Origin of the sequence: Neobacillus niacini (genome assembly GCF_030817695.1) — a bacterium.
Taxonomy (GTDB): Bacteria; Bacillota; Bacilli; order Bacillales; family Cytobacillaceae; genus Neobacillus; species Neobacillus niacini_F.
On record NZ_JAUSZQ010000002.1, the window covers coordinates 173,015 to 288,357 of the forward strand.

107 protein-coding genes, 23 tRNA genes, 6 rRNA genes, 6 pseudogenes and 3 other annotated features (2 of these 145 running past the window's edge) are annotated in these 115,343 nt (G+C 40.7%); of the genes and pseudogenes, 11 read left to right on the forward strand and 131 right to left on the reverse strand.

Features of this window, described 5'->3' with window-relative positions; all coding sequences use genetic code 11:
- The 18 genes from tsaE to QFZ28_RS01070 form a co-directional block, all read right to left on the reverse strand.
- On the reverse strand, positions 1 to 221 hold the start of the coding sequence (gene tsaE, locus QFZ28_RS00985; protein WP_307192998.1) for a tRNA (adenosine(37)-N6)-threonylcarbamoyltransferase complex ATPase subunit type 1 TsaE. 253 nt of this gene lie to the left of the window's left edge; 221 of the gene's 474 nt are visible here — the first part of the coding sequence; the start codon lies at positions 219 to 221; its stop codon lies beyond the left edge, outside the window.
- A gap of 184 nt (positions 222 to 405) precedes the next feature.
- Positions 406 to 479, reverse strand: a tRNA-Asp gene (locus QFZ28_RS00990).
- A 3-nt stretch (positions 480 to 482) separates the two neighbouring features.
- A tRNA-Met gene (locus tag QFZ28_RS00995) sits at positions 483 to 556 on the reverse strand.
- A gap of 73 nt (positions 557 to 629) precedes the next feature.
- A 5S ribosomal RNA gene (gene rrf, locus QFZ28_RS01000) occupies positions 630 to 745 on the reverse strand.
- A 73-nt stretch (positions 746 to 818) separates the two neighbouring features.
- Positions 819 to 3,755, reverse strand: a 23S ribosomal RNA gene (locus tag QFZ28_RS01005).
- A 197-nt stretch (positions 3,756 to 3,952) separates the two neighbouring features.
- Positions 3,953 to 5,502, reverse strand: a 16S ribosomal RNA gene (locus QFZ28_RS01010).
- Together the 16S, 23S and 5S rRNA genes with 13 tRNA genes alongside form the textbook arrangement of a ribosomal RNA operon.
- A 192-nt stretch (positions 5,503 to 5,694) precedes the next feature.
- Positions 5,695 to 5,768, reverse strand: a tRNA-Gly gene (locus QFZ28_RS01015).
- A gap of 16 nt (positions 5,769 to 5,784) precedes the next feature.
- Positions 5,785 to 5,861: transfer RNA gene (locus tag QFZ28_RS01020), tRNA-Pro, on the reverse strand.
- A gap of 7 nt (positions 5,862 to 5,868) precedes the next feature.
- Positions 5,869 to 5,945 (reverse strand) — tRNA-Arg (locus QFZ28_RS01025).
- A gap of 61 nt (positions 5,946 to 6,006) precedes the next feature.
- Positions 6,007 to 6,092 (reverse strand) — tRNA-Leu (locus tag QFZ28_RS01030).
- Positions 6,093 to 6,158: 66 nt separating this feature from the next.
- Positions 6,159 to 6,243: transfer RNA gene (locus tag QFZ28_RS01035), tRNA-Leu, on the reverse strand.
- Positions 6,244 to 6,311: 68 nt separating this feature from the next.
- Positions 6,312 to 6,387: transfer RNA gene (locus QFZ28_RS01040), tRNA-Lys, on the reverse strand.
- A gap of 1 nt (position 6,388) precedes the next feature.
- Positions 6,389 to 6,463: transfer RNA gene (locus QFZ28_RS01045), tRNA-Gln, on the reverse strand.
- A gap of 28 nt (positions 6,464 to 6,491) precedes the next feature.
- Positions 6,492 to 6,568 (reverse strand) — tRNA-Asp (locus QFZ28_RS01050).
- Positions 6,569 to 6,624: 56 nt separating this feature from the next.
- A tRNA-Glu gene (locus QFZ28_RS01055) sits at positions 6,625 to 6,696 on the reverse strand.
- A 9-nt stretch (positions 6,697 to 6,705) separates the two neighbouring features.
- Positions 6,706 to 6,796: transfer RNA gene (locus QFZ28_RS01060), tRNA-Ser, on the reverse strand.
- A gap of 7 nt (positions 6,797 to 6,803) precedes the next feature.
- Positions 6,804 to 6,878, reverse strand: a tRNA-Asn gene (locus tag QFZ28_RS01065).
- 259 nt (positions 6,879 to 7,137) lie between these two features.
- Positions 7,138 to 7,611, reverse strand: a complete 474-nt coding sequence (locus QFZ28_RS01070) for a SprT family protein (RefSeq protein ID WP_307192999.1) — start codon at positions 7,609 to 7,611, stop codon at positions 7,138 to 7,140.
- Positions 7,612 to 7,703: 92 nt separating this feature from the next.
- Here QFZ28_RS01070 and cmpA point away from each other — a divergent pair, with 92 nt between their 5' ends.
- Positions 7,704 to 7,817, forward strand: coding sequence for a cortex morphogenetic protein CmpA (gene cmpA / locus QFZ28_RS01075; RefSeq protein ID WP_095251326.1), 114 nt, complete (start codon positions 7,704 to 7,706; stop codon positions 7,815 to 7,817).
- Between the two features lie 205 nt (positions 7,818 to 8,022).
- Here the strand turns inward: cmpA and QFZ28_RS01080 are convergent.
- The 6 genes and pseudogenes from QFZ28_RS01080 to acpS form a co-directional block, all read right to left on the reverse strand.
- Positions 8,023 to 10,213, reverse strand: a pseudogene (locus QFZ28_RS01080) (Tex family protein).
- A gap of 171 nt (positions 10,214 to 10,384) precedes the next feature.
- A complete protein-coding gene (locus tag QFZ28_RS01085; RefSeq protein ID WP_034673264.1) occupies positions 10,385 to 10,735 on the reverse strand; it encodes a type II toxin-antitoxin system PemK/MazF family toxin in 351 nt (116 codons plus the stop codon).
- A 4-nt stretch (positions 10,736 to 10,739) separates the two neighbouring features.
- A complete protein-coding gene (locus QFZ28_RS01090) occupies positions 10,740 to 11,021 on the reverse strand; it encodes a CopG family ribbon-helix-helix protein (RefSeq protein WP_034673267.1) in 282 nt (93 codons plus the stop codon).
- A gap of 185 nt (positions 11,022 to 11,206) precedes the next feature.
- Positions 11,207 to 12,370 (reverse strand): alanine racemase, encoded by a 1,164-nt coding sequence (alr, locus tag QFZ28_RS01095; protein ID WP_307193000.1) that lies wholly within the window; start codon positions 12,368 to 12,370, stop codon positions 11,207 to 11,209.
- A 129-nt stretch (positions 12,371 to 12,499) separates the two neighbouring features.
- On the reverse strand, positions 12,500 to 13,510 hold the full coding sequence (locus QFZ28_RS01100) for a LolA family protein (RefSeq protein ID WP_307193001.1): 1,011 nt from the start codon (positions 13,508 to 13,510) through the stop codon (positions 12,500 to 12,502).
- Positions 13,511 to 13,755: 245 nt separating this feature from the next.
- Positions 13,756 to 14,106, reverse strand: coding sequence for a holo-ACP synthase (acpS, locus tag QFZ28_RS01105; protein WP_307193002.1), 351 nt, complete (start codon positions 14,104 to 14,106; stop codon positions 13,756 to 13,758).
- A 98-nt stretch (positions 14,107 to 14,204) separates the two neighbouring features.
- Here acpS and QFZ28_RS01110 point away from each other — a divergent pair, with 98 nt between their 5' ends.
- The gene (locus QFZ28_RS01110; protein WP_307193003.1) at positions 14,205 to 14,798 is read left to right on the forward strand and encodes a rhomboid family intramembrane serine protease; all 594 of its coding nucleotides are present in this window, start codon (positions 14,205 to 14,207) and stop codon (positions 14,796 to 14,798) included.
- Between the two features lie 13 nt (positions 14,799 to 14,811).
- On the opposite strand, the gene QFZ28_RS01115 is transcribed toward QFZ28_RS01110, so the two are convergent.
- The 8 genes from QFZ28_RS01115 to QFZ28_RS01150 all read right to left on the reverse strand — a co-directional run bounded on the left by QFZ28_RS01115 (position 14,812) and on the right by QFZ28_RS01150 (position 23,807).
- Positions 14,812 to 16,257 (reverse strand): PH domain-containing protein, encoded by a 1,446-nt coding sequence (locus QFZ28_RS01115; RefSeq protein ID WP_444875320.1) that lies wholly within the window; start codon positions 16,255 to 16,257, stop codon positions 14,812 to 14,814.
- Positions 16,250 to 16,729: a PH domain-containing protein gene (locus QFZ28_RS01120; protein WP_307193005.1), complete on the reverse strand. Its 480-nt coding sequence runs from the start codon at positions 16,727 to 16,729 to the stop codon at positions 16,250 to 16,252. Before QFZ28_RS01120 ends, QFZ28_RS01115 begins: the two co-directional genes overlap by 8 nt.
- Positions 16,730 to 16,795: 66 nt before the next feature.
- Positions 16,796 to 17,758, reverse strand: coding sequence for a UV DNA damage repair endonuclease UvsE (gene uvsE / locus QFZ28_RS01125; protein WP_307193006.1), 963 nt, complete (start codon positions 17,756 to 17,758; stop codon positions 16,796 to 16,798).
- A 101-nt stretch (positions 17,759 to 17,859) separates the two neighbouring features.
- On the reverse strand, positions 17,860 to 19,374 hold the full coding sequence (locus tag QFZ28_RS01130) for a DEAD/DEAH box helicase (protein ID WP_444875313.1): 1,515 nt from the start codon (positions 19,372 to 19,374) through the stop codon (positions 17,860 to 17,862).
- 220 nt (positions 19,375 to 19,594) lie between these two features.
- Positions 19,595 to 20,284 (reverse strand): alpha/beta hydrolase, encoded by a 690-nt coding sequence (locus tag QFZ28_RS01135; protein WP_307193008.1) that lies wholly within the window; start codon positions 20,282 to 20,284, stop codon positions 19,595 to 19,597.
- A gap of 94 nt (positions 20,285 to 20,378) precedes the next feature.
- Positions 20,379 to 21,758, reverse strand: a complete 1,380-nt coding sequence (locus QFZ28_RS01140; RefSeq protein ID WP_307193009.1) for a UDP-N-acetylmuramoyl-tripeptide--D-alanyl-D-alanine ligase — start codon at positions 21,756 to 21,758, stop codon at positions 20,379 to 20,381.
- Positions 21,759 to 21,820: 62 nt separating this feature from the next.
- Positions 21,821 to 22,903, reverse strand: coding sequence for a D-alanine--D-alanine ligase (locus QFZ28_RS01145; protein WP_307193010.1), 1,083 nt, complete (start codon positions 22,901 to 22,903; stop codon positions 21,821 to 21,823).
- Positions 22,904 to 23,030: 127 nt separating this feature from the next.
- Positions 23,031 to 23,807, reverse strand: a complete 777-nt coding sequence (locus tag QFZ28_RS01150; protein ID WP_307193011.1) for a hypothetical protein — start codon at positions 23,805 to 23,807, stop codon at positions 23,031 to 23,033.
- Positions 23,808 to 24,107: 300 nt separating this feature from the next.
- On the opposite strand from QFZ28_RS01150, the gene mgtE reads away from it, so the two are divergent.
- The 4 genes from mgtE (at position 24,108) to gltP (ending at position 28,908) form a co-directional block, all read left to right on the forward strand.
- A complete protein-coding gene (gene mgtE, locus QFZ28_RS01155) occupies positions 24,108 to 25,466 on the forward strand; it encodes a magnesium transporter (RefSeq protein ID WP_307193012.1) in 1,359 nt (452 codons plus the stop codon).
- A 163-nt stretch (positions 25,467 to 25,629) separates the two neighbouring features.
- A complete protein-coding gene (locus tag QFZ28_RS01160; protein ID WP_307193013.1) occupies positions 25,630 to 26,811 on the forward strand; it encodes an FtsW/RodA/SpoVE family cell cycle protein in 1,182 nt (393 codons plus the stop codon).
- A 99-nt stretch (positions 26,812 to 26,910) separates the two neighbouring features.
- Complete coding sequence (locus QFZ28_RS01165) at positions 26,911 to 27,504, forward strand: DedA family protein (RefSeq protein ID WP_307193014.1); 594 nt, start codon at positions 26,911 to 26,913, stop codon at positions 27,502 to 27,504.
- A 126-nt stretch (positions 27,505 to 27,630) separates the two neighbouring features.
- A complete protein-coding gene (gltP, locus tag QFZ28_RS01170; RefSeq protein ID WP_307193015.1) occupies positions 27,631 to 28,908 on the forward strand; it encodes a glutamate/aspartate:proton symporter GltP in 1,278 nt (425 codons plus the stop codon).
- 38 nt (positions 28,909 to 28,946) lie between these two features.
- On the opposite strand, the gene QFZ28_RS01175 is transcribed toward gltP, so the two are convergent.
- From QFZ28_RS01175 to argS, 3 genes and pseudogenes are all read right to left on the reverse strand, one after another.
- Entirely contained in the window at positions 28,947 to 30,128 is a 1,182-nt protein-coding gene (locus QFZ28_RS01175; protein WP_307193016.1) for a NupC/NupG family nucleoside CNT transporter, read from the reverse strand.
- Between the two features lie 250 nt (positions 30,129 to 30,378).
- Complete coding sequence (locus tag QFZ28_RS01180; protein ID WP_307193017.1) at positions 30,379 to 30,846, reverse strand: DinB family protein; 468 nt, start codon at positions 30,844 to 30,846, stop codon at positions 30,379 to 30,381.
- 79 nt (positions 30,847 to 30,925) lie between these two features.
- A pseudogene (gene argS, locus QFZ28_RS01185) lies at positions 30,926 to 32,621 on the reverse strand (arginine--tRNA ligase).
- A 123-nt stretch (positions 32,622 to 32,744) separates the two neighbouring features.
- Positions 32,745 to 32,953 (reverse strand) — a binding site (T-box leader).
- A gap of 99 nt (positions 32,954 to 33,052) precedes the next feature.
- On the opposite strand from argS, the gene QFZ28_RS01190 reads away from it, so the two are divergent.
- Positions 33,053 to 33,313: an alpha/beta-type small acid-soluble spore protein gene (locus tag QFZ28_RS01190; protein WP_307193018.1), complete on the forward strand. Its 261-nt coding sequence runs from the start codon at positions 33,053 to 33,055 to the stop codon at positions 33,311 to 33,313.
- A gap of 21 nt (positions 33,314 to 33,334) precedes the next feature.
- Here the strand turns inward: QFZ28_RS01190 and QFZ28_RS01195 are convergent, their stop codons facing one another.
- The 13 genes from QFZ28_RS01195 to rocF all read right to left on the reverse strand — a co-directional run bounded on the left by QFZ28_RS01195 (position 33,335) and on the right by rocF (position 49,727).
- Positions 33,335 to 34,117, reverse strand: coding sequence for an ABC transporter permease (locus tag QFZ28_RS01195; RefSeq protein ID WP_307193019.1), 783 nt, complete (start codon positions 34,115 to 34,117; stop codon positions 33,335 to 33,337).
- 5 nt (positions 34,118 to 34,122) lie between these two features.
- A complete protein-coding gene (locus tag QFZ28_RS01200; protein WP_307193020.1) occupies positions 34,123 to 34,926 on the reverse strand; it encodes an ABC transporter permease in 804 nt (267 codons plus the stop codon).
- Entirely contained in the window at positions 34,923 to 35,900 is a 978-nt protein-coding gene (locus QFZ28_RS01205; RefSeq protein WP_307193021.1) for an ABC transporter ATP-binding protein, read from the reverse strand. Before QFZ28_RS01205 ends, QFZ28_RS01200 begins: the two co-directional genes overlap by 4 nt.
- A 166-nt stretch (positions 35,901 to 36,066) precedes the next feature.
- Positions 36,067 to 37,209: a mannitol-1-phosphate 5-dehydrogenase gene (locus tag QFZ28_RS01210; RefSeq protein WP_307193022.1), complete on the reverse strand. Its 1,143-nt coding sequence runs from the start codon at positions 37,207 to 37,209 to the stop codon at positions 36,067 to 36,069.
- A 12-nt stretch (positions 37,210 to 37,221) separates the two neighbouring features.
- On the reverse strand, positions 37,222 to 39,321 hold the full coding sequence (locus tag QFZ28_RS01215; protein ID WP_307193023.1) for a BglG family transcription antiterminator: 2,100 nt from the start codon (positions 39,319 to 39,321) through the stop codon (positions 37,222 to 37,224).
- A gap of 91 nt (positions 39,322 to 39,412) precedes the next feature.
- Entirely contained in the window at positions 39,413 to 41,332 is a 1,920-nt protein-coding gene (locus QFZ28_RS01220; RefSeq protein WP_307193024.1) for a PTS mannitol transporter subunit IICBA, read from the reverse strand.
- A 238-nt stretch (positions 41,333 to 41,570) separates the two neighbouring features.
- Positions 41,571 to 43,373, reverse strand: coding sequence for a glutamine--fructose-6-phosphate transaminase (isomerizing) (gene glmS / locus QFZ28_RS01225; protein ID WP_307193025.1), 1,803 nt, complete (start codon positions 43,371 to 43,373; stop codon positions 41,571 to 41,573).
- A gap of 466 nt (positions 43,374 to 43,839) precedes the next feature.
- A complete protein-coding gene (gene glmM, locus QFZ28_RS01230) occupies positions 43,840 to 45,189 on the reverse strand; it encodes a phosphoglucosamine mutase (protein WP_307193026.1) in 1,350 nt (449 codons plus the stop codon).
- A gap of 37 nt (positions 45,190 to 45,226) precedes the next feature.
- Positions 45,227 to 46,456 carry a CdaR family protein gene (locus tag QFZ28_RS01235; protein ID WP_307193027.1) on the reverse strand — a complete coding sequence of 410 codons (1,230 nt, stop codon included), beginning with the start codon at positions 46,454 to 46,456 and terminating at the stop codon, positions 45,227 to 45,229.
- Positions 46,449 to 47,282, reverse strand: a complete 834-nt coding sequence (cdaA, locus tag QFZ28_RS01240; RefSeq protein WP_307193028.1) for a diadenylate cyclase CdaA — start codon at positions 47,280 to 47,282, stop codon at positions 46,449 to 46,451. The genes QFZ28_RS01235 and cdaA overlap by 8 nt, the downstream gene beginning before the upstream one ends.
- A 132-nt stretch (positions 47,283 to 47,414) precedes the next feature.
- Entirely contained in the window at positions 47,415 to 48,038 is a 624-nt protein-coding gene (locus QFZ28_RS01245; RefSeq protein ID WP_307193029.1) for an anti-sigma factor family protein, read from the reverse strand.
- Positions 48,039 to 48,054: 16 nt separating this feature from the next.
- Positions 48,055 to 48,618, reverse strand: a complete 564-nt coding sequence (sigW, locus tag QFZ28_RS01250) for an RNA polymerase sigma factor SigW (protein WP_307193030.1) — start codon at positions 48,616 to 48,618, stop codon at positions 48,055 to 48,057.
- A gap of 212 nt (positions 48,619 to 48,830) precedes the next feature.
- On the reverse strand, positions 48,831 to 49,727 hold the full coding sequence (rocF, locus tag QFZ28_RS01255; protein WP_307193031.1) for an arginase: 897 nt from the start codon (positions 49,725 to 49,727) through the stop codon (positions 48,831 to 48,833).
- A gap of 136 nt (positions 49,728 to 49,863) precedes the next feature.
- On the opposite strand from rocF, the gene QFZ28_RS01260 reads away from it, so the two are divergent.
- Positions 49,864 to 49,998: a hypothetical protein gene (locus QFZ28_RS01260; RefSeq protein WP_307193032.1), complete on the forward strand. Its 135-nt coding sequence runs from the start codon at positions 49,864 to 49,866 to the stop codon at positions 49,996 to 49,998.
- Positions 49,999 to 50,090: 92 nt separating this feature from the next.
- Here the strand turns inward: QFZ28_RS01260 and QFZ28_RS01265 are convergent.
- From QFZ28_RS01265 to QFZ28_RS01330, 14 genes are all read right to left on the reverse strand, one after another.
- A tRNA-Ala gene (locus QFZ28_RS01265) sits at positions 50,091 to 50,166 on the reverse strand.
- Positions 50,167 to 50,169: 3 nt separating this feature from the next.
- Positions 50,170 to 50,244 (reverse strand) — tRNA-Gly (locus QFZ28_RS01270).
- Positions 50,245 to 50,302: 58 nt separating this feature from the next.
- Positions 50,303 to 50,375 (reverse strand) — tRNA-Lys (locus tag QFZ28_RS01275).
- Between the two features lies 1 nt (position 50,376).
- Positions 50,377 to 50,451, reverse strand: a tRNA-Gln gene (locus tag QFZ28_RS01280).
- A 48-nt stretch (positions 50,452 to 50,499) separates the two neighbouring features.
- A tRNA-Tyr gene (locus QFZ28_RS01285) sits at positions 50,500 to 50,584 on the reverse strand.
- A gap of 14 nt (positions 50,585 to 50,598) precedes the next feature.
- Positions 50,599 to 50,674 (reverse strand) — tRNA-Thr (locus QFZ28_RS01290).
- Positions 50,675 to 50,698: 24 nt separating this feature from the next.
- Positions 50,699 to 50,774 (reverse strand) — tRNA-Val (locus QFZ28_RS01295).
- Between the two features lie 34 nt (positions 50,775 to 50,808).
- Positions 50,809 to 50,883, reverse strand: a tRNA-Glu gene (locus tag QFZ28_RS01300).
- 21 nt (positions 50,884 to 50,904) lie between these two features.
- A tRNA-Thr gene (locus QFZ28_RS01305) sits at positions 50,905 to 50,977 on the reverse strand.
- A gap of 26 nt (positions 50,978 to 51,003) precedes the next feature.
- Positions 51,004 to 51,078: transfer RNA gene (locus QFZ28_RS01310), tRNA-Asn, on the reverse strand.
- Positions 51,079 to 51,088: 10 nt separating this feature from the next.
- Positions 51,089 to 51,204, reverse strand: a 5S ribosomal RNA gene (gene rrf, locus QFZ28_RS01315).
- A 129-nt stretch (positions 51,205 to 51,333) separates the two neighbouring features.
- A 23S ribosomal RNA gene (locus QFZ28_RS01320) occupies positions 51,334 to 54,270 on the reverse strand.
- Between the two features lie 190 nt (positions 54,271 to 54,460).
- Positions 54,461 to 56,010 (reverse strand): 16S ribosomal RNA (locus QFZ28_RS01325).
- A 272-nt stretch (positions 56,011 to 56,282) separates the two neighbouring features.
- On the reverse strand, positions 56,283 to 56,513 hold the full coding sequence (locus tag QFZ28_RS01330; protein WP_307193033.1) for a hypothetical protein: 231 nt from the start codon (positions 56,511 to 56,513) through the stop codon (positions 56,283 to 56,285).
- Positions 56,514 to 56,652: 139 nt separating this feature from the next.
- Between QFZ28_RS01330 and pdaB the strand changes: the two genes are divergently transcribed.
- Positions 56,653 to 57,405 (forward strand): polysaccharide deacetylase family sporulation protein PdaB, encoded by a 753-nt coding sequence (pdaB, locus tag QFZ28_RS01335; protein ID WP_307193034.1) that lies wholly within the window; start codon positions 56,653 to 56,655, stop codon positions 57,403 to 57,405.
- A 498-nt stretch (positions 57,406 to 57,903) separates the two neighbouring features.
- Here pdaB and QFZ28_RS01340 read toward each other — a convergent pair whose 3' ends face one another.
- Positions 57,904 to 58,584: a KinB-signaling pathway activation protein gene (locus QFZ28_RS01340; RefSeq protein ID WP_307193035.1), complete on the reverse strand. Its 681-nt coding sequence runs from the start codon at positions 58,582 to 58,584 to the stop codon at positions 57,904 to 57,906.
- A 152-nt stretch (positions 58,585 to 58,736) separates the two neighbouring features.
- Between QFZ28_RS01340 and gerD the strand changes: the two genes are divergently transcribed.
- Complete coding sequence (gene gerD, locus QFZ28_RS01345) at positions 58,737 to 59,303, forward strand: spore germination lipoprotein GerD (RefSeq protein ID WP_307193036.1); 567 nt, start codon at positions 58,737 to 58,739, stop codon at positions 59,301 to 59,303.
- Positions 59,304 to 59,364: 61 nt separating this feature from the next.
- On the opposite strand, the gene QFZ28_RS01350 is transcribed toward gerD, so the two are convergent.
- The 6 genes from QFZ28_RS01350 to QFZ28_RS01375 all read right to left on the reverse strand — a co-directional run bounded on the left by QFZ28_RS01350 (position 59,365) and on the right by QFZ28_RS01375 (position 64,834).
- Positions 59,365 to 60,420, reverse strand: a complete 1,056-nt coding sequence (locus tag QFZ28_RS01350; RefSeq protein ID WP_307193037.1) for an Mrp/NBP35 family ATP-binding protein — start codon at positions 60,418 to 60,420, stop codon at positions 59,365 to 59,367.
- 123 nt (positions 60,421 to 60,543) lie between these two features.
- Positions 60,544 to 61,272: an N-acetylmuramoyl-L-alanine amidase CwlD gene (cwlD, locus tag QFZ28_RS01355; RefSeq protein WP_307193038.1), complete on the reverse strand. Its 729-nt coding sequence runs from the start codon at positions 61,270 to 61,272 to the stop codon at positions 60,544 to 60,546.
- Between the two features lie 126 nt (positions 61,273 to 61,398).
- Positions 61,399 to 61,842 (reverse strand): YbaK family protein, encoded by a 444-nt coding sequence (locus QFZ28_RS01360; RefSeq protein WP_307193039.1) that lies wholly within the window; start codon positions 61,840 to 61,842, stop codon positions 61,399 to 61,401.
- A gap of 100 nt (positions 61,843 to 61,942) precedes the next feature.
- Positions 61,943 to 62,110: a hypothetical protein gene (locus QFZ28_RS01365; protein ID WP_307193040.1), complete on the reverse strand. Its 168-nt coding sequence runs from the start codon at positions 62,108 to 62,110 to the stop codon at positions 61,943 to 61,945.
- 153 nt (positions 62,111 to 62,263) lie between these two features.
- Entirely contained in the window at positions 62,264 to 63,697 is a 1,434-nt protein-coding gene (gene nhaC / locus QFZ28_RS01370) for a Na+/H+ antiporter NhaC (protein WP_307193041.1), read from the reverse strand.
- Between the two features lie 420 nt (positions 63,698 to 64,117).
- Positions 64,118 to 64,834 carry a hypothetical protein gene (locus QFZ28_RS01375; protein ID WP_307193042.1) on the reverse strand — a complete coding sequence of 239 codons (717 nt, stop codon included), beginning with the start codon at positions 64,832 to 64,834 and terminating at the stop codon, positions 64,118 to 64,120.
- 913 nt (positions 64,835 to 65,747) lie between these two features.
- Between QFZ28_RS01375 and QFZ28_RS01380 the strand changes: the two genes are divergently transcribed.
- Positions 65,748 to 66,572, forward strand: coding sequence for a hypothetical protein (locus QFZ28_RS01380; RefSeq protein ID WP_307193043.1), 825 nt, complete (start codon positions 65,748 to 65,750; stop codon positions 66,570 to 66,572).
- Between the two features lie 232 nt (positions 66,573 to 66,804).
- On the opposite strand, the gene QFZ28_RS01385 is transcribed toward QFZ28_RS01380, so the two are convergent.
- The 62 genes and pseudogenes from QFZ28_RS01385 to ispF form a co-directional block, all read right to left on the reverse strand.
- The gene (locus QFZ28_RS01385; RefSeq protein ID WP_307193044.1) at positions 66,805 to 68,055 is read right to left on the reverse strand and encodes an exo-beta-N-acetylmuramidase NamZ family protein; all 1,251 of its coding nucleotides are present in this window, start codon (positions 68,053 to 68,055) and stop codon (positions 66,805 to 66,807) included.
- Between the two features lie 40 nt (positions 68,056 to 68,095).
- The gene (locus tag QFZ28_RS01390; protein WP_307193045.1) at positions 68,096 to 70,168 is read right to left on the reverse strand and encodes a glycoside hydrolase family 3 protein; all 2,073 of its coding nucleotides are present in this window, start codon (positions 70,166 to 70,168) and stop codon (positions 68,096 to 68,098) included.
- 27 nt (positions 70,169 to 70,195) lie between these two features.
- A complete protein-coding gene (locus QFZ28_RS29645; protein ID WP_373428105.1) occupies positions 70,196 to 70,636 on the reverse strand; it encodes a hypothetical protein in 441 nt (146 codons plus the stop codon).
- 30 nt (positions 70,637 to 70,666) lie between these two features.
- Positions 70,667 to 72,006 (reverse strand): annotated as a pseudogene (locus QFZ28_RS29650) (serine hydrolase domain-containing protein); the annotation flags it as partial.
- Positions 72,007 to 72,337: 331 nt separating this feature from the next.
- Complete coding sequence (gene rpsI / locus QFZ28_RS01405) at positions 72,338 to 72,730, reverse strand: 30S ribosomal protein S9 (RefSeq protein ID WP_283863042.1); 393 nt, start codon at positions 72,728 to 72,730, stop codon at positions 72,338 to 72,340.
- Positions 72,731 to 72,750: 20 nt separating this feature from the next.
- A complete protein-coding gene (gene rplM, locus QFZ28_RS01410) occupies positions 72,751 to 73,188 on the reverse strand; it encodes a 50S ribosomal protein L13 (protein ID WP_045516499.1) in 438 nt (145 codons plus the stop codon).
- Positions 73,189 to 73,417: 229 nt separating this feature from the next.
- The gene (gene truA / locus QFZ28_RS01415) at positions 73,418 to 74,182 is read right to left on the reverse strand and encodes a tRNA pseudouridine(38-40) synthase TruA (protein WP_307193048.1); all 765 of its coding nucleotides are present in this window, start codon (positions 74,180 to 74,182) and stop codon (positions 73,418 to 73,420) included.
- A gap of 11 nt (positions 74,183 to 74,193) precedes the next feature.
- Positions 74,194 to 74,991, reverse strand: a complete 798-nt coding sequence (locus QFZ28_RS01420) for an energy-coupling factor transporter transmembrane component T family protein (RefSeq protein ID WP_307193049.1) — start codon at positions 74,989 to 74,991, stop codon at positions 74,194 to 74,196.
- Positions 74,988 to 75,854, reverse strand: coding sequence for an energy-coupling factor ABC transporter ATP-binding protein (locus QFZ28_RS01425; protein WP_307193050.1), 867 nt, complete (start codon positions 75,852 to 75,854; stop codon positions 74,988 to 74,990). The genes QFZ28_RS01420 and QFZ28_RS01425 overlap by 4 nt, the downstream gene beginning before the upstream one ends.
- Positions 75,830 to 76,669: an energy-coupling factor ABC transporter ATP-binding protein gene (locus QFZ28_RS01430; RefSeq protein WP_307193051.1), complete on the reverse strand. Its 840-nt coding sequence runs from the start codon at positions 76,667 to 76,669 to the stop codon at positions 75,830 to 75,832. The genes QFZ28_RS01425 and QFZ28_RS01430 overlap by 25 nt, the downstream gene beginning before the upstream one ends.
- 376 nt (positions 76,670 to 77,045) lie before the next feature.
- A complete protein-coding gene (rplQ, locus tag QFZ28_RS01435) occupies positions 77,046 to 77,408 on the reverse strand; it encodes a 50S ribosomal protein L17 (protein WP_179603646.1) in 363 nt (120 codons plus the stop codon).
- A gap of 63 nt (positions 77,409 to 77,471) precedes the next feature.
- Entirely contained in the window at positions 77,472 to 78,416 is a 945-nt protein-coding gene (locus QFZ28_RS01440; protein ID WP_034676137.1) for a DNA-directed RNA polymerase subunit alpha, read from the reverse strand.
- Between the two features lie 174 nt (positions 78,417 to 78,590).
- Positions 78,591 to 78,980: a 30S ribosomal protein S11 gene (gene rpsK / locus QFZ28_RS01445; RefSeq protein WP_026574109.1), complete on the reverse strand. Its 390-nt coding sequence runs from the start codon at positions 78,978 to 78,980 to the stop codon at positions 78,591 to 78,593.
- A 21-nt stretch (positions 78,981 to 79,001) separates the two neighbouring features.
- On the reverse strand, positions 79,002 to 79,367 hold the full coding sequence (gene rpsM / locus QFZ28_RS01450) for a 30S ribosomal protein S13 (protein ID WP_026565543.1): 366 nt from the start codon (positions 79,365 to 79,367) through the stop codon (positions 79,002 to 79,004).
- A 23-nt stretch (positions 79,368 to 79,390) separates the two neighbouring features.
- Entirely contained in the window at positions 79,391 to 79,504 is a 114-nt protein-coding gene (rpmJ, locus tag QFZ28_RS01455; RefSeq protein WP_000868344.1) for a 50S ribosomal protein L36, read from the reverse strand.
- A gap of 36 nt (positions 79,505 to 79,540) precedes the next feature.
- Complete coding sequence (gene infA / locus QFZ28_RS01460; RefSeq protein WP_034676129.1) at positions 79,541 to 79,759, reverse strand: translation initiation factor IF-1; 219 nt, start codon at positions 79,757 to 79,759, stop codon at positions 79,541 to 79,543.
- Positions 79,760 to 80,040: 281 nt separating this feature from the next.
- Positions 80,041 to 80,691, reverse strand: a complete 651-nt coding sequence (locus QFZ28_RS01465; RefSeq protein WP_307193052.1) for an adenylate kinase — start codon at positions 80,689 to 80,691, stop codon at positions 80,041 to 80,043.
- A 56-nt stretch (positions 80,692 to 80,747) separates the two neighbouring features.
- A pseudogene (secY, locus tag QFZ28_RS01470) lies at positions 80,748 to 82,047 on the reverse strand (preprotein translocase subunit SecY).
- A complete protein-coding gene (gene rplO / locus QFZ28_RS01475; RefSeq protein ID WP_179161253.1) occupies positions 82,047 to 82,487 on the reverse strand; it encodes a 50S ribosomal protein L15 in 441 nt (146 codons plus the stop codon). The pseudogene secY and the gene rplO overlap by 1 nt, the downstream one beginning before the upstream one ends.
- Positions 82,488 to 82,519: 32 nt before the next feature.
- Positions 82,520 to 82,702: a 50S ribosomal protein L30 gene (rpmD, locus tag QFZ28_RS01480; protein ID WP_034676120.1), complete on the reverse strand. Its 183-nt coding sequence runs from the start codon at positions 82,700 to 82,702 to the stop codon at positions 82,520 to 82,522.
- A 13-nt stretch (positions 82,703 to 82,715) separates the two neighbouring features.
- A complete protein-coding gene (gene rpsE, locus QFZ28_RS01485; protein WP_179603669.1) occupies positions 82,716 to 83,216 on the reverse strand; it encodes a 30S ribosomal protein S5 in 501 nt (166 codons plus the stop codon).
- Positions 83,217 to 83,241: 25 nt separating this feature from the next.
- The gene (gene rplR, locus QFZ28_RS01490; protein WP_307193053.1) at positions 83,242 to 83,604 is read right to left on the reverse strand and encodes a 50S ribosomal protein L18; all 363 of its coding nucleotides are present in this window, start codon (positions 83,602 to 83,604) and stop codon (positions 83,242 to 83,244) included.
- Positions 83,605 to 83,636: 32 nt separating this feature from the next.
- Positions 83,637 to 84,173, reverse strand: a complete 537-nt coding sequence (gene rplF / locus QFZ28_RS01495) for a 50S ribosomal protein L6 (protein ID WP_307193054.1) — start codon at positions 84,171 to 84,173, stop codon at positions 83,637 to 83,639.
- A gap of 31 nt (positions 84,174 to 84,204) precedes the next feature.
- Positions 84,205 to 84,603 carry a 30S ribosomal protein S8 gene (gene rpsH / locus QFZ28_RS01500; RefSeq protein ID WP_307193055.1) on the reverse strand — a complete coding sequence of 133 codons (399 nt, stop codon included), beginning with the start codon at positions 84,601 to 84,603 and terminating at the stop codon, positions 84,205 to 84,207.
- A gap of 29 nt (positions 84,604 to 84,632) precedes the next feature.
- Complete coding sequence (locus QFZ28_RS01505) at positions 84,633 to 84,818, reverse strand: type Z 30S ribosomal protein S14 (RefSeq protein ID WP_034676107.1); 186 nt, start codon at positions 84,816 to 84,818, stop codon at positions 84,633 to 84,635.
- Between the two features lie 24 nt (positions 84,819 to 84,842).
- Complete coding sequence (rplE, locus tag QFZ28_RS01510; RefSeq protein WP_307193056.1) at positions 84,843 to 85,382, reverse strand: 50S ribosomal protein L5; 540 nt, start codon at positions 85,380 to 85,382, stop codon at positions 84,843 to 84,845.
- A gap of 28 nt (positions 85,383 to 85,410) precedes the next feature.
- Positions 85,411 to 85,719 (reverse strand): 50S ribosomal protein L24, encoded by a 309-nt coding sequence (gene rplX, locus QFZ28_RS01515; RefSeq protein WP_307193057.1) that lies wholly within the window; start codon positions 85,717 to 85,719, stop codon positions 85,411 to 85,413.
- A 32-nt stretch (positions 85,720 to 85,751) separates the two neighbouring features.
- Positions 85,752 to 86,120 carry a 50S ribosomal protein L14 gene (gene rplN / locus QFZ28_RS01520; protein WP_034676100.1) on the reverse strand — a complete coding sequence of 123 codons (369 nt, stop codon included), beginning with the start codon at positions 86,118 to 86,120 and terminating at the stop codon, positions 85,752 to 85,754.
- A 41-nt stretch (positions 86,121 to 86,161) separates the two neighbouring features.
- A complete protein-coding gene (rpsQ, locus tag QFZ28_RS01525; RefSeq protein WP_034676097.1) occupies positions 86,162 to 86,425 on the reverse strand; it encodes a 30S ribosomal protein S17 in 264 nt (87 codons plus the stop codon).
- 22 nt (positions 86,426 to 86,447) lie between these two features.
- Positions 86,448 to 86,649: pseudogene (gene rpmC, locus QFZ28_RS01530) on the reverse strand (50S ribosomal protein L29).
- Positions 86,639 to 87,073, reverse strand: coding sequence for a 50S ribosomal protein L16 (gene rplP / locus QFZ28_RS01535; protein WP_034676090.1), 435 nt, complete (start codon positions 87,071 to 87,073; stop codon positions 86,639 to 86,641). The pseudogene rpmC and the gene rplP overlap by 11 nt, the downstream one beginning before the upstream one ends.
- A gap of 1 nt (position 87,074) precedes the next feature.
- Positions 87,075 to 87,731 carry a 30S ribosomal protein S3 gene (gene rpsC / locus QFZ28_RS01540; protein WP_307193058.1) on the reverse strand — a complete coding sequence of 219 codons (657 nt, stop codon included), beginning with the start codon at positions 87,729 to 87,731 and terminating at the stop codon, positions 87,075 to 87,077.
- Positions 87,732 to 87,734: 3 nt separating this feature from the next.
- Complete coding sequence (gene rplV / locus QFZ28_RS01545) at positions 87,735 to 88,076, reverse strand: 50S ribosomal protein L22 (RefSeq protein ID WP_090767626.1); 342 nt, start codon at positions 88,074 to 88,076, stop codon at positions 87,735 to 87,737.
- A 17-nt stretch (positions 88,077 to 88,093) separates the two neighbouring features.
- The gene (gene rpsS, locus QFZ28_RS01550; RefSeq protein WP_095250620.1) at positions 88,094 to 88,372 is read right to left on the reverse strand and encodes a 30S ribosomal protein S19; all 279 of its coding nucleotides are present in this window, start codon (positions 88,370 to 88,372) and stop codon (positions 88,094 to 88,096) included.
- 60 nt (positions 88,373 to 88,432) lie between these two features.
- Positions 88,433 to 89,263 carry a 50S ribosomal protein L2 gene (gene rplB / locus QFZ28_RS01555; RefSeq protein ID WP_034676082.1) on the reverse strand — a complete coding sequence of 277 codons (831 nt, stop codon included), beginning with the start codon at positions 89,261 to 89,263 and terminating at the stop codon, positions 88,433 to 88,435.
- A 30-nt stretch (positions 89,264 to 89,293) separates the two neighbouring features.
- Positions 89,294 to 89,578, reverse strand: a complete 285-nt coding sequence (gene rplW / locus QFZ28_RS01560; protein WP_034676080.1) for a 50S ribosomal protein L23 — start codon at positions 89,576 to 89,578, stop codon at positions 89,294 to 89,296.
- Positions 89,578 to 90,201: a 50S ribosomal protein L4 gene (gene rplD, locus QFZ28_RS01565; protein WP_179161260.1), complete on the reverse strand. Its 624-nt coding sequence runs from the start codon at positions 90,199 to 90,201 to the stop codon at positions 89,578 to 89,580. Before rplD ends, rplW begins: the two co-directional genes overlap by 1 nt.
- A gap of 29 nt (positions 90,202 to 90,230) precedes the next feature.
- Entirely contained in the window at positions 90,231 to 90,857 is a 627-nt protein-coding gene (gene rplC, locus QFZ28_RS01570) for a 50S ribosomal protein L3 (RefSeq protein ID WP_307193059.1), read from the reverse strand.
- 39 nt (positions 90,858 to 90,896) lie between these two features.
- A complete protein-coding gene (gene rpsJ, locus QFZ28_RS01575; protein ID WP_034676072.1) occupies positions 90,897 to 91,205 on the reverse strand; it encodes a 30S ribosomal protein S10 in 309 nt (102 codons plus the stop codon).
- A gap of 387 nt (positions 91,206 to 91,592) precedes the next feature.
- Positions 91,593 to 92,780 (reverse strand): elongation factor Tu, encoded by a 1,188-nt coding sequence (tuf, locus tag QFZ28_RS01580; protein WP_307193060.1) that lies wholly within the window; start codon positions 92,778 to 92,780, stop codon positions 91,593 to 91,595.
- Positions 92,781 to 92,909: 129 nt separating this feature from the next.
- On the reverse strand, positions 92,910 to 94,991 hold the full coding sequence (gene fusA, locus QFZ28_RS01585; RefSeq protein ID WP_307193061.1) for an elongation factor G: 2,082 nt from the start codon (positions 94,989 to 94,991) through the stop codon (positions 92,910 to 92,912).
- 47 nt (positions 94,992 to 95,038) lie between these two features.
- Positions 95,039 to 95,509: a 30S ribosomal protein S7 gene (rpsG, locus tag QFZ28_RS01590; RefSeq protein WP_289341759.1), complete on the reverse strand. Its 471-nt coding sequence runs from the start codon at positions 95,507 to 95,509 to the stop codon at positions 95,039 to 95,041.
- Positions 95,510 to 95,550: 41 nt separating this feature from the next.
- Positions 95,551 to 95,973 carry a 30S ribosomal protein S12 gene (gene rpsL, locus QFZ28_RS01595; RefSeq protein ID WP_034676061.1) on the reverse strand — a complete coding sequence of 141 codons (423 nt, stop codon included), beginning with the start codon at positions 95,971 to 95,973 and terminating at the stop codon, positions 95,551 to 95,553.
- Positions 95,974 to 96,076: 103 nt separating this feature from the next.
- Positions 96,077 to 96,325 (reverse strand): 50S ribosomal protein L7ae-like protein, encoded by a 249-nt coding sequence (locus QFZ28_RS01600; RefSeq protein WP_307193062.1) that lies wholly within the window; start codon positions 96,323 to 96,325, stop codon positions 96,077 to 96,079.
- A gap of 159 nt (positions 96,326 to 96,484) precedes the next feature.
- The gene (rpoC, locus tag QFZ28_RS01605; RefSeq protein ID WP_307193063.1) at positions 96,485 to 100,084 is read right to left on the reverse strand and encodes a DNA-directed RNA polymerase subunit beta'; all 3,600 of its coding nucleotides are present in this window, start codon (positions 100,082 to 100,084) and stop codon (positions 96,485 to 96,487) included.
- A gap of 67 nt (positions 100,085 to 100,151) precedes the next feature.
- Positions 100,152 to 103,712 (reverse strand): DNA-directed RNA polymerase subunit beta, encoded by a 3,561-nt coding sequence (rpoB, locus tag QFZ28_RS01610; protein WP_307193064.1) that lies wholly within the window; start codon positions 103,710 to 103,712, stop codon positions 100,152 to 100,154.
- Positions 103,713 to 103,974: 262 nt separating this feature from the next.
- On the reverse strand, positions 103,975 to 104,574 hold the full coding sequence (locus QFZ28_RS01615) for a class I SAM-dependent methyltransferase (protein ID WP_307193065.1): 600 nt from the start codon (positions 104,572 to 104,574) through the stop codon (positions 103,975 to 103,977).
- 227 nt (positions 104,575 to 104,801) lie between these two features.
- A complete protein-coding gene (gene rplL, locus QFZ28_RS01620; protein WP_179603631.1) occupies positions 104,802 to 105,164 on the reverse strand; it encodes a 50S ribosomal protein L7/L12 in 363 nt (120 codons plus the stop codon).
- A 55-nt stretch (positions 105,165 to 105,219) separates the two neighbouring features.
- Entirely contained in the window at positions 105,220 to 105,720 is a 501-nt protein-coding gene (rplJ, locus tag QFZ28_RS01625) for a 50S ribosomal protein L10 (protein ID WP_307193066.1), read from the reverse strand.
- A 33-nt stretch (positions 105,721 to 105,753) separates the two neighbouring features.
- Positions 105,754 to 105,898 (reverse strand) — a sequence feature (ribosomal protein L10 leader region).
- 52 nt (positions 105,899 to 105,950) lie between these two features.
- Complete coding sequence (rplA, locus tag QFZ28_RS01630) at positions 105,951 to 106,649, reverse strand: 50S ribosomal protein L1 (RefSeq protein WP_307193067.1); 699 nt, start codon at positions 106,647 to 106,649, stop codon at positions 105,951 to 105,953.
- A gap of 229 nt (positions 106,650 to 106,878) precedes the next feature.
- Positions 106,879 to 107,304 carry a 50S ribosomal protein L11 gene (gene rplK / locus QFZ28_RS01635; protein ID WP_192654866.1) on the reverse strand — a complete coding sequence of 142 codons (426 nt, stop codon included), beginning with the start codon at positions 107,302 to 107,304 and terminating at the stop codon, positions 106,879 to 106,881.
- A 194-nt stretch (positions 107,305 to 107,498) separates the two neighbouring features.
- On the reverse strand, positions 107,499 to 108,032 hold the full coding sequence (nusG, locus tag QFZ28_RS01640) for a transcription termination/antitermination protein NusG (protein WP_307193068.1): 534 nt from the start codon (positions 108,030 to 108,032) through the stop codon (positions 107,499 to 107,501).
- A gap of 145 nt (positions 108,033 to 108,177) precedes the next feature.
- The gene (gene secE, locus QFZ28_RS01645; RefSeq protein WP_307193069.1) at positions 108,178 to 108,360 is read right to left on the reverse strand and encodes a preprotein translocase subunit SecE; all 183 of its coding nucleotides are present in this window, start codon (positions 108,358 to 108,360) and stop codon (positions 108,178 to 108,180) included.
- 49 nt (positions 108,361 to 108,409) lie between these two features.
- Positions 108,410 to 108,556, reverse strand: a complete 147-nt coding sequence (gene rpmG / locus QFZ28_RS01650) for a 50S ribosomal protein L33 (RefSeq protein WP_179603667.1) — start codon at positions 108,554 to 108,556, stop codon at positions 108,410 to 108,412.
- Positions 108,557 to 108,668: 112 nt separating this feature from the next.
- Positions 108,669 to 109,274: an RNA polymerase sporulation sigma factor SigH gene (gene sigH / locus QFZ28_RS01655; protein ID WP_052106397.1), complete on the reverse strand. Its 606-nt coding sequence runs from the start codon at positions 109,272 to 109,274 to the stop codon at positions 108,669 to 108,671.
- A gap of 116 nt (positions 109,275 to 109,390) precedes the next feature.
- Positions 109,391 to 109,901 (reverse strand): annotated as a pseudogene (locus QFZ28_RS01660) (NYN domain-containing protein).
- Between the two features lie 2 nt (positions 109,902 to 109,903).
- Positions 109,904 to 110,653, reverse strand: coding sequence for a 23S rRNA (guanosine(2251)-2'-O)-methyltransferase RlmB (gene rlmB / locus QFZ28_RS01665; protein WP_307193071.1), 750 nt, complete (start codon positions 110,651 to 110,653; stop codon positions 109,904 to 109,906).
- Positions 110,650 to 111,075, reverse strand: a complete 426-nt coding sequence (locus QFZ28_RS01670; RefSeq protein WP_307193072.1) for a Mini-ribonuclease 3 — start codon at positions 111,073 to 111,075, stop codon at positions 110,650 to 110,652. Before QFZ28_RS01670 ends, rlmB begins: the two co-directional genes overlap by 4 nt.
- A 3-nt stretch (positions 111,076 to 111,078) precedes the next feature.
- Entirely contained in the window at positions 111,079 to 112,476 is a 1,398-nt protein-coding gene (gene cysS / locus QFZ28_RS01675) for a cysteine--tRNA ligase (protein WP_307193073.1), read from the reverse strand.
- An 8-nt stretch (positions 112,477 to 112,484) separates the two neighbouring features.
- Positions 112,485 to 113,126 carry a serine O-acetyltransferase gene (gene cysE / locus QFZ28_RS01680; RefSeq protein ID WP_307193074.1) on the reverse strand — a complete coding sequence of 214 codons (642 nt, stop codon included), beginning with the start codon at positions 113,124 to 113,126 and terminating at the stop codon, positions 112,485 to 112,487.
- Between the two features lie 89 nt (positions 113,127 to 113,215).
- Positions 113,216 to 113,458: a binding site (T-box leader), on the reverse strand.
- Between the two features lie 46 nt (positions 113,459 to 113,504).
- Complete coding sequence (gltX, locus tag QFZ28_RS01685) at positions 113,505 to 114,962, reverse strand: glutamate--tRNA ligase (RefSeq protein ID WP_307193075.1); 1,458 nt, start codon at positions 114,960 to 114,962, stop codon at positions 113,505 to 113,507.
- A gap of 226 nt (positions 114,963 to 115,188) precedes the next feature.
- Positions 115,189 to 115,343 carry the end of a 2-C-methyl-D-erythritol 2,4-cyclodiphosphate synthase gene (ispF, locus tag QFZ28_RS01690; RefSeq protein ID WP_307193076.1) on the reverse strand. 328 nt of this gene lie beyond the right edge of the window, so 155 of the gene's 483 nt are visible here — the last part of the coding sequence; its start codon lies beyond the right edge, outside the window; it ends in the stop codon at positions 115,189 to 115,191.

Sequence of the window (115,343 nt, forward strand, 5' to 3'; positions counted from 1 at the left end):
GGCAGTCTGCCCTTATATTCTTTTATTATGGTAAAGGTTGGACTGTTAACGGTTTTCTTTATATCCAGTCCCTGTGCTAACCCTTTTGTAAAGGTAGTTTTACCTGCACCTAGATCTCCTTCCAGACAAATAACATCGCCTGGCTGCAAGAGCCCTGCAAGATTAGAAGCCAGCTGGAATGTTTCACTGGGGTCTTTTGTATATTTTTCATACTGATTCATATAATCACCTTTTATTTTAACATAGCTATCGCTATCTACATTCTACCTTATTTTTGTAAAAAAAAACCTTAGGATAGCTCCTAAGGATGTCCATTCACTATGTATTTTACCTAACTTTCACTATTTAAGCAAAAAGGCATAAAAAAAACGAAACAACGTTTCGCATTTTAAAAGATATAGATGACGGTCTGGACGGGACTCGAACCCGCGACCTCCTGCGTGACAGGCAGGCATTCTAACCAACTGAACTACCAGACCAAATTGCGGGGACAGGATTTGAACCTGCGACCTTCGGGTTATGAGCCCGACGAGCTACCAGACTGCTCCACCCCGCGACAATAATATTAGTGAACCAATATATTATATGCTTTAACAGATAATATATGCACACATTTAAAAAATAATACAGCCTGGCAACGTCCTACTCTCACAGGGACAAAGTCCCAACTACCATCGGCGCTGAGAAGCTTAACTTCCGTGTTCGGTATGGGAACGGGTGTGACCTTCTCGCCATTATTACCAGACTGTTTTTGAGGTATCATTCCCTCAAAACTAGATAATTTCAGAAGAAGTTTGTAAAACGAGTTCACCTTAAAATTGGTTAAGTCCTCGAACGATTAGTATCAGTCAGCTCCACATGTTACCACGCTTCCACCTCTGACCTATCAACCTGATCATCTTTCAGGGTTCTTACTAGCTTGACGCTATGGGAAATCTCATCTTGAGGGGGGCTTCATGCTTAGATGCTTTCAGCACTTATCCCGTCCGCACATAGCTACCCAGCGATGCCTTTGGCAAGACAACTGGTACACCAGCGGTGCGTCCATCCCGGTCCTCTCGTACTAAGGACAGCTCCTCTCAAATTTCCTGCGCCCACGACGGATAGGGACCGAACTGTCTCACGACGTTCTGAACCCAGCTCGCGTACCGCTTTAATGGGCGAACAGCCCAACCCTTGGGACCGACTACAGCCCCAGGATGCGATGAGCCGACATCGAGGTGCCAAACCTCCCCGTCGATGTGGACTCTTGGGGGAGATAAGCCTGTTATCCCCGGGGTAGCTTTTATCCGTTGAGCGATGGCCCTTCCATGCGGAACCACCGGATCACTAAGCCCGACTTTCGTCCCTGCTCGACTTGTAGGTCTCGCAGTCAAGCTCCCTTGTGCCTTTACACTCTGCGAATGATTTCCAACCATTCTGAGGGAACCTTTGGGCGCCTCCGTTACTCTTTAGGAGGCGACCGCCCCAGTCAAACTGCCCACCTGACACTGTCTCCCACCCCGATCAGGGGTGAGGGTTAGAATTTCAATACAGCCAGGGTAGTATCCCACCGACGCCTCCACCGAAGCTGGCGCTCCGGCTTCTCAGGCTCCTACCTATCCTGTACAAGCTGTACCAAAATTCAATATCAGGCTACAGTAAAGCTCCACGGGGTCTTTCCGTCCTGTCGCGGGTAACCTGCATCTTCACAGGTACTATAATTTCACCGAGTCTCTCGTTGAGACAGTGCCCAGATCGTTACGCCTTTCGTGCGGGTCGGAACTTACCCGACAAGGAATTTCGCTACCTTAGGACCGTTATAGTTACGGCCGCCGTTTACTGGGGCTTCGATTCAGAGCTTCGCTTGCGCTAACCCCTCCTCTTAACCTTCCAGCACCGGGCAGGCGTCAGCCCCTATACTTCGCCTTGCGGCTTCGCAGAGACCTGTGTTTTTGCTAAACAGTCGCCTGGGCCTATTCACTGCGGCTCTTCGAGGCTATTCACCTCAAAAAGCACCCCTTCTCCCGAAGTTACGGGGTCATTTTGCCGAGTTCCTTAACGAGAGTTCTCTCGCTCACCTTAGGATTCTCTCCTCGCCTACCTGTGTCGGTTTGCGGTACGGGCACCTTTTATCTCGCTAGAGGCTTTTCTTGGCAGTGTGGAATCAGGAACTTCGGTACTATATTTCCCTCGGCATTACAGCTCAGCCTTAATGGTAAGCGGATTTTCCTACTTACCAGCCTAACTGCTTACACGCACATATCCAACAGTGCGCTTACCCTATCCTCCTGCGTCCCCCCATCACTCAAACGATAAAGAGGTGGTACAGGAATATCAACCTGTTGTCCATCGCCTACGCCTTTCGGCCTCGGCTTAGGTCCCGACTAACCCTGAGAGGACGAGCCTTCCTCAGGAAACCTTAGGCATACGGTGGATGGGATTCTCACCCATCTTTCGCTACTCATACCGGCATTCTCACTTCTAAGCGCTCCACCAGTCCTTACGGTCTAGCTTCAACGCCCTTAGAACGCTCTCCTACCACTGACACCATATGGTGTCAATCCACAGCTTCGGTGTTACGTTTAGCCCCGGTACATTTTCGGCGCAGAGTCACTCGACCAGTGAGCTATTACGCACTCTTTAAATGGTGGCTGCTTCTAAGCCAACATCCTGGTTGTCTAAGCAACTCCACATCCTTTTCCACTTAACGTAAACTTTGGGACCTTAGCTGGTGGTCTGGGCTGTTTCCCTTTTGACTACGGATCTTATCACTCGCAGTCTGACTCCCACGGATAAGTCTTTGGCATTCGGAGTTTGTCTGAATTCGGTAACCCGATGAGGGCCCCTAGTCCAAACAGTGCTCTACCTCCAAGACTCTTACAACGTGAGGCTAGCCCTAAAGCTATTTCGGAGAGAACCAGCTATCTCCAAGTTCGATTGGAATTTCTCCGCTACCCACACCTCATCCCCGCACTTTTCAACGTGCGTGGGTTCGGGCCTCCATCCAGTGTTACCTGGACTTCACCCTGGACATGGGTAGATCACCTGGTTTCGGGTCTACGACCACATACTCATACGCCCTATTCAGACTCGCTTTCGCTGCGGCTCCGTCTCTTCAACTTAACCTTGCATGGGATCGTAACTCGCCGGTTCATTCTACAAAAGGCACGCCATCACCCATAAACGGGCTCTGACTACTTGTAGGCACACGGTTTCAGGATCTCTTTCACTCCCCTTCCGGGGTGCTTTTCACCTTTCCCTCACGGTACTGGTTCACTATCGGTCACTAGGGAGTATTTAGCCTTGGGAGATGGTCCTCCCAGCTTCCGACCGGATTTCACGTGTCCGGCCGTACTCAGGATCCACTCAGGAGGGAACGAAGTTTCAACTACAGGGTTTTTACCTTCTATGACGGGCCTTTCCAGACCGCTTCATCTACCCCGTTCCTTTGTAACTCCATGTTGAGTGTCCTACAACCCCAAGAGGCAAGCCTCTTGGTTTGGGCTATGTCCCGTTTCGCTCGCCGCTACTCAGGGAATCGCGTTTGCTTTCTCTTCCTCCGGGTACTTAGATGTTTCAGTTCCCCGGGTCTGCCTTCAATACCCTATGTATTCAGGTAAAGATACTGCTCCATTACGAGCAGTGGGTTCCCCCATTCGGAAATCTCCGGATCAAAGCTTACTTACAGCTCCCCGAAGCATATCGGTGTTAGTCCCGTCCTTCATCGGCTCCTAGTGCCAAGGCATCCACCGTGCGCCCTTTCTAACTTAACCTAAAAGGTTATACTACTCTTATTAAATAAGAGAGAAAAACTAAAATGGCGATTCTCGGTTTTACTTTGACTTCTTCTTACGATTATCTAGTTTTCAAAGAACGATTAAAAAAAGCTTTGAGAGAATTACTCCCTCAAAACTAAACAAACAAGTAACAGTCAACGTTTATCAGTCCACAAGGACTGCATATTCCTTAGAAAGGAGGTGATCCAGCCGCACCTTCCGATACGGCTACCTTGTTACGACTTCACCCCAATCATCTGTCCCACCTTAGGCGGCTGGCTCCTTGCGGTTACCCCACCGACTTCGGGTGTTACAAACTCTCGTGGTGTGACGGGCGGTGTGTACAAGGCCCGGGAACGTATTCACCGCGGCATGCTGATCCGCGATTACTAGCGATTCCGGCTTCATGTAGGCGAGTTGCAGCCTACAATCCGAACTGAGAATGGTTTTATGGGATTGGCTAAACCTCGCGGTCTTGCAGCCCTTTGTACCATCCATTGTAGCACGTGTGTAGCCCAGGTCATAAGGGGCATGATGATTTGACGTCATCCCCACCTTCCTCCGGTTTGTCACCGGCAGTCTCCTTAGAGTGCCCAACTGAATGCTGGCAACTAAGAACAAGGGTTGCGCTCGTTGCGGGACTTAACCCAACATCTCACGACACGAGCTGACGACAACCATGCACCACCTGTCACTCTGTCCCCCGAAGGGGAACGTCCTATCTCTAGGAGTGTCAGAGGATGTCAAGACCTGGTAAGGTTCTTCGCGTTGCTTCGAATTAAACCACATGCTCCACCGCTTGTGCGGGCCCCCGTCAATTCCTTTGAGTTTCAGCCTTGCGGCCGTACTCCCCAGGCGGAGTGCTTAATGCGTTAGCTGCAGCACTAAAGGGCGGAAACCCTCTAACACTTAGCACTCATCGTTTACGGCGTGGACTACCAGGGTATCTAATCCTGTTTGCTCCCCACGCTTTCGCGCCTCAGCGTCAGTTACAGACCAGAAAGCCGCCTTCGCCACTGGTGTTCCTCCACATCTCTACGCATTTCACCGCTACACGTGGAATTCCGCTTTCCTCTTCTGTACTCAAGTCCCCCAGTTTCCAATGACCCTCCACGGTTGAGCCGTGGGCTTTCACATCAGACTTAAAGGACCGCCTGCGCGCGCTTTACGCCCAATAATTCCGGACAACGCTTGCCACCTACGTATTACCGCGGCTGCTGGCACGTAGTTAGCCGTGGCTTTCTGGTTAGGTACCGTCAAGGCACCGGCAGTTACTCCGGTACTTGTTCTTCCCTAACAACAGAGCTTTACGACCCGAAGGCCTTCATCGCTCACGCGGCGTTGCTCCGTCAGACTTTCGTCCATTGCGGAAGATTCCCTACTGCTGCCTCCCGTAGGAGTCTGGGCCGTGTCTCAGTCCCAGTGTGGCCGATCACCCTCTCAGGTCGGCTACGCATCGTCGCCTTGGTGAGCCGTTACCTCACCAACTAGCTAATGCGCCGCGGGCCCATCTGTAAGTGTCAGCGTAAACCGACTTTCAGCTTTTCCTCATGAGAGGAAAAGGATTATCCGGTATTAGCTCCGGTTTCCCGAAGTTATCCCAGTCTTACAGGCAGGTTGCCCACGTGTTACTCACCCGTCCGCCGCTAACCAAAAGGTGCAAGCACCTTAAGATTCGCTCGACTTGCATGTATTAGGCACGCCGCCAGCGTTCGTCCTGAGCCAGGATCAAACTCTCCAAGAAAGTTGATATAGCTCATTTGTTACGTTGGCTTAGCTTTTATAAAAGCTAAAAAATTGTTTGTTGACGTTCTTGTTTGTTTAGTTTTCAAAGAGCAAGGCTACATCATCGAATAACTTCTTGCTGCCTTGCGACGAGCTGAAGGATTACACCTTCGAATATGCTGTGGCGCAGGAGCAATTAAATAAGATAAATTGGAGCGGGTGATGAGAATCGAACTCACAACATCAGCTTGGAAGGCTGAGGTTTTACCACTAAACTACACCCGCATATAAAATTTTCGAATGGTCGGGAAGACAGGATTCGAACCTGCGACCCCTTGGTCCCAAACCAAGTGCTCTACCAAGCTGAGCTACTTCCCGTAAAATATGGCGCGCCCGAAAGGAGTCGAACCCATAACCTTCTGATCCGTAGTCAGACACTCTATCCAATTGAGCTACGGGCGCATTATTTAAAAGTCAACTTTTATATCTTATCAGAAACAATTTGATATGTCAACATCTTTTTTGGTGCGGCCGAGAGGACTTGAACCTCCACGGGGTTGCCCCCACTAGGCCCTCAACCTAGCGCGTCTGCCATTCCGCCACGACCGCATGTGTTACAGCGACATTTACAATCATACCAGACTATCAATTGTTTTTCAATAGTTAATTATTGGTTGGTGCGGGTGAAGGGAGTCGAACCCCCACGCCTTGCGGCGCCAGATCCTAAGTCTGGTGCGTCTGCCAATTCCGCCACACCCGCATTTATGGAAAAATATTTTGCTAGCGCAAAATGGAAGGAAAGTTATTTTCGCTATCGCGAAAAAACTTTGGTGAGCCATGAAGGACTCGAACCTTCGACCCTCTGATTAAAAGTCAGATGCTCTACCAACTGAGCTAATGGCTCTTGGCTGGGCTAGCTGGATTTGAACCAACGCATGTCGCAGTCAAAGTGCGATGCCTTACCGCTTGGCTATAGCCCAATATTTTTAATTTCATGTTTCATAAAAATGGCGGTCTGGACGGGACTCGAACCCGCGACCTCCTGCGTGACAGGCAGGCATTCTAACCAACTGAACTACCAGACCGAATGATATTTTAAATAAGAAACAGGAAATGAGCTATAATCATCCCCCGTCCCTGATGACCCCTACGGGATTCGAACCCGTGTTACCTCCGTGAAAGGGAGGTGTCTTAACCACTTGACCAAGGGGCCTTAATTCTATGGCGGAGAAGGAGGGATTTGAACCCTCGCGCCGGTTACCCGACCTACACCCTTAGCAGGGGCGCCTCTTCAGCCTCTTGAGTACTTCCCCATAAAAATGGCTCCGCAGGTAGGACTCGAACCTACGACCGATCGGTTAACAGCCGATAGCTCTACCACTGAGCTACTGCGGAATAATATGATGTTGTTCCCTAAACCTTGTTTGCAACCGGGTGTCCCCACCTCAGAAAGTAACGCAAGGAGCGGCTCGGTGTGTACAACTCGTAGCCTATTCATGAAGCTTTGCTCGTCTCTACCACTGAGCTACTGCGGAATAATATCATGTTTATCTGCCGGACAAGCACCATCACCTTGTCGACTCTTTACATTATAATGACGTTATATTATAAAGTCAATACGATTTTTCGATAAATTGACTTGCAAATTATTTCCTTATTGTCCTTGTAACTCAATTACCTTTTTTAGCTTCCCTCTACACTTTCCGCATACGTATCGACTTATATCAATGCTACGTTTTCTTTTGTATTGCTGATGGCATTTTGTACATTGGTAAAGGAGGATTTTATTGGAGGTACGTTTCTTAGGTTTGTCTAGCAGCGGACTGCAAAATCTTGGTGCGCCAACTTTTTTTAACAACATTTTAAAATCGGAATCACGGTGCTGATATCCTTTTCCTTCTAGATGAAGATGGTAATGGCAGAGTTCGTGTTTAATAATCCCGATTAATTCGTTTAAGCCTAGTTGATCTAAGTATTTTTTATTGATATCGATATTATGAGTACCAAGCAGGTATCTTCCCCCTGTTGAACGCAGCCTGCTATTAAAGGAGGCTTTATGCCTAAATGGCTTACCAAAAGATTCAATCGAGACTTTTTCAACTAGTTTTTGTAGTTCTTTATCCTCCATTTAGATTCCCTCCTATTTTTAGCGAACGTGACAACCTATTATAGCATATATTGTATATACCTTTAATGATCTACTTTTCGGGAGGGTTAACTATGCCGACTTGGTTCCAAAACCAAATGAAAAGAGCTTTCTACGAGAAGGACCGATACCAGATTAAACTATTGAACCAGTGCTGGTTTTTTTACAGAAAAAAACACATTTCATAAGAATTCCAGTTTCAGTACCAATACGGTCTATTGGTTACCACATCACCATTTTTACTATCTGTTTCGGTAGCCAATAACCTCTATTGGTTACCACTTTCTCAATTTTCTTTTAGATTCTGGTCACCATGAACGCCATGTACGAATTAAAATCAACTAAAAAAAGATAACCATCCGTAAAGAACGGTCATCTTCTATTAGTATTCCCTTATTTAGATGGAGGCAGCATGGTTAAGGCTACTCTTCCCTTTTTCATATCCACTGAGTCCACCCAAACAGTTACAACATCACCTACAGATACAATATCCAGTGGGTGTTTTACAAAACGATTACTCAACTTCGATATATGAACTAATCCATCCTGCTTAACCCCGATATCAACAAAGGCTCCAAAGTCTACTACATTTCGAACCGTACCCTGAAGCTCCATCCCTGCACTTAAATCTTCTAATTTAAGGACATCCTTTTTCAATAATGGACGCGGTAAGTCGTCACGAGGGTCGCGTTCTGGTCTTACTAATGCATCGATGATATCTTTTAATGTTAGTTCCCCAATGGATAATTCAGCAGACACCGCTTTAAGATCGAGTCCACTTAGCGCCTCCCGCAATTCAGCTGTTCCTAAATCCTTGGCGGAAAAACCTAGACTAGTCAAAAGCTTCTTCACTTCATCATAGTTCTCCGGATGAATTCCAGTTCGATCTAGCGGCTGTTTCCCGTCTAATACCCGTAAAAAGCCGATTGCTTGTTCATAGGTTTTTGCTCCAAGGCGCGGGACTTTCTTTAATTGCACCCTGCTCGTAAACTTTCCTTCCTCTTCCCTTTTCTTTACAATATTTTGGGCAGCTGTTTTGGTTAATCCCGCTACATATTGGAGCAGGGAGGCTGAGGCTGTATTTACATTAACACCTACACGGTTTACGGCTGTTTCCACTACGAAATGCAATGATTCTGATAGACGTTTTTGGGTAACATCATGCTGGTATTGACCTACTCCTACTGATTTAGGATCAATCTTTACTAACTCCGCAAGCGGGTCCTGTAATCTACGTGCGATGGAAACTGCACTTCTTTCTTCTACTTGAAAATCAGGAAACTCTTCTCTTGCTATATCTGAAGCAGAATACACACTGGCCCCTGCTTCATTCACGATTAGGTAATAGATTTCTTTCTTCCATTTCCTTAAGGATATCCGCGACGAACTGTTCCGTTTCCCTGGAGGCAGTTCCATTTCCGATCGCCGCCATCTCTACCTTATAATCACGAAGAATGCGAATGAACTTCTCCTTTGCTTCCTTAGTCTTTGATACAGGTGGATGCGGATAAATCACATCAATTTTCAGCACCTTACCAGTTTCATCAACAACTGCAAGCTTACAGCCTGTCCGATACGCCGGGTCTACACCAATAACCACTTTCCCTTTTAATGGCGGCTGTAAAAGTAAGTTACGAAGATTTTCAGAGAATATATGAATGGCCTGCTCTTCACCTTTATCATTTAGCTCACTTCGAATTTCCCTTTCAATTGAAGGCTGAATCAGGCGCTTATAGCTATCTTCAATCGCTTCTATTACAAATGCTGCAGCTGGTGAATGCTGAGCACGGACCCATTTTTTTGATAAGTAGGATAGGATAATGTCATTATTCATTTTTATTGATACCCTTAAGATATCTTCCTTTTCACCACGATTTAACGCAAGGATTCGATGTGGAACGATTTTATTTACAGGTTCCTCATATTCATAGTACATTTCATAAACTTTTTTCTCGTCCTTGTCTGCGTCTTTTACGGTTGATTCCACTTTACCCGACTTAAAGGTTTCATTCCGAATCCACTTTCGACTTTCAGCGTCGTCAGAGATCATTTCTGCAATGATATCTTTTGCACCGGCAATCGCTTCTTCAACCGTAAGAACTTCTTTTTCCTCTGATAAAAATTCCTTGGCTTTATCCTCAATTGGTGTCATTGGAAAAGTTAATAACCATTCTGCTAATGGCTCTAAACCTTTTTCTTTTGCAACCGTTGCTTTTGTACGCCGCTTTTGTTTATATGGGCGATATAAATCTTCAACCTCTTGCAGCTTTTCTGCCTTTGTTATTTTATGTGTAAGTTCGTCGGTTAGTTTACCTTGCTCCGCAATAGTCCGAAGTACTTCTTCTTTCCTTTGCTCAAGGTTTTGTATGTATTGCCAGCGTTCCTGGATATCTCGAATTTGAACTTCATCGAGTGCCCCCGTCATTTCTTTACGGTAGCGGGCGATAAATGGCACGGTATTTCCCTCATTCAATAAGGAAATAACACTTTTAACCTGCTTTTGAGATATCGCTAATTCGGCAGCTACCTTCCCAAGCAGCTGTTCATCTTTCACAACTGTATCGTTCACAACACAAACCTCCATTTCCTATTACCATATTGTATCAAATTCCCCCACCCGATTCATTACAAGACCCTTTCTTTCCTATTAAATAAAAAAAGAAGCAAGCTAATTAGCTTGCTAAGGCAGAAACAAATATGAGGGCTGAGCATACGTATAAAAAAACGCCCTTTCTAAAAAGAGCGTGCATGCATGCTAAAATTCGATGAGACCTATACTTACCCGCAAGGCTTCATCCACTTTTTCCATCATTTCGTCATCGAGATGGGTTATTTTATCGGTTAACCGCTGTTTATCAATTGTACGAATCTGTTCTAAAAGTATGACTGAATCTCGTTCAAAACCGTAGCGCTTCGCATCAATTTCTACATGAGTGGGAAGCTTCGCTTTTTGAATTTGTGCTGTAATCGCTGCAACAATAACTGTGGGACTAAACCGATTCCCGATGTCGTTTTGAATGACAAGTACAGGACGGACGCCGCCTTGTTCAGAACCAACAACTGGGGATAGGTCCGCGAAATAAACGTCACCACGCTTGACAATCAAGGTATTACCCTCCGCTTACAAGACGTTCAACTGTGTGTTCTGCCTCAAATTCTGCTTGAAACATTTCCGATGCAATCGTTAAATTGATCATCGCCATTTCCATGTATCCACGTCTCATGGATTCGCGAATTTGTCTCTTTTTTCGTTCGCGTAAATACATTTTAGTTGCTTGATAAATAAACTCGCTCCGGTTAACGTTTTCTAATTTTACAAAACCATCTAACTCGGTTAAAAGATGTTGCGGTAATTTTACTAAGATTTCCGTAGTTGCGCCGGATTCAGACACAAACATACACCTCCACCATCACTACACACCAATTTTTCTATCTACCATATTTAATAATAACACTTAATGCCCAAAATGCATAGACTAATTATAATACTACTGTATTATAGACCAATCGAACTACCTTTTATGCACTAAAATTCCGCATTATCATAATTATGTTACCATTTTCATTATTAGCCCACTTATTCGTGAAGTAGATAATTTTTTAATACAACAATTTTACCACCCTGTTTGTATAGACGGGGTACTCTAGTTGAAACGATACAAGGTACTTCGTAATTGATTGTTTCTAGTTTTTTTGCAATTTCATTCACAGATATGAATTCATTATTCTGTTTACCAATTAAAGTAACTGTTGTTCCAACTGGAACCGCATGTGGTAATCTTACCATACACTGATCCATACAAATCCTGCCGACAATCGGAACCCTTTTTCCTTCAACAAGCACTTCCTGACCTTGGAGACGACGAATCCATCCATCTGCATAACCGATTGGAATCGTACCAATCCATTCTTCTTCCTCAGTCTCATACGTAGCACCGTAACTTAGCTTCTCACCCTTATCAAGTTTTTTCACATGAACAAGTTTTGAATGGAGCGAAAAAGCTTCCTTAAGCGGGAATGGCAGTTCAGGTTCAATCTCAGGTGACGGTGTTAATCCATACATCGCTATCCCAAGACGGACGGCGTTAAAATTGGCCTTTGAGAAGCGTAAAGCTGCTGCACTATTGCTGCAATGAACGTACTTTGGACGTTCCTTTAAAACAGATAATAAATCATAAAATAACTGCATTTGTTTTTCGAAATACGTAAGATCTACTTCATCTGCTGTTGCAAAGTGTGTAAATATCCCCTCAATATCCATTCGCTTATCATTCGATATCATTTGCACGACCGCTGCTAACTCTTCCTTGGTTCGGATACCAATCCTCCCCATCCCCGTATCTAACTTAATGTGAACGGAAAGTACCTTATCATGCGGGAGATAACGTTGAGCCGCTTTCACCCAATCCATTTGAAACACTGTAACAGTGATGTCAAACTTAATTGCCAGGGCGGCATCCTCTGGGCGTGTAGCACCTAAGACTAGAATGGGCGCCTCTATCCCTTTATTCCTTAACGCAATTGCTTCATCCATAAATGCTACTGCTAAATAGGACGCCCCCGCTGCGAGTGCACTCTCGGCAACATTAACGTCTCCATGCCCGTAAGCATTCGCTTTCACTACAGCAATGATATCCACTTTAGGCGGCAAAAGGTTTTTTACGGAGGCAACATTTGCGTGAATACAATCTAAATCGACTTCCGCCCATGTATCTCTATAGAAAAAGCCCTGCTCTATCATTATTCCACTTCCTAATTATCTAAAGTCACTTTTATCCTATTTTTATTTTACCTTATTGATTATCAAACTACATATTTTAATTGTCAAACATAAAAAACAGGCCCTATACAGAGCCTGCAGGCTTACATCTTATTTTTCAACTTCACCTTGGACAGTTCTTGCAATCTCAGTAAGTTCTTCTTCGGTTAAGTCGTTTGAGGCAACCATGTAATCAACACCATCCATGGTCCAAGTAATCGAGCCTTCTGAAACAGCACCAATCGTAACACCTAAATCAACTAAATCTCCTTCCACATATGTCGGTGATGTAGAAGCTTCTTTCACGGTTACCTTTTCTTGAACGAGTGTAAATGACTTTTCACCCTCATACGTTAAGACGACGCGCTTTCCATTTTGAAGCTTTACTTCTTTTTCATCCACTAATTTTGCCCCTAAATCAGCAGTAGGATATTTAACTGTAAATGACGTATCCTTACTGTCCGCCATCACAGGCAGGTTAAGGTCAGCACGAGTCATATTCTTTTTCATATCAAAATCGCTGTCATCGAAGCTTGCATTAAATTTAACCTTAGAAAACTCCACTGTTACAAGAGCTTTTCGATCAGGATCCATCACTTTTACTACCGCAGGTGATAAATCTTCCTTATTAAGTTTAATTTCTTGGGTTGGCAGCATACTATTGTTTTGATAGCGGGTTTTTGTTTCAAAAACATAATGTTCTTTTGTAGAAGAAAATTTCGCTTCTTTATCTTCAACGATGTCTTTAATTAATGATTCGTATAAATAGGCCTGGCTGCTGTTTTGCGGCCAATCACTTTGGAATTTGAAGCTCTTCTTAAGAGCAGGAGTTAATACAAATACTCCTTCTTTATTGCGCAAAATCATTTGGCTTTGGTCTTTTTCAGCATTTTTTAAATTAACACGATAGAATGTTGGGTCCTTATGCCAAATCTCCACGTTATACACTTGTGAATCGGTACCCATTTTCAATGTCATCTTCGCGTCTACTTTATAACCTGATAAATCATTTAGTTTTCCATTTAACTCTTTCACCACATCGTCTTTTGACTTAGAGCCACAGGCTGCTAGTAAAAAAACGACCAGTAACCCCGTAATCACAAGCAACAACCTTTTCTTCAATTCCTTCAACCCCTTCTTGTCTCATTTTCATATGAATATAAAGAAGACTTGTCTGTCCCGTTTCCCTATGAATATATGAGACAACCTTTTGGAATATGATAAAGGTTTGAAAGAAAAGTAAAAGCGCCTCGTTCAGCCCCGACAAGCGCTGGAGGACCTAACCATGAAGTCCGCTTTTTGACTTCATGGTTAGGTCCGAAGCGACTCGAGGGGCTAGGCGCTGGAACTAGACAGTCCGTGGAAAATTATTTTTCTTCGATGACTACCTGTGCAACAGCATATTCTCTGCTGTGTGAAATAGATAGAAATCCATTCGTGTCAGGTTTTACTATATAGGGCTTGCCTAACGAATCTGTTTCGATTTCAATATCTAAAAACGACAGTTCATTACCAATCCCCGTCCCGGCAGCCTTTGAATAGGCTTCTTTCGCAGCAAACCTTCCTGCTAAAAATTCAATCTTTCTTCGATCCGGAAGCTGTTCAAATGTCTGTTTTTCATTATCAGTCAGTATCCGGTCAATTAATTTCCGTTGTCTTGTAACAATCTCTTCAATCCTGGAAAGCTCTATAATATCAATGCCAATCCCTTTAATCATAAGCAGGTATCCCTTCTATTTAAATTTAAAAATGCATAATAGTACAACAGGACCAAAATTCAGTCTATTATATAAATAAGTCGATTCAGGAGGTTATTATGTTTACGAGAACAGAGAGTTTTCGCGAATTTATCCGTTTTTATCCAGTCGTTTCTACTATTATTGCCATCCATTTCCTATTATATCTTTTTACAGCTTTACCTATCTTCCCAAACTTTTGGTTTAAATCCACTTTTTCAGGGGTAAACCTCTACATTATGGAAGGGGAATATTGGAGACTGGTAACGCCTATTTTTATGCATGGCGGTTTTACTCATGCTTTATTTAACAGCTTCTCGCTAGTCCTTTTTGGCCCAGCGCTTGAAAGGCTGCTAGGTAAAGGTAAATTCATTTTGGTCTATCTTGTTTCGGGCATCCTAGCAAATGTTGCTACACTGCTGCTCGAACCATTAACCTATGTACACGTTGGCTCAAGTGGAGCGATCTTTGGTTTATTCGGTTATTATATTAGCATCATTCTCTTCCGTAAGCATATGCTCTCACAGCAAAACTCACAAATCATCCTTACCATTTGTGCCCTAAGCTTGATCATGACCTTTTTACAGCCTAATATTAATATTGTTGCCCACATATTTGGCTTAGTAGGTGGATTTTTACTAGGTGCTATTTTTTATAATAAAAAAAAGGGTTGAGCCATTAGTTGGTTCAATCCCTTTTTTCGGATTCCCTCGAAAACCAGGTGTAGACCTTTTTCACATCGATTAAATCCATATCGACTACACGGCCTCCGGCACCCCCAAAACCTACTTTCACGAACGCCTCAAGTGTTGCCAGATCTTTCCTTATTTGAAAATAACTTTGTTTCATTTCTAGACTTTGAATTTTATTTTTCCTCATTAACACAGTAGTCCGTACCATGGATCGATAACGAAGACTCAATTGCTGCTCTTCCAAACTCCAGCCTGCGTCCTTATATTTTAATACTCCCCAAAATGTTACAAGGGCAAGAATAATCAGCGAAAGGAGTCCCCAAACCTTGAGAAAAACAATCAAAACCACAACGAGTGGAACCACAATAAACCAGCTTCTAAAAATATAACGATTCATGGCTCTTTTAGGAACGGCCGTAAAACTTGAGGTGAATTGGTATTCGGTCAGATAAGGCCCTAAAGTCTTTTCAATGTCCTCAAGCTTAACAAGCGGAAGGAGCAATACCTTCGAGCCTTCCTTATTACTTGCTGAACCACCAGCACTTTCAACGCTGACAGACCCGTAACCCAGCCATTGCCGGACGATATTTTCATTAATCCTTATCGCTTGAATTCGTGTTAATGGAATGGTAATTTGCCTTTTTTCTAATAAGCCTTGAGAAATAACCAAATCATGTTCTGTTTTCGTGACATGGAAATTTGCGTATTTCAACATGGTCCCAAAAAGGGCAAGGATCCAAGCCATTATAAGACCTGCAAAAATAAGAACGGCTATAAAAATTAGATTGCTAACAGCCCATTGTTCAATTCCTCTAAATATCTTTTCATAAGGAATAAAGTCATCTAACTGTGATAAAAATGCCAATACAGCTGATATGACAACCCCTACTCCTCCTGAAGTAAGTGAAAGTAAAAGTAACTGTGACGGTGTAATTTTATATACGATATGGTTAGGATCTTCGTGAACAGATTCATCATTTTGTATAGAAGGATTTTTAGCACTCGCAACATATTCTTGTATATAGCGTGCCTCTTCTTTAGAGATGGCTGAAAGGACTGCCTCCGCTTCATCGTTCCCACTTCCGCCAGCTGTTTCAATCTGAACCTTTACCATCCCGCATAAGCGCTGCAGGAGCCCTTCTGAAATATCAAGACTTTGGATACGTTCCAACGGAATATACCTTTTCTTGCGGACAAAAATACCGTATTCAATTCGAAGTTCATTCTCCTCTAATCTATAGGTATAGCGCAGCCAGGATAATATACTAACCAGAATAATCCCTATAATCGCAATAGCAGAAGCCCCAAAAAGCAACAGCTTGCCACCATCGCCTTTATTCCAGATAAAAAACAGGGCGATAAATGAAAAAATAAGATCTTTTATACGTTTACCAATCGTTAATACAATCACAATGGGATGAAGTCTTTTCGGTTCAGATATCTTCATCGGCCACCCTTGCTAGATTAGAAATGAAGCGCCTTAATTCTTCCGCTTCGCTACTTTCTAATGCAGGAATTTCATGAGATGTTGCAGCCGTGTTAATAATGACAGATGCTAATTGATAGTTGCGTAAAATCGGTCCCTGAACAGTATCTACATGCTGCACTCTAATCATCGGAATAAGCGTTCGCTTAACAACAAAAATACCTTCCTGGAGTTCAACTTCTTCCTCCCTAACATCGTACCGCCAACGCCGCCATCTAAGTGATGGTAATAAAAAAATAAAAAAATACGTAGAAATAAGTTCAATACCTATTAATAAAAGCGATATCCAAAATGGACCATTAAAGATATGTAATAGATAGATCGCAATACCAGCTAAAACCCAGCTAATGAAAATTTTTAAGCTGCCTGAGATTCTCCAAACACTTAATGCCTTTACCGATATTCGTTTTTGCGGCTCGAGTATCATACTTCCCCTCCACTTCACCATGCTTTCTTTTAAGTATACACGGGAATCGATAAGGAAACATCATTGCTATTCAACGACAAAGCTCGATTGGTCTATTACATTAATTCCCTTCCGATTTCGCACGTCTTCCATCAGTTGAAAGAGAGCTGCGTCCTTTTGTTTGGCTTCTATCATGCAATGGATCTCTGGTACAGTTCCCTTTACGGAATTTAAAAATTCCAAAAACATATCCGGATTTACAAAATCAGCATGTGCCCTAAATTCCTTTTCTGAACGTGGGCTGGATATATGCATTTTAACCGGAAGCGGAGATTCCCTCCAGGTAGTGACAATTCGTTCCCAGTCCTCGAGCCACTCTACTTCTTCGTGATTAGCTAAATGATGGTGATAATCAAATATCATCGGTATTCCTAGCTTTTCACAAAGATAGAGCGTTTCTTTTAAAGTAAAGGTTGTATCGTCGTTCTCCAGCATAATCATTTTTTGAATGCTTGGCGGGATGTATCCCCAGTTATGGATAAACTGTTCAAGTGCCATTTCCTTATCCTCATAACCGCCGCCTATATGGAGAACACAACGATGTTCTGTATCGATTTCCATGCCTTTCAGCAATTTTTTATGCATGACAAGTGTCTTTAGGGCGTTTGAGAGTATCTCTTTGTTAGGAGTATTTAGTACAACAAAATGGTCAGGGTGAAAATCTATTCTCATTGGGTGCTCTTTAAGATAGTCAGCAATTCTTTTTAACGGTTCCTTCAGCGGTTTCATAAAATCCCAATCTAACAGCTCCTCGTGATTGGCCAGTGGAATAAGGCGGGAGCTTAGTCGGAAAAAGTGAATTTGATTTCCAGCGTTGTGTTTTAATAACCTCAGGCAATTCTCTATATTCGACTCAGCAATTCGCTCTAGTTTACGAATAGCAGCATCACGGTCTTTTATTTTGCTAAATTGCGCAAACGTCATCGTTTGGGAGGGGGAAGCATTCTGAAGCTCAACGCTCATTGCAACATATCCAAGTTTGACAATCATCCTCATCACTCCTAACAAACTGTTACCGTTATTATTCCCAATACACACCTGTAACATAAAAAGAGAGCATTGGACATTGTGTCCCATGCTCTCTATGATTATTATCGGTTAAAGCTTCTTGGTTTTGATTTTCCTGATGTGCGTTTTTCACCTGTTCTTGGCTTTGCAGGTGCCTTTTTACGATCACGATCACCGCCGCTGCGTTCCCCGCCGCGTGAAGAATTATAACTTCTGTTGTCGTCTCTTCTTCTACGGTCACCGCCCTGTGGCTTTCTGTCCCTCTTAGAATGCATTGGTGCTTCTTCTGTTAACTTAACCGGAGTTGTATCTGGCTCTTTTGTTAACATTTTCAATACAGCTGCAATGACAGTTGAAGCGTCATTTTCTTCAAGTAATTCGTTGGCAGCTCTTTTATAATACTGAAGGTTATTTCCTTCGATTGTTTGAACAATCTTATCCACTACCGCACGTTGTTGACCTTCTAATGCTTCATCTAGTGTAGGAGCAGTCATTCTTTCCATCTTACGCTTCGTTGTTCTTTCCAATACTGATAGGTAAGACTTTTCACGCGGCGTGATGAATGTAAGTGCCATACCAGATTTACCCGCACGTCCTGTACGACCAATACGGTGTACATAGCTTTCTGGATCCTGCGGAATATCAAAGTTATAGACATGGGTTACGCCAGAGATATCTAGACCCCTTGCAGCCACATCTGTTGCCACCAATACATCAATTGTTCCTTCTTTAAATTTCCGAAGGACTTGCATACGTTTCGCCTGCGTTAAATCTCCGTGAATCCCTTCAGCTGTATAACCTCTTAAGGTTAATGCTTCAGATAACTCATCAACGCGGCGTTTAGTCCGTCCAAAGATAATCGCTAACTCTGGTGATTGAATATCAAGAAGTCTAGTTAAGACATCAAATTTATTCTTTTCCATCACTTCAAGATAGAATTGTTCAATCGCAGGCACAGTCATTTCTTTCATCTTAACGCGGACAATTTGAGGGTCTTTCATAAACTTTTCTGCCATTCTTTGTATCGGAGCTGGCATTGTTGCTGAGAAAAGTAAAGTTTGGCGCTCTGATGGTGTAGAAGCAAGAATCGTTTCAATATCTTCAATGAATCCCATATTTAACATTTCATCTGCTTCGTCAAGGATTACAGTATTAACTGTGTCTAAGCGCATTGTTTTTCTATTAATATGATCCAATACACGTCCAGGGGTACCTACAATAATATGTGGGAATTTCTTTAATGAGCGGATTTGGCGGCTGATGTCCTGTCCTCCGTAAATGGATAAAACGCGGACTCTTTTACCAGAACCGATTTTATAAAGCTCTTCCGAAACTTGAATTGCAAGCTCACGTGTAGGAGCAATAATGATTCCTTGAATCGCGTCCTTGCTTACATCAATTTTTTCAACCAAAGGAATACCAAATGCAGCTGTTTTACCAGTTCCTGTTTGAGCCTGCCCAATCAAATCCTTACCGGCTAAACCCATAGGAATTGTTTCTGACTGAATCGGTGTAGCTTCCTCAAAACCCATTTTAAGGACAGCTTGTAAAGTTGCCTGACTTAGGCCTAAATCTTCAAACTTTGTCAATGTTTTCATTCTCCTTCATTTATATAAAAATTTTATCTATGTGCTGAATACTTATGATTCGCATCAAAATGCCGTAATTAGGTAACATCTTTATTTTACCAAAAAAAAGACATCCCTCCAAAGGAGTATGCCCTATTTTACTCGTTCTTTAGACACGTTGCTGATAATCATAACATTATTACAAGCAGATTGCAATTAATGCGGTTTTTTAACGAGTCCCATATCAGCATTACCGCTCCATCAAAAAGTCATACACTTGGGAAAATAGGGCCTCTTTTTCCTGACAGTGACAAATATGATGGCTAGAATCCTTAATATACGTAAGCTTTTTTGTTTTTGCATTAATAGTCCGGTATAAGTATTCAGCACTTTTTGGAGGGACGATTCCATCACATTCTCCCTGTGCAATTAGCGTTGGCACTTCTATTTGAGGGAGAAGTGGTTTGATGTAGGAAACAAGTCTGCGAAATTGAAAAGTCGCTTTTATGGGAGTTGCTTTTATTTTTCTTTTGTAACGCTGAAAAAATTCATTATCTTCTAAGTTTCCTTTAAATAAATCTACAATCATTGACTTAATTTCACTAGCCATCTGTTTTGGGTTTAGATAATAAGCAGCTGCACTAAGTAGTACAAGCTTGTCCACAGGGTATTTTGCAGCCAAAAGGCTTGCAATCATGCCGCCCATGGAAAACCCAATTACATAAACCCGATCACATGTTTCAATTAACTTCTTTAATTCAAACTCTGCATGTTCTATCCATTGTTGATAATGGATATCTTTAAGTGAAAGATTTTCGCCGTGACCAGGAAGAGTAGGGACACTGAATATCCAGTCCGTCTGCTTCGTTAAATACTCAGCAAGCGGCTCTACTTCATATGGTGCCCCTGTAAATCCATGAATACATAAACAGCCAATCAAGACTCTCCACCTACTTTGCTTTGAATGAATTATTTTTCTTAGTGTTCCATTAACAACGTTTAGCATACTGTCTAATTTTTGTACTTTTAAAGCTTTATTTCTGTTGTAAGGCAGTCACAATCTCCTCAAGTTTCATTCCTCTTGAAGCTTTTACAAGAACTAACGTATCGTTGTTTACATGCTGTTTCAATACTTCAATCAACTCATTTTTATCGGTATAGGAAAAGACTCTTTGTTTTCCAAGAGTTGTTCGCGCACCTTCAGCCATATGCTGTGCTAATTGTCCATAGGTGAATAACAAATCTATTTTATTAGGATTTAACCCTTCACCAATTTGCAGATGATATTGTTCTTCTTGAGGCCCTAATTCAAGCATATCACCAAGGACGAGAATGATTTTCTCATAACCCTTTAAATTTGATACTAGTTCAATCGCAGCCATCATTGAGGTAGGACTGGCATTATAGGCATCGTTGATGATTTTTTCACCATGACTCCCTTCAACTAACTCCATCCGCATGTTGGTTAGTTTAACGCTGGTTAAACCTTCATTCATTTTTTCAAATGGCACATCAAAGTAATGAGCAATAATCATGGCGGCTAGAGCATTTAATATATTATGTGTACCCAATACAGGAAGTTCGAAACTTTCAGAAGACTTATTGATTTTAAACCTATTACCTTGATCTAATTGAACAATTTCTGTAGGAAAAAAGTCATTACTGTCCGTTCTTCCAAATGTTTGAAGGTTAACATTCCCTTTATATTGATTAATTCTTTCCATCAAAAGGGGCTCGTCACCATGAAGCACCGCTAAACCGCCGTCTTTTAAACCTTGCAAAATTTCTAGCTTTGCCTCGGCGATTCCTTCCCTTGATCCCAGATCAAGAAGGTGAGATTCTCCTATATTGGTGATCACAACCGCGTCCGGGGAAGCGAGTTTTGTAAGGAATTCGATTTCCCCTCTGCCGCTCATACCCATCTCTAAAACAGCGATTTCCGTATCCTCGTCGAGACCTAAGACCGTTAAAGGCAATCCAATATGGTTATTATAGTTTCCTTCGGTCTTTTGAACTTTATAGGTGGTCGACAGCAGGGAGAACGTCATATCCTTTGTTGTTGTTTTCCCGTTACTTCCTGTTATTCCGACTACTTTTACTTGTAACTGTTTGCGATATTCTCTCGCTAATTCTTGTAATGCCACTAAGCAATCCTCAACGATAAGAATTGGTAAATGCAGGGGTGGATTCGGGACATCGCTCTGCCAAAGCGCCGCGGCTGCTCCCTTTTTCAAGGAATCCTCTACAAATTGATGACCATCTGAGTTTTCTCCTTTAAAAGGAATGAACAAGTTTCCCATTTCAATTTTTCTAGAATCGATTGAAACACCAGTGATTTCTGTATCAGCAAATGAGTTAATCTCATTTTTGACAGAAATCATTTCCGATATCTGCTTTAAGGTTCTATTTATCATGTCAATCCTCCAGTTGGTTGGGAATTTTAATAAAGACACGGCACCTAGCCGTGTCATGTAATCTAGAAGGTATATTTTATGTTTTGCTTCTCGGCATGACGTTCTTTCGCAAGATTTACCAATGTTTCAATCAACTGTGGGTACTCAACACCTGTATGCTTCCACAATAGAGGGAACATGCTAAATGGTGTGAAGCCCGGCATCGTGTTCACTTCATTTATTAACGCCTTACCGTCCTTTGTTAAGAAAAAGTCGGCACGGACAAGACCTGAGCAATCTAAAGCTTTAAAGGCTTGAATGGCCATCTCCTTAATTTGCTGGTACTCCTCTTCGGTCACATCCGCAGGTATAATTAAAGCTGTATCTCCGTCTTCATATTTCGCTTTATAATCATAAAAATCCTTCTTTGGAACAATTTCTCCCGCAACAGAACATTTTGGATCGTCGTTGCCAAGAATACCTACTTCAATTTCACGTGCTGTTACACCTTCCTCAATGATCACTTTTCGGTCAAATTGAAAAGCTTCAACAAAGGCTGCTTCTAATTCACTTCTATTTGTACATTTGCTAATTCCCACACTTGAGCCTAAGTTGGCAGGCTTTACAAAGCAAGGGTAGCCAAGCTGCTCTTCCACTTTTGCATAAACTGACTCTTTCGCCTTTTCCCATTCTGCTCGAATGAATGCAACATAATTTACTTGCGCGAGCCCTGCTTGTGCAAATACATTTTTCATCATTACTTTATCCATACCAGCTGCGGAAGCTAAAACACCATTGCCGACATATGGCAGGTTTAATAATTCCAATAGCCCTTGTACTGTTCCATCCTCACCATTTGGTCCATGAAGCAGTGGGAAAATGACATCTAATGGTTCGTTATTCTGTCTTTCACTATTGCTGAAAAGAGTTGGTGCCAATGATAAAGGTGATAACTGATTTTCATTTGAAAATTCTAATGCCTTGACATTTTCAGCAGGAGCCGTAAGCTGAGGTCCCTTTATCCACTGTCCTTCTACATTTATGTAAATCGGATGAATTTCAAATTTTTCAAGATCCAGCGCCTTAATGACCGCAAGAGCTGTTTGTAAGGATACTTTATGTTCAGCGGATTTACCTCCGTATAGTAAACCAATTTTAGTTTTCATACTAAACCTCCATTTTCTCATTCACGATTTTATTTTATCACTTTTATTATTTTATGAAACCTACAGCTTGGCTAAAAACTACCTATTCCATTAACACAAAGAAAATCTCCCCAGCAAAATGGAGAGATTAGATAACGGTAAGCTTCCATTCTTTTGTTTTTTTATCAAAGATGATTTTCGCATGACAGTTTTCAACCGAGATTTGTTGATATTCCTCGTACATATCATCCATTGAAGCAAAATCACCTATTACCCAAATTGGAATTTCCAGCTTATTGCGCTGATGATCGATATCTCGTAAGGAAATACAAATACCCTCCTTAATAAAAGGCGTTAAGGATAGGAGAATTTCCTTATTAATAGGTGGATATGTACGCTTTTTCCTAAGTCCAAGAAGTGTTTTTTCAAGCTTCAACTCTCCTAATTTAATGGAAAGCGCATGACTTAAAAGATGAAAAAAATCCTTAAAACTACGATAATATATTTTATTAAAAAAACCATCGTCGTGTGCCAAATAAACAAAACGATTCCCAAGCTTATTATAGAAGGGTAGTTTTAAGTGCTGCTTTTGATGCCCCAAATATAATATCTCGGCCATTTCCTGTCCTGTTAGTTCATTTAATCCTTCTTCTTCAACAAAGTCAATCCAGCAAAAATCACCGTATCCATAGATATCTTCAGCAGCAAGTTTATCAATTCTCTCGTCCGGACAATATTCAAGCAGAGTGTGCATATTAAAATCACTGTCTTCAAATCGATGTTTCAATAATAACAAATGATTCAATGTACCCGAAAAAGCAGCAGCAAATTCAGCAAATTCAATACCGTAGGATAGTACATACTGATCATTTTGATTTAAATGGACATAAACTAGATCCTGTATGTCTTGATGATGCTTTTTCAAAGCCAAACTCCTCCGATCAGGAAAATAATATCTATGATAAAGTACTCAGTTAAGTGCAAACCAATATTAACCAATCTTCCACTATTTTATCATTAATAGTCCAAATAGCTTATTTCAATTCTTTTACATTTCAAAAGTTATTTGTGATACTTTTGAAACAGTTAGCTTGATTACCTTGTGAATAACACATACTAGTTTTAAACTTGGTACTAGTATTTACTGCAGGATTATCAACAAATCATTTTTTACATACATGTATAATGAAGATAAAACGCACCGTTAGAAAGGAGCGTGCAACAAATGATTAAAGATATGACGCAAGACGAGATTACTCTCCATATTATTAAATTATTAAAAGAAAACAAAAAGACTGACTTTATTAGCATCCTCGAAGAATTGCAGCCTTATGATACAGCTAAAATATATGAAGATTTGCCAGAAAAGCATAAACTTCGTTTTCTTTTATTTTTAAACAATGAAGTACTTGCTGACCTGATGCAGGAACTCGAAAAAGAAGAACAGCTCGAGGTTTTAAATAAGCTTGGGATTGAGAAATCAAGTAAGGTCCTTGATTTAATGGACAATGATGATTTGGCCCTGCTCTTAAATGAATTATCACCAGAGAAAAAAGAGTCACTGCTATCTGGTATGAAGGTGGAAGAGTCAAAGGCCGTTATCGATATCATGAATTACCCTCCTGAAACAGCAGGAAGATTGATGACCAATCGCTTTGTCTGGATTCGAAGTTATTATAGTGTTAGAGAAGCAGTGGAAAAGTTAAAAACGTTTGCTGAGTTTGCTGAATCCATTAACTACTTGTACGTAGTCGATGGTGAGAGAAGACTGGTTGGTGTTGTTTCTTACCGCGATTTATTGTTAGCAGATATGAATGAAAAAATTAATAATATTATGTACGAACGCGTCATTTCGGTTTCTGTTGCCACGGACCAGGAAGTAGTGGCACGAATGACAGAACGTTACGATTTCTTAGCGATTCCCGTCGTGGATGAGGGTAATAAGCTTGTCGGCATTGTGACCGTCGATGATATTATTGATGTCGTCATCAAGGAAGCAAATGAGGATATAGAAAAATTATCAGCCTCAGGGAAATCGATTGACTTTGATACAAAAACATTTGTTGCTGCTGCTAGGAGACTTCCGTGGCTCATACTGCTTTTATTTATTGGGCTGATATCCGGCAGCATTATCTCAAGCTTTGAAAACACATTGGAACAGGTTGTCGCCATTGCCTTTTTTATGCCGATGATTGCGGGAATGACAGGTAATACGGGTACTCAATCACTAGCAGTTGTGGTGAGAGGTCTTATTACTCATGATATTGAAAAAGGAGTCATCCTTCGCTTAATTGCCCGTGAACTAGGTGTAGGTGTCACCATCGGGATTACCTGTGCCATCCTTATATCAATCATTGCTTACATCTGGCAGGGAAGCTTTATCTTAGGTGCCGTTGTCGGTGTTTCACTTTTCTTTACGCTCGTTATTGGCACCCTTGCTGGTACAATTATTCCGCTTATTTTATTTCGATTAAATATTGATCCTGCCGTTGCCTCTGGTCCGTTAATTACGACGATTAATGATATTTTTTCTTTACTCACTTATTTTGGTATTGCAACCATGTTTTTAAACTATCTCATGTAGGCACGGTCCATTAGACCGTGTTTTTATTTTTTTTGAATCAAATTTTTTACCGGAATCGTCATATTAGTAAAGGTTTTGTAATAAATTTCCTAAATATATTGTTACCAAATCTTTTCTTTGTTAGCATATCACTATACAAACAGACAAAAATTGGGTGTGGCATATGGACAATTTCCCCAAAAAAGTGGACCGCTTCGATTGGACGTTAACATTAATTTTGTTTCTATTTTTTCTCGTTAGTTGTTTAGGAATTTATAGTGCACAAACAGCTGGACAGTACGATGAAAATTTCCTAGTTAAGCAAATTTTCTGGTATGTGGTTGGAGCAGCCATCATTTCCATTACGATTCTTTTTGACAGTTTTCAGTATAAGCGGCTTTCCTGGTACTTATATGGATTTGGACTTATTTTACTTATCGGTGTCCTGGCTGCGCCTGAAAGCATTGCCCCCATTAGAAATGGTGCTAAAAGCTGGTTTATCACTCCCCTTGGTTCGATTCAGCCATCGGAATTTGTCAAAACCTTTCTCATTTTAGCACTTAGTACTGTCGTAACCCAGCATCAGGAAAAATATCTTAAGAAAACAGTTAAAACAGATTTTTGGTTATTGCTTAAATTATCTATTACCACGTTCGTGCCAATCTTCTTTATTATGAAGCAAAATGATTTAGGGACTTCGCTCGTCTTATTATCGATTTTGGTGGGATTCATTTTAGTATCGGGGATCACATGGAAGATTATTTTGCCTATCTTTAGTACCGGTGCTTCACTGGCGGTTTTCATCATTTACTTAGTCGTTCAGAGGCCTGAAATACTCGAAAAATATTTACATGTACAAGAATATAAATTTAATCGAATTTATGCATGGCTTGACCCGTTTAACCATTCAAGCAGTTCGGGATATCATCTATTGAAATCATTAAGTGCCATTGGGTCTGGACTGATAACTGGAAAAGGATTCGGCAATCGGGAAGTGTACATTCCTGAAGGACATACAGATTTTATCTTTAGTGTGATTGGTGAGGAATATGGGTTTGTAGGCGGTAGTATTGTCATCGGACTGTTCTTTCTATTAATTTATCACTTAATTAAAACGGCATTAGATACGAATGACCCATTTAATACATACGTGTGTGCAGGTATCATCTCTATGATCACTTTCCATGTATTCCAAAATGTTGGAATGACCATTCAAGTTCTTCCGATTACAGGGATTCCCTTACCGTTTATCAGCTATGGCGGGAGTTCATTAATGGGTAATATGTTTGCGATGGGAATCGTCTACAGCATTCGCTTCCATCATCGTAACTACATGTTCTCCTCCTCAAGGTCCTTAAGCATTTAAATGAAGAGCAGCGGGAAATTCCGCTGTTTTTATTTCTTTCTTGTTGAAACTATTATAAACTTATAAAGGCAACAACATTTACAAAAGTGAAGGTGAACTATGAAAGAATTTATTTTCTCTGTTTTAGAGTTTTTATCAGAGTTAGGTTACTTCGGAATTGCACTCGGTTTAATGATAGAAGTTATCCCAAGCGAAATCGTCTTAGGATATGGCGGTTATATGATTTCAGAGGGAATCCTTGGCTATCCAGGCGCGATCATTGCTGGAACAATAGGTGGAACCTTTGCACAGTTATTTCTCTATTGGGCTGGTTATTACGGTGGGCGTCCATTTTTAGAAAAGTACGGTAAATATGTTCTTATTAAAAAGAAGCAAATTGACCTATCCGAAGAATGGTTCCGAAAATATGGAGTAGGCGTCATTTTCTTCGCAAGATTTATTCCAGTTGTCCGACATGCGATATCCATTCCTGCTGGGATTGCTAAAATGTCCGCGACAAAATTTACACTTTATACGGTAGCAGCGGTTATTCCTTGGACTATCCTATTCCTTTATTTAGGACATGCGTTAGGGGAAAATTGGTCGCATATTAAAGAATATGCTGCACAATATACAATGCCTATAATTATCGGTGCCGTTATTCTTGGTGTCATCTACTTCTTAATAAAGAAAAACAAAGAAAACAACTACTGATTGATTTCGGTGGTTGTTTTTTGTCATTAAATCTTCATTTGACATTTAATAAGGTTAGAAAATACAATAGACAACGTGGGTGTTTTCTATCGAAAACAATAGATATATGTCGAAAGGATTGATTTTTTGAAAAAATTTGGTTTAGCTTGGCAAATTTTAGTCGGATTAATCCTCGGGATTGCTGTAGGTGCTATATTTTACGGAAACCCTGAGGTGCAAACATATTTACAACCAATAGGTACCATCTTTATCCGTTTAATCAAAATGATTGTTATCCCAATTGTTGTAGCCTCTCTAATCGTTGGGGTAGCTGGTGTAGGTGATATAAAAAAGCTTGGATCTTTAGGTGGTAAAACGATCCTTTATTTTGAAATCATTACTACCATCGCAATTATTATCGGATTAGGCGCAGCCAATCTCTTTCAGCCTGGTACTGGCATCGATATGGACAATTTAAGCAAAAAGGATATCGGCGGATATATTTCTACAACAGAACAAGTGGAAAGCCATAGCTTCGCAGATACATTTGTTAATATTGTTCCTCAGAATTTATTCGAATCACTCGTAAAAGGCGATATGCTTGCCATTATTTTCTTTTCTGTCTTCTTTGGTCTCGGAGTCGCGGCCATTGGTGAGAAAGGGAAACCAGTTTTAGCATTTTTCCAGGGAACAGCAGAAGCCATGTTTTATGTAACGAACCAAATCATGAAATTTGCTCCTTTCGGGGTTTTTGCCCTAATCGGTGTAACAGTTTCCACCTTTGGGGTTTCTTCGTTAATTCCCCTAAGTAAGTTAGTTTTCACCGTATATGGAGCAATGATTTTCTTTATTATAGTTGTTTTAGGTTTAACGGCTAAGCTTGCCGGAATTAATATCTTTAATCTTATTCGTATTCTTAAAGATGAACTAATTCTTGCTTATTCAACAGCAAGCTCTGAAACTGTACTGCCTAAGATAATGGAAAAAATGGAACGCTTCGGCTGTCCTAAGGCTATTACTTCATTCGTCATACCAACTGGGTATTCATTTAACCTTGATGGTTCTACGCTTTACCAAGCTTTAGCAGCGGTATTTATCGCACAAATGTATGGAATTGATCTTTCCATCAGTCAGCAAATCTCACTTATGCTGGTACTTATGGTAACTTCAAAAGGGATTGCTGGGGTTCCGGGTGTTTCGTTCGTTGTTTTATTGGCTACCTTGGGGTCAGTTGGGATTCCACTCGAAGGCTTGGCATTTATTGCTGGTATCGACCGAATCTTAGATATGGCTAGAACTGTAGTAAACGTAATTGGTAACTCGCTGGCTGCTGTGGTCATGTCAAAATGGGAAAAGCAATTTGATTCAGAAAAGGCCGAGAAATATATTAAAGAGATTCGTGACGTTAAACCTGTTACTGAATAAGAAGGGGGCTGCCTGGAATAAATCCAGGCAGCCTTGTTTTATAGCATAACGCTCGTTATTGCTGCTGTTAATAAGCTTACGAGTGTTGCTCCGTATAGTAATTTTAGTCCGAACTTTGCTACTTGATTCCCCTTCGCTTCATTCAGACCTTTTACTGCACCCGTGATAATTCCAATCGATGAAAAGTTTGCAAACGATACTAGAAACACTGAAATAATTCCAACTGTTCTATTTGATAGAGAGTCTGTGATCTTTACTAAATCCATCATCGCCACAAATTCATTTGATAATAATTTGGTTGCCATAATCGTACCGGCTTCCACCATATCGACTGCAGGTATTCCAACGATAAAGGCAAGTGGTGCGAAAATATAACCTAAGACCATCTGGAAGCTAATGCCGAAGATAGCCTCAAATACATGATTAATCATACTAATTAAAGCAACAAAACCGATTAGCATGGCTCCCACAATAATGGCTACCTTGAATCCATCCATAATATATTCCCCAAGGACCTCGAAGAACGTTTGTTTTTCTCCTTCTTGAATATTAATAATATCTTCTTCCGCTGGAACCTCATAGGGATTAATAACGTTGGCAATCATAAATCCGCCAAATAAGTTTAATACCAAGGCAGTAATCACATATTTCGGATCGATCATCGTCATATACGCCCCTAATATTGAGGCAGATACCGTGGACATCGCTGACGTACATAATGTATAAAGGCGGTGTTCAGGTATATAAGGGAGCTGTTTTTTTACAGAGATAAACACCTCTGATTGACCGAAAACAGCAGAAGCAACGGCATTATAGGATTCTAATTTACCTAAACCATTTACCTTACTTAAAACAATGCCAAGATAGCGAATGATGATAGGAAGGACCTTAATGTGCTGTGCAATTCCGATTAACACAGAAATAAATACAATCGGTAACAGAACGTTTAGGAAAAATGGTCCAGCACCTTCATTCGCCATTCCTCCAAAAACAAAGTTAATTCCCTCTGCGGCGTAACTTAAAAGATGGTCGAACAATGTAGCGACTGCTGTAATAATCACAAATCCAACCTCAGTATTAAGCAGCAAAAAGGCAAAAATCAGCTGTAATACAAGCATAGTGACAAGCGGTTTAACCTTAATCATTTTCTTATTGTTGCTTGCGATATAAGCTAATAAAAAAATGATAACGATTGCTGCTAGAAAAAGTAAATACTTCAAACAAATTCCTCTCCTATTCTTGATGTTCTATCAGTTATGTAAAGAGATAGAAAATACTATTAATTTCGACAGGTATCGACATATCCTGAATCACCAAAACGAGTATAATGGTACCGTTTACTTCTGTCAATTGATTGAAAGATAGTAGTAAAATTCAGGTTTTTCACTTTTTTATTATTCCATCCCTCCTTTTTCTTACTCTTTTACAAAAAAACATCCACCCGAAAAGGTGGATGTTTAAAGGAATTATCTATCTATTTTTTTCAGTTTCAATAACACGTTTCATTGCTTGAATATGTCCCAAGTGCAAATTCTCGTGGAGAAGAACAAAATTAACAAGCTCACCAAAGGTTTCCTGACCTAGGAATGGCTCCTTCAGCTTCACACTGAGGCTTTCAACAGGAATTTCCTTCATTCGATTTAATTGATCTTTTAACTGACTCACCAAGACAGCAACAGAAGGAACATCTCCTTGCCAGTCTGCTGGTTTCGTCCCTCTTGCAAATAGTTCCATATAGCTTACTGGTAAATTAGTTGAACTTTTGGGAAAACCAAATAGCAAACTTTCGGTCGCTGTTAACACATGTCCAACATGCCAATGAATGTTGTTGTTAAATCCTTTGGGTTGTACATCGATTACATCCTTGTCAATAGCAACCACATTCTTGATAAAGAAACTTCTTGTTAACTCCATATTTTTAAATATAAGTTCGCTCATCTCTTCTTCCTCCTCTTTTTTAACCCTATACACTTCTTCATTTTATACCAAATTAACCCATTCTTTGAACTATTTTATCTTACATTTCTTCTGGAGCTTCAATTCCCAATAATCGCAAACCTTCCTTTAGAACAATTGTCACAGAATAGACCAGTGCTAAGCGTGCCTGTTGTTCAGCGTTGTCTTCAAGGATCTTAACATCTCCATAATATTTATTAAAAGCTTGTGCAAGGTCAACGATATATTTGGCAATTTGGGATGGGTCAAAATTCTCATATGCTCTTTTAATCGCCATTGTAAATTCAGTAAGCAGGCTTACAACCTTCCATTCTTTTTCCCAGGATGGGGAAGATATTTGGTCAGCATGCTCTATTTTCCATTTAGCTTTACGTAAAATAGAGCAGGCGCGGGCATAGGTATATTGAACATAAGGTCCTGTTTCCCCTTCAAAACGCAGCATTTCTTCTAGTGAAAGTTCGATATCATTCATTCTAAAATTCTTTAAGTCATGGAACATGACCGCCCCTACCCCTACCTGTTTCGCTACCGCGTCCTTGTTTGTGAGGTTAGGATTTTTTTCTTCAATATTATGTCTTGCCATAGTGATTGATTCATTTAGTACTTCCTCTAATAAGACGACCCTTCCCTTTTCTAGTCGACATCTTCTTTCCATCTTTAAGCATCATTCCGAACGGAATATGGACCATATTATTTGCCCATGCGTATCCCATCTTTTCTAACACAGCCATTAATTGTTTAAAATGAAGGCTCTGTTCATTGCCAACGACATACAGTGACAAATCAAAGTCATAGTTTTCTTTACGGTAAAGGGCTGCCGCCAAATCACGCGTTGCGTAAAGGGTAGCTCCATCGGATTTTTTAATTAAGCATGGCGGCAACTCTTTGTCTATTAGTTCGACAACTTGAGCCTGATCAGATTCGATTAGCAACTGTTTTTCCTCTAGAAGCTTAACGACACGGTCCATTTTGTCATTATAAAAAGCTTCTCCTGCAAAGGAATCGAATTGGACATTCATCAATTGATAAATTCTGGAAAACTCCTTTAAGGACTCATCCCGGAACCACTGCCATAGCGAAGTGGCTTCCTCGTCACCGTCTTCGAGTTTTTTAAACCAGTTTCTTCCCTGTTCCACAAGTGAAGGATTACTTTCTGCTTCATCGTGGAACTTCACATAAAGCGTTAATAATTCCTTAATAGGGTTCAATTTGACCTTCTCTGCTTCTCCCCAAATTTTATAGGCAGTAATGAGTTTACCGAACTGAGTGCCCCAGTCCCCAATATGGTTAATTCTAATTGACTTATAACCGCATTTTTCTACAATAAACGCTAAAGAGTTACCTATGACGGTTGAACGCAAATGACCCATCGAGAACGGCTTGGCGATATTGGGAGATGAGAGGTCAATGGTTACAGGGCGGTTTTTTCCTATATCTAAGGCACCATAGTTCTCCTGCTGCTTGATAATTTCAGCAACTGTATCTTCCGAAACCAATTTTTTATTTAAGAAGATATTGATATAGGCCCCGACCACTTGCACCTTTTCAATTGTTGCTGATTGGATTTTTGTACTTAACTCATGAGCAATAAGAGCTGGCGATTTTCTTTTTACTTTTGCTAAGGTAAAACAAGGAAAGGCTAGGTCACCGTGCTGTTGATTTTTAGGTTTTTCAATTAGCACTTCTAGATCTTTCACTGGGATTTCATGGTCTAGTGCTTCGAATAATATCTCTGCAAACGCCTGTTTATACTTCATTTTTAAGACCTCCTAATTCTCTCTTTATCCAGCTTTAGCGCCTAGGGGCTCGGGGTCATAAGTCGCCCCTGCCCAAGGCACTTCAGCTTTTCGTTTAAAAACAAAAAACTCCCGTCTCTATGTTGAAGAGACGAGAGTTAACTCGCGGTACCACTCTACTTGTTCCAAAGGAACCAGCTTGGCTTGTTAACGGAGGACTACTCCGGTTTACCCTACTGTTTTCAGGCAAACATCTCAAAAGTGCGCTTCATTCTCTTCTCCATACCAGGCTCCCACCGTCCCTGACTCGCTTCGACATCCCAGAGAACTACTCTCTTTTTCATTGATTTTTTCCGACTTGATTGTAGTTATTATACTGGATAAAAAAGGATTTATCCAGTGGATGCTGATTATTTTTCAGATTGGGCATCCTACCATAAAGGAGGGATAACATGGCCAGAAGAAATAGAAATAAAATTCTCGTCCCTGAGGCTAGGAATGGTTTAGATGCGTTAAAAGCTAAGGTTGTCAAGGTGCAAGATCCTGAAAACGCCAAATTTGAGGCCGCTGAGGAGGTCGGTGTTCCTTTAAAGAAAGGTTACAACGGCCAGCTTACTTCACAGCAAGCTGGTAAGGTCGGCGGCAGATTAGGCGGAAGCATGGTCCGTGAGCTTGTCAAAATGGCACAGGAAAATATGGCTAAAAAAAGGTAAGCAGCGGTCCCCGCTGCTTTCTTATGAACCGGTTGATCGATAATGCCTTACCCCAACTTGCCAGACAAGAAAACAAGGAAGAATAAAGAGGCTCCCAGCCAGAGGAGTCAGCATATAAAGAATCTCATCTCCCTTTGTTTTTCCGAGAATAAACAATAACGGGAGGTAATTGACGGTGCCAAAAGGGATGACATAGGTAAAGAATCGAGCTACCCATTTTTGATAAATATTTAACGGGTATTGAGCCATTTCTCTGCCGCCATCCGTAAAAATATTTGCCACCTCCAGACCTTGTACCGTCCAAAAACACATCGTCGCAGCCAGCATATAGATGCCTGTGAAGATTAATACACCGCTAGTAATCATAAAAATCAGGGTGACTGCCTTTTCTAAGCTCCATTCAATAGAGAGATTATTTATAGCCCAAATTAGTACGATAGCACTTTGAAGCAACCTGCCTATCCGCGTAAATTCAAATTTCGAACCGAGTACCTGAAGGAATGTGCTTCTGGGTCGTACCAGAACTCGGTCGAAATCTCCCTTAATGATTAAACTTGAAAAAGTGTCAAATCCGCGTGCAAAACACTCACTTAACGAAAATGCCATGTGAATCACAGCAAAACAAAGCGCAACTTCGTAAAATTCCCAGCCTTTTATTTGTCCAAATCGTTCAAACAAAAAGTAGAGTCCTGCAAAAACCGAGAAAGGGATGAAAAACTGCCCAATTGATAAAAGCCAAAATGATGTGCGGTATTGCATTTGTGATTTAAATAAAATAAGCAAATATTTAAAATAAAGACTCATTCCGATTATCCCCCCTGTACGACCACTCTTTTTAATACGCTGTTCAGCGCTAATTTTCCTAACCATAAGAGCCCAAGAAGATATACTAGTTGAATAAAGACACCTATTATCGCTTCACTTTGTGCAATATGTCCGGAATAGACCCGGAATGGAAAATCAGCAGTCCAACGAAAAGGCAGGATATAAGCAATTTTTTGCAGCCACAGAGGCATTAGCGGAATGGGAATAATCAAACCAGCAAAGAATTCTCCTGTAACCCCGAATAGTAAAAGCGAACCCATTGGAGATAAAGTCACAAAAACGGAAATATATAAGAACATTGAAATCGCAACTAAGAGCAATAAGCCTAATAAAAGGGTAATGACAAATAATATCAAAGTGATCGTATTTGGAGGAAATGTCATGTTGTAGGGTTTTGGTAAAAAGAAAGCAACTAGTAAGATAGGATAAAAGCGTAATAGCGCGCTGGATAACCGCTGCGCTAGGAGTTTCGCATACCAGAAGCCATACAAACCTGTTGGCCGGCAAAGTTCATAGGCAATATTGCCACTTGTTATCAGGTCAAATATTTCGTTATCACGAAACCAAAGCATAATAAACGCAAGAAACGCCTGCTGCAGCCAAATATATGTAATTAATTCTTTTAATGAAATTGGCGGTGTTATGGAGGAGTGCTCGTAAAACGCTTGAAAAACCATAATTGAAATAAATCCCCAAAAGAATTGGGTTGCTACTCCAGCAAGTGCAGCAGAACGATACTGCATACCAATTAACAGCCTTAGTTTTAGCACCGAAGCGTATACCTTCATATTTGGAACTCCTTATAAAGCTGGACGATAATATCTTCAATGGGCTGTGATTCGATCGTCACATCTAAAAGGTCCACCTTTTTGGATAGTTCGGTAATAACTTCCGAAGTAAGGATTTGTTCTGTATCAAGCTTGAGGACAGCGTGTTCCGGAGACCAGTGGATGATGGAGGTCCCAGGTATAACTATAGAATTAGTGTTTTTACGATAGTCTGCCGTAATCGTCTTATGCGTTCCAAAACGTTTTCTCAATTCCTCTATTTTCCCATCATAGAGCAAACTGCCTTTACCAATTAAAATCACACGGTTGGCCAATGCTTCAATATCATTCATATCATGGGTGGTTAGGACCACTGTTACGCCCTTTTCTTGATTGATAGTCTTGATAAACTGTCGGACAGCTATTTTTGAAACCGCATCGAGTCCAATCGTTGGTTCATCTAAAAATAGAATCTGAGGATTATGTATAAGTGAAGCGGCAATTTCACAGCGCATTCGCTGGCCTAAACTAAGCTGCCTGACCGGAGAGTTGATGATGTCTTTTAATTCTAATGTTTCGATGAGCAGGTCTAACGTAGTTTTATATTCTTGTTGTGGGACGTTGTAAATATCCTTCAATAGCTCAAAAGAATCGATCACTGGAACATCCCACCAAAGCTGCGAGCGCTGACCGAATACGACCCCGATATTTTTTACATACTCGACCCGGTTCTTCCATGGTATGAAGCCCATAATATTGCACTTTCCCCCATCAGGAACTAAAATGCCGCTCATAATTTTAATCGTTGTCGATTTACCGGCACCATTCGGGCCAATGTAACCGACAATTTCACCCGGCTCAATTGTGAAAGTGATATCTTTTAGGGCGTCCACAATCGTATGTTCCCGGTAAAAAAGTGCCTTGGTGGCTTGCAGCAATCCTGTGGAACGCTTTGCCACTTTGAATGATTTTGTCATGCCTTCTACCTTTATCAAATTTTTCCCCTCCTTTTTTGTCACAGAGGAAAATAATATCACCCCAAATGGATGAGTGTCAAGAATTTTCTAAATTGTTTTTTGATGAAAAATCTAAAAAAGACTGTCGAGTAAATCCTCGACAGCCTCTAGTTGGAAAATGCTAATTTTCTTCCCAAAAGAAAAATTAACGCTTTAATTCTTCATAATGGCTGATAATTTCTTTGGCAAGTTCGCTTGACTCTTCCAGTTCGCACACTTCTTGAAGGACATAAGGCACTCCATGTTCTTGAATCATTATCTGCAGTTTTACTGCATCTTCATCTTCCTTATAATCAAAAAGTAAGGCTGCCGCAATGGCCTTTGCAAGGTTGGTGTAAGAATGGCCAGCTTTTTGGGCTTGTAATGCTGGGCGCACCAGTCTGTCTTTATGGCCAAGCTTCCTTATTGGTGAACGACCGACCCTTGTTACACCATCATTTAGATGAGCATTTTGGAAACGATTAATGATCTTATCAATATACTTTTGGTGCTCCTCTGGATCCAGATTGTATTGATTGATTAAGTATGTGCCTGTCTCTCCCAACGTTGCCTTCACCTGATTATAGATATCCTCATCGGCAAGTGTCTGGTCGATGGTCTCCTTATTGGCAAGATAACCGAAATATGCAATCACGGCATGCCCAGTGTTGACAGTAAACAGTTTTCTCTCAATAAATGGAGCAAGCTCCGAGACAATTTTCATTCCTTCGATATGGGGAATTCCTTCCGATGTTTCCACTACCCACTCATGGTAAGGCTCAACTAGGACATCAAGTGAACCTTGGTTGTTTTGAATCGGTACAATTCGGTCAACAGCCGAATTCAGAAACGAAACATTTGCCAAAACCTTTTCTTTTGCTGCCTCATCAAGGTGTTCCATGATATAGCCTTTTAGCAAATCGGTCGCCGAAATCTGATTTTCACAGGCAATGACATAGAGCCTTTCTTCATTTGCCTGTACTCTAGCCGCCAGGCCTTTGGCAATTAACGGCGCTATCCTTGGGAGGATGTTTGGCCCAATGGCCGTCGTTAGGAAAGCTGCCTCCTTGATTGCCTCGATCACTTCATTTTCTTGATTCAGATTATTCAGCCCGGAAACATTCTGGATGGTGATCGTTTCCTTTTCATCCGTTGCAAGCATGACATTGTACTGTTTTTCCTCATTTAATTGATTAATAATTTGATCGGCAATGTCTACAAAGACCACATTGTATCCAGACTGGGAAAATAGTGCTCCAATAAATCCTCTGCCAATGTTCCCTGCTCCGAAATGCACTGCTTTTTTCATCGTATCATTCCTTTATAGATTTATTTTTAAATTAGATTTAAGGTACTCTACAAAAATAGATTCCAGCCTCTTATATATCAATTCCTCATTTGCGGAAGAAAAAACCAGAATGGCCTCGTCTGACTCAATGATATTGGTACTAATCAGGCTTAATATCTCTTGCTCTCTAAGGGTTAATTCCGCCGGGGCCAGCATGAGCAGCAGGTTCTTCATCACGACTTCGTTTCCGTCCATCCCCTTGACTAGGCATGGGTCCGGCAGATGCGTAATCTGAAAGATTAGTTCACGGACATGTTCATCCCTGGCATGGAAAAGGGCAATATTCGTTTCGGGAATTCCCAGTCCACCCTTCTTTTCCCGCTCTCTTAGGGAATTGAGTACTGCCCCAGGGTTTGTCAGCAGATTTTCTGCCTCTGCTCTTAAAAGCATTTTTTGTAAAATCTTCTCCTGGCTTGCCGACTGATCTATCCGGTAGAACCGGAAATTATGAATGATATTCTCAATGCTCTGCTGAACTACTTTAAGGTCCTGCAGCAAATCAGTCAGCCCGACGTTTTGTTCAGTGGTCGGCGGTGATGAAGCCCCTTGTGCAATTTTCTGATATCTCTTGCCTTTTGTAAGTGTTTCAAGATTGTTTCTTAAAAAGGTTTTAATTGTCGTGATATTTTCTTCACTCAAAAGCGGATTCACCAGGATATACTCGGCATTCATAAATGGAAGCCTTACAGTAGATAGAATCAGGTCATAGGCTTTCAAGTCCACACGCCCGGTTATATCCTTAATTGACTTTATGTCAATGTAATCAATCTCTGTTATTTCTTTCTTAATTCTGCTCGCCAGCATCTTCGATGTTCCAATACCTGTCGGGCAAATCACGAGTGCTCTTATGGACAAATTCTCTTCCAGGAGCACTAACGCAGAACCGAAATGAAGAACCATAAAAGCTATTTCATCATCGGGGAAATGATCGATATCTTTAAATACCTCTTCCACACTATTCTTAACCGCCATAAACAGGACGGGATACTTGCGTTTGATTTCCTCTTTCAAGGGATTGAAGGATTCCATTTTTTGCTTGATTCGGAACAGAGAAGGCTCCATATGGGCAAGCAGCCCCTGAAATAAGGAGAAATCGTTCGTCAAATCCACATGAATCTGGAGTGAAACGGACTGGATGATGTTTTTAATCTTTTGGGCGAGCACGATACTGTCATAAGGAACAGCCTGCACTTCACGCAGCTTTGTCCCTTTAAGGATTAGCGCCAAATATAAAATATCGCTTTCTGATAAGGCAGGATGGAATTTAAGTTCCAACTGCCTGCTGATTTTGAGCATCACATCAAATTCAGAAGCGATTTCCCTTTCCGGGAGAGTTTCGTCCTTTTCCATGTAAAATTGGAGTTCTGCCCTCTGTAGTGTAATAGTAGTATGTAAAATAATTTCCAGGTGCCCGCTATCTGCAGGACGGGCAGGTGAACTATGAAAGGCAGCATTGACAAGTGAATTTACTTCCCGAAGATATTCCGGAATAAAATAGTGCAGAATCCTTTCTTCAGTAAGGGTCTCTTTTTCAAGCAGGAATAGCTTTTCGATTAACTCTTCATAAAAATATTGCAGGAAAAAGTGTGCCAGCGCTCTTCGCTTGTTTGCCTCACTGCCATACAGCTCGACTCCGACCCCTCTTTTTCTAATAAGCTGGAGCTGAAAATGACTTAGCCATTGTGCAAGCTCATCCAGGTAAACAGCCAACGTCGCGGTACTGATGCCAAGATAGTTTGCCAGCACCTGAGTTTTATAGTGCTCTTCCTCAAGGATGGCCAGCAATAGACGCAACTTTCTTTCCTGTGGCGACTGGTCAATTAGCTCGGTGGAAGTCAAATGCTGGATCAGCCTGAATATTTGCTCATTCTTCCCCTCAATGACAAGCCCTTGATTGCTGTTGCGCGTCAGTTCAAGATCAAATTGCTGGATGATCTTTTCCACTGACTTTAAATCACGCTGAACCGTCCTAGCACTCACATTTAAGGAAGACGCAATCGACAAAGCGGTATGTTTTCCTGAGGTTTTAATAATCAGTTCGATAATGGCTTTTTCCCTCGAGGTAATATACATGGAATCCTCTCATTCCTAAGTGAAATGACTAGAAAATAATGAATAGAAAAGCGCAGAACCTGCGCTTTTCTATTCATTAAGTGACCTTAAGTTATTTTTTGCCGATGATATCGATAATTTCTTGAGCAGTTTTAGCCCCAGCCATTTTTTCGATATTTTCCATATCCGAGCATGTTACAGCGATTCCGGACAGGATTTCAAGGTGCGTACCATCTTTTCCGGCAATACCGAATATCAGACGAGATTTCTGACCGTCAAAATCAACGCCATTCGGTACCTGAAGGACGGTAAATCCTGATTTAATGACATCCTTCTTGGCTTCTTCCGTTCCATGCGGGATGGCCACGTCATTCCCCATATATGTGGAAGTCATATTATCCCGTTCAATCATGGCTTCAATATAGTTTTCTTTTACATAGCCAGCATTGACCAGGGCTCTTCCGGCGAAGCGGATAGCTTCTTCCTTATTGGCAAACTCCTGGTTCAAAAAGACATTTTCCGGACGGAGCAGATCATCTTTATGTGCTGTTTCCTGATCCTGGTCCTGGTTTTCAGTTCCATTATCTTCTGCATTATCCACAATTTCATGGAGTTGTGAATTTGCCGGGAATTTCAGCTCGCTGATCAGCTTATCGTACTCTGGGCTGGACAGGAAGTTATCGACAGAAATGTGATACGCATTTGGAACTTTATTACGCGCTCTTGGAGTTAGTTCCTCCTGAGTGATGACAATTTGTGCGTCGGTCGGCAGGTTACTAATCGCTGTATTTGTTACAGAAATATCCATGCCCGCTTCTTTTACCTTTTTACGAAGAAGGGATGCACCCATGGCACTTGACCCCATTCCTGCGTCACAGGAAAAGATGATTTTCGTTACGTTGTCAGGCATTGCTCCTTGATCAGCAGTGATGGTACCTGCTACAGAGCTTTTCTTACCTTTCATTTCCTGCATTTTACGAGTTGCCGCTTCAATATCTTCTTCATCCTGCTTTCCTGTTTTTAAAATGAAGGATGAGGCAATAAATGACACAGCTCCAGCAACCAGAACGGCTGCATAGTTAGCAATGTAAGCACCTGCATGATGAGGTGTTACCGCAGTAATTGCAATGATACTTCCCGGTGAGGACGGAGCGAATAGTCCGCCGCCTAAAAGAACCAGTGTAAACACGCCGCTCATCCCTCCAAGAATAACAGCAAGGAAAAGCATTGGGCGCATTAGAATGTATGGGAAATAAATTTCGTGAATACCTCCAAAGAAGTGAATGATCCCTGCACCAGGTGCAGACTTCTTTGCAGTTCCTTTACCAAAAAACATATACGCAAGCAGAACACCGATACCAGGTCCAGGGTTCGCTTCAAGAAGGAACAAAATGGACTTACCTGTATCTTTTACCTGTTCGATTCCAATTGGTGAAAGAACGCCGTGGTTAATGGCATTATTAAGGAACAACACTTTTGCCGGTTCAATTAGGATGCTTGTCAATGGCAGCAAGCCTGCTCCAACTAGCCAGTCAACACCTGCTACAAGCCAGTTTGTAAAAACGCTAACAGCAGGGCCTACCCCTAAGAAAGCAAGAATCGCAATCATTGCACCAAGAATCCCTGCAGAGAAGTTGTTTACAAGCATTTCAAATCCTGCACGAACTTTTCCTTCAATCAGCTGGTCGAATTTCTTGATTACCCAACCACCAAGTGGACCAATCACCATGGCACCAAGGAACATCGGGATTTCAGCACCCGCAATGACCCCCATCGTCGCTATTGCACCGACAACGGCACCGCGCTGCTCGTGTACCAGCTTACCACCTGTATACCCGATTAGGATAGGCAGCAAGTAGGTCACCATTGGGCCGACCATTTTGGCAAGGCTTTCATTTGGAATAAAACCAGTAGGTATAAATAAAGCCGTAATTAAACCCCATGCAATAAAAGCAGAAATATTCGGCATGACCATAGAGCTAAGGAAGTTTCCAAACTTCTGGACAGCTACTTTTATATTAGATTGAGCCATATACTCTCTCTCCTTCAATAATTAGTTCCCTTACATCGTATCTTACACAGAGAACGGTATCAATTAAGTTAAAAACTAACTTTGTCGCCTATCTAAAGACAAAAGTAGTGTTTCTCAATGTTTGGGTCCATATACCTTAGGAGTTAATTGTTAGAAAATGAACGCATGAAAAAAGACCAAAGCAGAACCGGGAAAAAATCCGATTTTGCTTCGGTCTATCATTTAATACTTTTACCGCTTACTCAACTGTCACAGATTTAGCGAGGTTACGTGGTTTGTCAACATCGCAATCACGGTGTAGAGCTGCGTAGTAGGCGATTAATTGCATTGGTATTACAGAGATAAGTGGTGTTAATAATTCGTGTACTTCAGGAATAACGAAGCTGTCTTCGTCCATGTTTAGTCCCTTCATCGAAATGATGCAGGTGTTTGCACCGCGTGCTGCCACTTCTTTGACATTACCGCGGATACTTAAATTTACACTTTCTTGAGTGGCAAGTGCAATCACTGGTGTTCCTTCTTCTATCAATGCAATCGTGCCATGTTTTAATTCTCCGCCAGCGAAACCTTCGGCTTGAATATAGGAGATTTCTTTCAGTTTTAAGGCACCTTCTAAGCAGACATAATAGTCAACGCCACGACCGATAAAGAAGGCATTACGTGTTACAGATAGAAATTCTCTTGATATATGCTCGAAAAGTTCTTTTGAGTCACATAGAGCTTCCATTGCACTTGCAATAATACCAAGCTCATGTATAAGATCGAAATTAACATTGATATTTTGGCTTTTCGCCGTTACTTCTGCTAATATCGCCAATACAGCAAGCTGTGCCGTGTAAGCCTTTGAAGAAGCAACGGCAATTTCAGGGCCAGCATGCAGCAGCAGTGTAAAATCCGCTTCACGTGATAAAGTTGAACCAGGAACATTGGTAATCGTTAACGTTGGATAACCCATCTCTTTTACTTTCACAAGTACAGCACGGCTGTCCGCTGTTTCGCCGCTTTGTGAAATAAAGATAAACAACGGCTTCTTCGTTAGAAGAGGCATATTATAGACAAATTCACTGGCAATATGCACTTCTACCGGAACATTCGCGATGTTTTCGATAAACTGCTTACCAACAAGACCTGCATGATAGGAAGTACCAGCTGCGACAATATAAATACGGTCAGACTCATTCACAGCAGAAATAATATCATTGTGAATTGTTAATTGACCTTGTTCATTTTGGTATGCTTGTATAATCTTACGCATAACGGCAGGCTGCTCATCGATTTCTTTTAACATGTAATGAGGGTATGTGCCCTTCTCAATATCGCTTGCATCCAATTCTGCAATGTAAGAAGTACGCGTAACCGTTTCCCCTGCAAGGTTTTGAATGGTTACATCGTTCTTTGTCACGATTACGATTTCTTTATCCATTAGCTCCACGTATTCATTCGTTACTTGAAGCATTGCCATCGCGTCACTAGCCACAACATTAAAGTCTGAACCTAATCCTACAAGTAATGGGCTTTTGTTTTTTGCAACAAAAATCGTATCACTGTTTTGTTCATCCAATAAAGCTAGTGCATAGGAGCCGTGTAACAGACCTAGTGTCTTGCGGAAAGCTTCTAGTACGTCTAAGCCTTCGTATACAAACTTTTCAATCATTTGTACAATGACTTCCGTGTCAGTTTCACTTACAAACGTAACATCCGCTAGATATTCGCGCTTTAATAGGTCATAGTTTTCGATTACACCGTTATGAACTAATGTAAAACGTCCAGAAGCACTTTGATGTGGATGGGAGTTTGTTCTGCTTGGGACACCATGAGTAGCCCAGCGTGTGTGACCAATACCGGTGTTCGCCAATACATCCACATCTACAATCTCACGCAAATCAGCAATACGTCCCTTTTCCTTAAAAACATGAACCCCGTTTTCGTTCATTACAGCAATACCTGCTGAGTCATATCCTCTATATTCGAGCTTTTCTAAGCCTTTTAGTAAAATTTCTTTCGTATCATTTAATCCAATATATCCAACAATTCCACACATTTTTCTTTTCCTCCCTGATACAGGGGGCAAGAATGCTTTCGGAGGCTCACCTTGCCCCCTTATCTCTGTCTTTTTTAAAGGTATCTGTATATACCCTTTTCTTTTTGTTGCTATGTTTAGTATGCGCATTTCCTTCTCTTTGTGCACCAAGTTGCCTCGATGTTTTAAAGAAGAAACAATCGGTTGTGCGTTCAACCGGGAGGTATCCGCCGAACATTCGATAAACCTCCTCCTCGTCAACTAACCCTCCTTGGTTAGTTCAGGCGCTTTTTATAGTTACTCTTTTAACCGTATCCTCCTTTTTTAGAAAATATTTGCTTTTAAGAAGCAAAGCAAATTAATCGTAACTGATGAACCAATATTCGTCAACTAAATAATAAAAGGTAAAGATGTTTACCTTTACCAATTATATAATAAAATATGCATAAGGGACCTGTTAAGTTCCCTTATGCATTTACCTTAATGTCTATTCTTTTAATTCCATTTCTGCTTTTACTACAGAAACAATACGACCTACATAGGATTCACACAATTCTTCTGTTGGTGCCTCTGCCATTACTCGAACAAGTGGTTCTGTACCCGATGGACGAACTAGGATACGTCCGTTTCCATTCATTTCTGCTTCAACCTGTTCAATAATTGTTTTTACCTTTTCATTATCTGTCACATGGTGCTTATCTGTCACGCGGACATTAACAAGCTTCTGAGGGAATTTTTTCATATCAGCTGCTAACTCAGATAATGTTTTCTTTGTTGCTTTCATAATATTAACTAATTGCAGCCCCGTTAATAAGCCGTCTCCAGTGGTATTGTAATCCAAGAAAATGATGTGACCGGATTGCTCACCACCGAGGTTAAACCCGTTCTTCTTCATTTCTTCGACCACATAACGGTCTCCAACAGCTGTTGGTACACTTTGAATACCAAGAACTTCTAGACCTTTATAAAACCCTAAATTACTCATCACAGTGGAAACAATTGTACTGTGCTTTAGACGGCCATGTTCCTTCATGTACTTACCACATATAAACATAATTTGGTCACCGTCTACAATATTACCCTTTTCATCAATGGCAATTAAACGGTCTCCGTCACCATCAAAGGATAGACCTACATCGGCACCCTTCTCTTTTACCATTGCCGCTAAGGCTTCTGGATGTGTCGATCCAACTCCAGCATTAATATTAATGCCATTTGGTGAAGCACCCATGACAGAAATATCTGCATCCAAATCGGCAAATAGATGGGTAGCAAGTGAAGATGTTGCTCCATGAGCACAGTCTAAGGCAATATGGATACCAGAGAAATCTTCATCCACAGTATTTTTCAAGTATTGCAGGTACTTTTGACCGCCCTCAAAATAATCCATAACCTGGCCAAGGTCAGCTCCAACTGGTCTTGGTAATTGATCATCTGTCATATCAATTAATTCTTCAATTTCATTTTCCTGCTCATCCGATAGCTTAAATCCATCAGGTCCGAAAAATTTAATACCATTGTCTGCCACCGGATTATGAGAAGCAGAAATCATTACTCCCGCTTCAGCCCCCAGCGCCTTCGTTAAATAGGATACACCCGGGGTAGAAATGACACCTAAGCGCATTACCTCTGCACCAATTGAAAGTAATCCAGCTACCAGTGCCCCTTCAAGCATATGCCCAGAAACACGGGTATCACGACCGATTAGGACTTTTGGTCTGTCCTTGTCCTTTGTTAATACAAACCCGCCGAAACGCCCTAGTTTAAACGCTAATTCAGGTGTTAATTCACTATTCGCCACTCCGCGGACGCCATCGGTACCAAAGTATTTTCCCATTATAAAAATCGCTCCTTATCGTGTATACTGCTGTGTTTTATGCGTTTTCTCTCGTTATTGTAATTATTGCTGACGTTTTATCGGGTTTCCAATTTACACCCGGTGGACCATCAACTTGAATCGGAACATTATGATTACCTTCTGTAAAGCCTGTTAAATCCACAAATATATTGAAATTGTTCGGTCCAAGACCTGTAGGTACAGGACCTGTTCCAAAGACTAATAAATTTACTAGTTGATTGGAAGGGTCATTAATAACTGCTTCATATTGTTCGGATAATCCCCTAATATTTATAGGGATATCTGATACTGTCGTCTCTTGCTCTTTTTTAACCACAACGGTGACCTCTACGGTTTCAGGTGTTACCTTCGTTATTCCATTTGAAATAATCACTGGTAAAGTTATCGTTGTATTTTCATTAATCTTACTAACGTCTACTTCGACACGTACATGATCGGTATCTTTTAGTACATCATCTGCACCTGAAACTACAGCTTCTTTTACATTCAAGTCAATTGATTCAATTGTGACTCCGTCTGGTGGTGTTCCTTTTTCAATGATGTTAATAGGTACAGTTTTATCATTGCTTTTTATCGGAATGGTAACTTCTACTGTTGCAGGTTCAACCACTACATTCAATTTATTTAAATCCTTATCAAGTACCTGTACCTGTGCCTCTTTAGTAACTGTAGTATCAAAAAGATCTCTGCCTTCAAGCGTTGCTTTAACATATGTAATTCGATCGATTACATCTTTTGCACCTGTTATTTTAACCTTCTTTGGCTTAACGGCAGGTTGTCCTGCTGAATAACCATCTTTTATCAAGTCACTATTAAATTCGGCCTCTACCGTAAACTCGGTCGTCACCTTTTCTTGAATGGCTACCATTAAAGAATTTGGTTCGATTGTTGCTTTTAACTTTTCAGATAACCCGCTTACTTCAAATTTCACCTTTTGATTACCAATTTTAGCATTGGTTAAATCCACAAAAATCTCGAAGTTTTTTAATGCCTTGGCTGACTGAACATGCGGCATTGGACCTTCGATCGTTACTTCCACCGTATCAGGTATTCCTGAAACTACAAGGTTTTCAGTATCATAATAAGCCTTTACTGGAATATCAGCTAGGGTCTCGGTGGTATTTTCCCCTGGCACATTGATCTCTGTTGTTTTCCCTCCGGAATTCGGGACAGCAGAATAAAGCAGAACGGCCATTAATAAGGCCAGTATTTTAATAAACCAGGGATTATCCATCAGTTTATCCATTATTTTTTCCCCTCCAGTTCCAACGAGCTGAAGAAGCCGGTTTTACTTTCGTGCTTGCAATAATTAAATCATGAGAAATCAATTCTTTAAATGCATCTAATGTTAAATTTCGATGAAGCTCCCCATTTTTGGTTAAAGAAATATTTCCGGTTTCTTCAGAAACAACTATGGTAATACTGTCTGTGACTTCACTTATTCCTAAAGCGGCACGGTGTCTTGTACCAAGCTCCTTCGAAATAAAAGGGCTTTCGGATAAGGGAAGATAACAAGCAGCCGCGGCTACATTATTTTTTTGAATAATAACGGCCCCATCATGAAGCGGGGTATTTGGAATAAAAATATTTATGAGTAATTCGGAAGAAATTTTCGCATCCAGTGGAATACCCGTTTCTATGTAATCACTCATCCCTGTTTCTCTTTCAATGGAAATCAAGGCACCTATGCGCCGTTTAGCCATATAGTCTGTGGCCTTAACGATCGCTTCCACCATTTTCTCTTGCTCCTCATCATCCGGACCATTGCTTCGTGAAAAAAACCGCCCTCTGCCTAATTGCTCAAGGGCTCTCCGCAGTTCAGGCTGAAAGATAATGATAATGGCTAGGAATCCCCAATCAATGGCCTGCTGCGTTAACCAGCTAAGCGTATTTAGACCAAAAAACTCACTAACAACTCTTATAAGGAGAATAACAACAATTCCTTTTAATAATTGTACAGCTTTTGTTCCTTTTATTAGGTTTAACAGTTTATAAATGACCCACGAAACAAGGAGAATATCAACAATACTAGCTAAATACTTCCATATAGTAAAATCCTCAAAAAACGGCATTGTTTTTCCTCCGTAAATTTGTCTAACTTATAACCAATTTATTATACCATAAATTAAACATATACTTATTATTAAACATTCTTATACATATCATTAAAAAAGAAATCACTCACTATGAGTGACTTCTTACTATTATTTCTCACCTTCATTAAAGATATCAACTACCTCAAAAGCAATCCTTTTCATGTGATACCAGATCCAATCGAAGACTTCATTAACCTCTTCAATTTGTCCGGTTACATGGCCAGCAGAAGCTAAATACTGTTCTCCATTAATTACGGTGACATCGCCTTGCACTTCACCTTCAATTCTTAGCTCGCCGTTTCGGACAATGACATCACCTTTGACTACTTCCCCTTCCGGGACGATCACAGTACCGTTCTGAACAACCAAATTCTCTTGTTTCGAAACGGAAAATTCACGTTCTTGATTCCAAGTGGAAAATACACTTCCAGTCATAAGGACTAAAAATAATGATGCTGCAGCAATTAACGGATGATTTCGTAACCATCTTTGCATGCTAACCTTTTTCTTTTCTTTTGGCAGGCTGGCCATTACCTTCGCTGTAAAATTGGGCGGTGTCTGCATTCTAGAAGTTCCTTTTACAACAGCAATAGTCTTCTTATATTCATTGAACAGTGTTTCACAGTCCTTACAGCTTTTGAGGTGGTCTCTTAAAATCATCTCATTTTTGGGGTCAATTTCTTCATCTAAGTATTCATGCATTAACTCAACGATTTCTTCATCACACTTCAACGTGTTTCACCTCTTATCACACATAACGTAATTGTTGACGTAACGCCTCACGTCCACGATGGATCCGCGTCTTGACTGTACCTAATGGCAAATCAAGAATTTCACTTATTTCATTTAAAGACAACTCTTCAATATACTTTAAAACAATAACAGACCTGTATTTTTCAGGAAGCTTTAAAATTTCCTTTTGAACGGATTCTTGAAGCTCAAGACTTTCCAACTCATTTTCAGGTAAAGGGGAATCGGAGGCAAGCTGTGAATACATGGTGAGGCCGTCAGTTCCCGATACTTCAGCATCTAGATGGTAATCTGGCTTTTTCTTTCTTATCCTGTCTATACACAAATTTGTTGCAATCCGAAATAACCAAGTCGAAAACTTTAAATCCTGATTAAATGATTTGATATTAACATATGCACGGATAAAGGCCTCCTGTGCAATATCTTCTGCTTCATGGCGATTTCCCAGCATTCGATAGCCTAGCTGATAAATGCTATTACTATAAATCTCAACAATATCAGCAAAAGCATCTTGATCGCCTTTTATTACCTGTTTAATTCTTTTTTTTATAAGGGCTTCCATCTATTTTTCTCAGCTCCAATACAGCTATACAATCTTACGAATCAATAGCAAAAAGGTTTCAATATAAATAATTTCTTTCTTGCATACTTTTTATATTAACAAATATTAACTATTTTGGATAAAAGGAAGCTTGAAAGTTTTTCAACTCTTGGAAGGAATAGTGGAAGGGAATAATAAAGGCAGCTTTTTAAGGAAAGCTGCCTGCATAAAGATTATAGCAATTTTTCGCCGAACAAGGAGCCCATCAATTCAACAGCCGCCCTTGCCGTTTTATTCTTTTCGTCTAATATTGGATTGACTTCTACAAATTCTGCTGATGTAATAATACGCGCTTCTTCAAGCATTTCCATTGCCAAATGACTCTCACGATAACTAATACCGCCCATAACCGGAGTTCCTACACCCGGAGCATCATTTGGGTCTAATCCATCTAAATCTAGTGATAAGTGAACACCATCTGTTCTTTCTTTTAGATAGGCAATGGTTTCTTCCATCACTTTTGCCATCCCTAATCTGTCAATCTCATGCATGGTGTATACTTTTATCCCTTTTTCTTTAATTAAGATTTTTTCACCCTCATCAAGAGCTCTTGCGCCAATGATAACTACGTGCTCTGGTTTTATCTTAGGAGAATACCCTCCGATATCCGTTAAAGAATGATGACCAATTCCTAAACTTGCTGCTAACGGCATACCATGTATATTTCCGGAAGGCGAAGTTTCGGCCGTGTTCAAATCACCATGTGCATCATACCAAATTACCCCTAAGTTCGTGTAATGCTTGGAGACACCCGCTAAAGTGCCAATGGCAATGCTATGGTCCCCACCCAAAACAAGCGGAAATGAACCAGATTGAATCACTTCATCTACCTTTTCTGCTAGCAAGGTACTTTTTTCAGCTACAAGATCTAAATTTCTTAAGTTAGATTCTTTATCGATAACCACTTCAGGTCTTCCAATCGGAATGTCACCCATGTCATGAATTTCGTCAAATAGTGGTTTCAATCTCTCATTTATCCCCGCATATCGGATAGCACTAGGTCCCATATCAACTCCACGTCTCATTTGACCTAAATCCATCGGCATTCCAATTATAGATAATTTCCTCATACTCTCTCTACCTCCTACCCCTTCTTAATTACTATTTTAACCGTTTTCAAAGCAATGACTCAACTCGACAAAATTATGTATATATATACGTAGATTGGTTTTATTTAAAGTGTTAGGTTTAAGAGGAGAAAGTGGTTTGAAACGTACTTTAATTACGGTCATCATGAACACTCCATGGTTACCACTTTTTCGTTTTTTCTTTGTTTACAGTCATCATGATCCCATCATGGTTACCATCTTTCCGTTCTTTCTTTTTATTACGTTCATTTAAACAAAGCAAAAAATAAAAAAGCCTTAAATCGAAGTGATTTAAGGCGATGTTTTTTATGTAGTGTGATGGTTTTTTTGCTTCACAAAAAAACTTGGTGGAGCCTAGCGGGATCGAACCGCTGACCTCCTGCGTGCAAAGCAGGCGCTCTCCCAGCTGAGCTAAGGCCCCATATGGAGCGGAAGACGGGATTCGAACCCGCGACCCCCACCTTGGCAAGGTGGTGTTCTACCACTGAACTACTTCCGCTTTTCATAGATAAAGACCCGTAGAGATATAAATCTCTTGGGGCCAGTTTGTAAAATGATGAGCCATGAAGGACTCGAACCTTCGACCCTCTGATTAAAAGTCAGATGCTCTACCAACTGAGCTAATGGCTCTTGGCTGGGCTAGCTGGATTTGAACCAACGCATGTCGCAGTCAAAGTGCGATGCCTTACCGCTTGGCTATAGCCCAATGTTTAGGACATTAACTAGTGTGTCCAACATTTAATAAAAATATAACTGGTGGAGGGGGACGGATTCGAACCGCCGAACCCGGAGGGAGCGGATTTACAGTCCGCCGCGTTTAGCCACTTCGCTACCCCTCCACTTTCTAAAAAAATGGTGCCGGCTAGAGGACTTGAACCCCCAACCTACTGATTACAAGTCAGTTGCTCTACCAATTGAGCTAAACCGGCACAGATAAAATATATAAGGTTTTATGGTGGAGGATGACGGGATCGAACCGCCGACCCTCTGCTTGTAAGGCAGATGCTCTCCCAGCTGAGCTAATCCTCCATATGAAAATCTTTATCGTATTAATGAAATAAAGTGGTGACCCCTACGGGATTCGAACCCGTGTTACCTCCGTGAAAGGGAGGTGTCTTAACCACTTGACCAAGGGGCCGTATAGATTAATAAGAAGGTAAGCTTCCAAGCGGGCTCGAACCGCTGACCTCTTCCTTACCATGGAAGTGCTCTACCTACTGAGCTATGGAAGCATAGCCAATATTCAATAAAATAAAAATGGCTCCGCAGGTAGGACTCGAACCTACGACCGATCGGTTAACAGCCGATAGCTCTACCACTGAGCTACTGCGGAATAATATAAAGCCTGGCAACGTCCTACTCTCACAGGGACAAAGTCCCAACTACCATCGGCGCTGAGAAGCTTAACTTCCGTGTTCGGTATGGGAACGGGTGTGACCTTCTCGCCATTATTACCAGACTTATTTCTCAAAGACAAAATCTATTATATTGTCTTTTTCGATATTTTTCAAGAGGTTTTTGAAAAAAATTCATTCCCTCAAAACTAGATAATTTCAGAAGAAGTTTGTAAAACGAGTTCGCTTTAAAATTGGTTAAGTCCTCGAACGATTAGTATCAGTCAGCTCCACACGTTACCGCGCTTCCACCTCTGACCTATCAACCTGATCATCTTTCAGGGTTCTTACTAGCTTGACGCTATGGGAAATCTCATCTTGAGGGGGGCTTCATGCTTAGATGCTTTCAGCACTTATCCCGTCCGCACATAGCTACCCAGCGATGCCTTTGGCAAGACAACTGGTACACCAGCGGTGCGTCCATCCCGGTCCTCTCGTACTAAGGACAGCTCCTCTCAAATTTCCTGCGCCCACGACGGATAGGGACCGAACTGTCTCACGACGTTCTGAACCCAGCTCGCGTACCGCTTTAATGGGCGAACAGCCCAACCCTTGGGACCGACTACAGCCCCAGGATGCGATGAGCCGACATCGAGGTGCCAAACCTCCCCGTCGATGTGGACTCTTGGGGGAGATAAGCCTGTTATCCCCGGGGTAGCTTTTATCCGTTGAGCGATGGCCCTTCCATGCGGAACCACCGGATCACTAAGCCCGACTTTCGTCCCTGCTCGACTTGTAGGTCTCGCAGTCAAGCTCCCTTGTGCCTTTACACTCTGCGAATGATTTCCAACCATTCTGAGGGAACCTTTGGGCGCCTCCGTTACTCTTTAGGAGGCGACCGCCCCAGTCAAACTGCCCACCTGACACTGTCTCCCACCCCGATCAGGGGTGAGGGTTAGAATTTCAATACAGCCAGGGTAGTATCCCACCGACGCCTCCACCGAAGCTGGCGCTCCGGTTTCTCAGGCTCCTACCTATCCTGTACAAGCTGTACCAAAATTCAATATCAGGCTACAGTAAAGCTCCACGGGGTCTTTCCGTCCTGTCGCGGGTAACCTGCATCTTCACAGGTACTATAATTTCACCGAGTCTCTCGTTGAGACAGTGCCCAGATCGTTACGCCTTTCGTGCGGGTCGGAACTTACCCGACAAGGAATTTCGCTACCTTAGGACCGTTATAGTTACGGCCGCCGTTTACTGGGGCTTCGATTCAGAGCTTCGCTTGCGCTAACCCCTCCTCTTAACCTTCCAGCACCGGGCAGGCGTCAGCCCCTATACTTCGCCTTGCGGCTTCGCAGAGACCTGTGTTTTTGCTAAACAGTCGCCTGGGCCTATTCACTGCGGCTCTTCGAGGCTATTCACCTCAAAAAGCACCCCTTCTCCCGAAGTTACGGGGTCATTTTGCCGAGTTCCTTAACGAGAGTTCTCTCGCTCACCTTAGGATTCTCTCCTCGCCTACCTGTGTCGGTTTGCGGTACGGGCACCTTTTATCTCGCTAGAGGCTTTTCTTGGCAGTGTGGAATCAGGAACTTCGGTACTATATTTCCCTCGGCATTACAGCTCAGCCTTAACGGTAAGCGGATTTTCCTACTTACCAGCCTAACTGCTTACACGCACATATCCAACAGTGCGCTTACCCTATCCTCCTGCGTCCCCCCATCACTCAAACGATAAAGAGGTGGTACAGGAATATCAACCTGTTGTCCATCGCCTACGCCTTTCGGCCTCGGCTTAGGTCCCGACTAACCCTGAGAGGACGAGCCTTCCTCAGGAAACCTTAGGCATACGGTGGATGGGATTCTCACCCATCTTTCGCTACTCATACCGGCATTCTCACTTCTAAGCGCTCCACCAGTCCTTACGGTCTAGCTTCAACGCCCTTAGAACGCTCTCCTACCACTGACACCATACGGTGTCAATCCACAGCTTCGGTGTTACGTTTAGCCCCGGTACATTTTCGGCGCAGAGTCACTCGACCAGTGAGCTATTACGCACTCTTTAAATGGTGGCTGCTTCTAAGCCAACATCCTGGTTGTCTAAGCAACTCCACATCCTTTTCCACTTAACGTAAACTTTGGGACCTTAGCTGGTGGTCTGGGCTGTTTCCCTTTTGACTACGGATCTTATCACTCGCAGTCTGACTCCCACGGATAAGTCTTTGGCATTCGGAGTTTGTCTGAATTCGGTAACCCGATGAGGGCCCCTAGTCCAAACAGTGCTCTACCTCCAAGACTCTTACAACGTGAGGCTAGCCCTAAAGCTATTTCGGAGAGAACCAGCTATCTCCAAGTTCGATTGGAATTTCTCCGCTACCCACACCTCATCCCCGCACTTTTCAACGTGCGTGGGTTCGGGCCTCCATCCAGTGTTACCTGGACTTCACCCTGGACATGGGTAGATCACCTGGTTTCGGGTCTACGACCACATACTCATACGCCCTATTCAGACTCGCTTTCGCTGCGGCTCCGTCTCTTCAACTTAACCTTGCATGGGATCGTAACTCGCCGGTTCATTCTACAAAAGGCACGCCATCACCCGTAAACGGGCTCTGACTACTTGTAGGCACACGGTTTCAGGATCTCTTTCACTCCCCTTCCGGGGTGCTTTTCACCTTTCCCTCACGGTACTGGTTCACTATCGGTCACTAGGGAGTATTTAGCCTTGGGAGATGGTCCTCCCAGCTTCCGACCGGATTTCACGTGTCCGGCCGTACTCAGGATCCACTCAGGAGGGAACGAAGTTTCAACTACAGGGTTTTTACCTTCTATGACGGACCTTTCCAGATCGCTTCATCTACCCCGTTCCTTTGTAACTCCATGTTGAGTGTCCTACAACCCCAAGAGGCAAGCCTCTTGGTTTGGGCTATGTCCCGTTTCGCTCGCCGCTACTCAGGGAATCGCGTTTGCTTTCTCTTCCTCCGGGTACTTAGATGTTTCAGTTCCCCGGGTCTGCCTTCAATACCCTATGTATTCAGGTAAAGATACTGCTCCATTACGAGCAGTGGGTTCCCCCATTCGGAAATCTCCGGATCAAAGCTTACTTACAGCTCCCCGAAGCATATCGGTGTTAGTCCCGTCCTTCATCGGCTCCTAGTGCCAAGGCATCCACCGTGCGCCCTTTCTAACTTAACCTAAATGGTTATACTCTTATTAAATAAGAGAGAAAAACTAATGTGGCGATTCTCGGTTTTACTTTGACTTCTTCTTACGATTATCTAGTTTTCAAGGAACAACATATAATGAGAGAAGTTGCACTCTCAAAACTAAACAAACAAGTAACGGTCAACGTTTATCAGTCCGCCAAGGACTGCATTATCCTTAGAAAGGAGGTGATCCAGCCGCACCTTCCGATACGGCTACCTTGTTACGACTTCACCCCAATCATCTGTCCCACCTTAGGCGGCTGGCTCCTTGCGGTTACCCCACCGACTTCGGGTGTTACAAACTCTCGTGGTGTGACGGGCGGTGTGTACAAGGCCCGGGAACGTATTCACCGCGGCATGCTGATCCGCGATTACTAGCGATTCCGGCTTCATGTAGGCGAGTTGCAGCCTACAATCCGAACTGAGAATGGTTTTATGGGATTGGCTAAACCTCGCGGTCTTGCAGCCCTTTGTACCATCCATTGTAGCACGTGTGTAGCCCAGGTCATAAGGGGCATGATGATTTGACGTCATCCCCACCTTCCTCCGGTTTGTCACCGGCAGTCTCCTTAGAGTGCCCAACTGAATGCTGGCAACTAAGAACAAGGGTTGCGCTCGTTGCGGGACTTAACCCAACATCTCACGACACGAGCTGACGACAACCATGCACCACCTGTCACTCTGTCCCCCGAAGGGGAAAGTCCTATCTCTAGGAGTGTCAGAGGATGTCAAGACCTGGTAAGGTTCTTCGCGTTGCTTCGAATTAAACCACATGCTCCACCGCTTGTGCGGGCCCCCGTCAATTCCTTTGAGTTTCAGCCTTGCGGCCGTACTCCCCAGGCGGAGTGCTTAATGCGTTAGCTGCAGCACTAAAGGGCGGAAACCCTCTAACACTTAGCACTCATCGTTTACGGCGTGGACTACCAGGGTATCTAATCCTGTTTGCTCCCCACGCTTTCGCGCCTCAGCGTCAGTTACAGACCAGAAAGCCGCCTTCGCCACTGGTGTTCCTCCACATCTCTACGCATTTCACCGCTACACGTGGAATTCCGCTTTCCTCTTCTGTACTCAAGTCCCCCAGTTTCCAATGACCCTCCACGGTTGAGCCGTGGGCTTTCACATCAGACTTAAAGGACCGCCTGCGCGCGCTTTACGCCCAATAATTCCGGACAACGCTTGCCACCTACGTATTACCGCGGCTGCTGGCACGTAGTTAGCCGTGGCTTTCTGGTTAGGTACCGTCAAGGTACCGGCAGTTACTCCGGTACTTGTTCTTCCCTAACAACAGAGCTTTACGACCCGAAGGCCTTCATCGCTCACGCGGCGTTGCTCCGTCAGACTTTCGTCCATTGCGGAAGATTCCCTACTGCTGCCTCCCGTAGGAGTCTGGGCCGTGTCTCAGTCCCAGTGTGGCCGATCACCCTCTCAGGTCGGCTACGCATCGTCGCCTTGGTGAGCCGTTACCTCACCAACTAGCTAATGCGCCGCGGGCCCATCTGTAAGTGTCAGCGTAAACCGACTTTCAGCTTTTCCTCATGAGAGGAAAAGGATTATCCGGTATTAGCTCCGGTTTCCCGAAGTTATCCCAGTCTTACAGGCAGGTTGCCCACGTGTTACTCACCCGTCCGCCGCTAATCAAAAGGTGCAAGCACCTTAAGATTCGCTCGACTTGCATGTATTAGGCACGCCGCCAGCGTTCGTCCTGAGCCAGGATCAAACTCTCCAAGAAAGTTGATTTAGCTCATTTGTTACGTTGGCTTAGCTTTTATAAAAAGCTAAAAAATTTTTTGTTGACGTTCTTGTTTGTTTAGTTTTCAAAGAACAAATTCATCGTGTCGCCCAAAAGCGACTTTATTAATATACCATCACTACATCGCAAAGTCAATAACTTTTTTTAAGTTATTATTTTACGTCAGCAGCGACGTTTATTAATATACCAACATATTATTTAAAAGTCAACAAAATATATTAAATTAGTTTCATACTTTTTTAAAAAGGTTATTATCCTTTCTTCCTGCTCTTATTATCCCTTCTCATGTACTTTAAACATTCATTTGGTGAGGCTACTCTTTTAAAAAGCGTAAATAAAATTTTATACCGCTCTTCCATTGCACGCTTTACTATATGGTCAATACGATCATCTTTTAAATCAAATAATATCTCATCCATCTCACGCTTTATCAGATATTCCATTTCTTTTACTTCTTTTTGATTAATGAGAAACCCAAACATTGAATCACCCTTTATGATTTATGTAGTTATAGTAGTCTGTTCCAAATTAGGAAAATTTATAATTATTTTTTCTTAATCATATTAATTTAAAAATACGCATAGGTATGAGACAAGGATTGCAATGGACGAGGTGGTATATATGAATTTCTTTTTTGTGTTAAATGGCAGATCTGTAAAACAAATTCTTCTAGTAGTAATTGCTGCTTTTTTCACCGCATTGTTTTTATTTATGGGTAATCTCTCTTTATCTCCTGTTTTTTCAACAAAGGACGGTCCTAAGGCCGTCTATCGAGGGGAAAAGGATATAGCTCTTACCTTTAATATTGGCTGGGGCGATGAAAAAGCAGAACCCATCTTGGATGCACTTAAGAAAGAAAATGTAAAAGCGGCCACCTTCTTTTTAGCTGGTTCGTGGGCTGAGCGGCACCCTGATATTGTCAGCCGGATTGTCAAAGAAGGATATGAAATTGGTATTCTTGGTTATGCCTATGAGGATTATTCAGAATTGGAAGAAGGTAAGATTGGAAAAGATATTTCAAAAGCAAAGGAAGCCTTCAGAAAGTTAAATATTAAAGACATCAAGCTTCTCCGGGCTCCTACTGGTCATTTTGATCAACGTTCCTTAAAAGTAGCGGAACGATATGGGTACACGATGGTTCATTGGAGTGTAGATTCTAAGGATTGGACCAACCCAGGAGTAAAAATAATTCAAGAAAATGTTAAGAAGGCTGATAAAGGAGATATCATTCTTCTCCACGCCTCAGATTCTGCTAAACAGACTGCAGATGCTTTACCTGGAATTATCCAGGAATTACAGGGAAAAGGCTTGAAGCTAGTAACGGTCTCACAGCTTATTGCTAATGGAGTCGTTGAGTCAAAGGAAATCAAATAGGAATAAAAAAAAGTCCGCCTAACTTCATAAAGGGTTCGTTTAGAAGTGCTTTTCTAAAAATACGTCCGAAATGACAGTCATTTTGGCGTCGTTATTGTTATAAAAAAAGTAAAACTCGCCATTGGCGAGTTTCTTTATTAGGAATACAAAAACCTTATTTTTATAAAACCTCACCGTAATGCATCAAAATGGGTGTTTACTTGGATTTTCCTTATTCGAGTAACCAGCAAAAGTAAAATAAGCGGAGATTTTCCGTCTATGCAAAGAAAAATCTCCCATTTTCCAATTTTTCGAGCCAATAGGCGGAATCTCTCCGTTTATTTAAGCATTTTTTTAAAATAATTACTAATTAGGCGGAATTTTTCCGTCTATTTATCAGCTCAGGTGCTTAATCTAACCTGATCCCCCAACCGATAAGTGCGGACTCTCTTCATTCATAAGTCAATTCTTGTGACTTTTAATTAAGAAAGCACCCGAAAACGAAAGCCTTTACTAACTTCATTGGACGGTTTTTTTACTTAGTTTTTTTGGGGATTTTGTTATTTTATTAGTAGAAGATTGCTTACTTTCTCTATGCTGCTGTGATTGCATATTTAGTTTATGAAGAATTAATATTTGATAAGCATTACAAGCTAGCAAGGAAAACAACATGAGATAAATCCAGCTTGAGTCATTTACACGTAACACCGGGAACCATTCTATAACGGTAACCACAATCATAAAAAAGAGTGCTGGGATAAACGCTTCTCGATTTGTTTGTTTCGCTTTGTACCAGGCCGTTACCAATGCAGGAATTAACAACAAGGCTGCCAGTCCGATATAAGGTAGAAGGCTGTCCCCTGATTTCGCAAAGGTCTCATAACGTAAATACACAAGGTCAAATAACACGAATAGAATTAAAACTGCTTGAACTCCATTCCAAAGTGAAACGGATTTAAAGATACCTAAGCCAAAGCGATGAACTGTTAGATAGGCAAAGAAGCCCATTTGACTAACAACACTATAAAGAATGCCCCATAATATAAACCAAAATAAGGCGGATATTATATTGATAACTCGAAAATCAGCAAAATAGTGCACATAATCATTCCAATTGATAATAAAACCTACAATTGCTGATGTAATTCCGCCAATTAATAGCGTAGTCATAAACAGCCTAACCCAAATACGACTCGTCACACAATTATCCTCCAATAACAAAAAATAAATACCATTCTGATTGTACCAATCCAATAATAAAAAATCCATCTTTTCCATTTCTGTACGCATAATCTAAGGTGCTTTTCTTCATCCTAAAAATTAAGGACTATTATGTGAAAGGAGCTTTTTAGATGAAAGGAAATAAGCTGATACTCCCCTTGCTGGTCACTATGCTTCTGTCTAGTTGTGCCTCTCCTGAAGCTGGCGGCGGAGAACAAATAGATTATGAAGAAACAAAGAAAATGGTTGTTGATATACTCAAAACAGATGATGGCAAGAAAGCCCTTCAAGAGGTAATGTCTGATGAAAAAATGAAAGAAACCCTAGTAATGGACCAAAAAGTGGTGTCTGATACCATTCAACAAACCCTAACCTCTGAAGCTGCGACAGAAATTTGGAAGAAAACCTTTAGTGATGCTAAATTTGCTGAAGGCGTAGCAAAAAACATGCGAACCGAGAATGAGCAGCTATTAAAGGATTTAATGAAGGACCCTGAGTATCGAGCCATGATGATTGAGGTTTTTAAAGAACCTGAAATTCAAAAAGAAATGGCAGACGCGCTAAAAAGCAAAGAGTATCGAGAACATCTTCAAACCGTCATTTCTGAAACACTTGAAAGCCCTCTTTATAAAGTAAAAATGCAGGAATTACTCTTAAAAGCAGCGGAAGAAACACAGCAAGCAGCAGAGAAAAAATAGCTCGTAGTGCAAAATAAAGAAATGCCTCTTCCGACTTATTGGAAGAGGCATTTCTTTTCATTTACCTTTTCAAACGGCTTGTCATTTTTTCTGCAATTTCTAAATAAATTTTTCCTAATTTATGGTCTTCTTGATAGATTGATGGTGCAAAATCATCATCATTCCAATCAGGCTGATTGAGCGGCAGGCGCCCAAGTACTTCTGTGTTCAGGTCTTCGGCTAATTTGTCACCGCCGCCTTTACCGAATACATATTCTTTTTCACCTGTTAACGTACTTTCAAAGTATGCCATATTCTCAATAACACCTAGAATTTCATGATCGGTGCGTAATGCCATAGCCCCAGCACGCGCTGCTACAAAAGCTGCCGTTGGATGTGGAGTGGTTACGATTACTTCTTTACAAGCAGGCAGCATGGTATGAACATCTAATGCGACATCTCCTGTTCCAGGAGGCAGGTCTAACAGTAAATACTCAATTTCTCCCCATTCTACTTCATTAAAAAAGCTATTTAGCATTTTTCCTAACATCGGACCACGCCAGATAATAGGAGAATTATCTTCTACAAAGAAGCCCATTGAAATGACTTTCACTCCAAAGCGCTCAACAGGTAATATTTTTTCGCCTCTTACAACTGGTCTTTTAGTAATTCCCATCATATCGGGAACACTAAATCCATAAATATCCGCATCAATTAATCCGACTTTTTTACCTAGTCGTGCGAGTGCCACAGCAAGGTTAACAGATACAGTTGATTTACCAACTCCGCCTTTACCACTTGCAATTGCTATAAAAGTTGTTTTATTAGAAGAAAGCAATCCCTCGCCTTCAGATTCGCCTGCTGCAGAACGATGTTCCGCTAATACCTCTTCTGGCAGCTCACTAAAACGGATTCCAACTGTTTGGGCACCTGCTTCTTTTAGCAAATTAACCACTTGGGTTTGAAGCTGCAGTTGTTCAGCAGTACCGGTTTTTGCAATCTGCAGTTTTACGCTAACATGGCTTTTCTCTTCTTTAATTTTTATTTCTTCAATCGCATTTAATTCAGCTAAGGTTTTATGTAAAAATGGTTCTTTTAAGCTTCCTAGTACTTCAAGTACTTTTAACTCTGTTAACATGTAAACAAACACCTCACCTAATGAATTCGTTTCCAGTTTTCAGTATACCATATTCTTTTCAAGAATCAGTTAAATGAATCACACCCATTATTGTTTCAAAAAAAAGAAGGTGATTAAACACCTTTATTCATCTTCGATTTTTAATTCTTTTTCATTAGTAAAATAACGAAGGACACCTTGATAGATGGACGCTGCTACCTTCTCCTGATAGGCCTCTTTTTTTAATTGCTCTCTTTCAGTTGGATTCGAGAGGAAGCCTACCTCTACTAACACTCCAGGCTTTTTAGCATTTTTTAAAATATAAACGGAATTAATTGGTTTTGCTTTTCTCGTCGTATTTTCTAAATTAACAATCAGCTCATCTTGAATGAATTTCGCTGCTTTGGCATTTTCCTTGAAATGAGACGCATAAAATGTTTGGGCTCCACTCCATCTTGCTGACGGAATGGCATTTAAATGAATACTGACAAAAAGATCATTATCAGAGTTGTTTATCATTTTTAAACGCTTTTTCAAATCTTCCACTTTTCTTCTACTATATCCTTTTGTATCTTTATCTGCTAAATCTTTATCTGTTTCACGGGTCATAACCACTAAGGCTCCCTGTTCCTGCAAATAGTCTCTGACTTTTAATGAAATATCCAAGGCAATGTCTTTTTCTAACGCTTTGGAATTTCCTGCTCCACCATCTGGACCGCCATGTCCTGGGTCAAGTAAGATGATTTTGCCGGATAGTGGAAGACTCCAGGAGTCGCCCCACGTATTTTCCTTTACAAAATCATATTGTAAAATCAGAAATAAAAGAAGTAAGCCAACAGAAAAACCAATGACCTTTAATTTTTTCTTTGACACCCAAATCATTCCTTCCCGCTCGTCCCTATTCACTTAACTATATGGGACAAGGGACTCGTTTAGAACAGGAAGAAATGTAAAGCACCAGGATAATCGTTCATCCTGGTGCTATGTTAAGTCATTTTATTAATGTAATCGCAGTTTGCGGCGTCTTTGAGCTTTTTCGTACCCTTCTTTCCACCACACATCAATATAACCCTCACAGGAGTAATATAGCGTTTCGCTCATGGTTCCTTCTTCACCATTTCCCCAATAAAGGAGGAAATTGTAGAGTGTATCAATTAAATGCTTCTCTTCTCTATAACAACGTTTTCGCACATCATCTATATTTTCACCATAATACCCAAATTTGCTAAATTTAGCACCTAATAGGTAGGCTTCTAATGCTACATCATAACACGCTTCTTCAATACCTGTATTCATGATAAAACTTGAAGCAATTTTGGATGAACCAAAATATTGCTGCACCCGTTCTTTTAACATTTTTACAGACAAGTCCTTTAGAACGGATCGCTCGTATTTGATTTGTTTATCGCGACGCTTTTCTTTAAAGGTAGTAATGACAGTCACTCGCTTTTCACCTCTTAGGACTATTCTTCATCCCATTGGCATAAGAAATTCAAATTCAAAAGCGTTTTCGATTGCCAATTTTTATCGTATCGGGTCTTCTTTATTCCAAATTAATGAGAATGTGCTTCCTCTGCTTCGACTTTCGGTTAAAATTAAATCTCCATGTGCCTGTGCTGCTCGTTGTGTCATCATTCGCAAGTGTCGTGGTTGCATAACCTCCCAGTAATAAAACACCTGCAACCGTTAACCCTAATACTAACTTATTCATTTATATTACCTCCTGACATTATTAGGCTCTAGTACTAGCTGAACCTTGTACTATTACTTTAACGCCCAAATAAGTCAGGATAATTTCAAAAAGAACTATTTTTCTTAAAATACAAAAGACCCCCAACCAAAAATGGTCGGGAGTTCTTTAATATTAACGCTTTAAAAACTGTGGGAAACGAATAGAAACTTTAAAACTGTATTTTTTCCCGTGTTTAGGAAGGGTAAAACCTGTAAAACCATAAATTAATGTTAGCAATGGTGAAAATAAGCAAAATAATGCAAACGGAAAGTAATCAGCTACAGGCACCCCGAGGACTGAAGCCAGAAACACCCCACAGACACTCCATGGGACGAGAGGATTGACGACCGTTCCGGCATCCTCGAGCACCCTTGAAAGATGCTTCGGTTCTAAGCCAGCCTTTTTGAAATGTTCTTTAAAAGCATTTCCAGGTAACAGGATTGATAAATATTGCTCCCCAATAATAAAATTAACAGCTACCGCAAGTCCAGCAGTTGTACTAATTAAAAGGGAAACACGGGTTAATACAACTTGTAAAAGCGATATAAGCGCCGGAATAATGCCCAGTCTGAAGAGAAGTCCTCCCATGCTTAGTGCCAGCAAAATTACTGATATGCTGAACATCATACTCTCCATTCCGCCCCTTGTCAGCATTGAATCGACTTCTTGGACTCCACTTGCAGATTTGTAACCGGAATAGAGTAAATCAAACAATCCTTTGCTGTCAATTCCTCCATTCATCCAAACAGAAATTAAAAGAGCGGAAAGAATGCCAGCGGAAAGCGTCGCGATAGCAGGAACTTTTTTGGCAGCCAGTATAGTTAGGATAATAAAGGGCAGAAGTGAGTACCAGTGTACAAGGTTTAGAGTGATTAATTCCCCTTTAAGGATTCCCATTTGTTTAATGTTTTGTTCTGTTTCCGTTGGAGAAATCACTACATAAACAATTAGCGAAAAAATAAAGGCTGGGATTGTGGTCCATAACATATTTTTTATATGGTCAAATAAATCTACACCTGCAATGCTCGCAGCAAGGTTTGTCGTATCAGATAAAGGCGACATTTTATCCCCAAAGAACGCTCCAGAAACGACTGCCCCCGCAGTAATTACTGGGGAAATGCCCAGTGCGGTACTTGCTCCAACAAAGGCTACTCCTAATGTTGCAGCTGTTGTTAAGGAACTTCCTATACTAACGCCGATAATAGAAGTTACTACAAAAACTATAGCATAGTAAAATTTCCCCGAGACTAAATCGACAGCTAAATAAATAAACGTCGGAATTGTACCACTTGCCATCCAGCTGCTGATTAACATCCCTATAAAAAAGAAAATCATAATCGAGGCTATTCCAGATTTTGCTCCAATTGCCATAGCTGCTTCGAGCTCAAGAAAGTTCACTTTCTTTACCACACCATATATAAGCAACAGGGCGATCCCTGCGATTATTGCAATTTGTGGAACTACTTTAATGCCGATAATTAGATAACCGATAATCCCCATTAAGAGTACAGCAATAAATGCCGCTTCGACTGGTCGAATGACCAGAACCTTTTGTTGTTGCTCCATAAAAATCTCCCCCTAAGAAGTTAGAAATAAGCGCAAAAAAGCCCCTTCGGCTATAGGGACGAAGGAACTTCGCGGTACCACCCTAGTTGGCAGGAATTGCTCCCGCCCTCTTTAAAAAATTTGCCCGTCCAAGGCAGCTGTATTTCAAATTTATCATTGCCCGAATTTTCACCTTCATCCGGTCTCTTTTTGCTGCTAATGATAATTCTACTATAACTGCAGGCACTTATTTACTTTTGCACTAAAACGCTTTTAAGCACTAAAGTATTATATTTAAATAATAATATACATTGCTCTTTTCTTTCTGTCTATAAAAATTTTTCATGCTACAGCTATCTTCTGTGTAAAAACGCATATTTACATAAAAAAGACCCCCAATCAAATTGATTGAGAGTCTTTGAAAGTAGACTACCTCTAGCCTCAAGAACCTTTCTTACCGAAAATGGAGAAAATCCACTCCCATTTATCTTTAGGTTTTTGAATAGCTTTCTCTAAACGTTTATTAAAGTCATTTTGTGAAAGCCACTCTTTTTTCATTTCTTCCCGAAGATTTTGTAATTCTTTTTGTAAGTATTCGCTCTTTTGTTTTTCCTGTTCTAGCAATGTTTCGTAATGAATCTTTTCTTGTTCAGATAATTTATCTATCCTAGTTTGAGTTTTTTGTGCTGAATTTGAAATATTAGCACTTAAATCATGATGATCCTGCTTTAGTCTCGAAACGGTAGTTTTAAGATCTGTCATATCGTTTATCACTTGGACATTCATTTCACGTGTGGCAGCAAGTTCATTGGCTAAATAGGATAATATTTCTTTTAATTGATTGGGGTCTTGAGGTAAATTCTCATATGTATCGGCTACCGCTATCTCTGTTTCACTAAATCCTTCTAATCTTTCTTTTTGTTTCCGGGCGATTTCTTTAGCCGTATCGTCTAGGGGCTTGTCTGTATCGCGTAACGCTAAAAGCGCTTCAATGTCGGATTGAACAAAAATCCGACGATCTCCTTCTTTTAAAAACACATAGCCATTCCGCTCTAGGATTTGGCCATACTTCCGAACAGTAGGTGTTGCAATCCCGGCTTCCTCAGCCACTTCCTTGGAAGAGAAAGAGCGTTCATACGGTTGAATATCATTTCGCATTTCAAACCACCTTTTTTATAGTAAATAATGAAGGTTTATAGATAAATTTGCAAGAGCCATATCACCTAGCGATACGATAAAGAAGAGACGGTAATCGGATTATTAATATAGAATGACTTATGGTTGTGTTAGGATCTCTATCCTATCAATACAGTAACGTCACTATCAATACTATCTTAAGGCTGGACCGTATCGCGTGACGATATAATGGTTTTGTTATTTTTTATGTACTCAAATCGACTAGCGATACATAAAAAAAGAGACGGTAATCCTATTTAAATAACATTTAGATTGACATTATGATTGTATTAGGGTCTCTATCCTATCAATACAGTAACGTCACTATCAATACTATCTTAAGGCTGGACCGTATCGCGTGACGATATAATGGTTTTTGTTATTTTTTATGTACTCAAATCGACTAGCGATACGATTGTATAATATGAATAGTACCGTAATATATTTATCTGTGAATTTTCAGCTAAAAAAAGACTTTTATTTCCCTGAGAATACAAACTTCGACTTGTTAACTGATTTTTCTACTTTAACCAGTCGTTTAAAATTTACTTCACTCCTTGTTATATTAATTTCTTTGTCACCAACTCCAATTTTTCGTAAAATGGCTTATTGTTCGCACTCTTCTCTAGCTTTGCGCAGTCCATCGATATAACATTATCTAAAGTGATTTGTCATGTAAGAGTGAATTTTGATAAACATCCATCCTATCATTCGCTGCTACTTTCATAACCAAAAATATAAACAAAATTCTTTTATTATTTATCATTAATTTTAGATACTTGTCCAAGCAATTTTCCTTTAACTTCATATTTTATTATAAGTATGTGATAGATTCTCTTGAATCTATGATTATTATTTTAGACTTAAATAGTGAACAAAAAGGGGAGATTAAGAAATGACAGATAGTAATTTCAATGTAGATAATGAGATTCATGATTTAAACGGAACAAACGGTGATAAAGTATTTTCTGAACTTGAGGCACTTACGATTCGTATAAATGAGTTAGCGGCTTACATGTTAAAACGAGAAATCTATTTAAAAGAAGAATTGGCAACTAAAAAGGAAGATATAGCTTCAATTACCGCAAGCCTTGAAAACCGCAATAAAAAAATAGCAGAACTTCAAAATCAAATAGACGAATTGAAAGCTACCAATGAAAAAAACCAATCATTGATTGGGGGGTTAAGCAGTCTTGTAGCTGATCAAGAAATGCAGCTGCAAAATCTAACAGAAGTAATTGGCACCAAGGAACAAATCATTACGTCATTTACTGTGAGTCTAAAAAACAGCAAAAAGGAAATCGCAGAACTTCAAAAAAAAGTTGACGAGTTGAATGCAACCAATGAGAATCAAACAACATTGATTGGAGAGTACAAAGAAAAACTTGATTTGTTAAACGGGGAATTATCACTATTAACCAGCCAACAAAATGAATCACAAGCTGAAGATGGTTCGGGGCTGAAAGCAGAGAAGGACACTACAGAAGAAAATTCGGTGCTAAAAGCAGAGCCGGAAGCTAATGTAGAAAGTTCGGGGCTGAAAGCAGAGACGAACGATAAAGAAAAAAATAAGATGTTGAAGACAGAGCGTAAAGCACAAAAGAAAATGCTTAAAAAATTGCTGAAAGAGAACCCAAAGGCGAATGAAAAGATTTTAGCAGAATTACTAGGGGTAGACAGTTCCTATATAATTGTACTTCGAAAAGAATTTGATATTTAACTGATTGAATAAAGGGCCTTCTAAAGCCCTTTTTTTATTCCCGATCAACCCTTACACAGGTTTTGTTATTTCACTTCATGACCGTCCGATTTCCGTATATTATAATTCAACAAAAATAGTTTATTATTTCCCTGAAAATACAAACTTCGACTTTTCCAGTCAGGTTTCTACTTTAATCAATACATTTTACTGTAAAAAGAGACCTCCTAAAAAGAAGGCCTCTTCACACATATTAATATAATAAATATTTTCCACGAATCTCGTTGAATTCATCTAAGCTAGACTGCCATGCCGATTTCATTTCCTCAACAGTCTTGCCCGCTTCAATATCAGCGCGAATAGAGCCATTGCCGACAAGGTTATCAAAGAAGGAGATTCCCGCTGCACTTGGTGCTCTAAATTGGAAATCGTTTGGATACATATCGTGGATCGTTTTAACGATATACAAACCTGTTTCAAACGGCTTATATGCATTTCGGTCTGTAACATGAATTTGAATACCATGGCTTAAGACATTCGCATGTTTCGAGAAAGTTGGTATAAACGATGCGGCCCGGAAGGTGACACCAGGTAATTTGTATGAGTTTAACTTTGACGCCAAGTTGTCGCCATTAATAAAAGGTGCGCCAATCAATTCAAATGGCTTTGTTGTTCCTCTTCCTTCCGAAACATTTGTTCCTTCAATAAGGGCAGCCCCTGGATAGACAACTGCAGTTTCTAAAGTAGGCATGTTCGGTGACGGAAGGACCCATTCTGATGGCGTTTCATCGAAATACATGTTCCGCTTCCAGCCTTCCATTTCTACTACCGTTAAATCAGCGCCAATACCAAATTCACTATTAAACAGCTTTGCTAATTCCCCTACTGTCATCCCATGGCGGACAGGTATCGGATATTCACCGATGAATGAAGAGTATTTATCCTCAAGTACAGGTCCTTCCACTTTTGTCCCGCTGATTGGATTCGGGCGGTCAAGAACAATAATAGGAATATTATTCTCCTTTGCCGCTTCCATAGCTAACGCCATCGTGTAAATGTACGTGTAAAAACGTGCTCCTACATCTTGTATATCAAATAACAATACATCGACATTGCTAAGCATTTCAGGTGTTGGCTTTTTTGTCTTTCCATATAAGCTGTAAACAGGAAGTCCTGTTTTTTCATCTGTATATTGTTCAACATACGCACCTGCCTGCGCACTTCCGCGGACACCATGCTCAGGACCGTAAAGAGCAGTCAGGTTCACATCGGGATTATTGTAGAGTAAATCTACGATGCTTGTAACGTTCTGATCGACTCCTGTTGGATTGGTAATCAACCCTACGCGTTTATCTTTAATCAAATCCATTTCATCCTGCAGCAAAACCTCGACACCCAAACGGAACTTTTTATTCTTTTTATCTTTATCGTTCTTGGCCATCGCTGCAGAAACTGTAGACAGTAGTAGAACGAGAACCAATAAACCAGTTAACCACTTTTTCAAAAAATGCCCCTCCTCTTTTGAACTATCTATAGTTATACCTTTAATACCCTAGCCCGTGATTATACCCATATAAAACACTGCCATCAAGATTGTAAATCGTAACTGGAAGTTTTCCAGTTGGATTTTTTTTACCAAAAATGGTGTTTGCAGCTGCTTCAAAGCTTGCTGGCTTGAAACCATATTGAACCAGGTAGGCATCTACATTTTTATAGGACATAATGTCATAAGGATTCCTAGCCCCAACCCCAATGACAGGTACACCGGTCTCGATAAGTTGTCTTGTCATCACCATTTGACTGGCATTTTGTGCTCTGCCACTAACACTAGAAGTGTAGGTACCTGCAATGATATATTTCGCTCCTTGTACTTGTGCTAACTGCGCTTCAGTAAGTTTATCAGAGGCATTGATATAAACGGCAGCAGGATGATGCTTTTTAACCTCATCTGCAAGCAAATTAATCGAGAATCCAGAACCTCCAACTACGACAATCTTATCTTCAGGAGAAACAGAAAGTGGGAGAACTGAATCATTTTTTACAAGAGTGATGGACTTTTCTGCTGCTTCTTTTTCAACTGCTTTATGTTCAGCTGAACCGACTACTCTAAGTGCATTCGCTACCTTTTCGTCGAGGTTCTTTTCCACTTCAGCCTTAACGATTCCTCTATTTAACTTTAGTGTTAAGATTCTTTCAACTGATTGCTCTAGTCTATCATCCGAAATATCGCCTGATGCAACAGCATCATAAATGCCATTTGCTACAGCTTCTATCCCAACCGGCATTAAGAGAATGTCTGCACCAGCTTTAACCGCACGTATTGCTGCATCAACAGGACCAAAATGATCTGCTATTGCACCCATATTCATGGCATCCGTAACGATAACTCCTTTAAAACCCATTTCTTCGCGCATTAGACCTGTTAATATCTTGTGGGAAAGCGTACCTGGAACAGAGACTTCTGTTCCATCCTTTTTAGAAATAGCTTTTGTATCATCAATTTTCGGGAACGTCACATGTGCTGACATTATCGCATCGATTCCTGCATCCATTGCCTGTTGGAAAGGATATAGTTCTACATTTTTCAAACGGTCAATATCATGAGGCACCGATGGAAGTCCTACATGGGAATCAACTGCAGTATCTCCATGACCTGGAAAATGCTTCGCAGTTGCCGCGGTCCCCGTTTCCTGAAGACCTTTAATATAGGCATTACCTAATTTTCCAACTAACTCAGGATTCTCACTAAATGAACGGACACCAATTACCGGATTATCTGGATTGTTGTTTACATCCAGCACAGGTCCAAAATTCATATTGATTCCAAGAGCGTTCAACTCTTGCCCAATCGCTTTTCCAACCTTTTCAGCCGTTTCTTCTGAGCGTGTGGCCCCAAGAGCCATATTTCCAGGCATATCGGTACCAGTCTGCAGACGTGTTACGATTCCACCCTCTTGGTCAATCGAAATTAACATTCCATACTTTTCCGCAGCGTCTTGATAGGCACTGACTAACTTTGTTGTTTGATCGGCTGTCACCGTATTTTCACGGAATAAAATCACACCGCCAAGATGATAATCTTTTACAAGCTTGGCAATTTCATCGTTGATTACTGTTACATTTTGACCCTTCCAGGTTCTGAAATCAGGCATAAGCATTTGTCCGACCTTTTCTTCCATGCTCATATGCTTGATAGCATTACCAATAAGGTCATAGCGTGCGCCTTCTTCTTTTTCAATAACCACTTTTTCTTGGTTTCCTTTGAATTGAATCGAAATTCTATCGCTATAACTACCATCGCTGACAGATATAAATGTCTTACCATTGTGACCAGATAACGTTACTTCTCCATCGTTAGATACAGATGCAACATTCTTATTGGAAGACTTCCAAGTTAAGTTCTCAGACGCCATCATAAAACGGCCATCCTCATAAACATGAAGGGCGTTTAAATTAAGCTTGTTATTTGTTACTTCTCGTGTGACTTGTGGAACATTGAGGTCTATCACTAAATCTTCAATATCCGAAGCAGCTGCTGCACCTGACAATGGAATTCCTGTTAACAATAGCGCAAATGCTAGAAACGAGGTGAATAATGTCTTTACTAATTTTCGCATGTTTCTCCTCCTCAAGTGATGCTTTATTTAATAATCCCTTAGTTCCCATTCATTTTTTGTAAAAGAGAGTAAATCTCCCGAATCGAGTTTTGGATTCTGAATATACCATCCGCGGGAATTTGTAGATCCATCCGTTTGATAGACAAATCGTATTTTCGCTACATCACTCGGTATAGCCAATTCTTTCTTTTCCCAGCCATTACTTGTGCCTGTCAATAAGGCAAGCTGCTGCCAGCTGCCATCTCTAAAAATCTCTACAGACCCACGATCCCAAACATTTTCAATCATATGCCAAGTGGAGAAAGTGAGTTTTGTATCCTTAGTTAAATCTAGATCACTTTCCATAATTCGATTAAGCTTATCGCCGTACCCTGCAAACCAAGCTTCACTCTTACCAGGAATTGAGACAGGAATTGAATCTGCTACATTTCTAGCAAATAAACGGCGGGTTTGGTTCATTGATCCCATATTTCTAGACGGATGGACACGGTTGGTCAGTAAAATCGCAACTGTTTTATTGTTCGGGCTTACTACAATAGAAGTCCCTGTATACCCCGTATGGCCAAAGGAGAATGTACCTTCTGATAAAGCGTCCATATACCAGCCCTGACCAAGCTCCCAGCCTAATCCATGGTCATTGCCAGGGAATGCAGCGTTCTGATTTTGCAGCAGTAATTGTACCGTTTCAGGTTTTAAGATTCTTTTGCTGCCATACTTACCTTCATTAATAAAAATATGGGCAAGTTTAGCTAAGTCATTTGCTGTTGAAAATACACCAGCATGCCCTGCCACTCCATCTAAAGACCACGCATTCTCATCATGCACCTCTCCCCACACGAGACCTCGGTTAGGTATAGTCTGGTATTCAGTTGCAGCAATGCGGTGTTTCAATGAAGCTGGGGATTGTACATCGTATCCTTCATCCCTAAAGGTTCTGTGATTTGCTCCCGGACGAATTCATCCTGGCGAGTACCAGACCAGTGCTCTACTAACATGCCTAACGTAATCATGTTTAAATCGCTGTATTCGTATGTCGCACCTGATGCATTTTTCAATGGCTGGTTTAGTACCAGCTTCAGCCTTTCTTCTCTTGAACTCCCCAGTGAATATAATGGTATCCAAGCAGTGAAACCAGATGTATGGGTTAGCAAATGACGAATCGTTACGTTTTCTTTCCCGTTAGCAGCAAATGCAGGGATATGTTTTGATACAGGGTCATCCAGGTTAAATAATCCTTTTTCAAAAAGAATCATCACAGCCGTAGCGGTAAAAATCTTGCTGATCGACGCTAAGTCAAAAATTGTATCATTTTCCATAGGAATAGGATTTTCCATTTCGGTAAACTTACCATCGATGTATTGAACTGAATAGCCATAAGCATCATTTTTAACAATTTTCCCAGCTCTCGCGACAAATGCCACAGCTCCAGGCATTAATTTTTGTGAAATGGCTTGTTTCATCATCTGATCGATTTGTTGGAGTGGAGCTTTCACCATCCCAGCTCCTCGTGTAGAGCTTGGATGAAGTACGCTTGAAACAGGAATGATAGTGGAATTCCATGTAAAGACAGGGTGTGGTTTCTTAGATGGGATAGTGAGTTTTTCTTTCTCTTCAATGGTTTGATTACTTGAAAGTTCATTATTGGCAAAAACAGTGGATGTTCCCAGCAGCATCGTACAAACGGCTGTTATCATAAATGTTTTTCTTTTCATGTGCCCTCCTTGAATGAATAGTAGGCGGGTTTCCCCTATGTATACGGAAATACCGGTAACGCTTACAGGATATAGTAAAAGCATATCGGTTATAGTACACAATCGTCCATACCACATAAGTCTCATAACAGACCGTTTTGCAGGTCATAAGGGGCAGGTCGTTAGCATTATTTTTTAAAATAAATCAAGGTATTTTGAAATTTCATTTCAGAAAACATTGGGGTTACATACAATTCTCTAAAAAGATACCTGTTTCAACCCGCTAAAGCAAGTTGTCTAAAACTATTGATTGGACAGGATAAATCTTCTTGTGATTTGTCCTTCATCCCTCCTCTTAAGGACAAATCCTCCGCTGGCTTCTTGAGATTTGTCCTTCACCCTTCCCCTTAATATGAAAAAAACTGGACAGAAAAAGACCCCCAACCAAATTGGTTGAGAGCCTTTGTAAGATTGAAAATTAACGCTTTGAGAACTGAGGAGCACGACGTGCACCTTTAAGTCCGTATTTCTTACGCTCTTTCATACGTGGGTCACGTGTTAATAGACCTGCACGCTTTAATGTTGGACGGTATTCAGGATCAGCTTGTAGTAATGCGCGAGCAATACCGTGGCGGATTGCGCCAGCTTGACCAGTGTATCCACCGCCGCTTACGTTTACAAGAACATCATAGCTGCCTTTTGTTTCAGTAGCTACTAATGGTTGGTTAACAACCATACGTAAAGCTTCAAATGGGATATACTCTTCGATGTCACGACCGTTAATTAGGATTTTACCTGTACCTGGAACTAAGCGCACACGTGCGACAGAGCTCTTACGACGACCAGTACCAATATATTGAACTTGTGCCAAGTTAATTCCCTCCCTCTTTATTAACCGCGAAGTTCGTAAACTTCAGGTTGTTGTGCTTGGTGCGGATGTTCGCTGCCAGCATATACGTGTAATTTTTTGAATGTTTGACGGCCAAGAGAATTCTTTGGAAGCATACCTTTAACAGCAAGCTCGATCATTTTCTCAGCATAGTTCGTACGCATTTCAAGAGCAGTTCTAGTTTTTAAACCACCTGGGTGCATAGTGTGACGGTAGTAGATCTTGTCAGTTAATTTCTTACCAGTTAATTCAACTTTAGAAGCGTTAAGAATGATAACATGATCACCAGTGTCAACATGTGGTGTAAAAGTTGGTTTATTTTTACCACGTAAGATTGCTGCTACTTCAGAAGCAAGACGTCCAAGAGTTTTGCCTTCAGCATCAATCACGTACCATTTACGCTCGATATTGTTGGCGTTAGCCATAAACGTTGTACGCATGAATTTCCCTCCTAATTTAAATCCATAAAAAGATTATTTTTTCGCACCTTCATAAGCGCTTATCGTTTGTTCTGTTCCGGGAATAAACGGTAACGCCATTGTGCGTCAATTTTTAAGTTCATATATTTTCAATCACGATGAAGACTTTCCGGGGCTTTATCGTGGGATTAAAAACACAACCATATAATATAATAAATTCTTTAGAGCTAAAAGTCAAGAAAATGTTACACTAGGATGAGTTGTTTACTTTTTTATTTTCATAAAATACCTTCCAAAGATACAAACCCTGTCCTGGTGCGGTTTTTCCTGCATAGCGGCGATCCCGTTTTTGAAGAATCTCCACTATTTCCTCTGGCCGCCGTTTCCCAGCACCAACCTCGACTAACGTACCAACTAAAATTCTAACCATATTATATAAAAAACCATTCCCTACAAAACGGAAACAAAGATGCTCTTCATCTTGTAAAATTTCAATGGTCTCTATCGTTCTAACCTTATCCTCTACTTCCGTTCTTGCTGAACAAAAACTAGAAAAGTCATGTGTACCCAGCAAATAGGTACACGCCTCTCTCATGGCTGCTAGATCTAAAGGATATGGGTAATGAAAAGCATAATTCCGCTGAAAGGGGTCTCTTTTAGCAGATTGATATAGAAAATAACGATATTCTTTTCCACTGGCATCAAAACGTGCATGAAAGGACGAATCTGCTTTTTCCACCAAAAGAACGGATATATCCTCCGGCAGCATAGAATTTAGGGCTAATTCCCACTTTTCTACAGGAAGGGACAATGGCGATTCAAAATGAATCACCTGACCTTTTGCATGTACTCCGGCATCCGTTCTTCCAGAAGCAGCAATTTTTACATGGCCGCCCTTATGAATTTTAGCCAAAACGTTTTCTATTTGACTTTGAACGGTACGTTTATTTGGTTGAACCTGATATCCGGAAAATCCAGTCCCGTCGTAGGAAATAGTGCATTTATACCGATTCATGTTAAGCTCCATTATGAACGTAATAGAATTAATAATATCGTTAAAATAGCAAGAATTAAAAGTTGCATCGTATCTGCGAGTTTCCAGCTCAGCAGACGGTATTTTGTCCTTCCTTCACCGCCACGGTACCCTCTAGCTTCCATGGCAATGGCAAGCTCCTCAGCACGCTTAAAAGAGCTTACAAATAGGGGGATTAGTAATGGAATAACCGCTTTAATTCTTTCTTTCACTGGACCGCTTGAAAACTCCACGCCTCGAGCAATTTGTGCCTTCATAATCTTATCGGTTTCTTGCATAAGGGTTGGGATAAACCGTAATGAGATAGACATCATCAGGGCCATTTCATGTACAGGAAAACGAATTTTTTTCAATGGGTTTAAAAGCGTTTCGAGCCCATCAGTTATTTCTATTGGCGTTGTCGTTAATGTAAGCAGGCTGGTCATCAAAATTAAGAAGAAGAATCTCATCGAAATAAATATCCCTTGTCTGACTCCTTCTTCGTAGATCTTAATTGGACCAAGCTCATACAATAAACTTCCTTCTTTTGTAAAGAAAACCTGTAAGAGTAAAGTAAACAACACTAACCAGAGAACTGGTTTTAAACCAGCATATAAAAAACGAAAGGGAATTCGTGAGAGTCCAAGCATTAAAAACGTATAAATTCCAATTAGTGCATAGGTAAGAAAGTTGTTTGCAAGAAAAATAACGCATACGAATAAGAAAATAATAATAAGCTTTGAGCGAGGGTCCATACGATGAACCAGACTTTCTGCGGGAACATATCTTCCAATAATCATTTTTTCCATCATACGTGTGCACCTCTTAACAACTGGGCAACAGCAGATGAAAGCTCCTCAATGGAGAGATAGGTTGCTCCTAACGTAATCCCAAGCTTTTCTTCCAGACTTCGTTGAAAACGGACAACTTCTGGTACGTCTAGCCCCATATCAACCAGCTCAGTAACGGACGAAAAGATTTCAATGGGTGTTCCTTGTTTTACAACCTGTCCTTGCTGCATAATAATAATTTGGTCTGCATACTGAGCTGCGTCCTCCATGCTATGTGTTACCAGTATGGTAGTCAAATTTCGCTCTTTATGAAGTGAATAAAACATATCCATAATCTCTTTACGGCCTCGCGGGTCTAGACCCGCTGTCGGTTCATCTAGAACGAGACAATCTGGCTCCATTGCCAGAACACCAGCTATTGCAACTCTGCGCATTTGACCTCCAGACAAATCAAATGGAGACTTTTCTAGTATCTCCTGTGATAGTCCAACTTGTTGTAAAGCAAATCGTGCTCTCTCTTTAGCCTCTGCCTCTGAAACACCGAAATTCATAGGGCCGAAAATAATATCTTTTTCAACAGTTTCCTCAAATAATTGGTGCTCTGGAAATTGAAAAACAATCCCGACCTTTTGCCTAATCTGTTTTAAATTCTTATTTTTCTGCTTCGCTTTGACCTCATGGTTCCCAATCACGACAGTACCTTCTGTCGGGACCAGCAGGGCATTTAAATGCTGTAGAACGGTAGACTTTCCTGAACCAGTATGGCCTATTAACGCCATATATGTTCCTGTTGGGATGTTTATAGACACATCTTTTATGGCTAAACGTTCAAAAGGAGTGTTTGCTTGATAACGGTACTCTATATTTTGGAGCGAAATGTCCATAGCTCGTTCACCAACTCTTCTTCCGATAAATAGTGCTTTGATAGGTCGATCCCTTTTGCACGAAAAGCATTACTCATTTTAATAGAGAATGGAATATCAAGCCCAAGATGAACCAATTCATCATCCAATGAGAATATTTCCTCAGGGCTGCCCTCACGATATACCTCACCTTGATTCATCACAATAATTCTATCAGCTTTAGCCGCTTCTTCTAGATCATGTGTAATGGAGATGACGGTTAGGGACTTCTCTTCCTTTAAAACTCGTACAGTTTCTAAAACTTCACCTCTGCCTTTTGGATCGAGCATTGAAGTCGCTTCATCAAGGATAATGATAGACGGCCGGAGCGCAAGGACGCCAGCTATCGCAACACGCTGTTTTTGCCCGCCCGATAGATGGTGCGGCTCTTGATTAAGAAAATGGTCCATTTTGACTTTCTTTAAAGAACCCTCAACCCTTAAGATCATATCATCTCTTGGAATACCATGGTTTTCTAAACCAAAAGCCACATCATCCTGGACAGTTGTACCCACAAACTGATTATCAGGGTTTTGGAAGACCATTCCTAATTTTTTTCTAATCTCCCAAATGGACTCCTCATTTAATGGAATTCCACAAACCACGATCTCGCCCTGCTGCGGAAATTGTAATCCATTTAAGAGCTTTGCCATCGTCGATTTACCCGAGCCATTATGACCTACAATGGCTAACCATTCACCTTTATAGATCTCAAAGCTTACATTTTGAAGAGCGTACCTGTTTTGGTTCTCATATTGAAAAGACACATTCTTTAAGGAAACAACCGAATCCCTCATCCAAACCTTCTCCTCTCAACTCACCTATCCATATCTATCTATGCTTAGCTAAAAGAATACAAAAAAAGCCTGCACCTCGCCCCTCATGGGCAGAATTACGAATAAATTCTGCCGATTAAACGGGATTTCTAAAAAGAAATGGGAGGAGGTGCATGAGCTAGACGAGACGCGAAAAAGATAGGTAAAAGGCTTACATTCATCTTTCCAAGGAGGAATTAGATTCTCCTTCATGTGCCCTTCTAAATAAGGGTCACGCTCATCATAACACTCTTTTTGGCTTGGTTCGTAAGTTATATAAAGTTCAGCTTACAGAAAAAGGGCTCAAGAACAAGTTTGTAACTAAACTGTCCAGCGCCCTTGTTGTCTGTTAAAGGTATTAAACTAACTCGATAATTACCATTGGTGCACCATCGCCGCGGCGTGGTCCAAGTTTCATAATACGAGTATATCCACCTTGGCGCTCTGAATAACGAGGAGCGATATCAGTGAAAAGTTTTTGAAGTGCATCTTGACCTTTTTCAGCATCCGCAACTTCATTACGAACGTAAGAAGCAGCTTGACGGCGAGCATGTAAGTCACCACGTTTGCCTAAAGTGATCATTTTTTCAACAGTACCACGAAGTTCCTTCGCGCGAGTTTCTGTTGTTTCAATGCGCTCATTGATAATTAAGTCTGTAGTTAAATCACGAAGCATAGCTTTACGCTGTGCGCTTGTGCGTCCTAACTTTCTGTATGCCATGAAGGGTTCCCTCCTTTGTTGAAGTCATTAAACGGATTAGTTTTAAAGTAGGAATTAAACTAATTAGTCATCCTTACGTAAGCCTAATCCAAGCTCTTCTAGTTTCGCCTTCACTTCTTCGAGTGATTTGCGGCCTAAGTTACGTACTTTCATCATATCTTCTTCAGTTTTATTAGCTAGTTCCTGAACAGTATTGATTCCTGCACGCTTTAAGCAGTTATATGAACGAACTGATAAATCAAGTTCTTCGATCGTCATTTCAAGGACTTTTTCTTTTTGATCCTCTTCTTTTTCGATCATAATCTCAGCATTTTGAGCTTCATCAGTTAAACCAACGAAAATATTTAAATGCTCAGTTAAAATCTTTGAACCAAGAGCAATAGCTTCTTTTGGCCCTGTGCTTCCATCTGTCCAAACATCAAGCGTTAGCTTATCATAGTTTGTCATTTGACCCACACGAGTATTTTCTATCTGATAAGACACACGAGAAACTGGAGTAAAAATAGAATCAATTGGAATCACACCAATTGGCTGATCTTCACGCTTGTTTTGCTCAGCTGGTGTGTAACCACGACCACGCTTTGCTGTTAATCGCATGCGGAGATGTCCGCTTGAAGCCAATGTAGCAATATGAAGATCTGGATTTAAGATTTCAACATCACTATCATGAGTAATGTTTGCAGCTTTAACAGGACCTTCACCCTGTACATCAATCTCAAGAGTTTTCTCTTCATCAGAATAGATTTTTAAAGCTAATTTTTTAATGTTTAATATGATGGATGTTACATCCTCTACGACGCCTTCAATTGTTGAGAACTCATGAAGCACCCCATCGACCTGAATCGATGTAACAGCGGCACCTGGGAGTGAAGATAAAAGGATACGACGTAAGGAGTTACCCAAAGTGGTACCATATCCACGCTCTAGTGGCTCTACGACGAACTTCCCGTACTTGGCATCATCGTTGATCTCAACCGTTTCGATTTTTGGTTTTTCTATTTCGATCATCAAATAACCCTCCTTCAAAACGTCGAAACCTCGACTAGTACATTAACTAATCGAAATTCCCCCATGTATACGTTCCCGTTTTGTGCACAACAACTGGAATAAATCTTCTGTATGAACGGAAAAATTAGTATCATATCCCATTATAGACAGCGATACAAATTCTATACAGAAAAATTAAACACGACGGCGTTTTGGTGGACGGCATCCGTTATGAGGAACAGGAGTAACGTCTTTAATAGCTGTTACTTCAAGACCTGCAGCTTGTAGCGCACGAATTGCAGCCTCACGACCTGCACCAGGTCCTTTAACAGTAACTTCTAAAGTCTTCATACCGTGTTCAATAGATGTCTTAGCTGCAGTTTCAGCAGCCATTTGTGCCGCGAATGGAGTAGATTTACGTGAACCTTTAAAACCAAGCGCACCTGCACTAGACCAAGAAATTGCATTACCATGTACATCAGTAATAGTTACGATTGTATTGTTAAATGTTGAACGGATATGTGCAATACCTGATTCAATATTCTTTTTAACACGACGTTTACGTGTATTAGTTTTACGTGCCATTTAAATAACCTCCTTTGCCGATTACTTCTTCTTGTTCGCAACAGTCTTACGAGGACCTTTGCGTGTACGAGCGTTGTTTTTCGTGTTTTGTCCACGAACCGGTAAACCACGACGATGACGTAATCCGCGGTAGCAGCCAATCTCCATTAAACGCTTAATGTTAAGAGAAATTTCACGGCGAAGGTCACCTTCAACTTTTAATTTGTCGATGATATCACGGATTTTGTTTAATTCGTCTTCTGTTAAATCACGCACACGAGTATCTTCAGAAACACCAGCTTCTGCTAATACTTTTTGTGCAGTATTTTTACCAATACCATAAATGTAAGTTAAAGAGATAACTACACGTTTTTCACGTGGAATATCTACACCAGCAATACGTGCCATTAGTTAGCGCACCTCCTTCAAGATTAACCTTGTTTTTGTTTATGTTTAGGGTTTTCACAGATAACCATGACTTTACCGCGTCTACGGATAACTTTGCACTTTTCGCAGATCGGCTTAACAGATGGTCTTACTTTCATTATCCTAACCTCCTTAGTAATACGGAGTGCAAGCAACTATTTAAAGCGGTAAGTAATTCTTCCGCGTGTTAAGTCATATGGAGAAAGCTCAACAGTAACTTTGTCACCCGGAAGGATGCGAATGAAGTGCATTCGGATTTTACCAGAAACATGAGCTAGCACGGTATGACCATTTTCTAATTCTACCTTAAACATTGCATTTGGCAAAGTTTCTAATACTTTACCTTCAATTTCAATTACATCATCTTTGGCCATTAATTCGTCTCCCTTCTCATTTCAATTATTACATTCGAAAATGTATCGCAAATCCTTTTCATAGGTACAAAACAATAGCAACCTTATAATTTTAACATAATGTTCGACTTCTGTCCGCAAGTATATTCTACATAAAATGGATTTTCAAATTCCACATGTAAGTCTTGCCCAACTCTCGGTCCTACATACTCCGTACAATAGAAAAGCAATTTACATCCACATACTTTTGTCGTCTTTTGAAGAGATGTTCGAGAGTCGATCCACAATTAAACTAATGGCCATTAACGTAAGTCCCCGACCAATTGCTGGATATCAGCAAAAACTTTATTAATATCCTGCTGACCATCAATTGTGCGCAGGTAACCTTTAGTCTCATAGAAAGTAAGCAATGGCTCTTGTTGTTTGATATTAACGTCTAATCGATTTTGAACTGTTTCAGCATTATCATCTGCTCTTTGATAGAGCTCACCGCCACATTTGTCGCAAGTTCCCTCTTTTGCAGGAGGATTAAATACTAAATGATATGTTGAGCCACAATCTTTACAGATACGACGACCTGTCAAACGATCCATTAAAATACTTTTATCAACATTTATATTAATTACATAGTCAATCTTTTTATCTAAATCAGATAATAGATTTTCCAAAGCTTCTGCTTGAGGTACCGTTCTAGGAAAGCCATCAAGTAAAAAGCCATTTATACAGTCATCTTTAATTAACCGTTCACGAACAATGCCGATTGTTACTACATCAGGAACAAGTTCGCCTTTGTCCATGAAAGACTTAGCTTCTAATCCTAGTTCTGTTCCTTCTTTCATCGCTGCACGGAACATATCTCCAGTAGAGATATGAGGGATGCCGTATTGTTCGACGATTTGTTCGGCTTGAGTACCTTTCCCAGCACCCGGAAGCCCCATTAATACTAAATTCACACGTGTTCCCCCTCGTGCTATTTATTGGTTTAGGGAACATAAGTCCCCGAAACCATTTATTTAATAAAACCTTTATAATGACGTTTAACTAGCTGCGCTTCAAGCTGTTTCATCGTATCAAGTGCAACACCGACAACGATCAACAAACTTGTTCCCCCAATTTGAGCAGATTGCGGTAAATTCGCCACATTAATAAAAATGATTGGCAGAATGGCAATTACAGTTAAGAAAATAGCACCTACAAACGTTAAACGATATAGTACGCGTGTTAAGTATTCCTGTGTACTCCTGCCCGGTCTAATACCTGGGATATAACCGCTTTGCTTTTGTAGATTTTCTGCCGCTTGTTCAGGGTTTACCTGAATAAATGCATAAAAATACGTGAAAGCGATAATCAGAGCAGCATATAATGTCATTCCAATTGGGTGGGAATAATCAAATACTCTTGTAATCCAAAGTGTTACATCATTAGTTGGAAAAAATGAGGCAACAGTTCTAGGAGTTACAATAAAGGAAACTGCAAAGATTACAGGGATAACTCCAGCAGCGTTAACCTTTAACGGCATATGAGTGGATTGTTGTGCCCCTGCATTACGTCCGTTAATGGCTCTTTGTTTCGCATACTGAATTGGAATTTTTCTTGTTGCTTGTTGAATAAAAATAGTACCTACAACAATTGCTATTACTGCTAAGAGAATTAAAAGGACCGTAACAATACGGAGGAATAATTGCTCACCAGCATTTTCGAACTGCTGTACATAGATTTGATTTACAGTGTTAGGTATACTCGCAACGATACCTGCAAAGATAATGATGGAAATACCATTTCCAACACCCTTTTCAGTAATTTGCTCCCCTAACCACATCAAAAATGCTGTACCAGCAGTTAAAACAACTGCAATTAATAAATAAGTACTAATTCCAGGGTTTTCAATCAATTGACCGCTAGACATATTATTAAAGCCGTAGGACATACCTAAAGCCTGAATAAAACCAAGCACAATTGTGAAATATCTTGTAAACTGAGCTAACTTACGACGTCCAGCATCCCCTTGCTTTGACCATTCCGTAAATTTCGGAACTACATCCATTTGTAAAAGCTGAATAATAATGGAAGCAGTGATGTAAGGCATAATCCCCATAGCCAGGATGGAGAAGTTTTGCAACGCTCCACCACCGAAGGTATTTAAGATCCCAAATACACTTAGTTTATCTTGTGCTGCCAAAATTTCAGCATTTACATTCGGAACAGGAATAAAACTGCCTAGTCGAAATACGATTAACATTAAAAGAGGTAAATATAATTTTTCTTCTAATTTCAGCCACGCGCATAAAATTGGAGATTGTCTGGAACATTAGATCACCTCAGTAGTTCCACCTACAGCTTCGATTGCTTCTTTGGCGGTAGAGGAGAATTTATGAGCTTTAACAGTAAGTTTTTTCTCTACGTTCCCTTTTGCAAGAATCTTAATTCCTGCTTTTTCATTCTTAACTACACCAGTTTCAATTAGAAGTTCTGGAGTAACTTCTGTACCCTCTTCGAACTGATTTAGAACATCAAGGTTTACAATCGCAAACTCTTTACGGTTGATATTCGTAAAACCACGTTTTGGTAAACGACGGAATAAAGGTGTTTGACCACCCTCGAATCCAAGACGGACACCGCCGCCGGAACGAGCGTTTTGACCTTTATGGCCTTTACCGGCAGTCTTACCTTGACCAGAACCGATACCGCGTCCTAAACGTTTACGTTCTTTACGAGAACCTTCAGCAGGCTTTAGTTCATGAAGTTTCATATTGGCACCTCCTTATGAAAGAAAACAATCAATTATTGTTCTTTAACTGTTACAAGGTGAGCAACTTTTGTAATCATACCGCGAATTGCAGCATTATCTTGGTGCTCAACTGTTTGATTTAATTTACGTAAACCTAGAGCAGTAACTGTTGCGCGTTGGTCTTCAGGGCGACCAATTACGCTGCGGTTGAGGGTAATTAATAGTTTGTTTGCCATTTGATTTCCCTCCTTATCCTAGCAGTTCTTCTACTGATTTACCACGTAACTTGGCTACGTCTTCAGCACGTTTTAATTGTTTAAGACCATCGATCGTTGCACGTACCATGTTGATTGGAGTGTTAGTTCCAAGAGATTTAGAAAGGATATCTCCTACCCCGCCTAATTCTAGAACAGCACGGACTGGACCGCCAGCAATAACTCCTGTACCTTCAGAAGCAGGCTTTAGAAGAATTTCACCAGCACCAAAACGTCCAATAACTTGGTGAGGAACAGTAGTTCCAACCATTGGTAGTTCGATTAAGTTCTTCTTCGCATCTTCGATTGCTTTACGAATCGCATCTGGTACTTCTTGAGCTTTACCAGTACCGAAACCAACATGACCGTTTTTATCTCCAACTACTACTAGAGCAGTGAAGCGAAAACGACGGCCACCCTTAACAACTTTCGCTACACGGTTTACCGTTACAACGCGTTCTTCTAGTTCAAGTTTGTTTGGATCAATACGACGTATCATTTATGTGTCCCTCCTTTGTCTATTAAAATTGTAAGCCGTTTTCACGGGCTGCATCAGCTAGTGCTTGGATACGTCCATGATAAAGGTATCCTCCACGGTCAAAGACAACAGCAGTGATACCTTTTTCTACCGCACGTTTAGCGACTAATTCTCCGACCAACTTAGCTGCTTCAATATTGCTTGTAGATTCAAGATTAAGATCTTTTTCCATAGTAGAAGCACTTGCTAATGTAGTTCCACTCATGTCATCAATTAATTGAGCATATAGATGCTTGTTAGAACGAAACACATTTAGACGTGGACGAGCTGCAGTACCGCTAAGTTTCGCACGAACACGAGCATGTCTCTTCTTGCGACTAGCATTTTTGTCAAGCTTCGTAATCATTTACGTCACTCCTTTCGTTTACCTATGCGGCATTACTTACCAGTTTTACCTTCTTTACGACGAACAAATTCGCCTTCGTAACGAATTCCTTTACCTTTATAAGGCTCTGGAGGACGAACTTGACGAATATTGGCTGCTAATGCACCAACACGTTCTTTGTCAGTACCTTTAATAGTAATCTTTGTATTAGCAGGTACTTCGATTTCAAGGCCAGTTTCTGGTTCAATTTCAACTGGATGAGAATATCCAACGTTTAATACAAGTTTGTTGCCTTGCTTTTGAGCACGGTAACCAACCCCGATTAACTCTAATCTTCTTTCGAAGCCTTTGGAAACACCTTCGACCATGTTCGCGATTACCGCACGAGTAGTTCCGTGCAATGCGCGGTGTTCTTTCACGTCAGATGGACGAGTGATCGTAATTAGGTTTTCTTCAACTTTAATTTCGATATCTGGATTAAAAGAGCGAGTAAGTTCGCCTTTTGGTCCTTTAACAGTAACGGTACTATTATTTAAAGTAACCGTAACTCCAGTAGGGATTTCAATAGGTTTTTTTCCTACGCGAGACATTTAGTGCACCTCCATTCATTCAGAAACTATATTACCAAACGTAAGCTAATACTTCTCCGCCGATTTGTTTAGCACGAGCTTCTTTATCAGTTATAACACCATTTGAAGTTGATACTAGTGCGATACCAAGACCATTAAGGACACGTGGCACCTCAGTAGATTTTGCATATACTCTAAGTCCAGGCTTGCTTATGCGCTTAAGACCAGTGATAACACGTTCGTTATTTGCACCGTACTTTAAGAAAATACGGATAATACCTTGTTTATTGTCTTCAATAAATTCGACATCACGAACGAAACCTTCACGCTTTAAGATTTCAGCAATTTCTTTTTTAATATTAGAAGCAGGCACTTCTAACTTTTCGTGACGCACCATATTCGCATTACGAATGCGAGTAAGCAAATCAGCAATTGGATCTGTCATGACCATTATTTTTACCTCCTTCCCAGAATTGGGTTTTACCAGCTGGCTTTTTTAACACCAGGAATTTGTCCTTTGTACGCTAATTCGCGGAAACAAATACGACAAAGCTTAAATTTACGGTATACAGAGTGTGGACGGCCACAACGTTCGCAGCGTGTATACTCTTGTACTGCATATTTAGGCGTGCGCTTTTGTTTCGCAATCATTGACTTTTTAGCCACGTTTTCGCCTCCATTATTTAACGATTACTTTTGGAATGGCATTCCAAATTGAGTTAACAGTTCACGTGCTTCTTCATCAGTGTTGGCAGTCGTTACGATAACGATATCCATACCACGAACTTTGCTTACTTTATCGTAATCAATTTCAGGGAAGATTAATTGTTCTTTAACACCCAAAGTATAGTTACCGCGACCATCGAAAGATTTCTTAGAAACACCACGGAAGTCACGAACTCGAGGTAAAGAAACAGAAACTAATTTATCCAAGAATTCGTACATACGCTCACCGCGAAGTGTAACTTTAGCACCGATTGGCATGCCTTCACGAAGACGGAAGCCAGCAATTGATTTCTTAGCACGAGTTACTACAGGCTTTTGTCCTGTAATAGTAGCTAGTTCTTCAACAGCATTATCTAAAGCTTTAGCATTTGCTACTGCGTCACCAACACCCATGTTAATAACAATTTTCTCAAGTTGTGGAACTTGCATTACTGATTTATAGTTGAACTTGCTCATTAGAGCAGGAGTAACTTCTTTAACAAATTTTTCTTTTAGGCGGTTCACTTATTGTACCTCCCTTCTAAAATTTAGACTATTTATCTAATACTTCACCGGATTTTGCTACGCGTACTTTTTTACCATCAACCGTTGTGTAACCTACACGAGTTGGGTTACCAGACTTAGGGTCGATAGGCATAACGTTTGATACATGAATTGGTGCCTCAAAGCTCATAATTCCGCCTTGTGGATTCACTTGAGAAGGTTTAGAGTGTTTTTTTACGATGTTTACACCTTCTACTAGTACACGGCTATCTTTAGGATAGGCTGCTAGGATTACTCCTGTTTTGCCCTTATCCTTACCGGAGATAACTCTTACTTGGTCACCTTTTTTAACATGCATTCGTAAGCACCTCCTTAAAGGCAATATTTATATTATAGTACTTCTGGAGCTAAGGATACGATTTTCATAAAGTTGTTATCGCGAAGTTCACGAGCAACTGGTCCGAAGATACGAGTTCCACGTGGGCTCTTATCATCCTTGATAATTACACATGCGTTTTCATCAAAACGAATGTATGATCCATCAGGTCGACGAGCACCGCTTTTCGTACGAACGATAACAGCCTTAACAACGTCACCTTTTTTAACAACGCCACCAGGTGTTGCTTGTTTCACTGTACAAACGATAACATCACCAATACCCGCAGTTTTACGGCCTGAACCACCTAGAACTTTAATGGTAAGAACCTCACGAGCACCAGAGTTATCAGCAACTTTTAAACGTGATTCTTGTTGAATCATGTGTGTAACCTCCCTTCGGAATAGAGCATTAATCCGAACAATTAAATAATAACTGCTTTTTCTGTAACTTCAACTAAACGAAAGCGTTTAGTAGCTGAAAGCGGACGAGTTTCCATGATACGTACGATATCGCCGATTTTTGCTTCATTTTGCTCATCATGAGCTTTAAACTTTTTAGAGTATTTAACGCGTTTACCGTAAAGAGGATGCTTTTTGTATGTTTCGACTAAAACAGTAATCGTTTTATCCATTTTGTCAGAAACCACGCGTCCAGTGTAAACTTTGCGCTGATTACGTTCACTCATTATGTGAACCTCCTCTCAATTATTACTTGTTAACGCTGATTTCTCTTTCACGAATCACAGTTTTTCATGCGAGCAATCGCTTTGCGTACTTCACGAATGCGAGCTGTATTTTCAAGTTGTCCAGTCGCTAGTTGGAAGCGAAGGTTGAAAAGCTCTTCTTTTAAAGATTTAACTTTTTGTTCAATTTCGGCAGTGGTAAGGTCTTTAATTTCATTAGCTCTCATTTGATTCACCACCAATTTCTTCACGTTTTACAAACTTACACTTAACTGGAAGTTTGTGCATAGCAAGACGTAGTGCTTCACGTGCTACCTCTTCAGAAACACCAGCAATTTCAAACATTACTTTACCAGGTTTAACAACTGCTACCCAGCCTTCAGGTGCCCCTTTACCGGAACCCATCCGCACCTCTAGAGGTTTTGCAGTGTAAGGCTTATGTGGGAAGATTTTGATCCAAACTTTACCGCCACGTTTCATGTAACGAGTCATTGCAATACGGGCAGCTTCGATTTGACGGTTAGTGATCCATGAAGCTTCAGTAGCTTGTAGGCCGAATTCACCGAATGTTACTTCAGTGCCACCTTTAGCGTTACCACGCATTTTTCCACGGTGTTGACGGCGATATTTAACGCGTTTTGGCAATAACATATTATTTGCCTCCTTCCGCAGATTTCTTCTTAGTAGGAAGGACTTCTCCCTTATAGATCCATACTTTTACGCCAAGCTTACCATAAGTAGTATCAGCTTCAGCATGAGCATAGTCGATATCAGCGCGAAGTGTATGAAGTGGAACAGTTCCTTCGCTGTATTGTTCTGAACGAGCAATATCTGCACCGCCAAGACGACCTGATACCATTGTTTTAATACCTTTTGCTCCTGCACGCATTGCGCGTTGAATAACTTGCTTTTGTGCACGACGGAAAGATACACGGTTTTCTAATTGACGAGCAATATTTTCAGCAACTAATTTCGCATCAAGGTCAGCTCTTTTAATTTCAAGAATGTTGATGTGAACACGTTTGCCAGTTAATTGATTTAAAGCTTTACGAAGTGCTTCAACTTCAGTACCGCCTTTACCGATAACCATACCAGGCTTAGCAGTATGAACTGTTACATTCACACGGTTTGCCGCACGTTCGATTTCAACTTTAGAAACAGAAGCATCTTTCAAACGCTTCGTGATGTACTCACGAATTTTAAGGTCTTCGTGTAAAAGTTCAGCGAAGTCTTTACCAGCGTACCATTTAGATTCCCAATCTTTGATGATTCCGATACGCAAACCGACTGGATTTACTTTTTGACCCACAGGTTATCCCTCCTTCTTTTCTGATAGAACGATTGTGATGTGGCTAGTGCGTTTGTTAATCTGACTTGCACGGCCCATTGCGCGAGGACGGAAACGTTTCAACGTTGGTCCTTCATCTACAAAAGCTTGAGTTACTACCAAGCTATTAACGTCCATTTCATAATTGTGCTCGGCATTTGCCATAGCAGATTTCAATACTTTTTCTACGATTGGAGAAGCAAACTTTGGAGTGTGATTTAAAATCGCCACCGCTTCACCAACTTGCTTTCCTCGAATTAAATCTACGACTAAACGTGCTTTACGAGGAGCAATACGAACTGTTCTTGCAACAGCTTTAGCTTGCATTTGGATGCCCTCCTCTCTTAACGTCTGGTTTTCTTATCATCATTACCATGGCCTTTGTAAGCACGAGTTGGAGCAAATTCTCCAAGCTTGTGTCCTACCATGTCTTCAGTAACATATACAGGCACATGTTTGCGACCATCATAAACAGCGATTGTGTGGCCAATAAATTGTGGGAAGATCGTAGAACGGCGTGACCAAGTTTTAACAACTTGCTTACTTTCAGTTTCATTTAACTTTTCGATCTTAACCATTAAATGATCATCAACAAATGGTCCTTTTTTAAGGCTGCGACCCATGGATGAACCTCCCTTCGTGATTGTTCTACGGCTCTATCTTTGAACCGTAGTTCAACCCCGTTATTTTTTACGACGACGTACGATAAACTTATCGGATTTGTTCTTTTTCTTACGAGTTTTGAATCCAAGAGTTGGTTTACCCCATGGAGACATAGGTGATTTACGTCCGATTGGTGAACGTCCTTCACCACCACCGTGTGGGTGATCGTTAGGGTTCATAACAGATCCACGAACTGTTGGGCGCTTGCCTAACCAGCGTGAACGTCCTGCTTTACCAATGTTAATAAGTTCGTGTTGCTCATTTCCTACTTGACCGATTGTTGCGCGGCACTCAGCAAGAATCATACGAACCTCACCAGAATTTAAACGTACAAGTACGTATTTTCCTTCTTTACCTAAAACCTGTGCAGATGTACCAGCAGAACGTACTAATTGGCCACCCTTACCTGGTTTTAACTCGATGTTGTGTACTACTGTACCAACAGGGATGTTTGCTAATGGTAATGCGTTACCTACTTTAATATCTGCCTCTGGGCCAGACATAACTTCCATACCTACTACTAGGTTTTTAGGAGCTAGGATATAACGCTTTTCACCATCTACATAGTTAATTAATGCAATATTTGCGGAACGGTTTGGATCGTACTCGATAGTGGCAACGCGTCCAGGAATGCCATCTTTGTTACGTTTGAAATCAATGATACGGTATGAACGCTTATGGCCGCCACCTTGATGACGAACAGTTAACTTACCTTGGTTATTACGGCCGCCTTTTCTCTTTAAAGGTGCTAATAGAGATTTCTCTGGTGTGCTAGTTGTGATTTCTGCGAAATCAGATACTGTCATACCGCGACGACCATTAGAGGTAGGTTTGTACTTTTTAATCGCCATTTTATTCCCTCCTCTTCTTGTTAGTTTTTATTATGCTTCAAAGAATTCGATTTCTTTGCTATCAGCAGTTAGTTTTACAATTGCTTTACGACGTTTGTTTGTGTAACCACCGAATTTACCCATGCGCTTGAATTTACCTTTATAGTTCATGATGTTAACTTTTTCAACTTCAACGCCAAAGATTTCTACGATCGCATCTTTAACTTGAGTTTTGTTAGCTCTCACATCAACTTCAAACGTATATTTCTTTTCAGCCATTAGGTCAGTAGAACGTTCAGTGATAACGGGGCGCTTAATGATATCGCGTGCATCCATTATGCAAGCACCTCCTCTACTTTTTCAACTGCAGCTTTCGTCATGATTAATTTATCATGATTTACTACATCAAGAACATTGATTCCATCAGCAGTTACAACTGTTACACCAGGAATGTTACGAGCAGATAATGCTACATTTTCATCAAGGTCAGCAGTAACGATAAGTGCTTTCTTCTCAACAGAAAGACCACCTAACACTGTCTTAAAATCTTTTGTTTTTGGAGCATCGAAAGCAAGGCTTTCTAATACTAATACATTCTCTTCTAACACTTTAGAAGATAGTGCAGATTTAATCGCTAAGCGACGAACCTTTTTAGGTAATTTGTAGCTGTAGCTGCGTGGTGTTGGACCGAAAACAGTACCACCTCCGCGCCATTGTGGAGAACGGATAGACCCTTGACGAGCACGACCAGTTCCTTTTTGACGCCATGGTTTACGTCCACCGCCTCGTACTTCAGAACGAACTTTTACTTTATGAGTTCCTTGACGTAAAGAAGCTCTTTGCATAACAATCGCTTCGAATAATACGTGTTGGTTAGGCTCGATACCAAATACTGATTCATTAAGTTCGATTTCACCAACTTGTGATCCGTTTTGGTTAAATAATGAAACTTTAGGCATTCTTTTGCTCCTCCTTTCTTATGAAGATATTACGCTTTTACCGCACTTTTAATCTTTAATAAAGCTTTTTTAGGTCCTGGAACGTTACCTTTGATTAATAGTAAGTTACGTTCAACATCTACCTTAACAATTTCAAGATTTTGAACAGTAATTTGTTCTCCACCCATACGTCCAGGTAATAATTTACCTTTGAATACGCGGTTCGGAGCAACAGGTCCCATTGAACCTGGACGACGGTGATAACGTGAACCGTGAGCCATTGGGCCGCGTGATTGTCCGTGACGCTTGATTACACCTTGGAAACCTTTACCCTTTGAGATTCCTGTTACATCTACTACATCGCCTGCAGCGAAAATATCAACTTTGACTTCTTGACCAACTTCATATCCTGTTACGTCCCCTCCGCGGAATTCGCGAACGAAGCGCTTAGGATTAGTGTTTGCCTTAGCAACATGTCCTTTTTCTGGTTTGTTTGCTAACTTTTCACGCTTATCTTCAAATCCAACTTGAACAGCTTCGTAACCGTCGCTTTCAACTGATTTTTTTTGGAGAACTACGTTTTGAGCAGCTTCTACTACAGTAACTGGAATTAAGTTGCCGTTTTCTGCAAATACTTGAGTCATACCAATCTTTCTTCCTAAGATTCCTTTGGTCATTTAAGTCACACCTCCTACAGTTTTGGTTATTTATTTTTACTAAAGTTTAATTTCGATATCAACACCAGATGGTAAGTCTAAACGCATTAACGCATCAACTGTTTGTGGAGTCGGGTTAACGATGTCGATTAGACGCTTATGTGTTCTCATTTCGAACTGTTCACGAGAATCTTTGTACTTATGCACCGCACGAAGGATCGTGTAGATTGATTTTTCAGTCGGTAGTGGAATCGGACCAGAAACGGCTGCACCTGAACGCTTTGCTGTTTCAACGATTTTTTCTGCAGACTGATCAAGAATTCTGTGATCATAAGCTTTTAAACGGATACGAATCTTTTGTTTTGCCATTATTTTCCCTCCTTTATTCGCCTATTTTAAAAATAGACATTCTCAGTGAAAATTTCCCACACACTCGCCATGGCAAAGCGGCCGGGTGTGTCAGCAACCTTTCACATCATCGCAGTCAAAGACCAACATTGTCTATTATACATAAAACATTAGGCAAACGCAACATTTTTTAATATTTTATTTTTCGTTACGTTTTGCGCACTTTTATTATTATAGCGACCTGTTTATACAATTTCAATAGAAAACATCATTCTCCAAAAATAACCTATAATAACGTTTTATTGTTTGAAATTTCTCTCTATATTTATTATAGAAGAAACACGTCATTTTCACAGAAAAAGCAGCTGGATCGTCATCCAGCTGCTTCTTATATAACTGATTTTTAAATTATTCAGTGATAGTTGTGATTGAACCTGAACCTACAGTACGTCCGCCTTCACGGATAGAGAACTTAGTACCTTCTTCGATCGCTACAGGAGCAATAAGCTCAACGATCATTTCGATGTGGTCACCAGGCATAACCATTTCTACGCCTTCTGGAAGATTACAAATACCAGTAATATCAGAAGTACGGAAATAGAATTGTGGACGGTAGTTAGTGAAGAATGGAGTATGACGTCCACCTTCTTCTTTTGATAATACATAAACTTGTGCTTTGAACTTTGTGTGTGGAGTGATTGATTTCGGCTTAGCTAATACTTGACCACGCTCGATATCTTCACGTGCAACACCACGAAGTAATGCACCGATATTGTCTCCAGCTTCAGCAAAATCAAGAAGCTTACGGAACATTTCTACACCTGTTACAGTTGTAGATTTTGGCTCTTCAGTGAAACCTACGATTTCAACAACGTCACCAACTTTAACTACTCCACGCTCTACACGTCCAGTAGCAACTGTTCCACGTCCAGTGATTGAGAATACATCCTCAACTGGCATCATGAAAGGCTTATCAGTGTCACGAGTTGGTTGTGGAATCCACTCATCAACAGCATTCATAAGTTCATAAATTTTTTCTTCCCAAGCAGCGTCACCTTCTAAAGCTTTAAGAGCAGAACCTTTGATAACTGGAGTGTCATCGCCAGGGAAATCGTATTCAGATAATAGATCACGAATTTCCATTTCTACTAATTCAAGAAGTTCTTCGTCATCAACCATATCACACTTGTTCATGAATACAACAAGGTAAGGTACGCCTACCTGACGAGAAAGAAGGATGTGCTCACGAGTTTGTGGCATTGGACCATCAGTTGCAGATACAACTAGGATACCGCCGTCCATTTGAGCAGCACCAGTGATCATGTTTTTAACATAGTCAGCGTGTCCTGGGCAGTCTACGTGTGCATAGTGACGGTTGTCAGTTTCATACTCAACGTGCGCAGTAGAGATTGTGATTCCACGCTCTCTTTCTTCTGGAGCACCATCGATTTGATCATATGCACGAGCTTCTGCTTTACCAGTTTTAGCAAGAACAGAAGTGATTGCAGCAGTTAAAGTTGTTTTACCGTGGTCAACGTGACCAATTGTACCAATGTTAACGTGTGGCTTAGAGCGGTCGAATTTAGCTTTACCCATTAGGAAAATCCTCCTTTTAATATAAAAAAGTTAAGTATATTTTTATGGGAACTGTAAATGAGATAATCCCATTTACTCAGTTCCCACTCTTACATAAGTAGTTATACTTTATAAGAAGGTGAAAATCAATTATTCACCTTTATTTTTTTTGATAATTTCTTCAGAAACAGATTTTGGTACCTCTTCATAGTGGTCGAAGTGCATAGAGAATACTCCACGTCCTTGTGTACTTGAACGTAGTGCTGTTGCATAACCAAACATTTCTGATAGAGGAACCATAGCACGAACTACTTGAGCGTTACCACGAGCTTCCATGCCTTCTACACGGCCGCGACGCGCAGTGATTTGACCCATAATATCACCAAGATACTCTTCAGGGATTACAACTTCAACCCTCATCATAGGTTCTAGGATAACAGGTTTACACTTAGAAGCCGCATTTTTAAGTGCCATAGATGCAGCAATCTTAAATGCCATTTCGGATGAATCGACATCATGGTAAGAACCATCAAACAATCTAGCTTTAATATCAACTAAAGGATATCCAGCAAGAACTCCACGATTCAAGGAATCTTCAAGACCAGCTTGAACTGCTGGGATGTATTCACGTGGAACAACACCACCAACGATACCGTTTATGAATTCGAATCCTTTACCTTCATCATTAGGTGAGAATTCAATCCAAACATGGCCATATTGTCCACGACCACCGGATTGACGTGCAAACTTACCTTCTACTTGTGCAGAAGCACGGAAGGTTTCACGGTATGCAACTTGTGGAGCACCTACGTTAGCTTCAACTTTGAATTCACGACGCATACGATCTACTAAGATATCAAGGTGAAGCTCTCCCATACCGGCAATGATAACCTGTCCAGTTTCCTGGTCAGTATGCGCACGGAAGGTTGGGTCTTCTTCTTGAAGCTTTTGCAATGCAGTTGTCATTTTATCTTGGTCAGCTTTTGATTTTGGTTCAACAGAAAGTTGAATTACTGGTTCAGGGAAGTTCATTGACTCAAGAATAACAAGATTTTTATCATCACAAAGTGTATCCCCAGTAGTAGTATCTTTCAAACCTACAGCTGCAGCAATGTCACCAGCATAAACCTTTGAGATTTCTTGACGGCTGTTTGCATGCATTTGCAGGATACGTCCAACACGTTCACGTTTTCCTTTAGTAGAGTTCTGAACATAAGATCCAGATTCTAAAGTACCAGAGTAAACACGGAAGAACGTTAATTTACCAACATAAGGATCAGTCATAACTTTAAATGCAAGAGCTGAAAATGGCTCTTCATCACTCGAGTGACGTTCAAGGACTTCTTCTTCATCATCCGGAGCATGGCCCTTGATTGCAGGAACATCTAATGGAGATGGAAGGTAATCAATAACCGCATCTAACATTAACTGAACACCTTTGTTTTTGAAAGCAGATCCACATATAACAGGGTAGAATTCAACATTAACAGTACCTTTACGAATAGCTGCTTTTAGCTCTTCTTTAGTGATTTCATCACCGTTTAGATATTTTTCTGTTAACTCTTCATCTAGTTCTGCGACTGCTTCAATAAGCTTTTCACGCCATTCTTCAGCAAGGTCACGGTATTCTTCAGGAATGTCACGCACTTCAATATCTGTGCCTAGGTCATTACTGTAAAATATTGCGTTCATTTCCACAAGGTCAATGATTGCTGAGAATTCATCTTCAGCACCGATAGGAAGTTGAATTGGGTGTGCGTTTGCTTGTAAACGATCGTGGATTGTCTTTACAGAATATAAGAAGTCTGCTCCGATTTTGTCCATTTTGTTTACAAAAACAACACGTGGTACACCGTAAGTTGTTGCTTGACGCCAAACTGTTTCAGTTTGCGGTTCAACACCAGACTGTGCATCAAGTACTGCTACTGCACCATCAAGTACACGCAGGGAACGTTCTACTTCAACTGTGAAGTCTACGTGTCCCGGTGTATCGATGATGTTTACGCGGTGACCTTTCCAAGATGCAGTTGTTGCTGCAGATGTAATCGTGATTCCGCGTTCTTGTTCTTGCTCCATCCAGTCCATCTGAGAAGCACCTTCATGTGTTTCACCGATTTTATGAATCTTACCAGTGTAATAAAGGACACGCTCAGTGGTCGTCGTTTTACCGGCATCGATGTGTGCCATGATACCGATATTACGAGTGTTTGCTAAGGAGAACTCTCTTGCCATGGGTCTTTCTCCTTTCTAGTATGAAAGTTTTTATAATAAAGGTAATTCTACCAACGATAGTGAGCAAATGCTTTGTTTGCTTCTGCCATTTTGTGAGTATCTTCACGCTTCTTTACAGATGCACCAGTGTTGTTAGCCGCATCCATGATTTCGTTTGCTAAACGCTCTTCCATCGTCTTTTCACCGCGAAGACGCGCATAGTTTACTAACCAACGAAGACCAAGAGTTGTACGGCGATCAGGACGCACCTCAATTGGTACTTGGTAGTTTGCTCCACCTACACGGCGAGCTTTTACCTCTAGTACTGGCATGATATTCTTCATCGCTGCTTCGAAAATTTCCATTGGCTCTTTGCCAGAGCGTTCACGGATTGTTTCAAATGCAGAGTAAAGAATTTCTTGTGATTTACCTCTTTTACCGTCAACCATCATTTTGTTGATTAGACGAGTAACTAATTTTGAATTGTAAAGTGGATCTGGTAACACGTCTCTTTTTGCTACAGGACCTTTACGTGGCATTTAATTTCCTCCTTTCAAACAAGCTTTCTATTTAAACTGTTTTACTTCTTAGCTGCTTTTGGTCTCTTAGTACCATATTTAGAACGACCTTGCATACGGTTGTTAACACCAGCCGTATCAAGAGCACCACGTACGATGTGATAACGTACCCCTGGTAAGTCTTTTACACGTCCTCCACGAATAAGAACAACACTGTGTTCTTGAAGGTTGTGTCCAATACCAGGAATGTATGCAGTCACCTCAATACCGTTTGTCAAACGTACACGAGCATATTTACGTAACGCTGAGTTCGGTTTCTTTGGAGTCATTGTACCAACACGAGTACATACTCCGCGTTTTTGTGGTGATGTTACATTTGTTTGTGATTTTTTGAAGCTGTTGTAACCTTTGTTTAGCGCAGGTGATTTTGACTTTTCCTCTTTAGATTGACGAGGCTTGCGCACTAATTGGTTAATAGTTGGCATGTTACTTTTCCTCCCTTCATTATTTGTAAGCCCACACATCCAGGTGGTTCATTTTTGTGCAAAAACAAAGTCTTTGCAGATCATCTATCTACAAAAACAGTTTTTAACGGATAATCACTACAGTTGAAGCACCAACTTCTATTCCACATGTTTTCCCGAGTTTTTTCATCGAGTCAACATAGATAATTGGGATGTTCAATTCTTGAGCTAGTTTTATTACAGCTGCTGTTACGTTCGTCTCAGCGTCACTAGCAATAATCAGCTCACTTGCGGTTCCATCCTTCAGTACTTTAACTGTTTGTTTAGTTCCTATAGCAATCTTAGTTGCCTGTAATACTTTTTCATAAGACATTTATCATATCCTCCAAAGTATCAGGTGAATAGGAGCACCTTTGATATAGTACCATTTTAAAAAATAGATGTCAATACAACTTTTAACTTTTTTATAATAACATATATTCTTTAAAATGCGGTACTCGGGTTTTCACGAGTACCGCTTCATTTTTACTTTTTAATCAATTGTAACTGTTTCTTCGGAGGTTGTGTCCCTTAAGACTGGCTCTGCTTTGCGGTAGCGCTGCATACCTGTTCCTGCTGGAACTAACTTACCGATGATAACATTTTCTTTTAAGCCGAGTAATTCATCACGTTTACCTTTAATTGCAGCATCTGTAAGAACTCTTGTTGTTTCTTGGAAGGATGCAGCAGACAGGAATGAGTCTGTTTCAAGTGACGCTTTCGTAATACCAAGTAGTACCGGACGCCCAGTAGCTGGTAACTTACCTGCTAACAATGCTTTTTCGTTTGCATCTGTGAATTGGTGGATATCTAATAGTGTACCAGGAAGTACATCTGTTTCACCCGCGTCACTTACGCGAACCTTACGCATCATTTGACGAACCATTACCTCTACGTGTTTATCACCGATTTCAACACCCTGCATACGGTAAACCTTTTGAACTTCACGCAGCAAGTACTCTTGAACAGCATTTACATCTTTTACTTTGATTAACTCTTTAGGGTCAATAGAACCTTCAGTTAATTCCTGACCACGTAAAATCTGATCATTTACGGCTACTTTCAGTCGCGCTGTATATGGAGCATTATAAGTGCGTGATTCAATCTCACCTTGAACAATAATTTCATGCTGACGATCACGTCCTTCATTAATACCAACAACTACACCATCAATTTCAGAAATAACCGCTTGACCTTTAGGGTTACGAGCTTCAAAGATTTCTTGGATACGCGGTAAACCTTGAGTGATATCGTCTCCTGCTACCCCGCCTGTATGGAATGTACGCATTGTTAACTGTGTACCAGGTTCACCAATTGATTGGGCTGCAATGATACCAACTGCTTCCCCAACTTCAACTTCTTGACCTGTAGCCAAGTTACGGCCGTAACACTTCTTACATACACCATGACGGGTATTACATGTAAAGGCAGAGCGAATTTTAACCTCTTCAATCCCTGCACCAACGATTGTTTCAGCGAGGTCTTCAGTGATAAGTCCATTTTCAGGAACTAACACTTCTTTCGTTTCAGGATGTCTAATTGGGTTACGAGCATAACGGCCAATTAAACGTTCGTCCAATCCTTCGATAACCTCTGTACCATCTTTTAATGAACGGATTAACAAACCGCGGTCGGTTCCACAATCATCTTCACGGACAATTACATCCTGTGCAACGTCAACAAGACGACGTGTTAAGTATCCTGAGTCAGCTGTTTTCAATGCCGTATCTGCAAGACCTTTACGAGCACCGTGTGTAGAAATAAAGTATTCTAATACTGTCAGTCCTTCACGGAAACTTGACTTGATTGGTAATTCAATGATTCGTCCAGCCGGGTTGGCCATCAATCCACGCATACCAGCAAGCTGTGTAAAGTTTGACGCGTTACCACGGGCACCGGAATCACTCATCATGAATATTGGGTTCGTTTTATTCAAGGACTTCATTAGTTTCCCTTGAATGGTATCCTTCGCAGCACTCCAAATAGCAATAACACGATCATAACGTTCATCTTCCGTAATTAATCCACGACGGAATTGCTTCAAAACGTTATCAACTTTACCTTGAGCCTCATGAAGAATTTCTTGCTTTTCGGGTAATACCACGATATCAGACACGCCGACAGTAATACCTGCTTTTGTAGAAAATTTAAATCCTAAGTCCTTCATACGGTCTAGCATTTTAGACGTTTCAGTAATTTTGAATCGTTTAAATACTTCAGCAATGATATTTCCAAGGATTTTCTTTTTGAACGGATCCACCAATGGCATTTCTTTAATTCTAGCTGGAACATCTTCACCTTTTTCAACAAAGTACTTAGCAGGTGTTTCAACTTCTAAGTTTTGTCTAGTCGGTTCGTTGATATATGGGAATGATTTTGGAAGAATCTCATTAAAAATAAGTTTACCCACAGTGGTAATAAGCAACTTATTGTTTTGTTCTTCTGTTAAGGTTTCATTTCCTAATGAACCAGCATGGACAGCAACACGAGTGTGCAAATGTACATAGCCATTTTGATAAGCAATTAATGCCTCGTTAGTATCTTTAAAAATCATACCCTCTCCGACAGCGCCTTCTCTTTCAAGAGTTAAGTAGTAGTTACCTAGTACCATATCCTGAGAAGGTGTAACAACTGGCTTACCATCTTTAGGGTTCAAGATATTTTGAGCTGCAAGCATTAAAAGTCTAGCTTCTGCTTGTGCTTCAGACGAAAGCGGAACGTGAACAGCCATTTGGTCACCATCAAAGTCCGCATTGTATGCAGTACATACAAGAGGGTGAAGGCGAATCGCTCTTCCTTCAACAAGTGTAGGTTCAAATGCCTGAATTCCAAGTCTATGAAGTGTTGGGGCACGGTTTAATAGTACTGGGTGCTCACGAATAACATCTTCAAGTACATCCCATACTTCAGGAGATACTCTTTCAATCTTACGTTTTGCAGATTTGATGTTATGGGCTAACCCTTTTTCTACTAGTTCCTTCATGACGAATGGCTTAAATAACTCAAGAGCCATTTCTTTCGGAAGACCGCATTGGTACATTTTTAAATTCGGACCAACAACAATAACGGAACGACCAGAATAGTCAACACGTTTACCAAGCAAGTTTTGACGGAAACGACCTTGCTTCCCTTTTAACATATGAGAAAGCGACTTTAATGGACGGTTACCTGGACCTGTTACCGGACGACCGCGGCGGCCATTATCAATTAATGCGTCTACTGCTTCTTGAAGCATACGCTTTTCGTTTTGAACGATAATACTTGGAGCACCAAGATCCAACAAACGCTTTAAACGATTATTACGATTAATTACTCGTCGGTATAAATCATTTAAATCGGATGTAGCGAATCTTCCTCCATCTAACTGTACCATTGGACGAAGTTCTGGAGGAATGACAGGAAGAACATCAAGAATCATCCATGATGGCTCATTTCCAGAGTTACGGAATGCTTCCAACACTTCAAGGCGCTTAATCGCACGAGTACGACGCTGACCTTGGGCTGATTTTAACTCTTCTTTTAATGCGTCAACCTCTTTATTTAGATCAATATCAGAAAGAAGCTTTTTAATCGCTTCAGCACCCATGGCTGCTTGGAATTTATTACCGTACTTCTCACGGTAAGCACGATATTCTTTTTCTGATAATAGTTGTTTCTTATCAAGAGCTGTATCTCCTGATTCCGTTACAACATAGGAAGCAAAATAAATAATTTCCTCTAACGCCCTAGGAGACATATCTAAAACTAGTCCCATCCGGCTAGGGATACCTTTAAAATACCATATATGAGAGACAGGAGCTGCAAGCTCAATATGCCCCATACGTTCACGACGAACCTTTGCACGTGTTACTTCAACACCGCAACGGTCACATACAACGCCTTTATAGCGGACTCGTTTATATTTTCCACAATGACATTCCCAGTCCTTTGTCGGACCAAAAATTCTCTCACAGAATAAACCATCCTTTTCAGGCTTCAATGTACGATAGTTAATCGTTTCTGGTTTTTTTACTTCTCCAAAAGACCAAGAACGGATTTTATCAGGTGATGCCAAACCAATCTTCATATACTCAAAATTATTAACATCAAGCAAGGGGCCTACCTCCCTTTCTATCTAGACAATCATTAGCTGAAGCACACTTAAGTGCTTCAGCTAAGTCTTATTCCTTTGATCCAACCTTCTCAGATTCAAATGCTGGTGATTCTGGTACGATGTTTAATGTATCGACTTGCTGTAAGTCATCATCATCTTCCGTATCACGCATTTCAATCTCTTTTTCATCTCCTGATAGGATTTTTACATCCATACCAAGACTCTGAAGTTCTTTTATTAATACTTTGAATGATTCAGGAACACCTGGTTCCGGTACATTTTCACCTTTTACAATCGCTTCATACGTTTTTACACGACCAACAACGTCATCTGATTTTACTGTCAGAATTTCTTGAAGAGTATATGCTGCACCGTATGCTTCTAGGGCCCAAACCTCCATCTCACCGAAACGCTGTCCTCCAAATTGTGCTTTACCGCCAAGTGGCTGCTGTGTAACTAATGAGTATGGTCCAGTTGAACGAGCATGAAGCTTATCATCAACCATGTGAGCAAGTTTAATCATATACATGACGCCAACAGACACACGATTATCGAACGGTTCACCCGTACGTCCATCATATAATACCGTTTTTGCATCATTAGCCATTCCAGCTTCTTCAATCGTTCCCCAAACATCTTCTTCACGTGCACCGTCAAATACCGGTGAAGCTACGTGGATTCCAAGAGCTCTAGCTGCCATTCCTAAATGAAGCTCCAGCACTTGACCGATGTTCATACGTGAAGGAACACCTAAAGGATTCAACATAATATCAATTGGGGTACCATCCGGTAAATACGGCATATCCTCTTCTGGTAATATCCGAGAAATAACCCCTTTATTACCATGACGGCCCGCCATTTTATCACCTTCATGAATCTTACGCTTCTGAACAATATAGACACGAACCAGCTGATTTACACCTGGTGGCAATTCATCGCCATCTTCACGATTAAAGACTTTAACGTCAAGGACAATACCGCCTCCGCCATGCGGAACTCTTAGCGACGTATCACGAACTTCACGCGCTTTTTCTCCGAAGATCGCATGCAATAGACGTTCTTCAGCAGTAAGTTCTGTAACACCCTTAGGAGTTACCTTACCAACAAGTAAGTCACCATCTTTTACTTCAGCACCAGTACGAATAATTCCACGCTCATCCAAGTTACGAAGGGCATCTTCCCCTACATTTGGAATATCACGGGTAATCTCTTCTGGTCCAAGTTTTGTATCACGTGATTCTGACTCATATTCTTCAATATGAATAGAAGTGTAAACATCATCTTTTACAAGGCGTTCGCTCATAATGATCGCATCTTCATAGTTGTAGCCGTCCCAGTTTACGAAACCAACTAAAACGTTACGACCTAGAGCAAGTTCTCCAAGTTCCATAGAAGGACCATCCGCTAAAATCTCGCCTTTTGTTACGTGGTCACCCACAGCAACGATTGGGCGTTGATTATAGCAAGTTCCCTGATTAGAACGGATGAATTTCAACATTTTATATTTATCAAGGTCACCTTTAACTCCTTGACCATCGACTGTATTAATACGACGCACCCAAACCTCACGCGCCTCAACATGCTCAACGATTCCCTCATGCTTACAGATAACGGCTGCTCCAGAATCTTTACCAGAAACATATTCCATTCCTGTTCCAACTCTTGGTGCTTCCGGCTGCAGGAGCGGCACGGCTTGACGCTGCATGTTCGCTCCCATCAACGCACGGTTAGAGTCATCATTTTCTAAGAACGGAATACAAGCTGTCGCCGCAGAAACTACCTGTTTAGGAGATACATCCATATAGTCAATACGGTCACGTTTTACAACTGTGTTTTCACCACGGAAACGAGCAACGACATCTTCATCGATGAATGTACCATCGTCACCAAGTCGAGAGTTCGCCTGTGCTACAACATAGTTATCCTCTTCATCTGCTGTTAAATAATCGATTCGGCCTGTAACCTTTCCAGTATCAGGATCAATTCGGCGATATGGAGTTTCAATGAAACCAAAACGATTTACCTTTGCAAATGATGAGAGCGAGTTGATCAAACCAATGTTTGGTCCCTCTGGCGTTTCAATTGGACACATACGGCCATAGTGGGAATAGTGAACGTCACGTACTTCAAATCCTGCACGTTCACGTGTTAATCCACCAGGTCCTAATGCAGATAAACGACGCTTATGGGTTAATTCCGCAAGCGGGTTCGTTTGATCCATGAATTGCGATAACTGGGAGCTTCCGAAAAACTCTTTTATTGACGCAATAACTGGACGAATGTTAATTAACTGCTGTGGTGTGATCGTAGCCGTATCTTGAATCGACATTCTTTCACGAACAACACGTTCCATACGAGACAAACCAATACGGAATTGATTTTGCAGCAATTCACCTACAGAACGAAGACGTCTGTTTCCTAAATGGTCAATATCGTCTGTATCACCAACACCATGCAGTAGGTTAAAGAAATAACTGATTGATGCAATAATGTCAGCAGGAGTAATATTCTTAATTGGTTCAGCAACATATGCATTACCAAGCACATTGATTACTTTTTCACCATCGTCATTTGGAGCATAGATTTTAATTCCTTGAAGAATGATTTCTTCTTCTACTACACCACCAACAGGGTTAAAGCCCTTAAAGTTTACATCCTTTTCGAGAGCAGGAATAATGCGATCAAGGTTTCTTCGATCTAGAAGTGTTCCTTTTTCCGCAATAATCTCACCTGTCTCAGGATCAACAAGAGATTCAGCCAAACGCTGATTAAATAGACGATTCTTTATATGGAGCTTTTTATTAATTTTATAACGACCAACGTTTGCAAGGTCATACCTTTTTGGATCAAAGAATCTTGAAACCAATAAACTCTTGGCGTTATCTACAGTTGGAGGTTCACCTGGACGCAGGCGCTCATAAATTTCTAGAAGCGCTTTTTCTACTCCCTCAGTGTTGTCCTTTTCAAGAGTATTTCGGATGTACTCATTGTCTCCAATCAATTCAATGATTTCTTGATCAGAACCGAAGCCAAGTGCACGCAAAAGAACCGTAACGGGCAGTTTCCGAGTACGATCTATCCTCACATATACGACATCTTTGGCGTCTGTTTCATATTCCAGCCAAGCGCCGCGGTTCGGAATTACAGTAGCCGTAAATCCTTTTTTTCCGTTTTTATCAAGTTTTCCACTAAAGTATACGCTCGGTGAACGTACTAACTGAGAAACGATAACACGTTCTGCCCCGTTAATGACAAACGTACCCGTTTCAGTCATAAGTGGAAAATCACCCATAAAAACATCTTGATCTTTTACTTCGCCTGTTTCTTTGTTTACAAGACGTACTTTAACACGCAATGGTGCAGAATATGTAACGTCCCGCTCTTTCGATTCCGCAACAGAATACTTAGGTTCGCCAAGGCTGTAATCAATAAATTCTAGTGATAGGTTACCAGTAAAGTCTTCAATTGGTGAAATATCCTGGAACATTTCACGCAATCCCTCATCAAGAAACCATTGATATGAAGAGGTTTGGATTTCAATAAGATTTGGTAATTCTAAAACTTCACTGATTCGTGCGTAACTTCTTCGTTGGCGGTGTCGTCCATACTGAACTAGTTGACCTGTCAACTGATTCACCCCTCAAATCAAGCGTTTTTATAATACATATATTTTGGTCTTATGCAAGGTCTAAATAGACCATCCATGAGACAAAAAAAGAAAAAGGGTTTTTATTTCTAAAAAACCACATTTTCACATTTTGACTATTATTTTGTCATCTTTTCCGTCTTAAACCTTTTTTATACCAAAAAAATAAGTAATTACAGGAATAATTCGGAAATTATTATGATGGCATTTTATAATGCTAACACACTTGACAAAATCAAGTCAACTATTTTACAGCCTTAATAATAAAATAACCTTTAGACTTGTCAATAGTTTCAACTGTGGTAAATAAATCTTTTAATTTTTCAATAGCAGATGGTGCCCCTTGCTTCTTTTGAATTACAATCCAAAGCTCACCTTGAGGAACTAAATGTTCATAACTTTGCTTAAATATATCGTGTACCGTCTTTTTACCCGCTCTGATTGGAGGGTTAGTTAAGATAGCTGCAAATTTATATTCCTTAACATTTATCAAAGTATCACTTTCATAAATATCGACATTATGTACGGAATTTTGCACAGCATTCGCCTTTGCCAGCTCAATCGCCCGTTCGTTAACATCAATCATATGTACATGACGGTCCGGATAACTTTTGGCAAGCGAAAGCCCAATAGGACCATAACCACAGCCAACATCAAGAACGGGTCCTTCTACACTTGGTAATTCAAAAACTTCTATTAATAATCGGGAGCCAAAATCTACTTCCTTCTTAGAAAATACTCCGTTATCTGTTTTAAAACGAAATAGTTGATCCCTTAAGGTAAAGTCCCAATATTTTGGATCACTTTCAACCTTTTGAGTGCGAGAATAGTAATGCTCAGACAATAAGCTCACCTCCTGAGGAGTGTTGATTAATGAGGTTACCCGAGGAAAAAATGTAATATCTAGCTGCAGCGCCTAGGGGCTCGGGGTCATAAGCCAATCTGACAAGAAGGTTAAAGAACAACCTTCTCGCCAGCTCGTCTTATGCCTGTCGCCCCTGTACAAGGCGCTTTCGCTTTTACGTATCGAAAAAAAAGCCCGCTTATACAGCGAGCTTTTCTATAAGTTTATTACTTAACTTCAACGTTAGCTCCAACTTCAGCAAGTTTAGCTTTAAGTTCTTCAGCTTCTTCTTTAGATACGCCTTCTTTAACAGCTTTTGGAGTGTTGTCAACAAGATCTTTTGCTTCTTTAAGACCAAGACCTGTGATTTCACGTACAACTTTGATAACCTTGATTTTTTGGTCTCCAGCGCTAGCAAGGATTACATCAAATTCAGTTTGCTCTTCAACAGCAGCAGCACCAGCTCCGCCAACCATTGCTACAGGAGCAGCAGCAGTTACGCCGAATTCTTCTTCGATTGCTTTTACTAGGTCGTTAAGTTCTAAAACAGTCATAGATTTAACTGCTTCAATGATTTGTTCTTTAGTCATTTTAATTTTCCTCCTTAGTTTTCATTCCGTTATTTGTTAAGCGATAAGGTTTAACTTATGCGCCTTGTTCTTCTTTTTGTTCTGCAACTGCTTTTGTAGCAAGAGCAAGATTGCGGATTGGAGCTTGTAGTACGCTGAGTAGCATAGAAAGCAAGCCTTCGCGTGATGGTAGTTCTGCAAGTGCTTTAACCTCTTCAACTGTTGCTACATTACCTTCGATTACACCAGCTTTAATTTCAAGTGCATCATGCTTTTTCGCAAAGTCGTTAAGGATTTTTGCAGGTGCTACTACATCTTCTGCGCTGAACGCAATAGCGTTCGGACCAGTTAATGCTGCGTTTAACTCTGAAATTCCAGCTGCATCAGCTGCACGACGAGTCATAGAGTTTTTGTAAACTTTAAAGTCGATACCAGCTTCACGAAGTTGCTTACGAAGTTCAGTTACTTCAGCAACAGTTAGCCCACGGTAGTCAACTACGATTGTTGAAACACTCGCTTTTAACTTAGCTGTAATTTCATCAACGATTTGAACCTTTTGTTCGATTGCGCTGCTCATCTTTACACCTCCTGTAGATTCTCTACATTTATACCAGGCAAAGTAAAACCTCCACATCAAGAGTCAGACATGGAGGTGCATACAATAGCCGAAGATTTCAGCCAATTCTATCGCATTACCTCGGCAGGAAATTAAGCGTAAACGCACCTGCTGTCTTCAGTACAAATGTTTTATTTAAACAACAAAATAGATTATATAAAATGTATCTATAATTGTCAATTGGTAATAAATTACTTAACTGTAACAGATGAAGGATCAACCTTCACGCCAGGTCCCATTGTTGAAGTAACAGTTACGTTCTTCATGTATGTTCCCTTTGCAGCTGCAGGCTTAACTTTTAACATTGTTTCGAATACAGTTTTGAAGTTCTCAACAAGTTTTTCGTTTTCGAAAGATGATTTACCGATTGGAACGTGGATATTTCCAGCTTTATCAACACGGTATTCAACTTTACCTGCTTTAATTTCGTTGATTGCACGAGTTACATCAAAAGTAACTGTACCAGTTTTAGGGTTTGGCATTAAACCTTTTGGTCCTAATGTACGACCAAGTTTACCTACTTCACCCATCATGTCAGGAGTAGCTACGATTACATCAAATTCAAACCAACCTTGTTGGATTTTGTTGATGTATTCTGCATCGCCAACATAATCTGCACCAGCAGCTTCTGCTTCTTTCACCTTTTCACCCTTAGCGAATACTAATACACGCTGAGTCTTACCAGTTCCATTCGGAAGTACTACTGCACCACGAATTTGTTGGTCAGCTTTCTTAGGGTCTACGCCTAAACGGAATGCTACTTCAAGAGTTGCATCAAATTTAGCATAGTTAGTTTGCTTTGCAAGTTCAATTGCTTCAGCAACTGGGTAAGCTTTTGTGTTATCAACAAGCTTAGCAGCTTCTAAATACTTCTTACCTTTTTTAGCCATTTTTATTTCCTCCTAGATTGTGGTTTTAACGTTTAATAACTCCCACTTATTAAAGCGGAGGCGCCTTGTCCAGCCCCGACAGGCATAAGACGAGCCGGCTGGAAGGTTGTTCTTTAACCTTCTGGACGGATTGGCTTATGACCCCGAGGGGCTAGGCGCCGCAGCTAGTCACGAATAAAGGTTGCGTAAGTAACGCAACCCCCTTCATTACAAAAACAGTTTACATGGATTAGTCTTCGATAACGATACCCATGCTGCGTGCAGTACCTTCAACCATGCGCATTGCTGCTTCAACGCTTGCTGCGTTTAGGTCAGGCATTTTCTGTTCCGCAATCTCGCGTACTGTATTACGCTTAACTGTTGCTACCTTATTACGGTTAGGCTGGCCTGAACCAGACTGGATTCCAGCTGCTACTTTCAAAAGAACTGCAGCAGGAGGAGTTTTCGTAATAAATGTAAATGAACGGTCTTCAAATACCGTGATTTCAACAGGAATGATTAATCCAGCTTGATCTGCTGTACGAGCGTTAAATTCTTTACAGAATCCCATGATGTTAACACCGGCTTGACCTAATGCAGGTCCAACTGGTGGTGCAGGATTCGCTTTCCCAGCAGGGATTTGTAATTTAACAACTTTAATTACTTTTTTAGCCACGAGACACACCTCCTTAAAGTCCGTGATGTGGTAATAGGGTTTTTACCCTCCCACTCAGGTATCTGTCTTTATATAAAGATAAAGATCTTAGCAAAAGTCTTGTCTCACAAAGAGACATACTGACCTATGAAATATTACCACTTTTTTAAAGTGATTTCAAGTTTTTTTCAATTTCCAATTAATATTTCTTAAAATTATAGCTTTTCAATCTGTGTAAATTCTAGTTCTACTGGGGTGTCACGACCAAACATGTTTACAAGAACTTTAAGTTTGGACTTGTCTTTATCCATCTCTTCGACAGTTCCTGTGAAGTTCATAAATGGACCTTCTTTGACCCGAACGGTTTCACCAATTTCATAGTTTACATCAATACGTTTCTCATCCACACCCATTCGTTTTAGGATGCCGACAACTTCTTCAGGAAGAAGTGGAGTTGGTTTTGATCCGGCTCCGGCAGAACCAACAAATCCAGTAACGCCTGGTGTATTCCTTACTACGTACCATGAATCATCTGTCATAACGATTTCAACAAGGACATAGCCAGGGAATACTTTTCGTTTTACTACTTTCTTTTTACCGTTTTTAAGTTCTGTTTCTTCTTCTTCTGGTACAACAACTCTAAAAATCTTATCTGTCATACCCATTGATTCAACACGTTTTTCTAAATTTGCTTTTACTTTGTTTTCGTAACCTGAGTAAGTATGTAATACATACCAATTCTTTTCCATTCAAGAGGACTAAACGTCCATCCCTCCCCGTACACTATTATAAGAATAGACATTTTTGTTTTTAAGACAAATGAAAAAACCCGTTAAACGGGCTTTACATAAAATTTCCTGTATTATTCACCATTATACCATGAAATACCTTTTATTATTCAATAATAAGACGAATCAATTTTGAAATCCCTAAATCTAGGACACCAAAAAACAATGCGAAGAAAGCAACTGTTGAGAACACAGTAATGGTATAGCGTGTTAGCTCTTTACGCTTTGGCCAGCTAACTTTTCTCATTTCACGAAAAAGATCACTGAAGAAATTCTTTAAGCGTTGCATATCTATAACCCTCCAACTATCGGAATAACATTGCTAGTATAGACTAAACTTATTTTGTTTCTTTGTGGATTGTATGGGAGGCGCATGTTTTGCAATACTTTTTTAATTCCAATCGTTCTGATTGCAGCTGATTTGCATGGGTCGAGTAATTACGTGAACCACATTCCGCACATGCCAGAATAATCTTTTTACTCATCAATAAACACCTTCATCATCCATCTTTTATATCTTTAAAAATGTAACATGACCCCTAATCATTGTCAACAGCACGTGGGAGCGGATTCATAGAATTGTCATTGTCTTGAAAATTAAAGACTAAATTCCCTAATTTCCAAATAGCGCTCTAATTTCCTTTTTACACGTTGAAGGGCATTATCAATGGATTTTACATGTCGGTTCAGCTCTTCTGATATTTCTTGGTATGATTGTCCATCGAGATACAGTGCCAAAACCTTCCGTTCTAGGTCACTTAATAATTCGGTCATTTTTACTTCGATGTGATCAAATTCCTCTTGGTTAATAATCAATTCCTCTGGGTCAAGAACCTTTGCACCAGACAGGACGTCCATAAGAGTGCGGTCCGATTCTTCATCATAGATTGGCTTGTCCAGTGATACATAGGAATTTAGCGGTATATGCTTTTGTCTTGTTGCTGTTTTGATTGCCGTAATAATTTGTCTGGTAATACACAGCTCTGCAAACGCTTTAAAGGATGTAAGCTTGTCCTCGCGAAAATCACGAATTGCCTTATATAGCCCAATCATACCCTCTTGGACTATATCTTCCTTATCTGCTCCGATTAGGAAGTAGGATCTTGCCTTTGCACGTACAAAATTACGATATTTGTGAATTAAATAATCCAATGCCTCACTATTACCCTGGTGCACTAGATCAACAATTTCCTCGTCTTCCATTGAAAAAAATAGCTCGCTGCTTTTTTCCCCGAAGTCTGTACCCAATTAAGATCCCCCTCCACCGAACAAGCATAGATAGTATTATTATACTGTCGAAAACTTTTGAACGTCAACGCTTACTTTTCACCTCTGCGCCACTTTTCAAAAATTTCTGCCACTTCGCTGCTAATCGGTATTTTTGAGACTGGTCTTTTTTCTTGAATTTTTTTTACCTTTTTTTTCAATTCCTTTTTCTACCGAAGACATTTCTATAAGCAATTCCCGGGCAGATTTTCTTAATGCGCCTTGTCCAAAAATAGCCCATTGCTCTGTATAATCGGAAGTAGCGACATGTATTTGAGTTTTCCTGTTGTTTAAGGAAATCGCCAGCTTTTCAATTCGCTCATCCGCTGTCTCGTTTTCTTTTGTAAAAATAACCTCTACTTTATGGTTCTTATATTTTTTCTCCGTCCCTTGGACATAATAGGCATCAAATACAACAATGACTCGATAGCCTGAAAATGCCTGGTATTCTGCCATCCGTTCCACTAAACGGTCTCGGGCTGCAGGCAAATCATGGTCCCTTAATGCCCTTAGCTCCGGCCATGCCCCGATTATGTTATAACCATCGACAAGCAAAATATCCATTTCTATCCCTCTAGAGGGTGCCGCCTGCGGTATACCTCATACATTAGTAACGCTGCTGCAACAGACGCATTTAATGATGTCACCTTTCCAGCCATCGGCAGGTTGATAAGGAAATCACATTTATCCCTAACAAGACGACCCATTCCTTTTCCTTCGCTTCCAATGACAAGACCAAGTGGCAGCGTGCCATCAAATTCGCGATAATCCTGCTTTCCACTTGCGTCCGTACCAGCTATCCAAATACCGCGCTCCTTTAATTCGTCTATGGTTCTAGCCATATTGGTTACGCGGACCACTGGAATGTGTTCGATTGCACCTGTTGAAGCCTTTGCAACGGTTGCCGTTAACCCAACAGCTCTTCTTTTTGGAATAATAATTCCGTGGGCTCCCACTGCGTCAGCCGTTCTCATGATGGAACCCAAATTATGCGGGTCTTCAATCTCGTCTAATAACAAAAAGAAAGGAGGTTCGTTTTTCTTTTCTGCGGCTGCAAATAGGTCGTCCATTTCTGCGTATTGGTAAGCAGCTACATAGGCAAGAACTCCTTGATGATTTTCATCAGATATCTGGTCAATTTTTTTCTTCGGGACAAATTGAACAATCACATTAGCCTCTTTGGCTAATTGAATTAATGGCTGCATTTGACCACGCTGTGAGGACTCTGCAATCAGAATTTTATTGATATCCCTTTCGGCTCTAAGCGCCTCCATTACAGGATTTTTCCCAATGATATAATCCTTATTTTCGTTCATTCGCTTGTTCCTCCTTTCTTTTCCTCAACAAACTCAAAGGACTTTACAATAAGTTCCTCTAATCGTTCTGTTTTATCTGTTAAATATAAAAACCCCATTAAGGCTTCAAATGCGGTGCTATAATGATAGGTTTGGACATCTGTGTTTTTAGGTACAGTTCCTGATTTAGCATTTCTCCCCCGCTTGACTACCGCCAGCTCTTCCTCTGTCAGGAGGTTTTCGTCCATCATCCGAAATAGTACCTGGCATTGCGCCTTTGCGGATACATATGTTGTTCCCTCACGGTGAAGATGATTCGGCTTTACCTTCCCGCTTTGCAGGAGGTGACGTCTGACATATGTCTCATAGACAGCGTCACCCATATATGCTAAGGCAAGACTATTCAATTGATTGGCATTTATTTTTTCTTGGTAATCAATCATGAATTAGCCTCTTTTCCATCTCGTACCCTGTGGTGTATCTTCTAAAATAATATTCATTTCCTTTAATTGATCCCTAATTCGATCAGATAGCTGGAAATTACGGTCTTTTCGTGCCTGAATTCTTTTTTCAATTAACGCGTCTATTTCTTCATCTAGCATTTCTGTTGTTTCAAGTGACAGTCCTAAGACATTGAATAACTTGTTAAATTGTGTGGTAAATTTATCAATTACTTCTACAGCTGTGTTTTTTTCTAGTAGATAGTAATTTGCCAGCTTAGATAAATCAAATAATACGGAAATTGCTTTTGCTGTGTTGAAATCATCGTCCATCGCTTTGATAAACTCATCTTGTAATGCCTCTATCTTTTCTAGCCATTCCTGATTATTGTCTGTTAAATTTGTACTTGATTCCTTGCGGTGCTGTAGATTCTGATAAGAGGTTGTTAGGCGTTCAAAGGCGGCCTTTGTGCTTTCTAACAACTCTTCACTGTAATTAATCGGATTCCGGTAATGAACAGATAGCATAAAAAATCGCAAAACCTGCGGGTTATGTTTTTTGATAATGTCATGTACGAGAACAAAGTTGCCGAGCGATTTAGACATTTTTTCATTATCAATATTAATATATCCATTATGCATCCAATAACGGGCAAAAGTTTTTCCGGTAAGTGCCTCTGATTGGGCTATTTCATTTTCATGGTGAGGGAACGTTAAATCTTGACCGCCCGCATGAATATCGATTGTTTCCCCCAGGTATTTCTTTGCCATTGCCGAGCATTCAATATGCCAGCCTGGGCGTCCAATACCCCAAGGACTTTCCCAGAAGATTTCTCCCTCTTTTGCCGCTTTCCATAAGGCAAAGTCCATATCATCTTGTTTCTTTTCACCGACTTCTATTCGGGCACCAACTTGAAGGTCATCAATTGATTGATGTGAGAGTTTGCCGTAGTCATCAAACTTCCTTGTCCTGAAATAAACATCCCCTTCTGATTCATAGGCAAAACCCTTTTTAATGAGTTGGTCAATAAATTCAATGATAATATCCATATTTTCCATCACTCGTGGATGAATATCCGCCTTTTTGCAGCCTAATGCCGTTACATCTTCAAAATAGGCTTCAATAAAACGGTCTGCGATGGCTGGAACATCTTCTCCAAGTTGATTAGCAGCACGGATTAATTTATCATCTACATCTGTAAAGTTTGATACATATTGTATGTCATAGCCCCGGTATTCAAAATAGCGGCGAACGGTGTCAAATACAATCGCCGGACGAGCATTACCGATATGAATATAATTATAGACAGTCGGACCGCAAACATACATTTTTACTTTTCCTTCTTCGAGCGGGACAAATACTTCTTTCTTACGGGTTAGCGTATTATACAGTTGTATGGTCATTCACTTTATTACCTTTCTTTCTTCAATTCGATCAATTCATGTCTCAATTCAGTTAGTTCAGTTTGCAAATCTTTAAGCCGATCGGCAATAGGGTCAGGAAGATCACAATGGTCTAAATCCTTGCCAATTCGCTTGCCGTCTTGTATTACTACCCGTCCTGGAACCCCAACTACTGTTGAATTTGGCGGCACTTCTTTTAAAACTACTGATCCAGCACCAATCTTAGAATTTTCGCCAATGATAATAGAACCCAGCACCTTTGCACCTGTTGCGATTAACGCATTATCCTTAATGGTTGGATGACGTTTCCCTTTCTCTTTGCCAGTTCCCCCAAGTGTCACGCCCTGAAATATCGTTACATTATCACCAATTTCACAGGTCTCTCCAATGACAACCCCCATACCGTGATCAATAAATAATCTCCTGCCTATTTTTGCACCTGGATGGATTTCAATACCTGTGAAAAAACGACTAATTTGAGAAATGACCCGTGCAAGAAAATAAAACTTCCTCTTAAAAAAAGCATGTGCAATTCGGTGTGCCCAAATTGCATGTAAGCCCGAATAGGTTAGGATAACTTCAAGGTAACTTCTTGCTGCAGGATCTTGTTCAAAAACAACCGCAATATCCTCCTTCATCCTTTTGAACATTTCTCATTTCCCCCTTAAATGTAATGAAGCTTCATGTGTAAAATAATCCCCATGTTTTCTGATAAAATAAAAAACGCCCCTGTCATAACGACAGAGACGCGTTCGCGTGGTTCCACTCTGATTAGATCAATAAGCTTACAGATATAAAGCTTAGGTTGATCTCACTCTACCTGTTAACGGAAAGGTTCCGCCCAAATCTACACAGATTTTCATCTTTTCAAAATGGGACTCAGAGGTGCATTTTCAAATATGAGGGGCTTAGACCACTTTCAGCCGGTGATGGTCTTCTCTTTAAAGCGTCATACTCTACTTTTCCTCATCTACACTTTTTCATATAGAAGTTTATTTCTTTTACTATATTACATTTTTGCTCGGATGTTAACCAATAATTTTTTGAATTCTATTTAAAACTTTCTCTTTTCCTAAAAGCTCAATTGCCTGAGGTAAATCTGGACCATGGGTTTGACCTGAAACAGCGGCCCGAATTGGCATAAACAGGTTTTTCCCTTTTTGACCGGTTGATTTTTGAACGGCCTTCATCGCTGCCTTAATTTCGTCAGCCTTAAAGTTTTCCAGCTTCTCAAGCTCCTCAGCAAATGCCTTCAGTACTTGAGGAACTGTCTCCCCTGATAATACTTCCTTGGCATCCTCTTCGTAATCAGCTTCATCTTTAAAGAACATATCAGATAATTCAACAATCTCTGCACCATAGCTCATTTTTTCCTGTAAAAGTGCGACTAAACTTTTTACCCATCGCTGCTCATCTTCAGTCAAGTTCTCACCTAACCTTCCAGCTTTAACTAAATGCGGCATGGATACTTCGAGAACGCGATCAACCTCAATTTTTTTCATATATTGGTTGTTCATCCAAGTAAGTTTATTGGTATCAAATAAAGCTGGTGACTTCGATAAGCGATTTGCATCGAAAATTTCAATAAATTCTTCTTTAGAGTAAAGTTCTTCTTCACCTGCTGGTGACCAGCCTAGTAACGTAATAAAGTTAAACAATGCCTCAGGCAGATAGCCTAATTCTTCATATTGTTCGATAAATTGAATAATTGATTCATCACGTTTGCTTAATTTCTTTCTGCTTTCGTTCACGATAAGTGTCATATGACCAAAAATCGGCGGCTCCCAGCCTAATGCTTCATAAACCATTAGCTGCTTTGGAGTATTAGATATATGATCATCACCGCGAAGCACATGCGAAATTTTCATTAAATAATCATCAACGGTTACAGCGAAATTATACGTTGGTGTTCCATCCTTTTTGATAATGACCCAATCTCCCATTCCCTCAGATTCAAAGGAAACAGTTCCTTTTACCATGTCATCAAAGGTGTAGGTTTTTCCTGCCGGTACCATGATTCGAATGCTTGGCTCGCGTCCTTCACTTTCTAATTTTGCACGTTCATCAGCTGTTAGATGACGGCACTTTCCAGAATAATGAGGAGTTTCTCCTCGCTCTGTCTGTTCTTCCCGCTCTGCTTCTATTTCTGCCTCTGTACAATAACATTTATAAGCGTGCCCATTCTCAAGTAATTGATTGTAGTAAATTTTATAAATATCATTTCTTTCCGACTGACGGTATGGTCCATATTCGCCGCCGACATCCACACTTTCGTCCCAATCCATACCCAGCCATTTAAGGTATTTTAACTGACTTTCTTCTCCGCCAGCAATATTTCGCTTTTTATCTGTATCCTCAATACGGATAATAAATTTGCCTTGCTTGCTGCGCGCAAACAAATAATTAAATAATGCTGTACGGGCATTTCCAATATGTAAATGTCCAGTTGGACTTGGAGCATACCTTACACGAACTTCATTTGACATTACTATGCCTCCTATTAGAAAAGCGGAAGCGCCTTGCCCATGGAAAAATGTAGTTCAATTTTTCGTAGGGGCGTGAATCTAGACGAGCCGGCTAGAAGGTTGTTCTTTAACCTTCTTGACGGATTGGCTTAGACCTGAGAGCCCCTAGGCTGCTTGCGCTAGACAATTCTCTAAGTTTAAAATTATATCTGATTTATTTTACCATTGTGGATTTCTGCAATAAAGACTATATGTTAACCTTTTTTAACAAAACGACAGCTTGTGAGGCAATTCCTTCGCCGCGGCCTGTAAATCCTAACTTCTCTGTCGTTGTTGCCTTTACATTGATTTGTTCTGGAGAAGCATTAAGTAATTCAGCAATTCTCTCCTTCATCGGCTGTA

Bases quoted from the DNA above. Each gene is read 5' to 3' on its own strand.
- QFZ28_RS01215 (WP_307193023.1), bottom strand. From the start codon at position 39,321: ATGTATATTACCTCGAGGGAAAAAGCCATTATCGAACTGATTATTAAA.
- rocF (WP_307193031.1), bottom strand. From the start codon at position 49,727: ATGAGGAAATTATCTATAATTGGAATGCCGATGGATTTAGGTCAAATG.
- rpsG (WP_289341759.1), bottom strand. From the start codon at position 95,509: ATGCCACGTAAAGGTCCTGTAGCAAAAAGAGACGTGTTACCAGATCCA.
- cysS (WP_307193073.1), bottom strand. From the start codon at position 112,476: ATGACCATACAACTGTATAATACGCTAACCCGTAAGAAAGAAGTATTT.
- sigH (WP_052106397.1), bottom strand. From the start codon at position 109,274: ATGGAAGACGAGGAAATTGTTGATCTAGTGCACCAGGGTAATAGTGAG.
- rplP (WP_034676090.1), bottom strand. From the start codon at position 87,073: ATGTTATTGCCAAAACGCGTTAAATATCGCCGTCAACACCGTGGAAAA.
- QFZ28_RS01070 (WP_307192999.1), bottom strand. From the start codon at position 7,611: ATGGAGGATAAAGAACTACAAAAACTAGTTGAAAAAGTCTCGATTGAA.
- QFZ28_RS01600 (WP_307193062.1), bottom strand. From the start codon at position 96,325: ATGTCTTATGAAAAAGTATTACAGGCAACTAAGATTGCTATAGGAACT.
- QFZ28_RS01220 (WP_307193024.1), bottom strand. From the start codon at position 41,332: ATGGCTCAATCTAATATAAAAGTAGCTGTCCAGAAGTTTGGAAACTTC.
- QFZ28_RS01420 (WP_307193049.1), bottom strand. From the start codon at position 74,991: ATGATGGAAAAAATGATTATTGGAAGATATGTTCCCGCAGAAAGTCTG.
- mgtE (WP_307193012.1), top strand. From the start codon at position 24,108: ATGATTAAAGATATGACGCAAGACGAGATTACTCTCCATATTATTAAA.
- gltX (WP_307193075.1), bottom strand. From the start codon at position 114,962: ATGTCAAATGAAGTTCGTGTAAGGTATGCTCCAAGTCCAACTGGACAT.
- rplL (WP_179603631.1), bottom strand. From the start codon at position 105,164: ATGACTAAAGAACAAATCATTGAAGCAGTTAAATCTATGACTGTTTTA.
- truA (WP_307193048.1), bottom strand. From the start codon at position 74,182: ATGAATCGGTATAAATGCACTATTTCCTACGACGGGACTGGATTTTCC.
- QFZ28_RS29645 (WP_373428105.1), bottom strand. From the start codon at position 70,636: ATGGGATCAATGAACCAAACCCGCCGTTTATTTGCTAGAAATGTAGCA.
- nusG (WP_307193068.1), bottom strand. From the start codon at position 108,032: ATGGAAAAGAATTGGTATGTATTACATACTTACTCAGGTTACGAAAAC.
- QFZ28_RS01140 (WP_307193009.1), bottom strand. From the start codon at position 21,758: ATGATAAATAGAACCTTAAAGCAGATATCGGAAATGATTTCTGTCAAA.
- rpsS (WP_095250620.1), bottom strand. From the start codon at position 88,372: ATGGGTCGCAGCCTTAAAAAAGGACCATTTGTTGATGATCATTTAATG.
- QFZ28_RS01210 (WP_307193022.1), bottom strand. From the start codon at position 37,209: ATGAAAAAAGCAGTGCATTTCGGAGCAGGGAACATTGGCAGAGGATTT.
- cysE (WP_307193074.1), bottom strand. From the start codon at position 113,126: ATGTTCAAAAGGATGAAGGAGGATATTGCGGTTGTTTTTGAACAAGAT.
- rpsH (WP_307193055.1), bottom strand. From the start codon at position 84,603: ATGGTCATGACAGATCCAATTGCTGATTTGCTTACTCGCATTCGTAAT.
- QFZ28_RS01375 (WP_307193042.1), bottom strand. From the start codon at position 64,834: ATGCGAAATGATATTCAACCGTATGAACGCTCTTTCTCTTCCAAGGAA.
- rpmG (WP_179603667.1), bottom strand. From the start codon at position 108,556: ATGAGTAAAAAGATTATTCTGGCATGTGCGGAATGTGGTTCACGTAAT.
- QFZ28_RS01145 (WP_307193010.1), bottom strand. From the start codon at position 22,903: ATGAAAACTAAAATTGGTTTACTATACGGAGGTAAATCCGCTGAACAT.
- fusA (WP_307193061.1), bottom strand. From the start codon at position 94,991: ATGGCAAGAGAGTTCTCCTTAGCAAACACTCGTAATATCGGTATCATG.
- cdaA (WP_307193028.1), bottom strand. From the start codon at position 47,282: ATGCCGTTTTTTGAGGATTTTACTATATGGAAGTATTTAGCTAGTATT.
- sigW (WP_307193030.1), bottom strand. From the start codon at position 48,618: ATGGAAGCCCTTATAAAAAAAAGAATTAAACAGGTAATAAAAGGCGAT.
- rplX (WP_307193057.1), bottom strand. From the start codon at position 85,719: ATGCATGTTAAAAAAGGTGACCAAGTAAGAGTTATCTCCGGTAAGGAT.
- rpmD (WP_034676120.1), bottom strand. From the start codon at position 82,702: ATGGCAAACAAACTATTAATTACCCTCAACCGCAGCGTAATTGGTCGC.
- rplN (WP_034676100.1), bottom strand. From the start codon at position 86,120: ATGATTCAACAAGAATCACGTTTAAAAGTTGCTGATAACTCTGGTGCT.
- QFZ28_RS01235 (WP_307193027.1), bottom strand. From the start codon at position 46,456: ATGGATAAACTGATGGATAATCCCTGGTTTATTAAAATACTGGCCTTA.
- QFZ28_RS01330 (WP_307193033.1), bottom strand. From the start codon at position 56,513: ATGTTTGGGTTTCTCATTAATCAAAAAGAAGTAAAAGAAATGGAATAT.
- cmpA (WP_095251326.1), top strand. From the start codon at position 7,704: ATGCCGACTTGGTTCCAAAACCAAATGAAAAGAGCTTTCTACGAGAAG.
- alr (WP_307193000.1), bottom strand. From the start codon at position 12,370: ATGATAGAGCAGGGCTTTTTCTATAGAGATACATGGGCGGAAGTCGAT.
- QFZ28_RS01110 (WP_307193003.1), top strand. From the start codon at position 14,205: ATGTTTACGAGAACAGAGAGTTTTCGCGAATTTATCCGTTTTTATCCA.
- rplF (WP_307193054.1), bottom strand. From the start codon at position 84,173: ATGTCTCGCGTAGGAAAAAAACCTATTGAAATCCCTACTGGAGTTACG.
- rplQ (WP_179603646.1), bottom strand. From the start codon at position 77,408: ATGGCATACAGAAAGTTAGGACGCACAAGCGCACAGCGTAAAGCTATG.
- QFZ28_RS01180 (WP_307193017.1), bottom strand. From the start codon at position 30,846: ATGAGCGAACTTATATTTAAAAATATGGAGTTAACAAGAAGTTTCTTT.
- glmS (WP_307193025.1), bottom strand. From the start codon at position 43,373: ATGTGTGGAATTGTTGGATATATTGGATTAAATGATACGAAAGAAATT.
- QFZ28_RS01200 (WP_307193020.1), bottom strand. From the start codon at position 34,926: ATGAAGGTATACGCTTCGGTGCTAAAACTAAGGCTGTTAATTGGTATG.
- rpsJ (WP_034676072.1), bottom strand. From the start codon at position 91,205: ATGGCAAAACAAAAGATTCGTATCCGTTTAAAAGCTTATGATCACAGA.
- rpmJ (WP_000868344.1), bottom strand. From the start codon at position 79,504: ATGAAAGTAAGACCATCTGTTAAGCCGATCTGCGAAAAGTGCAAAGTT.
- rplO (WP_179161253.1), bottom strand. From the start codon at position 82,487: ATGAAACTTCATGAACTAAAGCCTGCTGAAGGTTCTCGTAAAGAACGT.
- QFZ28_RS01130 (WP_444875313.1), bottom strand. From the start codon at position 19,374: ATGAAAACATTGACAAAGTTTGAAGATTTAGGCCTAAGTCAGGCAACT.
- rplJ (WP_307193066.1), bottom strand. From the start codon at position 105,720: ATGAGCAGCGCAATCGAACAAAAGGTTCAAATCGTTGATGAAATTACA.
- tuf (WP_307193060.1), bottom strand. From the start codon at position 92,780: ATGGGTAAAGCTAAATTCGACCGCTCTAAGCCACACGTTAACATTGGT.
- QFZ28_RS01365 (WP_307193040.1), bottom strand. From the start codon at position 62,110: ATGAATAAGTTAGTATTAGGGTTAACGGTTGCAGGTGTTTTATTACTG.
- rplM (WP_045516499.1), bottom strand. From the start codon at position 73,188: ATGCGTACAACGTTTATGGCTAACGCCAACAATATCGAGCGTAAATGG.
- rplD (WP_179161260.1), bottom strand. From the start codon at position 90,201: ATGCCTAAAGTTTCATTATTTAACCAAAACGGATCACAAGTTGGTGAA.
- infA (WP_034676129.1), bottom strand. From the start codon at position 79,759: ATGGCCAAAGATGATGTAATTGAAATTGAAGGTAAAGTATTAGAAACT.
- rplW (WP_034676080.1), bottom strand. From the start codon at position 89,578: ATGGATGCACGCGATATCATTAAGCGCCCCGTTATCACTGAACGTTCT.
- QFZ28_RS01440 (WP_034676137.1), bottom strand. From the start codon at position 78,416: ATGATCGAAATAGAAAAACCAAAAATCGAAACGGTTGAGATCAACGAT.
- uvsE (WP_307193006.1), bottom strand. From the start codon at position 17,758: ATGATTGTCAAACTTGGATATGTTGCAATGAGCGTTGAGCTTCAGAAT.
- QFZ28_RS01195 (WP_307193019.1), bottom strand. From the start codon at position 34,117: ATGAGTCTTTATTTTAAATATTTGCTTATTTTATTTAAATCACAAATG.
- rpsQ (WP_034676097.1), bottom strand. From the start codon at position 86,425: ATGAGTGAACGTAATCAGCGCAAAGTTTACACTGGACGCGTGGTTTCT.
- rpsK (WP_026574109.1), bottom strand. From the start codon at position 78,980: ATGGCACGTAAAACTAATACACGTAAACGTCGTGTTAAAAAGAATATT.
- nhaC (WP_307193041.1), bottom strand. From the start codon at position 63,697: ATGGAGCAACAACAAAAGGTTCTGGTCATTCGACCAGTCGAAGCGGCA.
- rpsM (WP_026565543.1), bottom strand. From the start codon at position 79,367: ATGGCACGTATTGCTGGTGTAGATATTCCACGTGAAAAACGTGTAGTT.
- QFZ28_RS01430 (WP_307193051.1), bottom strand. From the start codon at position 76,669: ATGAGGGATTCGGTTGTTTCCTTAAAGAATGTGTCTTTTCAATATGAG.
- QFZ28_RS01190 (WP_307193018.1), top strand. From the start codon at position 33,053: ATGGCCAGAAGAAATAGAAATAAAATTCTCGTCCCTGAGGCTAGGAAT.
- QFZ28_RS01165 (WP_307193014.1), top strand. From the start codon at position 26,911: ATGAAAGAATTTATTTTCTCTGTTTTAGAGTTTTTATCAGAGTTAGGT.
- gerD (WP_307193036.1), top strand. From the start codon at position 58,737: ATGAAAGGAAATAAGCTGATACTCCCCTTGCTGGTCACTATGCTTCTG.
- QFZ28_RS01380 (WP_307193043.1), top strand. From the start codon at position 65,748: ATGACAGATAGTAATTTCAATGTAGATAATGAGATTCATGATTTAAAC.
- QFZ28_RS01670 (WP_307193072.1), bottom strand. From the start codon at position 111,075: ATGATTGATTACCAAGAAAAAATAAATGCCAATCAATTGAATAGTCTT.
- QFZ28_RS01120 (WP_307193005.1), bottom strand. From the start codon at position 16,729: ATGATACTCGAGCCGCAAAAACGAATATCGGTAAAGGCATTAAGTGTT.
- secE (WP_307193069.1), bottom strand. From the start codon at position 108,360: ATGCAACGCTTAAAGAATTTCTTCAGTGATCTTTTTCGTGAAATGAGA.
- rpsL (WP_034676061.1), bottom strand. From the start codon at position 95,973: ATGCCAACTATTAACCAATTAGTGCGCAAGCCTCGTCAATCTAAAGAG.
- rplA (WP_307193067.1), bottom strand. From the start codon at position 106,649: ATGGCTAAAAAAGGTAAGAAGTATTTAGAAGCTGCTAAGCTTGTTGAT.
- rlmB (WP_307193071.1), bottom strand. From the start codon at position 110,653: ATGAACGAAAATAAGGATTATATCATTGGGAAAAATCCTGTAATGGAG.
- pdaB (WP_307193034.1), top strand. From the start codon at position 56,653: ATGAATTTCTTTTTTGTGTTAAATGGCAGATCTGTAAAACAAATTCTT.
- QFZ28_RS01160 (WP_307193013.1), top strand. From the start codon at position 25,630: ATGGACAATTTCCCCAAAAAAGTGGACCGCTTCGATTGGACGTTAACA.
- glmM (WP_307193026.1), bottom strand. From the start codon at position 45,189: ATGGGAAAATACTTTGGTACCGATGGCGTCCGCGGAGTGGCGAATAGT.
- QFZ28_RS01425 (WP_307193050.1), bottom strand. From the start codon at position 75,854: ATGGACATTTCGCTCCAAAATATAGAGTACCGTTATCAAGCAAACACT.
- rplR (WP_307193053.1), bottom strand. From the start codon at position 83,604: ATGATTACGAAGCTTGACAAAAATGCTAGTCGCAAGAAGAGACATGCT.
- acpS (WP_307193002.1), bottom strand. From the start codon at position 14,106: ATGATTAAAGGGATTGGCATTGATATTATAGAGCTTTCCAGGATTGAA.
- rplC (WP_307193059.1), bottom strand. From the start codon at position 90,857: ATGACCAAAGGAATCTTAGGAAGAAAGATTGGTATGACTCAAGTATTT.
- QFZ28_RS01350 (WP_307193037.1), bottom strand. From the start codon at position 60,420: ATGTTAACAGAGTTAAAAGTACTTGAAGTACTAGGAAGCTTAAAAGAA.
- rplB (WP_034676082.1), bottom strand. From the start codon at position 89,263: ATGGCGATTAAAAAGTACAAACCTACCTCTAATGGTCGTCGCGGTATG.
- rplV (WP_090767626.1), bottom strand. From the start codon at position 88,076: ATGCAAGCTAAAGCTGTTGCAAGAACAGTTCGTATTGCTCCTCGTAAA.
- QFZ28_RS01390 (WP_307193045.1), bottom strand. From the start codon at position 70,168: ATGCGAAAATTAGTAAAGACATTATTCACCTCGTTTCTAGCATTTGCG.